This is a genomic window from Neoluteolibacter marinus (genome assembly GCF_014904755.1).
GTDB lineage: Bacteria > Verrucomicrobiota > Verrucomicrobiia > Verrucomicrobiales > Akkermansiaceae > Haloferula > Haloferula marina.
Genome location: NZ_JACZFQ010000016.1, coordinates 1 through 101,285, shown reverse-complemented (window position 1 = coordinate 101,285; position 101,285 = coordinate 1). Strand labels below are relative to the sequence as shown.

The window sequence follows — 101,285 nt, the reverse complement described above, 5'->3', positions numbered from 1 at the left end:
CGCCATCGGGGAACGGCGCGCATCCCTCGCGGGGTGCGCCCCTTCTTTATTGCCCGTCAAGCGGCCGGACCCACCGACTCCCCCTTCACCGTCAGCGGCGAGATCCACGCGTTGCCGCCCGGATTGGTGTCGCCGGCCGCCAGCCGCTCGAGCCGCCGCACGACCAGCTTCGCGACGGCTTCGGGATCGATGCGGTAGCCGCTGATTTCCGGCACCAGGTGATCCAGGAAAGGCTCCCAGGCCAGACAGATCAGACTGAGGTCCTGGGGCACCTTGACGCCCTGGCTAGCCAGCCAGGTCAGCGCCGTTGCCGCCTGCCGCGGCCGGGTCGCCAGGATCGCGCTCGGTGCCGGACTGAACTTCAAGGCCCGCCGCAGGACCCGGATCACCCCGGCCGTGCTACCATCCTCGACCAGCGTGGTGGCTTCAAATCCCGGCTCGCCGAGCTCCATCACCCCGCGCACCGCGGCTTCCACGCCCTTCAGCGGCTCGGCCGGCGACAGGACGGCGACCCGCCGGTGCCCCATCCGCCACAAGCGCCCGGCCGCATGGCGCGCGGTGGCGTGCCAGTCGACGTCCAGGTGCGGCAAATCGATCCCCGGGTGCGGGTAGCCGCGGATCAGACATGGCCGGCCGCTGCGGCTGAACCATTCCTGCACCGCCGCACTCGAGCGCAACAGGACCCAGGCACTGCAGCGCTCGTCCGCCACCATCGCCGCGAGCCGCTTGGCCGGATTGCGCTGCTCGTACCAAGCCGGCGCGAAAACCTCCAGTGAACCGTTCCGGCCGGCCAACGCGTCACGGATCCGGTCGATCTCCAACAGCACCGGTTGCGGTAGCTGTTCCAGCCGCCGGTGGGCTAACAGCCCGATCCGCAACGGCCACTTGTCGATTCCTTGTTCCGCCAATGGCGCGCCGACGATACGACGCCGGCTGCCGGCCTCGGCGGTTCCCAGCACCCCTTCGCGCTCCAGCTGTTGGACCGCCAGCCGCACCGTGTCGCGGCCGACCTGCAGCGCCTCGGCCAGCCGGCGCTCTCCCGGCAAGAGCCCTCGCCACTCCCCCGCGGCGATCCTCAGCTGCATCACCCGCACGCACTCGGCCACGAGGTTGCCGCGCGAAGGCATGGGGGAAGCGGTCATGGAGCCAGTTTCCCGCCAATCCCGGTCCCGGCAAGTTTCAAGTCGCCCACCCGAACTGGTTTTCTTTTCCAACCACCCGACCCGCCTTCCTCGCCCGCCCGTCATTGCGCTTAATGCTTCCCACTCGCACCGCTTTTCATCGGAATGCCACCTGTGTCCCGCTCCATCACCCGTCCCCTGCTTGCCGCCACGCTGGTCGCCGCGGCACCGGCATCCGCGCAACCCGTGCGGGTGAGCAGCCTGCCCGATGTCCCCGACGCCCATGGCTTTGCCGGGGCCTTCTGCGGCATCCACCGCGGTCACCTGATTGCCGCCGGCGGTGCAAACTTTCCCGACGGGGTGATGCCGTGGGACGGAGGAAAAAAGGTCTGGCACGACCAGATTCTCGCCCTCGACCTGATCGCCTCCGGAGCCACCTGGAAACGCATCGGCAAGCTCCCTGAGCCCTCCGGCTACGGGGTCTCGCTCACCACGCCGGATGGCATCCTCCTGATCGGCGGCGGCAATGCCTCGACCCATTCCCGCAAGGTCTCGCGGCTGCGTCTCGACGACTCCGGCAAGCCGGTTCTCGTAGCCATGCCGGAGCTGCCCCGTCCGCTTGCCCAGATGGCCGGCGCCCTCGTCGGCCAGCAGGTCCACCTCTGTGGCGGCATCGAAAGTCCCGACGCCACCCGTGCCACCCCGGGCCATTGGATGCTCGACCTCGAAGACCGGGAACGCGGCTGGCAGGTTCTCCCGACGATTCCGGGTGACGGCCGCATCCTCGCCACGGCTGCTGCAGTCAATGGAGCCTTCTTCGTGATCGGCGGCTGCTCGCTCTCCCCGAACGAAGAGGGAGAACCACAGCGCCGCTACCTCAAGGACGCATGGAAATTCGCCGACGGCTCCTGGACCCGTCTCGCCGATCCACCGCGGGCCGCCACTGCCGCCGCCTCGCCCGCCCCGGTTGCGGGAAATGCGATTTTCCTCGTCTCCGGTGACGACGGCTCCCAGACCGGATTGGCTTCACCCGCCGATCACCCCGGCTTCCCGCGCGACATCCTCCGCTACGACGTCGCGCACAACAGCTGGTCGGAAGCCGGCCGCCTCGACTTCCCGGCCCCGGTGACCCTGCCGACCGCCCCCTGGGACGGCGGCTTCATCTTCTTCAATGGCGAGGTGAAACCCGGCGTCCGCACCCCGCGCGTCTTCCTCCTTCAACCGGCCCCCTGAATGGACACCGGATTCGCCACTCCCGCGCTGCGACGCCAGGCCTGGCTGGTGGTCGCCCTGCTGGTGCCCGTCGCCCTGCTGAACTACCTCGACCGCCAGATGCTGGCCTCGATGAAGTTCTCGATGATGCAGGACATTCCGGGCATCGAAGCGGAGGCGAACTGGGGCAAGGTCCTCGCCCTCTTCAAGTGGACCTACGCCATCCTCAGCCCGATCGGCGGCTACCTCGCCGACCGCTTCAGCCGCCGCCACGTCGTCGCCGGCAGCCTCTTCGTCTGGTCCCTCGTGACCTGGGCCACCGGCCACGTCACCACCTATGACCAGCTGCTCGCGACCCGCGCGGTAATGGGCATCAGCGAGGCGCTCTACATCCCCGCCGCGCTGGCCCTCATCGCCGACTTCCACCGCGGCAACACCCGCTCGAAGGCCGTCGGCCTCCACCAGATGGGCATCTACGTCGGCGTCATCATCGGCGGATTCAGCGGCTACGCGGCCTCCTCGCCCAACCTCGGCTGGCGCTGGGCCTTCGACGTCTGCGGGCTGATCGGCATTGCCTACGCCGTGCCCCTGTTTCTGCTGCTGAAAAATCCCCCGCAACAAGCAGAGGCACCCGCCCGCCCGCGGACCTCGCCCCTTGCCGCGCTCGCAGAACTCCTCACCAACCGCTCCTTCATCCTGCTGGTGTTCTACTTCACCCTGCCGGCCCTCGCCGGCTGGGTGGTGCGCGACTGGATGCCCGCCATCCTCAAGGCCGAGTTCGGCATCGGCCAGGGTAAGGCCGGCGTGTCCGCCACCCTCTACTGGCAGCTCGCGGCCATCGCCGGCGCCATCCTCGGCGGCTTCCTCGCCGACCGCTGGATGCAGAAGAGCCCGCGCGGCCGGATCTACATCAGCGCCATCGGCATGGCCGCCATCGTCCCGGCCATGTTCGGCGTCGGCTACTCCCCGCAAACCGGCCAGCTCGGGGTCGCCATCGCCTTCCTCATCCTGTTCGGGCTCGGCTACGGCTTCTTCGATGCCAACAACATGCCGATCCTCTGCCAGATCGCGCGGCCGGAGCTGCGGGCCACCGGCTACGGCCTGATGAACTTCGTCAGCATCAGCTGCGGCGGCTTCGCCGACTACGGCTTCGGCGTGCTGCGCGACCACCAAGTCCCGCTGTTCGGGATCTTCAGCATCTTTGCCGGCGCCGCCGTGCTCGCCGTCGTCCTGGTCCTCTTCATCCGGCCCCGCGACACCGAACCGCTTTCCACCTGAACCCATGACGCCCATCCCGCCGCTCCACGAGCTCGTCGCCGCCACCCATTCGCCCTTCCACCCGGACGGTTCCCTGGCCCCGGAAGTCGTCCCCGTCCAGGCCGCCTTCCTCGCCGCCAACGGCATCCGCACGGTCTTCATCACCGGCTCGACCGGCGAGTCGCACTCGCTGACCTGCCGTGAAAAGCTCACCCTCTTCGAGGCCTGGGCCGGAGCCGGCAAGCAGCACGGGATCGCGGTCATCGCCCACGTCGGCTCGAACTGCCTTGAGGACTCGCGTCTGCTCGCCGCCCGCGCCGGCGAACTCGGCCTGGTCGCGATCAGCGCCCTCGCACCCTCCTACTACAAACCTGGTAGCCTTGCCTCGCTGGTCGGCTGCTGCGCGGCCATCGCCGCCGCCGCACCGTCCACCCCCTTCTACTACTACGACATCCCCGCCCTCACCGGCGTGTCGTTTCCGGTCGAGCTCTTCCTCGCCGAGGCCGCCGCAAGGATCCCCACCCTCGCCGGGGTGAAGTTCACCAACCCCGACCTGGCCTCCTACCGCCGCTCGCTCGATGCCGCCGGCGAGCGCTTCGACCTGCCCTGGGGCGTCGACGAGACCCTGCTCGGCGCCCTCGCCACCGGCGCCCGCGGCGGCGTCGGCTCCACCTACAACTGGGCGCCGCGCCTCTATCAGGACCTGATGGCTGCCTTCGGCCGCGGCGACCTGGACGAAGCCCGCCGCCTGCAATCGCGGTCGGTCGCCATGATCGACGCGATCGCCGCCACCGGCTTCCTCGGCACCGCCAAGGCGCTGATGGCCCGCCTCGGCGTGCCCGTCGGCCCGGCCCGCCTGCCGCTCGACAATCCCACGACGGCACAGGTCGACACCCTGATGGAGCGTCTTTCGCAGCTTGGCTTCGACGAGTGGGGCGCCCGCCCGCTTTCCCGTGAGAGCCAAACCGTCCACGGCTGATGGACCTCGCAGCCTTCTATCACGACCAACTCTTCAGGGACTGCCTGCCGTTCTGGTTCCCGCGCGCCATTGACGACCAGCACGGCGGCTTCCTCCACTGCTTCGACCGCGACGGCTCGCTGGTCGACAGCGACAAGTCGGTGTGGGCGCAGGGCCGCATGAGCTGGATGCTGCTCACCCTCTACCTCGAACACGAGCGTCGCCCCGAGTGGCTGGCCTGGGCCGAGAGAGGCCTGCGTTTCCTCGAGGAAAAATGCATTGATCCCGCCGACGGGCGGATGTTTTTCCACGTCGCCCGCGACGGCACCCCGCTGCGCAAGCGCCGCTACGCTTACAGCGAAAGTTTCGCCGCCATCGCCTTCGCCGCCCACGCCGCCGCCACCGGCAGCGGGGATTCCGCCGACAAGGCTCGGCACTGGTTCGACCGCTTCACCGACTGGAACTTCACTCCCGGCCGGATGCCAGCGAAGTTCACCGGCGCCAGGCCGATGGAGGGCATCGGCCCGCGCATGATCGCGCTGGTCACCGCCCAAGAGCTTCGCAAGCACCTCGGCGACGACCCCGGCTTCACCCGCTGGATCGACCGCTGCCTCGACGACATTCAGCGGCTCTTCGTGAAGGAGGACCTCCAGGTCGTGATGGAGAACGTCGCGCCCGACGGCTCGATCGTCGACCACTTCGACGGCCGCACCCTCAACCCCGGCCACGCCATCGAGGCGGCCTGGTTCATCCTCGAGGAAGCCGCCCACCGCGACGATGAGTCCCTGCGCCAGCTCGGCTGCCGCATCCTCGGCTGGATGTGGGAGCGCGGCTGGGACCCGGAGCACGGCGGCCTGTTCTACTTCCGCGACGTTTATGGCAAGCCGGTCCAGGAATACTGGCACGACATGAAATTCTGGTGGCCCCACGACGAGGCCCTGATCGCCACCCTGATGGCCTACCGCCAAACCGGCGACCCCTTGCATCTCCAGCGTCACGAGCAGCTCCGCGAATGGTCCTTCCGCCACTTCGCCGATCCGCAACACGGCGACTGGTTCGGCTACCTCCGCCGCGACGGCGTGCCCGCCAACACCCTCAAGGGATCGCTCTGGAAGTCCTTCTTCCACCACCCCCGGGCGCTCTGGCGCTGCCATCAACTCAGCCTGGAACCCGGTCTGCCGATCCTGAGCCAAAACGAGCCGCGCGGAGGCCACGTTGATGGTTTCGGGCATGAACAAGAAGTCGTGATCCCTTCTCCAGTTCACCTGGTCCACCGCAGGGTTTGAGTCTCGCCCACGCCACACCCGCGTTCCATTGAGCGGCGTCGGCAAGTTGCTGGAACCGATCGGTCAACGTCACATCCAACGGGCGGTAGTCACCGCTTGCTCAGCGTTGACTCTCTGGTCACTCACTAACACCTCCGGCCTTACGCAACAAGGCCACTGGGGAGGATCAGCCAGCCACGCCTTGATCAGCGTGGCTGATAGTTTGGTCACGCTCGCCTTCGGTGAAGTCCGGGCAAACAACATCTTGGAAGAGCATCCCGTGCCGGATCATCCGGCGGAATTCAGCCTATTCCTCTTCGGAGCACCTCACGACCTCTTGATGCGCGATTACGACAGGCGTAGCGCTACCAAGAATGAAGAATCCAAGCAACGGAGGAAGCCCTTGCCCAAGGAAGGTTCGCGCGGAATCTGGTTAGCCCATCCAAACCCAACAAGACCTTGCGACTTGGACCACTCGCAGGGTGGCTACCGCGGATTCACCAGGGCGACGAAACTAAAAACCCACCGAACCAAAACCAGCTCAAATCAAGCAAGTTGCAGAAAGTACGAGGACTGGGACTCGAACCCAGGACCAATTGGTTAAAAGCCAACTGCTCTACCAACTGAGCTATCCTCGCTTTTGGTGAGCGGCACCGACGGGGTCGCCGGCGGCCGGGGCGGCGAGGGATAGGGGCGGGTCCGGACTTTGGCAAGATCATTTTCGCCGCCTTGAAATCACCTCGTCCATGAAACCGTGGAGATCGTTCCGCGGCCGATCCAGCAGGTAAGGAATGATTCCGACCCCCAGGGCACCCTGGTGATCCGCCGAGCGGGAATCGCCGGCATGCATCACCTCGCCGGCATCCAGCGCCACCCGTCCGAGGGCTTGCCGGAAGATCGCCGCATCCGGCTTGCGGGCCCGGGCCTCGGATGAGGTCAGAACGAAATCAAAGCTGAGCCCCCACCCGTCGAGGATGGCGTGCAAGCGCCGGTCGAAGTTCGACACCACCCCGATCCGCAGCCCCTCCCCGCGAGCTTGTTCCAGCACCGGGACGACCTCTGGAAAGACCCGCCAGGATGCCGGCATTGCATAGTGCGAAAAAAGGGCGGCGAAACAACCGTCAAACCGCTCCGGATCCGTCGCGGGATCCATTTCGCAGGCCCGGAGGGTGCGCTCCACCACTTGCCGCCACCACCGGACCTCAGCCCGGTCGCCATCGGGGTCGCCGTGGTAGTCCGGCACTTCCATCGCCGAAAACACCTTCCCGAACGCATCCCGGACCGGCTCGATCCCGACTTCCCATCCATGCTCCGAAAAGCACCTGGAATAGACGGCGGCAACCGGTTCGGCCGGCTCGATCAGGGTGCCGGCGGCGTCGAAGAAAAGGGCGCGGATCACCGGACGACTCTCTCCATTTCCGCGGCACCGCCAAGTCCGGCGATTTCCCGGATTGCCGCTCCGAGCGGCTCGTCCGTTCGATTCCCCTCCCTTCCTCAAGCCTGCAATCTTCAGAGGCGCCGCTCCGGCGCCAACGCACACTCCCCGGCCCCCGTTCCGTGCCGAGATTCGGCTTGCAACTCAAGGTTTTCCGCCGTATCCCCCCGCCCATCAATCTTCCGACACGAAAGGGTGGGTCGAAAAACCCGCTCTTTCGCGTCTCTGGACATACGGAGCGCCCAGCGCCGCACTGCCCGCCATGACCAACGACATCGTCGCTCTCATCGATTACTACGAGAAAGAAAAAGGCATCGACCGCGACAAGGTCGTCGCCGCGCTCGAGTACGCCTTCATTTCCGCCTATCGCAAAATGGTCCCCGGCGCTGACGCCATCGAGATCATGCGCGCCGAGGTCAACACCAAGAAGGGCGAGACCCGCATCTTCGCCAGCCTCAAGGTGGTGCCCGACGACGATTACCAGGACAAGTTCAACGAAGTCCCGCTCAAGCTCGCCCAGCGCCGCAATCCCTCCGTCGAACTCGACGAGCACATGGAGTTCAACGTCACTCCCAAGGACTTCGGCCGCATCGCCGTGCAAACGGCCAAGCAGACGATGATGCAGCGGCTCCGCCAGGCGGAGAAGGAGATGATCTACGAGGAGTTCAAGGACCGCGCCGGTGACGTGGTGTCCGGCACCGTCCGGCGCTTCGACCGCAGCGACGTCCTCATCGACCTCGGCAAGTTCGAAGGCGTGATGCCCTCCCGCGAGCGGGTCCAGACCGAGGAATACAACATCGGCGACCGCATCCGTGCCTACGTCGTCGCCGTCGAAAACGAAGGCCGCGGCCCCGAGATCATCCTTTCCCGCAGCCACCCGAACTTCGTTCGCCGGCTCTTCGAGGCCGAGGTCAACGAGATCTCCGACCACACCGTGGAAATCCGCGGCATCGCCCGTGAAGCCGGCTACCGCACCAAGGTCGCCGTCTGGAGCACCGACGACAAGGTCGACCCGGTCGGCGCCTGCGTCGGCCTGCGCGGTGCACGCGTGAAGAACATCGTCCGCGAGCTCAACAACGAGAAGGTCGACATCATCCGCTGGAGCGACAACCCCGATGAATTCGTCCGCGAGGCGCTCAAGCCGGCGATCCTCCGCAGCGTCACCATCGACGAGGAGAACCGCGTGGTGAACGTCACCGTCGACGAGGAAGACCTGAGCAAGGCAATCGGCCGCCGCGGCCAGAACGCCCGCCTTTCCTCCCGCCTGATGGGCTGGGACGTCCAGGTCCGCAAGGACGAGAGCAAGCTCGAACAGTTCGAGAAGAAGATCGCCGGCGCAGCCCACTCCATCGCCGAACAGCTCGGCCTTGACGACGAACTGGCCGACAAGCTGTTCCGCGCCGGCGGCATGAGTTCCGAGATTGTCGCGGAAATGCCCGTCGAGTATATTGCCTCCAACCTGGAGGTCTCCGAAGAGCGCGCCCTCGACATCCTCGCCCGCGCCAAGGGCGACGCCCCCTCGGCCTGACACCCTGAATTTTCCACCCGGGATCACGACGATCCCGAAACGACGACACGACACGCCTAATGGCCAAAGACAGCGACAGTACTCCTCCGAAACGCAAGGTTCTCGATCTCATCGACCAACCGAAGGCACCCTCGCGCCGCGAGCGCCAGCGCTCCGCCGCGAAAGAAGCGGAGACCCCGCAGCCAAGCGCCCTCGACGAAGCCAAAGCGAACGCCCTCGACCTTTTCGAGGACGGCGGGAAGAAGAAGCGCCCCACGGTCCGCAAGACCGAGCAGTCCGGCAAGGCGGTGTTGCCCGTGATTTCGAAGCTGCTTGAAGAAGAGGAACCGACGCCCGCGGTCGAGGTTCCGGCTCCGCCGCCGGCCAGCTCGGTTTCTCCGGAAGAACCCGCCGGCACGGTCGCGGAAGACGGCAAGCTGATCAGCATCAAGCCCCCGATCATCGTCAGCGATCTCGCCGGCCTGATGGGTCTCAAGCCCTTCGTGCTTCTTGCCGACCTGATCAAGCTGCAGGTCTTTGTCGCGCCGAACCAGGCGATCGAGCCGGATGTCGCCGAAAAGGTCTGCGAACTCCATGGCTTCGTCTTCGAGCGCGAGAAGCGCGAAAAGGGCGCCGGCATCCACAAGACCGAGGAAATCGTGGTGGAGCCCGAGGCTCCCGTCGACGAGCCGGAGGATGAACTCCAGCTGCGTCCGCCGATCATCACGATCATGGGTCACGTCGACCACGGCAAGACCTCCCTGCTCGACTACATCCGCAAGTCCCGCATCACCGCGGGCGAGGCCGGCGGCATCACCCAGCACGTCGCCGCCTACAAGGTAGAGCACGACGGCAAGCCGATCACCTTCATCGATACGCCGGGCCACGCCATCTTCTCCGACATGCGCGCCCGCGGTGCAGACATCACCGACATCGTGGTGCTGGTCGTGGCCGCCAATGACGGCATCATGCCGCAGACCGTCGAGGCCATCGAGCACGCGAAGAAGGCCAAGAAGACGATCATCGTCGCCATCAACAAGTGCGACCTCTCCACCGCCAACCCGACCCGGGTCAAGACCCAGCTCGCGGAGAAAGGCCTCCAGACCGTCGACTTCGGCGGTGACATCGAGTGCATCGAAATCTCCGCACTGACCGGCGCCGGCATCCCCGACTTGCTCGAGCTCCTCGCCCTGCAGGCCGAGGTCCTCGAACTGAAGGCGAACCCGAAAGGTCACGCCCGTGCTGCCATGATCGAGGCCCGCGTCCAGCCCGGCCGCGGCGCCACCGCCTCCGGCATTGTCGAAACCGGCACGCTCAAGGTTGGCACCCCGTTCATCTGCGGTCCCTTCGCCGGCAAGGTGAAGGCGCTGATCAACGACATGGGCAAACAGATCAAGGAAGCCAAGCCCGGCACCCCGGTCGAAATCGTCGGCTTCGAGGAAATGCCCCACGTCGGCGACGAGCTCGTCGAGATGGACTCGATCCGCGCCGCCCAGAAGCTGGCCAGCGAGCGCCAGCTCGAGCGCCGCGCCGAGCGTCTCCACGTCCCGCAGAAGAGCCGCATGGAAGACCTTTTCTCCGTCGTCCGCGACGGGGGCGAAAAGTCGGTTCTCAAGCTCATCCTCAAGTGCGACGCCCAGGGATCGGTGGAAGCCATCCGCAAGGCCATCGGCGACATCAAGTCGGACAAGGTCAACACCCAGATCATCATCGCCGGCGCCGGCGCGATCAGCGAAGGCGACGTCCAGATGGCCAGCTCCGCCGATGCGGTCATCCTCGGCTTCAACGTCAAGGTCGAGAGCAACGCGGTGAAGACGGTCAAGTCCGAGGGCGTCCAGGTGAAGCTCTACTCGATCGTCTATGAGCTGATCGACCAGGTCCGGGAAGCCATGCTCGGCCTCCTCGACCCGCTCACCCGCGAGAACATCATCGGCCACGCCGAAGTCAGGATGGTCTTCAAGCTCTCCAAGGCGAAGGGTCGCGCCGCCGGCTCCTACGTCACCGACGGCAAAGTCCACCGCAAGGCCCACGCCCGCGTCATCCGTGGCAAGGTGCCGGTCTTCGACGGGAAGATGTCCACCCTCCGCCGCTTCCAGGACGAAGTGGAAGAGGTCAAGGCGGGCATGGAGTGCGGGATTCGCCTCGGCGATTTCAACGAATACCAGGAAGGCGACGTCATCGAGTGCTACACGCTCGAGAAGATTCCGCAGACCCTTTGATCCGCGGTTTGCCGGTCTCATCCAGGCCCCGGTTCCCGGCAATCAACCGCCGGGAACCTGCCCGGGACCTCCCGTCCTTGTTACCGACCGCCAACTGAGCAACCGTCTTTTCCATGAGCCTTCGCATCGACCGAATCAATGAGCTGCTGAAGCGTGAGATCGGCACCGTGATCCAGCGGGATTACGAGTGGAATGGTGCCCTCGTGACGGTCAGCGAAGTGGAGACCACCCAGGACATCAAGGAGGCCAAGGTCTGGATCGGCGTGCTCGGCGGCCGCTTCTCCGATGTCCTGGAGAAGCTCAACAACGAGCACGGGGCGATCCAGAAGAAGGTCTTCAAGCGGGTGGTGCTCAAGTCGACGCCTGTCTTGACGTTCCGCCACGATGACTCCGCCGCCCGCGGCGTGGACATCGTCAATCTCCTCGACGAGGTGGCCAAGCTTCCCACGGCGACCGACGGCGACGACGGGAACTCCGCCTGAAGCGGCAAACCGGCCGCGGTTGACTCGCTTTCCTGCGACGGATTGAATCCCGCATGGCAACGGGCTTTTCGATCATCGGCTTGGTTCTCGTGGTGGCCTTGCTCGCAGCCCTGTGGGCCGGCGTGGTTGCCTTGCATAAGGCTGGCAGGAACGGAGCCTGGTGGTGCCTGTTCAGCGGTCTCCTTTTGGCCACCTTGGGGATGATCGGCTATGCCGGTGGTGCCGCCTACCTCTTCAGTTCCTACACCGGTTCGTCCACCGGATCGGAAACCTCCATTGTGAAGGGGATGCAAGTGCTGTCGATTGCGGCTCTTGCCGGATCCTGCGGCGTCGTGGTTTTCGCCATCGGCTTTGCCCTGCATGGCTTCAGGGCCGCCAGCGCCGCGGCCCGGCAACGGGAACTGGAGCAACTCGCCTCGGCAATGTCCGAGGAGATCAACCAAATGCGCGCACAATCCCGGAATCCATGAAGTCCGGAAGCATCGCGTTCCTCGATTTGCCGGACGGCCGGACTTTGATCGGCCACGGGCCATTCCAAAGTGCCGCGGCAGCGCCTGCCACGGGTGCGGCTTTCTATCAGAATGACTTCGGGCTGACCTCCGGAACGCCCTGGAAGATTCCCGGCCGCTGGGAGCTGATTCCCCATGCCGAAGCAGCGGCACGCTTCATCGGATCCGACCTGAAGGCAACCTGCCAATGGGAAGCACCCGAAGCGTCTGGCTTTGCCGCTGTCTTCCAGGAGATCACGGCGGCCATCCGCGCCGGGGCTTTCGAGAAAACCGTACCCGTGGTCGTGGAGCGCGGAACGCTGGACGTTGCGCCGGGACGTCGCCTGCTCGCTTCGGCGGCAGGATGCGTCGAGCCGCGGCTCGGCTACGGATTTGCGGACGACACCCGTGGATTCGCGGGAACTTCGCCCGAAAGATTGCTTTCCCTGGCCGGCACCACTCTCCGGACCATGGCCCTGGCCGGCACCGCCCGCACCGAGGAACGCGACGTGCTGGAAGTGGATGAAAAGGAAATCCGGGAACACGAGTATGTGGCCCAGACGCTGGTCTCCAAGCTCGGCGACATCGGCACCGTCCGCCGCGGGCCCCGCGGGATCATGGAGCTGGGATCGATCGTCCACTTCCACACGCCGATCGAGGTCGACTTGTTCGACGGCGAGTCGCCCGACGCCCTGATCCGGCGGCTCCACCCGACGCCTGCGCTCGGCCCCCTGCCCCGCACCGCGGAGACGCTGGATCAACTCATCGAGTGGCGGCGGCGCCTCGGCACGCCGGACGAGTTCGGAGCCCCCTTCGGCGCCATCGTTGACGGCGAGTTCCACGCCATCGTCGCGATCCGCGGGATCTGGTGGCAGGACCGAGAGCTCCTCCTGCCCGCCGGATGCGGGGTCATCGAGGCCAGCCGCCTGGTCAACGAATGGCGGGAACTGCGCCTGAAGCGCGAGGCGGTGAAGGCGCGGTTCAAGCTCTGAACGGATGGAGCCTTGCCACGTCGTTAACGCCTGTTAGATCGTCCCCGATGTTGATCCGCGACGACGCGAAGGACCTGGTGCGAGGCCTTGCCATGAAGGGCGGCACCAAGCGGGCCATCCGCCGGTCCCTCGACGCGGAGGGCATGGGCGGACTGCTCGACGATTACGAGATCGAGGCGATCATCACCGAGGCGCGGGCCGCCGGACACTTCATCCCCCGGCGGGAGTCCCCGGTTCTGCCGCGCCTGACGGGCATCGTGGCGGTGATCATGGGGACGGGTAGCATCCTGTTCGCCAGTGGCCGCTACGGCCTGCTCGCGATCGTCCTCGGCCTCCTGCTGATCTTCAAACCAGGCTGGGCCAAGGACGACATCTAGGTCCGCTCCGGGCTCAATCGCCGAACAGGTTCCCCAGTCCGCCGATCACCGAACCCTCGCCCTTGCCGGTGGCGTACATCCCGGTGATGCGCTGGGCCAGGCGCGAGAACGGCATGCTTTGCAGCCACACCGACCCGTGACCTTGCAGGGTCGCGAGGAACAGCCCTTCTCCCCCGAAGACCATCGACTTCAGGTTTCCCGCGCGCTGGATGTCGTAGTTGATTCCCTTGGTGAAGGCGACCAGGCAGCCGGTGTCGACATACAGCTTCTCGCCCTTCAGTTCCTTCCGGACGACGGTGCCGCCCGCATGGACGAAGGCCATGCCGTCCCCCTGCAGACGCTGGAGAATGAAGCCCTCGCCACCGAACAAGCCCGCGCCGAACTTCTTGTTGAACGCGATGCCAACCTGGGTGCCCATCGCCGCACACAGGAAAGCATCCTTTTGGCAAAGCAACTCGCCTCCCTGTTGCGAGAGATCCACGGGAACCACCGTACCCGGATAGGGTGCGGCAAAGGTCACGCGCTTCTTGCCGCCGCCGCGGTTGGTGAAGTGGGTCATGAAGATCGACTCGCCGGTCAGGGCCCGCTTGCCCACTGCCATCAGCTTGCCCATGAGCCCCTCGTTCGGCGTGGAGCCGTCGCCCATCTTGGTTTCGAAGGCGATGCCGTCCTCCATGTAGTTCATGGCACCGGCCTCCGCGATCACGGTTTCCCCCGGGTCCAGCTCGACCTCGACCATCTGGATCGACTCGCCGATGATCTCGTAGTCGATCTCGTGCGATCGCTTTCCCCCGATCGGTGGCGGACCGCCCGCTGGCAGCGCCGGCGGCATCCCAGGCCCCTTGAAAAGGTCCGGCAGCACCTTTGCCGCAGGCTCCCAGCCGGCCATGTCCTGGGTCCAGAGCAAGGTCTGCGGGGTGATGGTGCCGCTTTCAACCAGCTCGGGGAGGTTCTCCTCGGAAGTGGTGGCGGTGGATCCGGAGGCGCTGTGGTAATGCCAAGTCTTCATTGCGACTTGGAATCTGGGTGGAATCCCGGTTCACGCAAGCTGAGTTTCGGCCAGCAAACGGTAGGTACCGTTCAAGGCCATCAGATCGTCGTGCGAGCCACTCTCCACCAACCGGCCGTGATTGAGAACCAGGATGGTATCGGCATGCCGGACCGTGGACAGGCGGTGGGCGATCACCAGGCTGGTGCGGCCCGCCATCAACCGCTCCAGTGCCTCGTTGACGAGCCGCTCGCTCTCCGTGTCCAGGGCACTGGTCGCCTCGTCCAAAAGCAGCACCCGCGGGTCGGCGAGGATCGCGCGGGCGATCGCGACGCGCTGGCGCTGCCCGCCGGAAATCTTCACGCCACGCGGACCGACCACCGTGTCGTAGCCTTCGGGCAGCGCCGTGATGAATTCATGGGCATTGGCCTGTTTCGCGGCTTCCTCGATCTCCGCCGCGCTCGCGCCGGGCCGGCCGTACTCGATGTTTTCGCGGATGGTGCCCCCGAACAGCAGCACCTCCTGGGGCACCACGGCGATCTGCCTGCGGAGCGACTCCAGCCGCAGTTCCGAGGCGTCAGCACCGTCGAACAATACCCGGCCAGCTTCCGGGCGGTGGAAGCCGAGAATCAGCGAGAAGATCGTCGACTTGCCCGCGCCCGAGGGACCGACCAAGGCGATCCGCTTGCCCGGTTCCGCCGCGAAGGAAAGGTCGCTGAGCACCGGGGCATCGGGGCGGGACGGATAGTGGAAGGACACCCCTTCGAACGCCAGCGCCCCCTCGAGATGCCCCACGGCGCGCGCGCCGTCTTGCTCGGGAGCCTCGGCCATCAGTTCGCGCAGGCGCTCGGTCGCGCCGGACATCGACTGGAACTGCGAGATGATTTCCGGCATCGAGCCCAACGAGGCCCCGACGAACACGCTGAACAACACGAAGGCGGTGAAACTCTTCTGGGTGATCTCTCCATCCGCCAGCATGTGGGAACCGAACCAGGCGACGCCGCCAATCGTGCCGAACATCGCGAATATCACGAACGAGAGGAAGGCCGCACGGGCATTCGCGCCCTTCAAGGTCACCTGCAGGAAACGGTCGAGCGCCCGGTCATAGCGGGAGAGTTCGAAGCCCTCGTTGGAAAACGCCTTCACGTCCGCGATGCCCTGCACGCTTTCCTCGATCACGGTCCCGGACTCGGCCAGCGCCTCCTGGGCGTCGCGCGAATGCTGGCGGACCTTGCGACCCGAAATCGCCACGGCCAGCACAACGACCGGGATGCTGGCTAGCATCACCAGCGACAACTTCCACGAGAAGATGAAGATGAAGATCAGGCCGCCGACCAGGATCACCGAATGCCTCACCGCCTGCGGTACGGTATTCAAGATGGTTTCGCGGACGATCGCGAGATCCGCCGAGACCCGGTTGCTGAGCGAACCGGAGCGCTGGTCCTGGAAGAACGGAACCGGCAGCTTCAGCAAGTGGCTGAACAAGTCCCGCCGCAGGGCGTTGAGGGCGCTCTCGCCCGACCAGGTGAATCCGCGGACCCGCCAGTAGGCGATGAAGGCCTGGACAGCCAGGGCCCCGAGCAACCAGAAGATCACTTGGTCCGCCTTGTCACGGGTCGCCACGGCATCTCCCCCGCCCTTCCAGGCATCGGCGGGATCGCCTACCAGGTCCTTGAGGAAGAACGGGAACGCGAGCGCCAGTCCCGCCGTCACGAACAGCGCGATCAGTGACGGGATGAAGACCTTGCGGTAGGGCCGCACGTAGGACAGCACCCATGCGAGGCTTCCCTTGATGTCACCTTTCTTCCCCGACTCCGCTTTCCGCATGCGCTGGATGGGAAACGAGCATGGCGGCCGCGTCAATGACGGGCTCCGCGGTCACTCGTAGCGCCACTTGATGCGCCACGGATCGCGGGTCTCCTCCTGCTTCAGCTTGAGCCGCTGCTTGCGCTCGCCGAGCTTGCCGGCAAACTCCGGATCCCCGGCCAGATTGCGCGACTCCGCCGGGTCGTCCGTGATGTTGTAGAGCTCGAAGGGAGGACGGTGGATGTACGAATCCACGCTGCGGTTGCCGTAATTGGCATCCATGCCCTTTTCATACTGCGCCTGCCAGGTGGACGCCGCCCAGAGGTCCGAGGCGAAGGGATAGGGCAGCGGCGCGGCGATGTTCCAGATCAGCTTGTAGTGGCGGCCGATGACGGCGCGCATCGGGTAGTACATCTGGATTTCATGGAAGGTGTGCGAGGCGAATACCTCGTCCCACCCCGTGGAGTCCCGCGAATCGAGCAGCGGCAGCCAGGAGCGCCCGTGATAGCGGTCGAACTTGAACCCCGCGTTTTCGCCGCGGCCGACCTTCGGCACCGGCAACAAGTGCTTGGGAGCCTGCTTGCCGGCCTCGTAGCCACCGGCCGCGTCCAGCAGCGACGGCGTGATATCGACATGAGAAATCATCGCGTCGTTGACGATTCCCCCGGCCGCCGCGCCCGGCATGCGGACCACGAAGGGAACCTTGAGGCCGGCCTCGTAAACCGTGGTCTTCGCCCCGGGGAAAGCCATGCCGTGATCCGCCGTGTAGATGATCATCGTGTTTTCGTACTGCCCGGCCTCCTTGAGAGCCTCGACGAGCTTGCCCAGCGCCTTGTCGGTGCGGGTGCAGCTCTGGTAGTACTGGGCGATCTCGCGGCGGCACTCGATGGTGTCCGGCAGGTAAGCGGGAACAGGAACCTCGGCCGGGTCATACACGAGCTCCGGGGTCCCCGGATACGATTTGCCGGCCGGCGGATTGCCGAAACGGTTCGGCTTCAGCTTCTCCGGAGCGCTCTCCTCGACGTCCCCGCTGCGGTGCGGATCGTGGGTCCAGAAGCACAGGAAGAAGGGCTTGTCCGACTCCTCGTTGAACAAGGGCTTGCAGGACTCGACCCAGGCCGGGGTGTTGTGACCGCCGCCCTTCTCGGGGAGATACCGGTCGAACTGATAGACGACCTCCGGGGCCACGTGGAGCTTGCCGATGTGGGCGGTGCGATAGCCGTTGGCGCGCAGCTGGTTCGGCAAGCTGAGGGCGGCGCAGCTCTTGAAGGTATCGAACTTGTGGTAGTCGTGGGTGTGCCCGAACTGCCCGTTGGCGTGGTTCTGCAGGCCCGTGAGCATCACCGAGCGGCTCGCCGAGCAGGATGCGGTGGTGGCGTAGGCGTTGGTGAAGCGCGTGCCTTCCGCGGCAAGCTGGTCGAGGAACGGGGTCTGGATCAGGGGAGAACCATAGCAGCCCGCGATCGGGCTCTGGTCGTCGGTGACAAACAGCACGATGTTGGGCCTTGCCGCGAGAGCGGAACTGATCGCGAGAAGGGTGGCGGCGGCTCCGGTGAGCAGCAGGCGGAATTTCATGATGATGGGTTGCTTGGTCTTTTACGCGGTCGGCCTTCCCGCTCTCTCGACCGATGACATCGCCGCCCCGGGCCCTGTCTCAATCCCACGCTCCTGAATCCGGGTGGCCCCGTGACGGGTCCGGCTAACCCGCGGCTGTCCGACCTTTGCAAGCCTCCTGCGCTGCACGCCGGGCCCACCGGTCGGCATCGATCACCGCCTCCAGCGACGAGGCGGCCGTCACCTGGTGGCGCGACATGGCCTCACCCACCACCCGCCAGATGTCGGGGAAGCGGATCCCGCCCGCGATGAATGCATCGACCGCGACCTCGTTGGCGGCATTGAAAACCGCCGGCAAGGTCCCGCCCTTCAATCCCGCCTCGCGGGCCAATCCCAAGGCCGGGAAATCGCGGTGGCGGGGCTCCTCGAATTCCAGGCGCGCGAGCTTGGCAAAGTCCAGGGGCTGCAAACCGCCGGCCAGCCGCTCCGGCCAGGTCAGCGCATACTGGATGGGGAAACACATGTCGGTGGTGCTCATCTGCGCCAGCACCGAGCCGTCGATGAACTCGACCATCGAATGCACGATGCTCTGGGGATGAACGATCACGTCGATCCGCTCCATGCCGATCCCGAACAGCCAGCGCGCCTCGATCATTTCGAGGCCCTTGTTGAAAAGCGTGGCGGAATCGATGGTGATCTTGCGCCCCATCTCCCAGGTCGGGTGCTTGAGCGCCTGGGCCAGGGTCACGTCGGCAAGCTGCCCGGCGGGCAAATTCCGGAACGGCCCGCCGGATGCCGTGAGAATCAGCCGCGAGACCTCCTTCTCGCCGCCCGCGTGTCCGTCGAGACATTGGAAGATCGCGTTGTGCTCGCTGTCGACCGGCAGGAGCTTCACGCCCTTGCGCGCCGCGGACGCGGTGACGATCTCGCCGGCCATCACCAGGATTTCCTTGGAAGCCACCGCGAGATCCTTGCCGGCCTCGATCGCCGCGAGCGCCGGCTGCAAACCGGCCGTGCCAACGATCGCCACCAGGACCATGTCCGCCTCTCCCAGCGTGGCGAGTTCACTCAAGCCCTCGGGACCCGGGTAAATCTCCACGCCCGCCGGCAGCAGGGCGCGCAACTCGTCGATGCGGCTCGCATCATGCAGCGCCACGTGGCGGACACCGGTTTCGCGAACCTGCGCGGCGAGGGCCTCGACACTGCCGTTCGCCGCCAGACCGACCAGTTCGACCCTCTCGGGCAAGAGTCGCGCCACCTCCAGGGTGGATTTTCCAATCGATCCCGTGGACCCTAAAAGGACCACCTTCTTGCGTGCCCCGGCAGCCTTCACAGCGTCACCCATTTGAGATAGAAATACAGCACCGGCGCCGTGAAGCAGAGACTGTCGATGAGGTCGAGCGCCCCGCCGATGCCCGGCAGGAAATTCCCCGAGTCCTTCGCGTTGAGGCTGCGTTTCACCACGCTCTCGGCGAGGTCGCCGACCACGGCCAGAAGGGCGAGCAACACGCTGAGCCCGATCACCGCGCCCCATCCGCCCAGCACGTGCAGTCCGGAGGCAAAGCCCGGCATGTCGTCGTGGAACAGGGCATACAGCCCGCAGCCGGCGAGCAGGGCGAAGAAGATCGCGCCGCCGAAACCCTGCCAGGTTTTCCCCGGGCTGACGTGGGGGATCATCTTGTGGCGGCCGATCGCCGATCCGACGATGTAGGCGCCCATGTCGGTGAACTTGGTTACCGCGATCAGCCACAGCAGGGCCATCGCTCCCGGCACCTGGCCTTCACCGGGAACCACGAATACGAGCTTCGCGGCGAAGTTGAAGAGGAAGGCGATGTAGATGAAGCCGAGCAGGCTCGAAGCAACAGCTTGGAGCGGTTCCAACCCGCGGATGGGATGCCGCAGTTGAAGAACAAAGGCTCCGGCGATCGCCAGAAAGATGGCGGCGCCATCAAACCAGTCATCCGGAAGGATCAGATAGGAAGAATCGTGGCTGGCGATATAGCCGGTGCCCGGATCCGCAAGTTCATCGATCCGGGTGGCACCACTTTCCAAAAGAACGCCACTGTCCAGCAGCAGCCAGTAAAGGGCCAGCGAATACGCCACCGCCAGCAGCAGGCCGAAACGCGGGAAGCACTTCACCCCGGCGCCCTTCAGCATCCGGAAATACTCGATCGTCGCGAGGACGACCAGGACGCCCATCATCCCGACATAGGCCCATCCCTGGCGGCTGGCGAAGGCCGCGGCGACCACCGCCCACAGGCCGAGCGTGCTCGCGCTGCGGCGCAGGAAGGTGGTTCGTTTCGAAGTGTCTGGTGCGGGGCTGGGCATCCGGGGCGAATCCAAGACCGCGAAGCAGCGCGAGGCAAATTGATTCCGTCGCGCAACCTTGCGAACGGCCCCGGGTTCTTTCCAGCAACTACGGATGGCCACCCGTCGGACCCACATCAAACCGATTACAACCGATACCATGAAAACGACAATGACCCTGATCACCCTGGCTCTCGCCGGCACCCTTGCCGCCCAAGCCCAGGACGCGCCCCGGCGCGAAAACCGCGGCCCGCGGCAAGTGCCCCCCGCCGTGCTGGAGGAGTTCGACAAGGACGGCGACGGCAAGCTCAACGACGAGGAAAGCAAGGCCGCCCGCGAAGCCATGCAGGCCAAGCGCGAGGAAGCCCGCAAGAAGATGATCGCCGAGTTCGACAAGGACGGCGACGGCAAGCTCAACGACGAGGAAAGCAAGGCCGCCCGTGAAGCCATGCAGGCCAAGCGCAAGGCCCTCGTCGAAAAATACGACGCGAACAAGAACGGCCGCCTCGATCCCGAGGAAGTGAAGGCCGCCCGCGAAGCCGGCGAGGAACTGCCGATGATGCGCGCAGGTGCCCGCGGCCAGGGAGGCCCGCGCGGCGAAGGCCGTCCGAACCGCGGCGAACGCAAGGCGCCACCGGCCGGCGAATAAGCCGCAGGCATCCCGACCCACCCTACGAAACCCGGAGCGCGTTGACCCGCCTCCGGGTTTTTTCGTGGGCTCAGCCGACCACGTTCCACAGCAGCATCGCCATCGCCAGACCGACCAGCGAGATGATCGTCTCCGCCACGGTCCACGACTTCAGCGTCTGCTTTTCGGTGAGCTTGAGGTAGCGGCTGATCATCCAGAACCCGCTGTCGTTGACGTGCGACGCCGTGGTCGCGCCGGCGGCGATCGCCGCGACCAGCAGCGCCAGCTTCATCGGTCCCAGGTCCATTTGCTCGACCAAGGGCGCCATCAAGGCCGCCCCGGCGGTCATCGCCACCGTGGCCGAGCCCTGGCTGACCCTCACCACGGTGGTCAACAGCCACGCAAGCACCAGCGGCCCGACGGGCAAGGTCTGCATTCCCGTGGCCAGCGCCTTGCCCGCCCCGCTGTCGACCAGCACCTGCTTGAATACCCCGCCGGCGCCGGTCACCAGGATGATGATCCCGGCGGGTCCGAGCGACTTGGTCGCCAGCTCCTGAAGCTCGCTCCGCCCGGCCTTGAACCGGAACGCGAGCACGGCCATCGCCGCGAGGGTCGAGAGCAACAAGGCGGCGATCGGATGCCCCAAGAACGATAGCAAGGCATGCCCGGGACTCCGGCCCTGGCTTTCGATGACCTCCTTGCCGACCTGCAGGTCGACCAGCGACGCCGCCAGGATCAGCAGGATCGGCGCGAGGATGAGCGCCGCGGTGATCCACGCCATCGGGCGATCCAGGGTCGCCTCCTCTTCCTCCGCGATTTGCTCCGGCACCTCCAGGTTCAGCCGGGGCACGATCCACTTGGAGAAGACCGGCCCCGCGAGGATCGCTCCCGGCAATCCGCACAGCACCCCGGCGAGGATCACCGGCCCCAACGACACCCCGAGGTACTCCGCCACGATGATCGGCCCGGGAGTGGGCGGGACGAAAGAATGCGTGACCGCCAGCCCCGCCAGGAGCGGCAGGCCGAAATACAGAACCGGCTTCCGCTGGCTGCGGGCCATCGCGAAAAGCAGCGGGCAAAGGATCACCAGGGCCACGTCGAGGAACACGGGGATCGAGATCAGGAAGCCCGCCACCATCAGCGCCCACGGTGCGCCCTTCGGTCCGGTCAGCCGGATCATGCCCTTGGCCAGCGCGTGGGCCCCGCCCGAGTGCTCCAGCATCGCGCCGAAAATCGCCCCCAAACCGACCAACACCGCCACCAGGCCGAGGCTCTTGCCCATCCCGTCCACCACCGTCGCCGGGATCGCGTCGAGCGGCATCCCCACCAGCACTGCAAATATCAGGCTCGAAACCAAGAGGGCGACAAAGGCCTGCCAGCGCAGCCACAGGATCAGGCCCAGCAACAGGCCAACGGCGGCGATCACGGCCAGCAGCGGGTGGTCGGACAACATCCGCCGAGCCCGCCAGAATCGGCGCGCCGCGTCACGCCCCAATCGAGACAACACCAGGGACTCGCAAAAAGCCCGCCACCGTGCGAAACTTCCGGCCGATGACCCTCGCCAGCAAGATCACCCTCGGCCGCATTTTCATGGTGCCGGTCTTCGCGGTGTACGTGGCGAGGTACGGGATGAGCGTGGCGGCCCGCGAGCCGGACGAAAGGCTGCGCTGGACCGCGCTGGCGCTGTTCGTGATCGCCTCCGCCACCGACGGCGTCGACGGCTGGATCGCCCGCCGCTTCAACCAGAAGTCCAAGTTCGGCGCCTTCATCGACCCCCTCGCCGACAAGTTCCTGCTGATCACCGCCATCGTCTTCCTCAGCGCCTTTCCCTGGGGCGAGCATGACTGGCGGATGCCGCAGTGGTTCGCCTGGCTGGTCATCACCCGCGACACCCTGATCGTCCTCGGCATCATCCTGGTCAAGCGCACCGCCCGCGAGGTCCACTACTCGCCCCACTGGACCGGCAAGGTCTGCACCGTCACCCAGATGTTCGCGATCGGCTGGGTGATGCTGAAAGTCGACATCCTGCCGCCGCTCTACCCGTGCCTGGTGGCGGCGCTCTTCACCCTCTGGTCGGCCGTGAACTACTACCTCGAGGCCAGCCGGCAGCTCAGGAACGCCCCGGTCACCCCGCCGTAATGCCCTTGCTACCCGCGGCTTGCTACCGTAAGCCCCGGGCATGCCCACCGTCGCCATCGTCGGACGCCCCAACGTCGGGAAGTCCGCGCTCTTCAACCGCCTGGCCAAGCGGAAGATCGCCATCGTCCACGACCAGCCCGGCGTGACGCGCGACCGCATCTCCGCGCCCTGCCTGGCGACGGCCGTACCCTGCACCCTCATCGACACCGGCGGCATCGGCGCCACGCTCGACGACGGCTTCGGCGCCCAGGTCACGCTGGAGGCCGACATCGCGATGCAGACCGCGAACCTGATCCTGTTCGTCGTCGACGCCCATGAAGGGCTGACGCCGGTCGACCTCGACCTCGGCGCCAAGCTGCGCAAGGCCCAGCTGCCGGTGATGCTGGTGGTCAACAAGGTCGACGACGACAAGCACGTCCGCGCCACCGACGAGTTCAGCCGCCTCGGCTTCGGCGATCCCGCCTGCATTTCCGCCGAGCACGGCCGCGGGATGAACGACCTCACCCAACGGATCGACGAGATCATCAAGCCGCTCGAAGGCGAGATCCAGGAAGCCATCGAGGAAGCCGAGGCCGCCGGCATCAAGCTCGCCATCGTCGGCAAGCCGAACGCCGGTAAGTCGTCGCTGGTCAACGCCATCCTCAACGACCGGCGGACCATCGTTTCCGACATCGCCGGCACCACCCGCGACGCGATCGACCTGCCCTGCGACCACGGCGGCGAACGATTCACCCTCATCGACACCGCCGGGCTCCGGCCGCGGGCGAAACGCGACACCTCGGTCGAGGTCTTCTCCGCGATGCGCACCGAGCGGGCGATCCGCCGCGCTGACCTCTGCGTGCTGGTCATCGACCTGGCCGCCGGGATCAGCGCCCAGGACCGCAAAATCGCCCAGGAGATCCTGAAGGAGAACAAGCCCTGCCTGATCGTCCTCAACAAATTCGACCTCTATCACCCGGACGCGCCGATGAAGGCGCGCATGGCCGAGGCGACCGACCACGTGAAGCGCGAGCTCTTCTTCCTGAGCTACGCTCCCTTCGTCACCGTTTCCGCCAAGAGCGGCCAGGCCGTCGAGCAGGTCCTCAAGAAGGTTCTCGCGATCAAGAAGGGGGCCCGCAAGGTGCCGAGCACGGGCAAGCTCAATCGCATGCTCCAGGAGGCCTTCCAGATCAATCCGCCGCCCTCGGACAAGCGCTCGGCCAAGCGGCTGAAACTCTATTACGCGACCGCCGCCGTGGAGGAAAAATACAGCACCATCCCGGTGCCGACCTTCGTGCTCTTCGTCAACGACAAGGCCTTGATGCCGGCGAGCTACGAACAGTACCTCGCCAACCGGTTGCGCGAGTTCAACCCGGTTGCCGGTGTTCCCATCGTCTTCTCCGTCCGGTCGCGGGACCGCCGCGAGTGGGACAAGAGAAAATGATGAACGGCGGTTGGCACCCGGACCGCTTCGTTGGAAGATGCGGGTCCGCCCGCCACGATCCCAGCTTTTCCCATGGCCCTTCTCGACGTCCGCAACCTGACCACCCGCTTCCACACCCGCAACGGCATCGTCCACGCGGTGGAAGACGTTTCTTTCTCCGTCGAGGCGGGCAAGGCGCTCGGCATCGTCGGTGAGTCGGGGTCGGGCAAGTCGGTGACCTGCTACTCGCTGCTCGGCCTGATCCCCCAGCCTCCCGGGCGCATCCACGCCGGCACCGCGATGTTCGACGGGCTCGACCTGCTGAAGGCAAAGGAAAGCCAGCTGCGCAAGATCCGCGGCAAGCGGATCTCGATGATCTTCCAGGACCCGATGACCTCGCTGAACCCCTATCTGCGGATCGGCGACCAGCTGACCGAGCCGCTTGAGATCCACGAGGGCATCCGCGGCCGCAAGGCGCTCGACCGGGCCATCCAGTCGCTGGCCGAGGTCGGGATTCCGGATCCCGAAAAGCGGATCCAGGCCTACCCCCACGAGTTTTCCGGCGGCATGCGCCAGCGGGTGATGATCGCCATGGCGCTGATCACCCGGCCCGAGCTGTTGATCTGCGACGAGCCGACCACGGCGCTGGACGTCACCGTGCAGAAGCAGGTGCTCGACCTGATCCGCGACCGCCAGCGCGAGCTCGGCACGGCGGTCATTTTCATCACCCACGACCTGGCCGTGGTGTCCGAGGTCTGTGACGTGGTGAACGTCATGTATGCGGGCCGCATCGTCGAAAGCGCGCCGAAGGACGAGCTCTTCGCCAAGCCGCTGCACGCTTACACCCGCTCGCTGCTGAAGAGCATCCCCGCCATCCACGACAAGGGCGAGGACCTCTACACCATTCCCGGCTTGCCGCCGAACCTCGCCAACCCGGTTCCGGGCTGCGATTTCCGCCCGCGCAACACCCTCGGGGACGCCAAGCTCTGCCTCACCGACCGCCACCCGAAACTGGTCGAGCACGGCGCCCGCCACTTCGTCCAGGATTGCCCCGGGTGTTTGTCGACGAATTGAGGGATTCAGGCGCCTGGTTATTCGCCGAAGCTCCCCCTCTCCAACATCAGGGCCCTGAGGTCCCTGTAGCTGATTCCGTCTTTGATCCGACGGTAAGGCGGCTCCTCAACATCGATCGCCAGCCAGTCGATCTTCGACGAGGAGGGCCCCTCGAAGAACCGTGGATCCAGGTAGCGAAAGCTATTCCATGCAATCACCTCTTCGAAATAGGTCTGCATCGTACGATCACCGCGTTCGATTGCTTTCCGCCGGTTGTAGAACGCCATCTTCGTCTCCTCGCGGACGTGATCTTGCCCGAGGCCGAGGAAGTGCATGGACGCCATGCCAACCAAACAGCCACAGGTGAAGATCGCTGGATTCTTGAGCATTTTCATCGGCGGGAATGGTTTCGGATCCTGAAAAGAAAAAGGGCGAGCATCGCTGCCCGCCCTTCAAATTCCATTCGATGCTGCGCTATCAGCCGGTCACGCGCATCGGCATGATGACGTAGAGGAAGCTGCCGTCGATCCGGATGACCCCGGGGCTCATTTCGTCGATGAGGTCGAGGTAAACGGTTTCGGCTTCCAGGTTGCGCAGCGGCGCCATCAGGAATTCCGGATTGAAGGCGATCTGCATCGGCTTGCCGGTGTAGGCGACTTCCATTGTTTCGCGCGCCTCGCCGACGTCCGGCGAGTTGGCGGTGACCTCGACGGAATTCTCGCCGAAGACCAGCTTCACCGAGTTCGACTTGTCGGAGGAAAGCAGCGAAACGCGGCGGACGGTCTCGAAAGTCGCCTCGCGGGGCAGCTCGACGCGCTCGGTCGATTCCCCCGGGATCACCTGGCGGTAGTTCGGGTAGTTGCCCTCGATCAGCTTGCTGATCAGGAGGTGCTCGCCGATGTGGAAGGAAATCTGGCTGTCACTCAGGCGGATCAGCACTTCGTCCGAATCCCCCAGCAAGCGCAGCAGCTCCTGCACCGCCTTCGTCGGGACGATGACGTCGGTCTCGTGGCTGGCGGGGAACTCGAGGTCGTTCTCGACCATCGCCAGGCGGCGGCCGTCGGTGGCAACCAGGGTCAGCTTGCCGTCGCGGAACGAGGTGTAGATGCCGTTCAGGACGTAGCGGGTCTCGTCGGTCGAGATCGCGTAGGCGGTCTTCTTCAGGCCGTCGCGCAACACCTGCTGGGGCATGCGGAACTCCTTGGCGCCCTCGAAGTCGGGCAGCGGCGGGAAGTCGTCCTGGCCGAGACCGATGATCTTGAAGAACGAAGGACCGCTCTGGATCGACGCAATGTTCTTCGCGTCGACCGAAATCTCGACCTCGCTGGCCGGGAGCTCGCGGACGATGTTCACCAGGCGCTTCGCCGGGAGGGTGGTCGCTCCTTCCTTGTCGATCTTGGCTTCCACCGAACCCGTGATGCCGACATCGAGGTCGGTCGTCGTGAACGTCAGGCGACCTCCCTTGGCGACCAGCAGCACGTTCGACAGGATGGGCAAGGTCGTCCGGGTGCTGACCACGTGCTGGACCTTCTGCAGCCCGTCAAGAAGGGCCTCTTTGGAAATGCTGAACTTCATGGGGATAAACGGAAACGCGCGATTGCTAGGCGGATGCTCTCTGCAATCTCCGACCCTTGGCAAGCCATTCTGTCGGGAATGCCAAGGATCGCCACCGCCCCCTGAAAACGGCCTGGAATTCCAAAAACTCCCCGGCCCTAGTCTCAGCGCCGCATTGTCGACTCGATGACCCCGATCGCGTCCCTCACCGAGGCGTCGATTTCCATCTGCGCGGAGATTTTTTTGCAGGCGTGGATGACCGTTCCGTGGTCCCGCCCGCCGAAGGCCTCACCGATCTCCATCAGCGATCCCTTGGTCAGGGTCCGGCTCAAATACATCGCCACCTGGCGGGGGAAGGCGATGCTGGCCGGCCGCCGGCGGCTGGTCATGTCGGCGAGCCGGATGTCGAAGTGATCGGCCACCGCGCGCTGGATCGAATCGATGGTGACCTGCTTGCCGGTCTCCTCGCGCAGCAGGTCGCGCAGGAGATGCTCGACCCGCTCCTCGGTCACCCGCTCGCCGGCGAGCGAGGCGAAGGTGGCCACGCGCATCAACGCGCCTTCGAGGCGCCGCACGTTGCTGCGGATCCGCTCGGCGAGGAAGCGCATGATGCCCTCGTCGACCTTGACCTTCCACTCGTCGCGCTTCTTGCCGAGGATCGCGAGCCGGGTCTCGAAGACCGGCGGCTGCAGCTCCACGGTCAGCCCGCACTCGAAGCGGGAGATCAGGCGCGGCTCGAGGTTCTTGATCTCGCTGGCCGGCCGGTCGCTGGTCAGGACCACCTGGCAGCGGCCGTCGAGCAGGGTGTTGAAGGTGTGGAAAAACTCTTCCTGCGAGCGCTCCTTGCCGCCGAGGAACTGGACGTCGTCGAGGAGCATGACTTCGGCCGACCGGTAGCGCTTGCGGAAGCGCTCGAGATCGCCCTTGCGGACGGCGTCGATGAACTCGTTGGTGAACTTCTCGCAGGTCAGGTAGACGACCTTGGAAGCCGGGGCATTGCGCAGCCACTGGTGGCCGATCGCGTGCATCAGGTGGGTCTTGCCGAGACCCGGTCCGCCATGGATGAAGAGCGGGTTGTAGCCCGGGCCCTTCTTTTTCGCCACCGCCTCGCAGGCGGCGTGGGCGAACTGGCTGTTCGCACCGACGACGAAGGACTCGAAGGTGAACTGCTGGTTGAGACCGGCGGTCTTAAGTCGCTTCTCGAAGCTGATCTCGCCACCCATCGGTGCCGCCGGCGCGGGCACCTTGCAGACGACATCCGAAGGCGCCTTCGCGGCTCCGTTGGGCTCGTCGGCCTCCGGCCCGCAATCTTCCACCACCAGCTTCACCCCGCGGACGCCTTCGATGGCTTCGGCCACTGCCGACGAGAGCTCCGGCAGGTAATTCGTTTCGATCCAGACCTGGTGGATCTCGTTCGGCACCGACACCACCGCCCGCGAGTCCTCGACCCCGACCAACCGTGATGCCCGGAACCAGCGCTGGTAGGCATCCTTGCTCACCAGCTTCCCGAGCACCTCACACGCCGCATCCCACAGCGCGGCCGCGTCCGCAACCGGTTCCATTTCAACTTCTCCTCCAAACTCCTCCAAATCCATTTTTGTCACTTTCTCCCCTTGGTTGGTTTTTCGTCCCGCCGCTTGCGTCAGATGCTGTCTCTCGACCCCCTGGAAGCGCGACGGGCTGGAGGGATACATTCCCCGGCAGCGCCATGGGGATCCTTTTTTTGGTCACTCTAACAGCACGCCGCCGACAGCCCCATTTCCACAAGCGTTCCACGCCAAAATAATTTAAAAACTTGACCGGAATTTTCGTTAATTTTCCCAAAGCAAACCCGCCCAATCGAACAGAACTGGTGGTACGGACTGTTTGAAATCAACGGTTTGCCACCTTTCAAAAACTCCCGGTTCCGGCGGTGACCGATCGTGATCTGGACGGGTCGTTACGGTTCAATGGAATGCAACGAATTGCACTGCAGCCGCATGCTGATCCGACGCGGTCAGCGGGCCGCCGCAACCGTCGCCGACACCTTCGAATCCGTCCGACCGCCCGGCAGCCAGCCGCAGAGGAAGGTCACGACGGCGGTCACCGGCCAGGCCCAGGCATAGCACCACAGCGGCTTGATCGTCCCGGCGGCCAGCGCCGCAGGGTCATAGGTCCCGAACACGCCGAGCCAACCCAGCGGAACGCCGGCCTTGCCCAGCAGCACCCACACGTCGGCACGCACCAAGGCGACCAGGATGAACGAGATCGCCGAGCCGACCAACAGGCCCCGGACACTGCCCCGGCGCAAGATCGCACAGGCCATCAGCGCCAGCAGCGGCCCCATGGTGTAGGTGGTCATCCCGAAGGCCAGCGGCAGGATCGGGATGCCGCCGCGGGCGACGTTGAGCAGCATGGTAAAGCCAGTCAGGACGACGCCCCAGACGATGACTAGCAGGCGCGACATCCGCACCAGATTCAGCCCCTCGAGTTCCTCGTCGGTACGGTCCTCGGGGTGATACATCATCGACAGCGTGGTCTGGCTCAGGGCCGCGAGGATCGAGTCGAGGCTGGAAATCGACGCCGCGAACACGCCTGCCAGGATCAAGCCGCTGAGTCCGGTCGGCAAGACGGTGGTGATCCACATCGGGAACACGTAGTCGGGTTCCCCCGGAGCCAGGACCCGGCTGCCGGCAACCGTTTCCGTTCCGGCTTTCACCAGGTCCGCTTCCGCCGGGTTGAAGGGGTGCACATGGTAGTGCACGAAAAGCGCCGCCCCCACCATCAGCATGAGCAGGGTCAGCAACTGGCCGAAGCAGCTGAAGACGAGCGCTTTCCCGGCGTCCTTGGCGTTCCGGCAGCAAAACATCCGCTGGGCGTTCAGCTGGTCCACCCCGTAGGCGGTGAGGTTCTGGAACGGCACCGCGAGCAGGGCCACCCAGAACGTGAACTCGAGCTCCTTGCGGAAGCCGAAGGTGAAGTCCCACACCCGCGTGCGCCCGAAGCCCGATGCGGTTTGCCAGAATTCCCCCCAGCCGCCGTCGAGATGGGAGCAGATCCAGAACAGGGCGATCACCCCGCCCAGGCTGAACAAAAGGAACTGCATCACGTCCGTCCAGATCACCGTCTGCATTCCGCCCATCAGGGTCCAGCCGATGGCGAACAGCCCGATCACCAGGATGCTGATCTCGATCGGCAATCCGGTCACCACCTGGAGCGGGATCGCCGCCACCAGCACCCGCACGCTTTGGCCGAGGATGCTGCCGAGCGTGAACAACACGGTCGCCAGCTTCTTGGCCGCCCGACCGAGCCGCCGGCCCATGAAATCATAGGGACTGTAGATCTCCTGCTCGTAGTAGAGCGGCACCAGGAACTTCGCCACCAGCACCCGTGCGAGGATCGAGCCGATCGCCCACTGCAGGTAGCGGAAGTCCCCGTTGAGCGCGAACAGGGTGCCCGGCACGCCGATGAAGGTCACCCCGCTGATCTCGGTGGCGATGATCGAACCGCTGACCGCAGGCCACGGCAGCGAGCGGCCACCGAGGAAGAAGTCGCGGATCGTCGCCTGCTTGCCGCTCATGCGGTGGCCGATCCAGGTGCAGAGGACCAGATAGCCGAGCAACACCCCCCAATCGATCCACGTGAAGTGGCTCTGAATCTCCGCGATCAACATGTCGCACGCTAGGGACAGCCGCCCGCCGGCGTCCACGCTGGAATTGCCGCCAGCCCGGCCCTCGCCCATCCTGCCGCCATGCTCCATCCCGACCTCGCCACCCTCCTGCAGCAGCGCAAGGAAACCATCGCCGACCACGCCTTCCGCGACCGCGACCCCGCCGCCCACCTCGAGGAGCTGAAGTCCGTCTCGGAATCGATCACCGCCTGGCACGAGGCCCGTCGCGGCACGCTGCCCGCCCGGCTCGAGCACTTCCTGACCGGCTGTTCCTTCGACAAGGCCCTCCGTTTCCTCGAATCCGACGGCACCTGGAGCGGCCACTGAAGGCACCCGGACGCCTTTTTTGGCACTTGGAACTTCTTCACTTGGAACTTCGCGAAGGGCTCCCCTAGTCTCCGCGCCAGAGCAATTCCCGTGAGTCCCACCGCCACCGAAAATCACATCGTCGGCATCCTCCCAGCGCGCTGGGGCTCCTCCCGCTTCCCCGGAAAACCGCTCCACTTGATCGCCGGGAAGCCACTCGTCCAGCACGTCTGGGAGCAGTGCCGCAAGTGCTCGCGCCTCGACGAACTGGTCATCGCCACCGACGACGCACGGATCCTCGAGGCGGCGGAATCCTTCGGTGCCCGCGCCGTGATGACCTCGCCGGAACACCCGACCGGCACCGACCGCATCGCCGAGGCCGTGCGCTCGATTCCCGTCGCCACGATCATCGTCAACATCCAGGGCGACGAACCGCTCATCGACCCCGCGCTCGTCGACGAACTCGCCGCCGCCATGGCCTCCGACCCGTCGCTCGACATGGCCACCGCCGCCAACCCGCTCGACCCGGCCGACCCCGCGACGGGCGACCCGAACGTGGTGAAGGTCGTCACCGCCCTCGACGGCCGTGCCCTCTACTTTTCCCGCTCGCCCCTGCCCTACTTCCGCAACCCGGTCGACGGTTTGCCGGTCTACCGCCACAAGGGGATCTACGCATACCGTCGTACTTTCCTTGAGCGCTTCGTCACCTGGCCTCCATCTCCGCTGGAGCAGGCCGAGTCGCTCGAACAACTGCGCGCCCTCGAGAACGGGGCGTCGATCAAGGTCCTGCCCACCACCGACACCTCGCCCGGTGTCGACACGCCCGAACAAGCCGCCCACGTCGAAGCCATCCTCACCAGCCCATCTTCCCACCCATGAAATACATTTTCGTCACCGGCGGCGTCGTCTCGTCCCTCGGCAAGGGCCTTGCCGCCGCGTCCATCGGCGCCCTGCTCGAGCACCGCGGGCTGAAGACGCTGATGCAGAAGTTCGACCCCTACCTCAACGTCGACCCGGGCACCATGTCGCCGTACCAGCACGGCGAGGTCTACGTCCTTGACGACGGCGCGGAGACCGACCTCGACCTCGGCCACTACGAACGCTTCACCTCCGGCGTGCTGTCCAAGATGAACAACCTGACCTCCGGCCAGGTTTTCGACGCGGTCATCAAGAAGGAGCGCCGCGGCGAGTACCTCGGCAAGACCGTCCAGTTCATCCCTCACGTCACCGACGAGATCAAGTGCCGCCTGCACAAGGTCACCGGCGACAACCCGGACGTCGACGTCCTGATCACCGAGATCGGCGGCACCGTCGGCGACATGGAAGGCCTGCTCTTCATCGAGGCGCTCCGCCAGTTCGCCCTCGAGGTCGGCAAGGAGAACGTCTGCTTCATCCACGTCACCCTGCTGCCGTTCATCAAGGCCGCCGGCGAGGTGAAAACCAAACCGACCCAGCAGTCGGTCGCGAAGCTGCGGGAGCTCGGCATCCAGCCGGACATCGTCATCTGCCGCACCGAGGCGGACCTCGACGAGGACAACCGCAAGAAAATCGCGATGTTCTGCAACGTCGAGAAGAAGAACGTCGTCGCCTTCCGCGATGTCGCCCACACCATTTACGAGTGCCCGCTCGACCTGCGCCGCGACAAGATCGACCGCCTCGTCGTCGACAAGATCGGCCTCGGCCACACCCCCGCCCCCGCGCTCGATGACTGGGAAACCTTCGTCCGCCGGGTCATCCACCCGAAGCACAAGATCACCATCGCCGTCGCCGGCAAGTACATCGAGCTGCAGGACGCCTACAAGTCGATCTACGAATCGCTGATCCACGCCGGCGCCCACCACGACACCAAGGTCAACATCGTCCGAGTCGAGGCCGAGGCCATCGAGCAGCACGGGGCGAAGGCCGTCATCGGCGACGTCGACGGCATCCTGGTCCCCGGCGGCTTCGGCGACCGCGGCATCGAGGGCAAAATCCTCGCCGCCCAGTACGCCCGTGAAAGCGGCATCCCCTACTTCGGCATTTGCCTCGGCATGCAGATCGCGACCATCGAGTTCGCCCGTAACGTCTGCAAGCTGCGCGACGCCAATTCGACCGAGTTCGACAAGAACACGCCGTTCCCCGTGATCTGCCTCCAGGAGGAGCAGAAGGGTGTCCAGGACATGGGCGCCACCATGCGGCTCGGTTCCAGCGAAAGCATCGTATTCGCCGGCACCAAGGCCGCCGACCTCTACGGCGGCGCCTCGCACATCCAGGAGCGCCACCGCCACCGCTACGAGTTCAACTCCGACTTCCAGGACCGCATCCAGGAAGGCGGGCTGGTGATTTCCTCGGTCTCGGCCAAGGAAGGGCTGGTGGAGATCATCGAGCTTCCCGACCATCCGTTCTACGTCGGCGCGCAGTTCCACCCCGAGTTCCAGTCGAAGCCGAACAAGCCGCACCCGCTGTTCGCCGGCTTCGTCAAGGCCGCCCTCGACCGCTCGCAGTCGCACTGACCGGCCGCTAGCCGTCCAGCAGCTTCGCCCCGCGGATCAGCCGGCAGAATTCCTTCTTCGAGAGCACGTGATGCTCGCCCTCCTTCGTCTCCAGGTCGGTCATCGACTTGTAGGCGACCTCGAGCCGTTCCAAGCGGGTGATCCGGATGAATTCCGCGCCCTTCTTCCACACTTGGTTTTGCTGCAGCTTCATGCTCAATCCTGTGCAGTCCCGCAGCCGATGGCCAGCCCCTTGAACCCTCCCGCCGCATGAAGGTCGCCGTCATCGGCGGCGGACCGGCCGGCCTGCGTGCCGCCGAGGTCGCGGCGTCCGCGGGGGCGCGGGTGAAGCTGTTCGAGGCCAAGCGTTCCGTCGGACGCAAGCTGCTGGTCGCCGGTCGTGGCGGGCTCAATCTCACCCACGGCGAGGATTTCGCCCGCTTTGTCACCCGCTACACCGGACCCGGTCAGCCGGAGGGGTTCTGGGAAAACCTGCTCGGTTCCTTCACCCCCGCCGAACTCCGCGAGTGGGCGGCGGGACTCGGCATCGAGACCTTCCAACAGCGCACCGGCCGCGTCTACCCGCGCGAAATGAAGGCCGCCCCCCTGCTCCGCCGCTGGGTCGACCGCTTGCGCGGACTGGGCGTGACCTTCGAAACCAACCACCGCTGGACCGGCCTCGCGCCCGGCCGGCCGCACCGGTTGGAATTCACCGTGCACGGGGAGTCCCGTACTTTCATCGCCGACGCCGTGGTCCTCGCCCTCGGTGGCGCGTCGTGGCCGGTGACCGGCTCCGACGGCAGCTGGACGTCGATCCTCACCGGCCTCGGCATCGGCGTGGACCCGCTGGTCCCCGCCAACTGCGGCTGGGAAACCCCGTGGCCGGCCGAGGTGCTCGCGGTGGCGGAAGGCCAGCCGCTCAAGAACCTGACGGTCCGTGCCGGCGACACGGAAGCCATCGGCGAGCTGATGGTCACCGCCTACGGTCTCGAAGGCGGGGCGATCTACCAGCTCGGCAGCGCCCTGCGCTCGATGCAAGAGCCGGCCATCCAAATCGACTTCAAGCCGACCTTCTCCCGAGCCGAGCTGGCCCGAAGGCTGGCGTCCGCACGACTTCCGGAAGCCTGGAAACTCTCACCCGCCGCCCACGCCATCCTCATGCACGGCGCACCGTCCGGGATCACGCCGGAACAGCTCGCGGCCCGCGCGAAAGCCTGCCCCGTCCGTTTCAGCGGACCGCGCCCGATCGACGAGGCCATCTCCTCCGCCGGCGGCGTCCGCTGGGACGAAGTCGACGAAAGCCTGATGCTGCGGAAACTCCCGGGAGTTCACGTCGCCGGGGAAATGATCGACTGGGAAGCCCCGACCGGCGGCTACCTGATGCAAGGCTGCTTCGCCACCGGCACCCTGGCCGGCCGCGCCGCGACGAGTTAATGGAAGCACCCAATGCGGCTCCGCGGTCTCCTCCGCCGAACGCAAAAAGCCCGCCATCCTCGCGGATGACGGGCTTCCTTGAATTGTCAGGCTTACTTGCCGGCGCGGCGAGCTTCCTCGCGCTCCTTGGCGGCCTTGATCACCTCGTCGGCGATGTTCTTCGGGCACGCCGCGTAGTGGCTGAACTCCATCGAGAACTGGCCACGACCGGAGGTCATGGTGCGCAGGTCACCGATGTAACCGAACATCGCGGAAAGCGGAGCCTCGGCCTTGACGCGGACACCACCCGGGGTCGGCTCCTGGCCCTGGATCATCCCGCGGCGGCGGTTGAGGTCGCCGATCACGTCACCGACCTTTTCTTCCGGCGCGAAGACATCGAGCTTCATCATCGGCTCGAGGATCTGCGGCGCGCACTTCGGCATGGTCTGGCGATAGGCGGCCTTGGCGGCGATTTCGAAGGCGATCGCCGAGGAGTCCACGGCGTGGAAACCACCGTCGGAGAGGGTCACCTTGAAGTCCAAGCAGGGGTAGCCCGCCAGCGGACCGCGGTCGACCGAGGTCTTGAAGCCCTTGTCCACGGCCGGGATGTATTCCTTCGGCACATTGCCGCCGACGACGGTCGACTCGAAGATAAAGCCCGAACCCGGCTCGCCCGGCTCGATGGTGTAGTCGATCTTCGCGAACTGACCCGAACCACCGGACTGCTTCTTGTGGGTGTAGCTGTCGGAGACCGCGCGGGTGATGGTTTCGCGGTAGGCGACCTGCGGGGCGCCGACCTCGACCTCGATCTTGTGGGTGCGCTTGAGGATGTCGACCTTGATGTCGAGGTGAAGCTCGCCCATGCCCTTGAGGACCATCTCGTTGGTTTCCTCGTCGGTTTCGACGCGGAACGAGGGGTCTTCCTGGACCATCTTGCCGATCGCGTTGGCAAGCTTCTCGGCGTTGCCCTTGTCCTTCGGCGCGATGGCGATCGAGATCACGGGATCCGGGAAGACCATCGGTTCGAGGGTCGCGGGGTTCTTCTCGTCGCAGAGCGTGTGACCGGTCTGGACGTTCTTGAGACCGACGATGGCGACGATGTCGCCCGCCTGGGCGGTATCGACCTCGTTGCGGTCATCGGCGTGCATCTCGACCATGCGGCCGACGCGCTCGGTCTTGCCGGTGAAGGAGTTCAGGACGGTGTCGCCCTTCTTGATGGTGCCCGAGTAGATGCGGGTAAAGGTCAGGGCGCCGAACTTGTCGTCCATGATCTTGAACGCCAGCGCGCGGAGCGGCGCGGTCGGGTCGATCACGGCGAACTTGCCGGTCTCGTTGCCTTCCTCGTCGACTTCCGGCAGCGGCTTCACATCGGTCGGGCTCGGCAGGTAGTCGACGACGGCGTCGAGGATCAGCTGGAGGCCCTTGTTCTTGAAGGAAGAACCGCAGTAGGTCGGGAAGAAGGCCAGGTCGATGGTGCCCTTGCGGATGCACTTCTTGATGGTGTCGATGTCGGGCTCGACGCCTTCGAGGTACTTCTCCATCACCTCGTCGTCCTGCTCGACGGCAGTTTCGACAAGCTGGGCGCGGTATTCGTTGGCCTTGTCGACCATGTCGGCCGGGATGTCGGTGATCTCGAAGTTCTCCGGCTGTCCGGTCTCATCCCAGATGTAGGCCTTCATGGAAAGCAGGTCGACCACTCCCTTGAAGTCGCTTTCCGTGCCGATCGGCAGGACCATGACCAGCGGGTGGGCACCGAGGACGCGCTTGACCTGTTCCACCACGCGATAGAAGTCGGCACCGATACGGTCGAGCTTGTTGACGTAAATGATCCGGGAAACGCCGGAATCGTTGGCGTAGCGCCAGTTGGTTTCCGACTGGGGCTCAACGCCGCCGGAACCGCAGAACACGCCCACGCCGCCGTCGAGCACCTTCAGCGAGCGGTACACCTCGATGGTGAAGTCGACGTGCCCGGGGGTGTCGATCACGTTGAACTGGTGGTTTTTCCAGAAGCAGGTGGTGGCAGCGGACTGAATGGTGATGCCGCGCTCGGCTTCCTGGTCCATGAAGTCCATGGTCGACGCACCATCGTGCACCTCACCGATCTTGTGGATCTTGCCGGTGAGCTTGAGAATGCGTTCGGTGGTGGTGGTCTTGCCCGCATCAACGTGGGCGAAAATGCCGATGTTGCGGTACTTTGAGAGGTCCTTCATGCCTTTGAGTGTGATGCTGTTCGGTGCCGGCTGGTCGCGCCGGGGCGAACTCCTTAGTCTCCCCGCGCCAAATGGCAACCCCGGACTCAAGGATTTTCCGCCCCGTGGCCGCCGAACGGGCTCCGGGTATCCCTCACCAGCAACGCCTTGGCGCGGAACGGGAATCGACCCGGCCGCCGGAATCCGGGAATCTCAAGGGCACTTCGCCACTCCCACGCCCCGCGCCCTCAAGAATCCGTTTCCCCACCCCGCAATCATGACCCGTCCGACCCTCCCTCGCCGCCTCCGGTCCGCCGCCCTCCTCGGCGGGCTCCTCGCCGCCACGACCTGCCTCGCCGGCGACGGCTGGCCGCAATTCCGCGGTCCCGGCGGGCAGGGTCTCGCCGAGGGCACCTTCCCGACCACCTGGGGCCCCGGAAAGGGGGTGGCATGGAAATCGAAGTTGCCGGGCGGGGGCTGGTCCTCGCCGGTGATCGCCGGGGACAAGGTGATCCTCACCGGGGCAAAGAAGGACGGCGACACCACCACCCTGATGGCCTTCGCCCTCGACCTCGCGAGCGGCGACGAGGCCTGGAGCGTCGACCTGTTCCAGCCCGCCGGCGAGGAAACCGCCGCCCTTCACGCCAAAAACAGCCTCGCCAGCCCCACCCCTGTGATCGGCGGCGATACCGTCTACGTCCACTTCGGCCACATGGGCACCGCCGCGCTGGCTCTCGGCGACGGCCAGGTGCGCTGGAAACAGCAGATCCACTACCCGCCGATGCATGGCAACGGCAGTTCCCCGATCCTCGCGGGCAAGCTGCTGGTGGTCAGCGCCGATGCCGAGAAAGATCCCGCGCTGGTGGCCCTGGATTGCAAGGACGGCTCGATCGCCTGGCGGACGCCTCGGGACCACGAGGTGCGCAGCTATTTCTCTTTCTGCACCCCGCTCCTGATCGAAAACAACGGCCGCCCCGAAATCCTCAGCCCCGCCAGCGGTTTTGTCGGCGGCTACGACCCGGCCGACGGCAAGCTGCGCTGGAAGGTCACCTACGGCGAGGGCTACTCGGTGGTGCCGCGTCCGGTCGTCGCCGGCGGCCTGGCCTTCGTCGCCACCGGCTACAACCTCCCGAAGCTGCTGGCGATCCGGCTGGACGGCGGGACCGGCGACCTCACCGGGTCGAGGATCGCGTGGCAGGCCACCCGCCGGGTCCCCAAGACCCCGTCGATGATCGCCTCCGGCGGACGCCTGCTGATGCTCGACGACACCGGCCTGCTGAGTGCCCTGGACGCCGCGACCGGCAAAGCCCTCTGGAAGCAAAAGCTGGCCGGCAATTTCTCCGCCTCCCCGGTGCTCGCCGGTGACACGCTCTACTGCGTGTCCGAGGACGGCGTTTGCTTCGTCCTGCGTCTCTCGGCCAAGGGCGCCACGATCCTTTCCGAGATCGACATGGCCGAACGCTCGCTCGCCTCGCCGGCCCTGCTCGACGGTGCCATCTTCCTCCGCACCGAGGAACACTTGTGGAAAATCACCGGCGGGTGAATGCTGGCGCCGATGTCCGAGGTGCTGCTGGAAATCGATGGCGTGATCAAACGGTTCGACGGCTTCACCGCGGTCGATGAAGTCTCGTTCAAGGTCCATTCCGGCGAAACCGTCGGCCTGCTCGGCGTGAACGGTGCCGGCAAGACGACGCTGATGAACATGATCCTCGGCCTGATCACACCGAGTGGCGGCAGCATCCGCGCCTTCGGCATGGACTTGCAGAAGCACCGCCTCGAGATCCTGCAGCGCGCCAATTTCTGCACCACCTACGCCACCCTTCCCGGCAACCTGAAGGTCCGCCACAACCTCGAGATCTTCGCCCGGCTCTACTCCGTGCCGAAAGCGAAGGCCAAGGTCGCCGAGTTGCTCGAACTGCTGGAGATCGCCAAGCTGGCCGAGAAAACCACCGGCCAGCTCAGCGCCGGCGAGTCGACCCGGGTGAACCTGGCCAAGGCCCTGCTCAACGACCCCGAGCTCCTGCTCCTTGACGAACCGACCGCCTCGCTGGACCCCGATATCGCCGACAAGGTGCGCAAGCTGGTCCGGCGGGTCCAGCGCGAGCGCCACCCGGCGATTCTCTACACCTCCCACAACATGCGGGACATCGAGGAGGTCTGCGATCGCGTGCTGTTCCTCCATGAGGGGAAAATCCTCGCCGCCGGCACGCCTGAGGAAATCACCCGGCACTTCCAGGAGGACGACCTCGAGGACGTGTTCATCAAGATCGCCCGCGGCGGCCACGCCGGCACGCCGGCATCGTGATCCCGCCTCCGGGAATCACGGAGTGCTCAGCCGGTACCAGCGCGAGGGCACCTGGTCCGGATGAATCCGTGTCCCCGGCGGACCGGCATCCAGCCAGCGCTGCGGCACCCCGCGGCCCTCGAACGGCGGGGACGCGACCTCCCAGCTCATGCCGCCATCGTCGGAATACTGCACCTGCCCGCGGATCCCGGCCGCCGCGTCGATCTCGAGGACAAAACTTCCGTCGAGGAAACCCACCGCACGAAGTTCCGGATCGCCGCTCGCAACCGCGAGCAACCCGATCGCACCGCTGGCATTGACCCGGTCGACGAAGTCGCTGCGGGACCCGTCATCGACCAAGCGGGAAAAAACGCCCCCGGAACCCAGCACTGCCCCGGCGATCCGGTCCGGCGCCCTGCTCCAGCGCCCCCTCGACAGCCGCACCGCCAACGCGGCCGGTGGCACGACGGCACCCGGCGAGACATCTGCATAGTGCACCCGGTAGCCCTTTTCCGTGGCGGCGCGGATCGCCCGGACCACCGCCGCCTGGCCGGTGCGGTTGCGGCCGCGGCTCAACACAACGATCGAGGCGCGATCCCGAAGCGATCCCGCCAAGCTCGATTGGATATTGATCCGATCGAGCATCTCGACGGCCGCCCGGATGCCACGGTCGACCCTCGCTCCACCGGAGAACCCGAGGCCATCGAGAGCGGACGCAACCTCGTCGGGATCGCCGAAGTCCACGAGCACCTCCGCCGTTTTATTGAAGCCGACAAGCGCCGCCAGATCCGGCACCCGCGGAGGATCGGTCACCGCCTCTTCCGACGACACAAGCCGCTCCAGCAGGCTCTTCGCGACATCCACCCCCAGGTGGCCCGGGTCCGTGGACGATTTCGTTTCCGAGCAATCCAGCACCACCACCATCGCCCGGTTGACCGGCTGCAGCTGCACTGCGACGCCCGGACTCAGATAGCTGCCGGTTTCCGGGGCCAGGCTCGAGGAGCCGAGCAAAGCGAAGACCGCCGAACGATCGTTCCGGTCCCGGACCGCGCGGTTGATCGCGTTCAGGTCATTCTCCTGCAGTTGGTATTCATGGGTGCTGCTCCCGGACCGGACCAAGGGCGGGAGGTCCCCGGCAAAGACCTCCGATTTCCACAGCACCTCCGTCCGGTCGCCGCTGTAGAGGATGAGCTGGAAGCGGTTCAGGTTCATCTCCGGATCGCCGGTCGCGTATTGCCGCCAGCGCACCCGCGGCCCCGGCAGCCGCGCAAGGTCGAGCGTCCCGCCGTCCGCCGGAATGAACAAATGGGGCGCGATCCCGAACTCGGCGAAGGTCACCGCCGCATCGAGCGCCTGGTCCAGGGCCTCGGCATCGATCCGCGTGGCCCCGGTGAGATTCGCCATGTCCCCGCCGGGCACAAACAACTCCCGCCAGACATCGGACACGCTCTGCATGTTCTTGCCCTTGAAGCGTTCAAAGACCCTCTTCATCCCTAGGGCCGTGCGGTCGCCCCGGCCCGTCGCCGCGTAGGACTCGCCGTTGTCGTCGTGCAGGTCCCACAACAGCGCCTGCACCGCGAGCTCGGTGTCCTCGCCCTTGTAGGCGGAGGCCCCGAACCGGAACCTCGGGCTGTTGCCCTCGAGATTGACCCAATCCCGGTAGAGCTTGTCACCCACCCACTTCAACTTGTCCGCGTAGCGCGCCGAGCGCTCGGTGAAGGCCACCCCCACCCAGGTGCCGTAGCCTTCGTTCAAGGCCAGCCGGTTGGACAACTCCTTGTTCCGGTAGGTGCTGGCGTTGGATTCGTATTCGTACTGGTTGGACCCGTTGTGACTGCCGCCCTGCGAGTCGATCGATCCGGTGTCGTGCTGGACCATGTGGCCGAACTCATGGCCGATCACATCCCACACGTAGGCCCGGACGCCCGTGATGTGCAGCTTCAGGTCGGTGCGGCTGTAAAATGACGATGCACCCGGCTGGGGAAACACGACCTTGAAGCCCGGCGCCTTGTCTTCGCCGATCGTCACCTTCAGCTCGCGCACCATGTCGGCCACGCAATGGAAGACCGACATCACCTGCGCGAGGTTGTCCCCGCCATGGCCGGCGCTGCGGTCGAAGACCAGGGTCCCGGCCTCGTCGCCGGTTTTGCCGATCAGGGCCAACGGCTCCGGCACCTCGAAGGTGTAGGGATTGCCGGCATTGTCCTCGACGTCGAAGCCCCCGATGCCGCCGCCCGCCGTTGCGGTTTCCCCCGTCGGGGTGATCCCGGGAAAGGTCGCCACCAAGGTGATCTTCGGACGGAACATCGCCACCGGCGCGACGAAGGAACAATGGCCATCGACCAGATGGGTCACGGCCACCCGCTCGTTGCTGGAGGCGTCGCACACCTCGACGCGAATACCATCGACCGGGAAGTTCCCGAACATCGTCAGGTTCGCGGGTATCGCCGGATCCGCCGGATCATCGGGAACCGGTCCCTGCCATTCCGCCTTGAAATGGAGAAGGTCGCCCGCCGCGATGTCCGTCGGTTCAAGCACCCGGGCGGCCCGCCCCGCGGCATTCCGGGGCACCGCCCCCTGACGGGACCGTTTTTCCAGGAGCCCGTGGTAGCGCACCCCGAAGGCCTCCTTCAGCTGCGCAGCCGGGACTTCCTGCTTCAGCTCCCGCAGCAAGCGCTCCTGGAGCAGGCTGCCGATCGTCCCCTCGCCGACCCAGACCCTGCCGCCTTCCGACACCACCGCCAGCTGGTAGGACTCGCCCCCGGCATCCACCACCACCGCGAATTCCCCGTCGCCCCGCACCTGGAGCGGGATCACAGCCGCCCCGTCGACCCAATCCACCGATCCGGGAACCGTCACGTCCGCGGGATCCGACGCCGCCTTCACTTCGGTGAACGGCACGACCTTCAGCCCGATCGGCGGTGCCCCTGGGGGTGCCTTCACGCGAATCAATCCCTCGGTCCCCACGGCAAAGGCCCCGGGAAGCTCAAAGGTCAACGGGGACCTCCTTGGTTCGTCCGCCCGGCAGGCTGCAGACGACGCGAGGGAAAGAAGGCACGCCAGCCCTGCGAAAAGGGGGGAGCTTTTCACGCCGGATACCCTATTCGGGTTATCCCCCACCGCAATCCGAAACCCCGCTCGAAAACTCTATTTTCCCTTCACTTCCAATGACTTGAACGAAAACCGTAGGACCCGCCACCTATCCAAGCAAGTTCCATGGATCCGCCACCACCGGCCCCCGATCAACCGTCCCACAGGGTCCGCCTCACGACGCCTCGCCGGCATCCAGTCGCCCCGGCTCGACGTGGGCCATCGCCATGAGCGGAAGCCAGTCGGCAACGCTGCGCACCAGGGTCGGAGATCCGGTCACCTCCAGCCGGCCGTCGCGGCGCGCGTCGGCCAGACGCAGGTCGCCGGCATAGATTTCCACCATCGTCCGCACGTCGGTATGCAGCGAGACATCGGCATCCCGGCCCGGATGCGCCACGCACAGTTCCGGCTTGCCGTTCTCGACCAGGATCCACCAGGTCGGAAAGCTCTCCAGCCCGCAGTAGGCGAAGTGAATCACCGTCGATCCCCCGGGGAGGGCGTCCGGATCCAGCCGCCGGCAGAGGTCGAACATCAGCAGTTCGACATCCAGCTCGTCGTCGTTCATCTGCCCGCGCGCCCAGCGCATGCCCCAGATCCCCAGGCTGTTCACGATCGGTCCCAGCTCCTTGCCGCAGGCGGTCAGGAAGTATTCGACGCGCTTGCCGCCGGTCGATGTCTTCTTCAACACCAGCCCCTGGTCCACCAGCTGGCCCAGCCGCTTGGTCAGCAAGGTCGGCGAGATCTGCGACAGCGCCCGCTGGAAATCGCTGAACCGCGAGGTGCCCAAAAGCAACTCGCGGATGATCAGGATCGTCCAGCGCTCGCCCAGGACCTCGGTGGCCTTCGCCACCGGGCAGAATTGACCGTATCTCGTGCTCATCTCAGACCGGGAAGTTCACTACAGAAAATGGAGCGGATTGCTACACTCAGTGTCGTGGAAAGTTCCGGCACTTCGCGCGATGGTGTTGCCGGTGAAAGGAAACCAGTCCCTTCACCACTCCAAGCAACCAAACCAGAAAGAACCAAAGTCATGCCACTCGTCACCGTCGACCTCATCGAAAACGTCTTCACCGCCGAACAGAAGAAGGAAATCATCGAGAAGATCACCGAGACCATGGTTTCCATCGAAGGCGAAGCCATGCGCGGGGTCACCTGGGTCCGCGTCAATGAATTCAAGGAAAACGACTGGGCCATCGGCGGCCAGTGCCTCAACGCCGCCGCGGTCCACGCCCTGGCCGCGGAACCCCAGCCCGTCGCCTGAACCCGACGGCGCGTCCACGGACGCGTCCCCACCTCCCCCGAATTGGAGCGCCGGCAACCGCCGGCGCTCCTTGTTTCCCGGAACGGCTTTCTTTTCGCTCGTTTCGGCCGGCACCTCGTCCACCCTTCCGGGCCGACGACCGCCATGTTCCGCCTCTCCGTCATCCGCGCCCTGCTGACCCGTTACGTCCTGCTTTACGCGCGGAACCCGATGCGCGCCTTCGAGCTGTTCTTCTGGCCGCTCGTCCAGCTGCTGGTCTGGGGTTTCCTCACCATGTTCCTGCAGAAGCAAGGCGGCGGCGCATTCCCGCAGTACATCACCTTCCTGATCGGCGGGATCATCCTGTGGGACGCCTTGTTCCGGTCCCAGCAGGGGGTCTCGATCTCCTTCCTCGAGGACGTCTGGACGCGCAACCTCCTCAACGTCTTCGCCGCCCCGGTCCGGATGAGCGATTACATCGCCGCGACCTTCTGCGTCGGCATCCTGCGGGTGGGGATCACCGCCGGCGTCCTGATCCTCGTCGCCGCCGTGGCCTACTCGTTCAACCTGTTCCAATTCCAGTGGGGCCTCATCGCCTACTACGCGAACCTGATGCTGTTCGGCTGGGCCCTCGGGATTTTCTCGATCGCGCTCATCCTCCGCTGGGGTCACGGCGCCGAATCCCTTGCCTGGGCGCTGCCCTTCATGATCCAGCCCTTCGCCTGTGTCTTCTATCCGGTGGAAACCCTGCCGGTCTGGATGCGCGGCATCGCCATGCTGTTCCCTCCGGCCCACGTATTCGAGGGCATGCGCGGCTCGATCGTCCACGGCGGCTTCGACCTCCGCCACTTCGTGGCCGCTCTCGGCCTCAACGTTCTCTACCTCGCCGCCGCCGGCTGGCTCTTCGCCCGCGTTCTCCGCATGGCCCGGGAAAAAGGCCTGCTGGTGAAAGCGAGCACAACGTGATTCCTGCCGGGACCGCGGGATTCATCCCGCCTCGCCGGTCCGGCCGCCCGAGCCATCCATAGCGCAATGGATTCCGCGCTCCCGGCGGTGTGCCGCGACTCACCGCCGCCACGCCCCGGCCATGATGCCGAGGCCGCCGACGACGAAGAGCGCCGGGAACCACAGCGAGTAGCCGGGCGCCTTCGACTCCAATTGCAGCACCGCGAAGTCCGGGTCGGACGGGTTGACGTGGCATTGCTGCGTCGAGCCCTGGGGATAGCGGTCCTCGTAGACCTGCAGTTTCTCGTCCTGTGAACTCCAGCCGCCGCCGCGCAGCGACAGCCGCTCGCTTTCACGCGGCACGCCTTCCCACTCGTAGCCGTACAAAACCGCAAAGCGCCGCTCGATCGGACCGTTCGGATCGATCTGCCGCTCCTCGGCACCGGACGAAAGGATCACGCAGGGCACCACCGGCCACGCCTCCACCTCGCAGGCCCGCTGGTAACTGCGCCACATCAGGGCGAAGAACAGCCCGCCGACGAGGGCAAGCCCCAGCCCGATCAAGGTAAGATAGACGCGGGAGGCGGTGGAAGCGCTGGCCATGGGCATCCCATAGAACCCGGGAAGCCCCCGCGCCAAGGCTTTTGGAGGCATTCGACCCGCACAACGCCACCAGAAGACTCGACCTTATTTTCAAAGGACAACTTGAAATCATCGACTGAGACAATTGCTGTGCTCGACCTGAAACCCAAACCCAACCCTCTCATTTTAAACATTTTAAGAAAAATAAACCTACCAACATTTGCCTCAAACCCGGATTTCCCAACGGGATTTCCTATTGGCCACCCAGCGCCTCATGTGCCTCGGTGGCCGCTCTTTCCCAACAGCCTGAATCGATCCCCATGACCCTCCGATCCCTGTCCCGCCTGCCATTCCTGCTGCCCTTTTTGACTCCCCTGTCCGCGGCCAGCGCCCCCTCTTTTACCCGTCTTGGCACCACCACATCGCCGACCGCCATCTCCGCCGACGGGACGACCGTTGCCGGAAACTTCAACAGTGGTGCCTTCTATTGGAACGCCTCCGCCGGAAAGGTCTACCTGCCTCAGCCCGCCGGAGCCACGCAGTGGCAAGCGCTCGCCGTTTCGGCGGACGGTGCGGCCATCGCCGGGAACAGCAGTGAAGCCCCCTTCCTCCAGACCGTCCGCTGGGACTCCGGCGCAGTGACCGGCCTGGGCGCTGCCCCGGGCACACTTTTCCCCGGCCAGCCCTTCCAAGCGTCTGGCAACGGCATGTCGGCAGACGGCTCGGTGATTGTCGGCTACAGCACCACCACGAATTTTGGCAAGGAGGCTTTCCGTTGGGAGGGTGGTACCTACACCCCGCTCGGCGTGCTGGCCGGCGACTCGTCCTCCAGCGCGGAGGCGGTGTCGGCCGACGGTTCCACCGTCGTCGGCCAGTCCACCTCGGGATTACGCAACGAGGCTTTCGTCATGAAAAGCGGCCAGGCCATGACCGGGATCGGCGACATCGCGGGCGGCGACTTCGACTCCATCGCGCGGGCGGTGTCGGCCGACGGCAACGTGGTCGCCGGAACCGGCACCGGCAGCAGCGGCGACGTCGCCTTCCGTTGGACCGCGGCCAACGGGATGAACTTCCTTCCCTTTCCGCCCGATGCCACCCAGACGAGAGCTTTCGGAATCTCCGCCGACGGCAGCATCATCGTCGGCGAGGCAATCGTGAACTTCAAGAACACCGCCGTGATCTGGACCGAGGAAGGCGGCGGCGTGAACCTGATGACCTTGCTTGACGAAAAGGGCATCGATTTCGAAGGCCTGCTCCTCTACCGCAGCGTCGGGATCTCCGCCGATGGCGACACGATCACCGGCAAAGGCTACCTGGATGGCAATGAAGAAGGCTGGATGATCACCGGCGTCCTCGATCTCCTCAGCCCGGATGTTCCTCTCCCCGAAGTCCAACTCACCCGCAGCGGTGCCACGGTGACGCTCGGGTTCAGCACCGTACCGGGCTATCTCTACCAAGCGGAAAGGTCGCCGGACCTCTCCGAGGCATCGTGGGAGGACATCGGCGCCAGCCACTCGACCGCCACCGCGACGGAGGCGGGAGTGCACGAGGTCATCGATGCCGGGGCTGGCGACGACCGCGGCTACTACCGCGTGCGGGTCGAACCCGCCCCGTGAGCCGCGCGGCTTTCCACCACTTGCCGCGGCGTGACGATGTCGAGGATCCCCTTCCGATGCACCGCATCGAGAGAGAATCCGGCATAGTGGAGACCCGCCACCACCAGGGTCGCACAGCTGTATTCGCTGCCGATCTCATCCGGATGAGCGGGCTGCCACGGCGCGTTCACCAGCCCGATCGCCCCGCTGTAGTCGTAGGCCTTTTTCTTGTCGGATGCGGTCACCAGCACCCGGCGGCTGAAGTCGTGGAGCTTCGCGGCATCCACCGAACCCTCCGGCGGACGATAGACGAACCATGACTTGTCCTTCAGGTAGTCGAGCCCCTCGTCCGCATTGACCGCCTGCTTCATTGCCACCTGCAGCAGCTTCGGCCCGCCAGCCGCATCGGTGCGGTCGGGATCCGGAACCACCAGGGCGATGTGACCGAAGCGGCAAAGGTCGTACGGCAGCTTCTGGATCTTGGCCTTGCGCAAATACGACCATGCCTCCCGGTGGCTCATGTGAAAGGCCACCACGTCGCCCGCTTGCAAACGCTCGAGCGTTGCCCGGTCAGGCGCCCCCGCCGCGGCGTCATGGGTCATGACCACCTCCATCGCCGCCGACTTGGACGACGGCAGCCGGTGCGGCGGCCGCTCCATCCAGCGGAAGGGAATCCTGCCTTGGTGGGGCGAGGCTCCGCCGCACCCGGAAATCGCCGGGACGGCGAGCCCCAGCAGGATGCCCCATGCCCAACACCTGCGCCGGCCTCGGATCGAAAACTTCATCCCCGCGACGGTGCGGCACCTTCACCGGATCCCGAAATCGAAGGTTTTGCACCCGGCATCGTCTGCGTCGATGAAGCCGGCCGCCACGAATTCCTCTTTCCCGCCTGCCCCGGCCCGGCTACCTCTGGCCGCCATGAGCGACCTCGCCACCCGCATCCCCGAAGACATCAAAACCGCCATGAAGGCCAAGGACGCCGCCACGCTGAACGTCCTGCGCGCCCTCAAGACGGCCATGACCAATGCCTCGATCGAAAAAGGTCATCTCACCGCGACGCTCGACGACAGCGAGATCAGCGCCCTGATCCGCAAGCAGCTCAAGCAGCGCCAGGACTCCTACGACCAGTTCACCAAGGCCGGTCGCGACGAGCTGGCCGCCACCGAGAAGGCCGAAATGGCGGTGCTCGAGAAGTATCTCCCCTCCGCCCTCACCGCGGACGAGATCGCCGCCATTGTCGAAGCCGCGATCGCGGAAACCGGCGCGTCGTCGAAAGCCGACATGGGCAAGGTGATGAAGGCCGCCCAGGAAAAGGCCGCCGGCCGTGCGGACGGCAAGACCCTGTCCCAGGAAGTCGCCAAACGCCTCGCCTGATGGGCTGCGCCGCGGTCATCGTCGCGTCCGGCAGCAGCCGGCGCATGGGCTTTGACAAGCTCGCCGCCGGGCTCAACGGCACCCCGGTGCTGCTGCACAGCGTGCGCGCCTTCATGGCCGCGGAGGGCATCTCGCGGGTGGTCGTGGTGTGTCCGGAGGACCGCTTCGCCTTGCTCCGCGACCAGGTTTTCCCCAAGCCGCTGACCCGCGTCGACGGCGGTGACCTGCGCCAGGACTCGGTGGCGAGCGGACTGGCGGCCCTCGGCGACGACGACACCTTTGTCGCGATCCATGACGGGGCCCGCCCCCTGATCCGGCCGGACTCCATCGACGCATGCATTGCCGCCGCCCGTAGCTTCGGCGCCGCCGCCATCGGCCGCGAGGTGGCGGACACGCTCAAAAAGTGCGACGCCGAAGGCTTCGCCCGCCATAGCGTCGATCGCACCGGGCTTTGGGCGATGGAGACACCGCAGATCTTCGACCTCGCCCTGCTCCGCCGCGCTTACGCCGAGGTGCAGGATCGCCAGCTGCTGGTCACCGACGAGGTCTCCGCCGTCGAGGCGATCGGGGTGGCGACGAAGCTGATCGCCTCGCCGTTCCCGAATCCCAAGGTGACGGTACCGGCGGACATCCATCTTGCCGAGGCGCTGATGCCATGAGCCGGGCCCGCTATGAAGCCATCGAGATGCCCGGCGGCTTCCGCCTGGCGGTGGCGACCTTGCCCTATTCGGAGTGTTCGGCTTTCTCGATCCATGTTCCCGCCGGCAGCCGCGACGATCCCTCGCGACAGTCCGGCCTCGCCCACTTCGTCGAGCACATGGTGTTCAAGGGCACCTCGCGCCGCGACGCCCGGGCGATCAGCCTGGAAACCGAGGATGTCGGCTCATCGCTGAATGCGTGCACCACCGAGGACCTCGTCACCTACGAGGCCCGTGGCGACGCCGACACCTTGCCGCTGATCGCCGACGTGGTCTCGGACATGGTCTGGAACGCGACCTTCCCGGAGGAAGAGATCGCGCTCGAACGGGAGGTCATCGGCGAGGAAATCGTGATGTACCGCGAAAGCCCGTCGGATCACATCGGCGACCTCATTTCATCGGCCCTGTGGTCGCCGCACCCGCTCGGCGAGCCGGTCGCGGGCAGCGAGGAAAGCATCGCCCGGATCGACCGCAAGGCCATGGTCGGGTTCCGCGACCGCCATCACTTCCGCAAGGACGTGGTGATCGCGGTGGCCAGCCCGCTTTCCGCGGATCAGGTCGCCGCGCTGATTCTGCCGCTGCTCCCGGAAGCCCGCGAGCTTCCCGCCATGCAGCCCTTCGACCCCGCCGCGATCGCCGCCCCGCTTCATCTCACCGACCGGCGCGACACCGAGCAACTCCAGCTTGCGCTCGGATACCGCAGCTGCGGCCGCCGCGATCCGCGCCGCCACGCCCTGCGCCTGCTCGGCATGATCCTCGGCGAAAGCGCCAGCTCGCGCCTGTTCCAGGAACTCCGCGAAAAGCGCGGCCTTTGCTACCAGATTTCCTGCGACGTGAACCTCTTCGATGAAGCCGGCTCGCTCGAGATCCACGCCGGCCTCGCACCGGAATCGCGCGATGAATCGATCGACTGCATCCGCCGCGAGCTCGACGACCTGCGCAACCACGGCCCGCGACCCGGCGAGCTCGAACGTGCCAAGCGGCTGGCCGTGAGCCAGACCAAGATGGCCATGGAAAGCACCGCCTCGCACGCATCGTGGATCGGCGACTGCCTGCTCCAGTATGAGCGCCTGGTCACCCCCGACGAGGTGCGGCTCGAGTGGGACCAGGTCACCCCCGGCCAGATCCAGGAAATCGCCCGCGAGGTCCTCGACGACCGCCGGCTCGCCATCGCGGAGATCCTTCCCGGCTGAGGCGGGCCGCCATCATGGGGCGCGGAGAACGCGCTGGCGGGTTGCGCTCGCCGGGATCCGTCCTAGCCTGCGCCCCATCATGCGTCACCTCTTGCTTGCCGCCGCCTTTGCCACCCTCACCGTCGCCCATGCCAAGCCCGGCGTGGAAACCGTCGCCACCGGCTTTGACCGGCCCGTCTGGGTCGGCGCCCCGGCCCATGTGAAAGACCGGCTTTGGGTCATCGAGCAGGCCGGCAAGATCTGGATCATCGATGCCAAAACCGGCAAGCGCCAGGAGCAGCCGTTCCTGGACATCGTCTCGATGGTCAGCCGCAAGGACAACGAGGAAGGCCTGCTCGGCCTCGCCTTCGCACCCGATTTCGAAAAGAGCGGCCGCTTCTACCTGAACTACGTCGATCACGGCCGCCACACCCGCATTGTCCGGCTCACCGCGGACGGCCCCGATTTCACCAGCGCCGACCCCGGCAGCATGGAGGTGCTGCTTTCCTTCAAGCAGGACTTCGGCAACCACAACGGCGGCTGGACCGACTTCGGCCCGGACAACATGCTCTACATCGGCACCGGCGACGGCGGCGCGGCCAACGATCCGAACCAGCACGCCCAAGCGCTGGACACCTACCTCGGCAAGATCCTGCGTCTCGATGTCTCGCCCCAGAGCGGCTACGAGATCCCCGCCGACAATCCCTTCAGGGACCGGGACGGCGCTAAGCCCGAGATCTGGGCCTATGGCCTGCGCAATCCCTGGCGCAATTCCTTCGACCGCAAGACCGGCGACTTCTGGATCGCCGACGTCGGGCAGAACCATTGGGAGGAGATCGATCACCTGCCCGCCGGCCAGGGCGCGGGCGCGAACTTCGGCTGGCGCCTGCGCGAAGCCGACAAGGAGACGCCGCAAAAGGGAGTCGGGGGCGCCAAGCCGGAAGGCGCGATCGAGCCGGTCCACGTCTATCGCCACGGCAACAAGCCGGACGAGGGTCTTTCGGTGACCGGCGGTTACGTCTATCGCGGCCCGGTCAAGGAGCTTGAGGGCCGCTACATCTTCGGGGACTATAACAACAGGCGGGTGTGGTCGTTCGAGCTCCGCAACGGCAAGGCCGGCCGGCTCAAGGACCACACCGATGATTTCCAGCCGGCAGGCGGGCAGCTCGGCCAGATCACCTCGTTCGGCGAGGATCCGCTCGGCAACGTCTACATCGTCGACCAAGGCGGCCAGATCCTGCGCATCGTCGACAAGTAAACCGCATCCCTCGAGCCGAGAAGCTCCCGTGACGCCCGCCTACCCGGCGGGCGTTTTTTGTGGGGACCGGCTGCATGCCCCGACGCGATGCCGCCCGGGAACCACCAAAATCCGATCACTCACCCCATCCCCGAACCACCCTTTGTCAGAAATCGATCGTTTTTTCGCAAAGCAACACTCACAAAAACCCCAACTTCCCTCAAAAACGGCAATTTTCGCATTGCAAGACCCGGGATTCACACCTACTTCCCGTCGCGAACCCCATTTTCACATGGCCAAGAGCAAGATCGACGGCGCCCAAGCGCTCATCAAAACACTCGACGACCTCGGCATCGAGTACATTTTCGGCTACTCCGGTGGAGCGGCGATTCCCATCTTCGACGCGCTGGAAACGGTCAAGACCAAGATGAAGTTCATCCTGGTCCGCCACGAGCAAGGAGCGGTCCACATGGCCGACGGCTACGCCCGCGCCACCGGCAAGCCGGCCGCCGTCCTCGTCACCTCCGGCCCCGGTGCCGGCAACACCGTGACCGGCCTGATGACCGCGATGATGGACTCGGTCCCGATGATCGTCATCTCCGGTCAGACCGTGACCTGGATGCTCGGCAAGGACGCCTTCCAGGAGGCCGACATCTTCGGTATCACCATTCCGGTGGTGAAGCACAACTACCTGTGCAAGGACACCAATGCGCTGCCCCGGATTGCCCGTGAAGCCTACCACATCGCCACCACCGGCCGCCCCGGTCCGGTGCTGATCGACATTCCGAAGGACATCTCGCAAGGCCCCTTCTCCGGCGACATGAAGGCTCCCTTCGACTTGCCGGGCTACAACCCGGAGTCGGACTTCAAGATCGACCACGACGCGGTCAAGGAAGCCGCCGCCCTGATCGCCAGCGCGAAACGCCCGGTGATCCTCGCCGGCCAGGGCTGCATGATCGCCCGCGCCGACAAGGAACTGCGATACCTTGCCGAAACCCTCAACGCACCGGTCACCACCACCTTGCTCGGCAAGGGCGTGTTCCCGGAAACGCACCCGCTTTCGCTGGGCATGCTCGGTATGCATGGCACCGCCTACGCCAACAAGGCGATGATCGAGTGCGACCTGCTGCTCAGCATCGGTTCGCGCTTCGATGACCGCATCATCGGCCAGCCTTCCAAGTTCTGCAAGGACGCCAAGATCATCCACATCGACATCGATCCCGCCGAAGCCGGCAAGATGATCAAGCCCGACGTCATGATCGTCGGCGACGCCAAGGCCGCGCTCACGGAGATCAACGAAAAGATCGGCCCGCTCGAAACCGCCGATTGGCTGACCAAGCTCGACGGCTACAAGAAGAAGTTCCCGCTCGGCTACAAGAAGCAGGGCGGCCTGCGGATGCAGCAGGTGATCGACGAGCTCTACCAGCTCACCGAAGGCAAGGCGATCGTCTCCACCGACGTCGGCCAGCACCAGATGTGGGCGGCCCAGTTCTACCGCAACCACGAGTCGTTCCATTGGCTCTCCTCGGGTGGCGCCGGCACCATGGGCTTCGGTTTCCCGGCCGCCATCGGCGCGCAACTCGCCCATCCGGAGAAGACCGTCATCTCGATCTCCGGCGACGGCGGCTTCCAGATGACCCTGTTCGAACTCGCGACGGCGCAGATCCACAAGCTGCCGATCAAGATCGTCGTCCTCAACAACCACTACCTCGGCATGGTCCGCCAGTGGCAGGAGCTGTTCTACGAGGACCGCACCTCCGGTGTGGACCTCGTCGGCAACCCGGACTTCTGCAAGCTGGCCGCCGCCTACGGCATCCCCTCGGTCTACATCAAGCGCCCGGCGGACGTCACCAAGCAGCTCGAGAAGGCGCTCGCCTACAACGACGGCCCGATCCTGATCCACGCCGAGTGCGTGAAGACCGACAACGTCTTCCCGATGATACCCGCCGGGGCCGCCCTCGAGGACATGATCACCGAGGCGCCGAAGTCCAAGATGGCCAAGCCGGTCGGTTCGACCTGAGCCGGCCCCGGGCACGGCCACAGGGTGGAGGGCTCCAGTGCCCTCCTCCCTGGCCCGGCCCCGTCATCTTCTTGCACGAATTACCTCTGTCCTCTTCCCTTTCCGTGAAATCCATCATCACCACCGACACGCCCGTGGATATCCCCGCCAAGGCCCAAGGCCCGACCCATACGCTTTCGATCCTCGTCAACAACGAGCCCGGAGTTCTCATGCGCATCTGCCAGGTGTTTTCCCGGCGCGGCTTCAACATCGACTCGCTCGTGGTCTCCGAAGGCCGCAACGCGAACTTCTCGCGGATGACCATCGGCATCAGCGGCGACCCGCAGGGCCTCGACCAGATCATCAAGCAGGTCTCCAAGCTGATCGATGTCATCCATTGCTTCGAGCACACCTCGGACGACTCGGTGACCAAGGAGATGATCATGATCAAGATCCAGTGCTCGCCGGCCGAACGTTCGCAAGCGCTGCAGATCACCGAGCATTTCACCGGCAAAACCGTCGATCTGACCCCGGTGTCGATGATCGTCATGATCACCGGCGACACCGTGAAGATCGACGCCGCGGTGGTCATGTTCTCCCAGTTCGAGATCATCGAAACGGTCCGCACCGGCAAGGTGGTGATGGCCCGCGGCGAGCAGGCGACCTGACCGTCGTCCTGCAACGATCGGATTTCGACCGGCTTCCTGCCTCCTTGGCGGGAAGCCGGTCTCGTTTTCAGCGCAACGCTTTCGTCACAAGGCGCAAAAACGGCTTCACCCGTGGCACCTGAACTGCTCCGATGCGGGCTTGTCGTTTTAAAAACCACCTCCAGTCATGAACCTCCGGTCCTCCCTTTGTTTCCCCTTCGCTTTCCTCTCGGTGACTTCGGCCTCTTTTGCGGCCATTACCTACGACGGTTTCGATTACACGGCAGGGACGACCTTGGAGGCGGCTGCCGACTGGGCTCCACTGAACTCGGGGACGGCACCAACGGTCGTGTCGGGAAATCTCTCCGTCGCGGGGTTGCAGGCCTCGAGCGGAAACATGGTCTCCTTTCCCGGCGGGAACTTCCAGGAAGCCATCGGATCGCTGGATAGTTTCACGGCGGGAACGGTCTACTATTCCTTCGCGTTCCAACTCAGCTCCGCCCCGACCTCCGCGACCTATTCATTTGCCCTTGCCACCGGCAACACCAACTACGGCGCGCCTGTTTTCCTCCAGGCATCGGGATCCGGTTTCCAGATCGGTCTCGCAAACCGGTCATCGGGATCCACCGTCAGCTATGACTCGACCGAGTTCGCACTGAACACGACCATTTTCCTGGTAGGTTCCTACACCTTCAACTCGGGCACGGGGGACGATGTCTCACAACTTTGGATCAATCCCAGTAATTCGTTTTTCGGTGACGAAACCGCCCCGTCGGCAACCCTCACCGCAAGCGGTGGAAACGATCTCGCAGGGATCACCCAGTTCTTGCTTCGAGGCGCCAGCGGATCCCCTGCGGGCAACCTGGACGAACTCCGGGTCGGAACTTCCTGGGCAGCGGTTACCGTTCCGGAACCTGCCACCGCGCTCCTCGGAGCCTTTGGATTGATCGCATTGATTCGCCGTCGTCGCTGAACCGGCGACGCTTCAGGAGGCCCGGCATGCATCCGCGTCCCGGGCCTTTTCGTGCCCTCAGACCCAACCCTTCTCCCGCGCCTCCGCCATCGGGATGGGCACGGCCTCGCAAACGTTCCGCCATCCGGGGAAGTTCCACTTGTTCGGGAAACCCGCGCACTGCTCGGGCTTGACCGTATGGATGCGGCAGCCGCCGTCTTCCAGCATGATGCACTCGTGGTTCTCCTTTTCGATCAACGAGAGGCCGTTGCGGTTCGTCCTGAGACGTGTGTAGCGGCCGATGAAGTCATCCTCGCTCATTCCAAGAAAGGCCGCGATCGGGGCAATCTCGTCCTCTTCGATCCGGACATCACCGGGCCACTTGCAGCACGCGGTGCACCGCTGGCAGACGTAGAAGGTCGCAGGGTCGAGCATCACCTCCCGGTTGCCCGGGCTGCCATGCGAGGGCTCACGTGATGTCGCCATGGATTCAGCGCGCAGCCACGGTGCTCTGGTAGGCATTCCGGTAGTAGTAATTCACCCTGCCAAGGAAAGTCCGCCATTTCGCCCCGGGCCGGCCATTGTCCAAAAGGAAATGCGGGCAGTTCTTGTTCGGCGGATTTTTGCTGGGACGCGGCCAGTGGTAGTGCGGAACCACGTTGCTGAGCGGGATGCCATTGTCGTGCATCAGCTTCGCGGTCAGCATCGCCGTGCGCTCGATCGTCGTCCTGATACTGCTGCCACGGTGCTCGCACATTTCGATCCCGATCGAAAGCCGGTTGCCGGGGCCGCCGAAGTCCGCGTGCTCGCCTTGCTCGCTGACCGGCATGTGCTGGATCGCGACGCGGTCGTCCACCGTGAAATGCCAAATCAGGTAGCCGATGCGGTTCCCGCCGCGGCGGATCGGCGAGCGCAGGGCGCCGCGCTTGAGGGCGAGCGAATGACGTTCCGCGTCCGCCGAGTAGTTTTGGGTCGAGTGGATCGTGATGTAGCGCGGCTTCATCGGCCTCACCACCCTGCGGCCATGGGTGCCACGCGGCACCATGTCGACCTTGAGATTGATGCGGCGGTTGAGGTCGGCGGCCGAGCTAGCGGTCGATACCGTCTGCACCGCGCCCCCCGGCGCCGGGACGCCCCACATGCCCACGATTTCATCCGACTGCCCGGGCAATGGGCTCACCTGGCTACAGTGGAAACTGGCGCCCGCGAGGACCATCAGCAGCACCACGAAAGGAAATTTCATGGATCGAGCCCATACCATGCTCCCGATTCCCCGTGAAGCCCGAAGAATCAGGGATTCCAAATCATCCGAACTTCAACGGGCATTGCCGCCTTCACATCTCCAGCATCATCCGGGTCGGATTCTCGATGCAGTCCTTGATGCGGATCAGGAACGTGACGGCCTCCTTGCCGTCCACGAGGCGGTGATCGTAGCTCATCGCGAGGTACATCATCGGGCGAATGACCACCTGGCCGTCGACGGCGACCGGACGCTGCTGGATGGTGTGCATGCCGAGGATGCCGCTTTGTGGCGGGTTGAGGATCGGCGTGCTGAGCAACGAACCGTAGGTGCCGCCGTTGGAGATGGTGTAAACGCCGCCTTGCAGGTCATCGATGGTGATCTTCCCCTCCTTGGCCCGCATGGCGTAGTTGAGGATGTCCTGCTCGATCTCGGCGAAGCTCTTCTTGTCGGCATCGCGGATGACCGGAACCATCAGGCCCTTGTCGGTACCGATGGCGACGCCGATATCGTAGAAGTGATTCTGAACGATGTCCTGGCCATCGATCATCCCGTTGACCTGCGGAACGTCCTTCAATGCTTGCACCACGGCTTTGACGAAGAAGGACATGAAGCCGAGCTTCACGCCGTGCTTCTTGACGAAGTCCTCCTGGACCGACTTGCGCAGTCCCATCACGGCGGACATGTCCACTTCATTGAAGGTGGTCAGGATCGCCGCGGTTTGCTGGGCGTTGACGAGGTGCGTCGCGATCTTGCGGCGCAGCATGCTCATCTTCTTGCGGGTGGTGCGGCCGTCTGAAACGGCTTCAGAGGCCTGCGGGGCAGCCGGCTTCGGGAGCGACGGGGGCATCTCGAAAGTGCGGGGCTTCGGGGCCTCCACTGGAGCAGGAGCGGCTTTCGCCTCGGCGGCCGCCGGAGCGGGGGCGGCTGCGGCGGGAGCTGCTGCCGGGGCGTCGCCGACGGTAATCCGGGCGACCACGGTGCCGATCGACACCTCGTTGCCTTCTGAAACCAGGATCTTCAGCGTGCCGGACGCCTCGGCCTCGAGTTCGCTGGAGACCTTGTCGGTTTCCAGGGTGACCAGCACCTCGCCCTTCTTGACGAGTTCGCCGTCCCCCTTGTGCCAGCTGGCGACGTTCGCGGAGGTGATCGACTCGCCGGCGGCGGGAACTTTCACCTCAACGACCTCGCCTACGGCGGAAGGCTTCTCGACCGGGGCCGCCGGTTGAGCAGCGGGGGCTTCGCCACCTTGCGCGGCGGTTGCGCTTTCCTCGAGCTTCGCGATCACGGTTCCGATCGCGACTTCCTCGCCTTCGCCGACCATGATGTGCAGCACGCCGTCCGCTTCCGCTTCGAGTTCGCTGGAGACCTTGTCGGTCTCGAGCGTCACGAGAACCTCGCCCTTGCGGACACTTTCTCCTTCTTGCTTGTGCCAGCGGGCGACATTGGCGGAGGTGATGGATTCACCGGCGGCGGGGACTTTGACGTCGAGGGACATGGGGAATTGTTAGAAAAAATCGGGAAGCGGATGATCCGGGGCCGGACTCAGACTTGGAACGCGGCTTCGATGAGCGACTTCTGCTCGTGGTAGTGCTTGGCCTTGGAACCGGCGGCCGGGCTGGAAGCGCGGTCGCGGCCGGCGTAGCGGACACGGCGGTCGAGCGCCTTCTCCAGGCGCGGGAAGATGTAGGACCAAGCGCCCATGTTGAGCGGTTCTTCCTGGCACCAGACGAATTTCGAAGCGGCCGGGTACTGGCTGACCAGCGCCTCGATGAGCTCCCGGTGGAACGGATAGAGCTGCTCGATGCGCAGGATGGCGACGTTCTTGATGCCCTGCTCCTCGCGGTAGGCGGCGAGGTCGTAGTAGACCTTGCCGGTGCAGAAGATCACGCGGCCGACCTGCATCGGATCCTCGAAGTGCATCGGGTCCGGCAAAACTTCCTGGAAGCAGGAGCCCTCGAGGAAGTCGGCTTCGGTCGAGACCGCTTCCGGCCGGGTCAGCAGGCTCTTGGGAGTCATCACGACCAACGGCTTGCGGAATCCCCGCAGCTTCTGGCGGCGCAGCGCGTGGAAGTACTGGGCCGGCGTGGTGAAGTTGCCGACCACCATGTTCTTGTCGGCGCAGAGCTGCAGGAAGCGCTCGAGGCGGGCGCTGGAATGCTCCGGGCCCATCCCTTCGTAGCCGTGGGGCAGCAGCAGGGTCAGGTCGGTCGGCGTCTGCCACTTCGACTCCGCCGAGGAGATGAACTGGTCGATGATGACCTGGGCGCCGTTGGAGAAGTCCCCGAACTGGGCTTCCCACATGGTCAGCATGTTCGGCGCTCCGATCGAGTAGCCGTAGTCGAAGCCGAGCACCGCGAATTCCGACAGGAAGGAATTGTAGACGCAGAACTTCGCCTGGGTGGGGCTGACATGCTCGAGCGGAATGTAGCGGGCGCGGGTCTCGGAATCGTAGAAGACCGCGTGGCGGTGCGAGAAGGTGCCACGGCGGCAATCCTGACCGGACAAGCGGACCTGGTGGCCTTCGGCCAGCAGGGCACCCCACGCCAGCGACTCGGCGAAGGCCCAATCAATCGGACCACCGTTCTGGAGCGCTTCCTGGCGGCGCGGGATGAAGCGCTTGGCGAGGGTCGGGTGGATGTTGAAGCCCTCGGGGACCGTGGTGAGCACCCGGCCGACGTGCTGCAGGACATCGCGCGAGATCCCGGTCGGCACCGGGGCGTGATTGTAGTCCGGCTGGGCGACGGCGGTGGATCCGCTGAAGACACTGCGGTCACCCGCGGCCTGCATTTCCAGCATCCGCGCGTGGCCGGCCTCGTAGCGGTCCCAGATTTCCTTTTCGATCTGGTCGGCTTGTTCCTGGGAAAGGGTTCCCTGCTCGACGAGCTGCCTCTTGTACATCTGGCCGATCGTCAGGCGATCCTGGATATGGCGGTAGATGTGCGGCTGGGTGAACGCGGCCTGGTCGGTCTCGTTGTGCCCCTGGCGGCGGTAGCAATACATGTCGATCACCACGTCGCGGCCGAACTGCTGGCGGAACTCGAGGGCGAACTGGGCGGCCCAGTAGAGTTCCATCGGCTCCTCGCCGTTCACGTGGAGGATCGGAGCCTCGACCATCTTCGCCACGTCGGTGGCGTAGGCGGACGAGCGAGCATCGGCCGGCATCGTGGTGAAACCGATCTGGTTGTTGATGACCAGATGGATCGTGCCGCCGGTGCGGTAGCCCGGCAGCTGGGAAAGGTTGAGGCATTCGGCGACCGAACCCTGGCCGGCAAAGGCGGCGTCGCCGTGAAGCAGGATCGGCAGCACCCGCTTGCGGTCGGTGGCCACGCCGTCGTCGCCGAGGATGCGCTGGCGGGCGCGGGCCTTGCCCTCGACCACCGCGTTGACGGCCTCGAGGTGGCTGGGGTTGGCGGCGAGACTAACCCGGACCTGGCCGTCGGGCAGGTCGCGGATGCTCTCGTAGCCGAGGTGATACTTCACGTCGCCATCCCCGGCGACGAGGTCGGGCATGTAGTTCGGCGTGAATTCGTAAAGGATCGTGGTCAGCGACTTGCGGACGAAGTTCGCCAGCACGTTGAGGCGGCCGCGGTGGGCCATCCCCATCTCGATTTCCAGCACCCCCGCGGATGGGCACTTCTCGAGGATCGCATTGAGCACCACCATGGCGCCTTCACCGCCCTCGAGCGAGAAGCGCTTCTCGCCGAGGAACTTCTTACCGAGGAAATTCTCGAAGCTTTCGGCTTCGATCAACCACCCGAGCGCGCGGGCCATGCGGTCGGACGGATCCGCCTCGCGCAGGGCGTGGGCCTCGATCCTGTGCCGCACCCAGTTGCGCACCGCGGTGTTGTGGATGTGGGTGAACTCGAAGCCGATGAAGCCGGAGTAGGTGGCTTCCAGCGCCGCGACCATGTCGCGCAGCTTCATCTTCGCCCCGTCCCGGAACAGCGGGTTCGAGGCCTCGCGGTCGAAATCGGCCTCGGAGAAGCCGAATTGGTCCAGGTTGAGCCGCGGGTTCCGCTCGGGGCGGTCCGACAGCGGGTTGATGTGGGCCTGCGTGTGGCCCAGGGTGCGGAAATTGTAAACCAGGCTGACCACCTTGCCGTAGAAATCCAGGTCGCTCTCCGCCACGGGAGTTCCGGGAGCCGGCGCCGCCGCAGCCACGGCGTCCCCGGGGCGCGGCTTGGTCTGGGCAACCCCCAGTTCGAAGCCTTCGAAGAATGCGGCCCAAGCAGGGTCGACCGAGCGGGAATCAGCGCACCAGAGTGCGTATTGTTCCTCGAGGAGGTCCGCATTGAAGCGGGCGGAAACCGACGATTTCATGAGCGGCAGATTCGGGTGGCCGCGAGAGATTGCGGAAATTCCCGCTTGGCCCCTCGCGCGCAGCGCTTAGGTAAAAGGCCGCCCCGGACCCGTCAACGCACAAGGCCGGATTTCCGGTGAATTTCATTCCGTAGCCCCATGACCATGATCGAAGTCCGCGACCTGACCAAGAGCTTCGCCCGCCACACCGCGGTCCGCGGCATCGACTTCAATGTCGAGAAGGGGGAAATCGTCGGCTTCCTCGGCCCCAACGGCGCCGGCAAGACCACCACCCTGAGGATGCTCACCGGCTACCTTCCGCCAACCTCGGGAAGCGCACGGATCGCCGGCTTCGACATCTTCCGGCAGTCCCTCGAAGCCCGCCGCAACATCGGCTACATGCCGGAGAACGTCCCGCTCTACGACGACATGCGGGTCCGCGAGTACCTGAAATACCGGGCGACCCTCAAGGGCCTCTCCAACCGCGACGCCCGCCGGCGGGTCAACGAGGTCATCGACACCTGCGGGCTCGAGGGCGTCCGCCGCAAGATGATCAAGGTGCTTTCCAAAGGCTACCGCCAACGGGTCGGCCTGGCCGACGCCCTCGTCCACGAGCCCGGCTTGCTGATCCTCGACGAACCGACCAACGGGTTGGATCCGAACCAGATCCGCCAGATCCGCGACCTGATCAAGCGGCTCTCCGAACAGCACACCATCCTGCTTTCGACCCACATTCTCCACGAGGTCGAGATGACCTGCGGCCGGGTGATCATCATCGACAGCGGCACCATCAAGGCCCAGGACACCCCGCAGAATCTCGTCGCCGGCATGCGCGCCGCCGGCCGGGTCCACGCCGAGATCGCAGGCGACGCCGAGGTCATCTCCCCCGCCCTGCAGCGCCTCGACCACGTCAAACGGGTCACCGCCGAAGCCCTGGAGGACGGCTGGACCCACTACGAGGTCCTCGTCGATTCCGGAACCGACGCTCGCGAAAGGATTCACGACCTGGTCTCCCAGTATGGCTGGCCGCTGCGCAGCCTGCACCGCAAGGACGCCACCCTGGAGGATGTCTTCGTCGAGTTGACCCGCCGCGACTGAGCGAACCTACCCATCTGGTTTGACAACCGCCCCCCCGGCCGCCGCGTAATGGGCGCCTCGTGAAGGTTTTCATCCCTGCCCTGCTGCTGACCGCTCTCCAGGCGGCGCCCGAGTCCTACCCGTGCAAAGACGGCCTGGTCCGCACGCTGGTCGCCCGGGAACCCCTGATTACCAACCCGGTCGCCGTGGCGGTTGACACCGATGGCTCGGTCCTTGTCACCGAGACGACCCGGCGGAAGGTCGCCGACATCGACATCCGCGAGGTCACCTGGTGGATCCCCGACGATCTTTCGCACACCTCGGTCGATGAGAAGCGGGACTTTTTCCACCGGAACGTCACCAGCAGCCGATTCAAGAACCACCCCTCGGTCAAGGATCACAACCGCGACGGTCGCATCGACTGGAAGGACCTCACGTTTCACAGCGAGAAGATCCACCGCCTGACCGATACCGACGGCGACGGCGTCGCCGACAAGAGCACCCTCTTCGCGGAAGGCTTCAACACCGAGGTCACCGGCATCGCCGCCGGCGTCCTGGCCCGCCGCGGCGACGTCTACGCGACCATCGCCCCCGACCTCTGGAAGTTGCGCGACAACGACGGCGACGGCGTTGCCGACGAGCGCACGTCGCTCGCCCACGGCTTCGGCTTTCACATCAACTACGCCGGGCACGACATGCACGGCTTGACCTTCGGACCCGACGGCAAGGTCTACTGGACGATCGGCGACAAGGGCACCAACGTCACCTCCGGCGAGACCCGCTGGATCTATCCTCACGAAGGCGCCCTGCTCCGCTGCAATCCCGACGGCACGGATTTCGAGGTCTTCGCCCGCGGCCTGCGCAACGTCCAGGAAATCGCCTTCGATGACCACGGCAACATCTTCGGCGTCGACAACGACTCCGACCAGAAGGGCGAGAAGGAGCGGCTGCTTTACATCGTCGAGGGCTCGGACACCGGCTGGCGGGCCTACTACCAATACCGGGGCGGTAAGTACAACCCGTGGATGGCCGAGCGCATCGCCTTTCCCGACGGCGACGACCGCCCGGCGTCGATCCTGCCGCCGCTGGCGCTCTACCTCGATGGCCCCAGCGGCTTCGCCTACAATCCCGGCACCGCCCTCAACGAACGCTACCGCGGTCATTTCTTCCTCACCCAGTTCCCGGCGGGAAAGATCAACGCCTTCAAGCTCGAGCCCGAGGGTGCCGCCTACCGGATCGCCGGCGACCAACTGATGGCCGGCGGCGCCGCCTTCACCGGCTGCAATTTCGGTCCCGACGGCGCGCTCTACGTCGCCGACTGGGGCGGCGGGTATCCGCTCAACGACAAGGGAGCGGTCTGGAAGATCGACGACCCGCAGGAAGCCGGGAGCGCAACAAGAAAGGAAGTCGCGGCGTTCCTGAAAGAGGGCCCCTCGAAGGTCACCGAAGTAGAACTCGTCAAGCGCCTCGCCCATCGGGACCAGCGCGTCCGGCTCGACGCCCAGTGGGAACTTGCCGAGCGGAAGAGCTGGGATGCACTGGTGCTGGTCGCCGCTTCCCCCGACGCTGCCCTCCTCGCGCGCATCCACGCGCTGTGGGCGCTGTCGCAGGGAAAGCGTTTCGACGGCAAACTGTTCCGCCGCCTCTCGGAATCCGACAATCCCGAGATTCGCGCCCAAGCCGCGAAGTGGGCGGGTGATTGTGGCCCTCCTGTTCCGGACCTCGGCCCGCTTCTCGCCGACCCTTCGGCCCGGGTCCGACTCCAAGCGGCGCTTTCGGTGGGGCGGCTTCGCGCGAACATCCTGCTTCCCGAAATCGTCACCATGCTCGCGGAGAACGACAACAAGGACCGCTACTTGTCCCACGCCGGTGCCCATGCGTTGCGGGAGGCCGGAGCCTATGATCCCGAGGTCCTTTCGGCGGCCGCCGGCCACCCTTCGAGATCGGTCCGCCTCGCCGTGACCGTAGGCATCCGGAATATCCTTCAGGATCAGGTCCGGCAGGTCATGACCTCCGGCGCGGGAGGATCAGGTCTCGATCCCGCGCCACACATCAACACCTTGGAACGGCTGCTTCTGGATTCGGATCCCTACGTTGCTGCCGAAGCCGCCCGCGCGATCTACGAGTCCCCCGGAATCCAGCCGGCCTTCCCGGCTCTGGCTTCGATGCTGGAGACGCGGCGGGCTGCCAGGCCTTCCGCCCTGCGCCGCGCGATCTCCGCCAATCGCCGGATCGGTGACGAAGCCTCGCTTCTCCGTCTCGCGCGCTTCGCGGCCAACGAATCTACCCCCATCCCGCTCCGCGTAGCGGCGCTCGAGGCCCTCGCCAGCGCGAAATCGCGGGAGCCGCTGGACGCGGTCGACGGCCACTACGCGCCGCTTGAACCCCTGGAGGTCGCAGCCCCCGTGGTCGCGAGGATCGCCGCGACCCTCACCCCGGCGTCCGGAAATCAGGAACTGGCCAAGCAAGTCGCCTCCGCGCTCGACGCTCTCGGCGCGAAGCACGACGACGCTGCCCTGACCGGGCAAGCACTCGACCCGGAGCTCGACCCCGACCTGCGGCTCGCCGCGCTCCGCCACCTGAAAGACAGCGGGGCGGAAAAGTGGGGCGACACCGCCCTGGCGATGCTCAAGCAGGACGCCCCCGCCCTGCGCCCGCAGGTTGCCGGCATGCTTGCCACCGAACGGGCCGCCGCCGCCATGAGCTACATCAAACACGTCGGCCTCAAGTCCCCCGACCTCGCCGAGCGCCAGGCGGTGGTGCGCCTGCTGCCGTCGATGGATGGCGCAAAGCCGGTGCTCGACGCATTGCTGGCTGACCTGCGCTCCGGCAAACTGGACCCGGCGCTGCAACTGGAGGTATTGGAAAGCGCCGAGGCACTCCAACTTGACGACGTGCACGCGACCCGCGCCGGCCTCGCCGCCGGAGGGTTCCCGGGCAAGTGGGCATTCGCCCTCTCCGGCGGGGATGCGGCCGCGGGCCGCAAGGTCTTCGAGGAGAATCTCGCCTCCAACTGCACCGCCTGCCACCGCATCGGCGAGGAAGGGTCCAATGTCGGCCCGCCCTTGACCCACGCGGGAGCCAAGGGAGGCCGCTACTTGTTGGAGTCGCTGGTCAGCCCGCAGGCAAAGATCGCTTCCGGCTTCGGGTTGATGACGATCACCCGCAAGGATGGCAGCGTGGCCGCCGGAGCCTTCCTCGAGGAAAAAGACCACAAGCTCGCGCTCTCCCAACCCGACGGAAGCCGCCTGGAAGTTCCGCTGGAGGACATCGCCACCAAGACCGAACCGGTCAGCACCATGCCGCCGATGGGCGACATCCTGAAGCCCACGGAGCTCCGCGACCTGGTTGCGTTCCTCTCCTCCTTGAAATAGCGGTCACGGCGACGACCGGGTCACCTGGAGACGGAAGTAGCGCGACGATTCCCCGGGCTCGACCGGGAACGGGATCGCCAGGATCTCGATCTCTCCATCGTCGGCGATCACCTCGGGGGTTCCCGGGATTTCATCCCAATCGGCCAAGCCCGAGCTCATCTGCGGGACGACCTCCAACCCCGCGAGATCCGCGGCTTTCCGGCGCGCCAGGAGCACCTGCCATTCGCCCCCCCCCGGTCCGGGAACGATGGCCGGCCGGCCGCGTGTCTCCACCTGCCCGTTGTCGGCGGAGGCGGCCGACCACCCGGGCACCCAGGGATCGGTGCCGCAGACGAACTCCAGCGCATTGGCCAGACCGTCTCCGTCGACATCGGCCTCAAGATCGCCGATCAGCGGATCCGTCAATTGCGAGGCATTGAAGTGGGCCATGCGCCAGAGCTCGACCGGCACCGGGTCCGGGTCCGTGGCACCCGGGGAACCGCCGGGGTTGGCACTGGGACGCCAGCCTGCCGGGGTGTTCCAGGATGACAGCGGGGCATTGATATCCGCCGTGACCAACGACCAGCCGGCATGGTCGGTCACCGGATACCAAACGTCGTTGTAGGTGAAATCGAAGAGAATGTCGTCGCTGGCACTGCGCAACCGCAGTTGCTCGCCGTCATTGTCGAGGGACCCTTGGTAGACCCCGTCGATCTGGATCGAGCTGCCGTAGCGGAACTCGAAGGCATCGGGGTCCTTCACGAGCAGCACCACACCACCCGGGGGCAGCACCTTGTTGCCGAAGGTAAAGGTCAGCCCCTTGGTGAAATGGGCTCCGTTGAGATCGACGCCGATGTCGCTGACATTGCGGAACTCGAGGAACTCAAACAGCTCGTTGTCCGTGTATCCCTCGGCAATCTCCTGCGGACTGGGATCCGCCGGATTGTACATGATCTCGGTGACCCGCAGCGGGGTCGAACCCGCCGACACGAACAGCCGCTCGTTGACCGCACTCCAGTTCGACGACTGTTTGACCCGCGCCTTGACGGTGAGCGAGAAGCTGATGGTCACCGCGCCGGAATACTGGACCGCGTCCGGATTCAAGCCCCCGCCCGGCAATCTCGGGTCCGATCCGTCGAGGGTGTAATAGATGCTCCCCCCGCCGTTGGGATTGCTCATCGTCAGCTGGAAGTCTTCCGGCACATCGCCGCCGTTCTGGCTCATCACCGGTGGATCGATCGACGGGTAGTACCCTTCCTCCCGCATCTCGTGGACCAGGATGTCGGCGTTGCTGTCGTTGCCCGTGCCGTTGACCGTGCCACTCAGCATCAGGTTGCGGATCTTGGTCACCTCGCCCTGCCATTCCACATCAGGCCGGCTCGGCGGTTCCTGCATGACGTCACCCCAACGGGCGCATTCGGCGACGATCGGCTTGCGCAGGTGCTCGGCCAGGTCGTCCCAACGCTCGACCGCCCGGCTGGTCTCGAGAGCCCCGCCTTCCGAGACGTGCTTGTAAAGCCGGTCGGCCACCAGCATGAGGAAATCCGGGCTGGCCTTCGCCGCCTGCCAGATCCTCGACAGCGGCGCCGACGAACCCGAATTGTCGAAAGCCGGATGCACCCAGGCGGTCAGGTTCGACTGGTTCCCGGAGCCCCAGGAAGTCTCGCCGTCCCAGGCGAAGAAATACATCGGCCCGGCCGGCGAGTTCCGGTTGGCTCCCCACCAGTTGTTGGTGGGCCAGTCGTTCATCCCGATGTAAAAACTGCAAAGCAGGTAGTCGATGAAGCTGGAGACATCGACGTACTCCTTCAACTCGGTGTAGTTGGCGGGGTTCGCCATGTTCTTGGTCGTCAAGGTCTCGACCAGATAGTCGTAGCGGGCGCTGCTCCCGCTGCCGTGGTTGCCGCTGTGGCTGACACTGAACCAATCGTCCTTGTCACCGCCCAGCACCCCTGCCGCGAGATCCGCATCGGGGCGCTGCACCGCGTTGTAGAGGCCCCAGTAAATGCCGTTGATGAAGAGATGCACGAAGCGGCCGGCCGCGCCGGGATTCCCCATGTCGATGATCGTGTCGCGGTACCACTCGTCCTCGAAATAGGTGCTGCTGGTGGGATTCCAGCTGCGTGCAAAGCTGCGGTTGTTGCCCGCCCGGAGCACGATGTTGTCGACCTCCTTGTTCCCCGCGTCCCCGACCAGCGGCGCGCCGGTGAAGATCGTCGAGTTGAACTTCGACTCCCCGTAGGCGGAGGTGAACGACAGGCGGAGCGACCGCTTCATCCGGTCGTGGCTGTGCCCCTTGATGCTGCAATCCGCCTGCACGTTGAGGGATGGATCCTCCGGATTGATGAATTCCACCGAGGCGGGCTTCTCCAGGTCGTCCTTGCGGTAGAAGCCGCCGGTCCCGCTGGAGCTCCACATGTCCGATTGGTTCACCACAAGCGACAGGGTCGGAATCGAGGTCATGCCGTCGATCAGGTCGTCGTGGTAGTCCGGGTCGTCGACGATCTCCGGGTCCATCTCGTAGTCGTGGTCCCGGTAGAGACCGTTGGCGACACTGATGGAAGGTTCGGGCCATCCCGGGATGCTCGCGGGCTGCCCGATGATGTCGGGGAGGTGCAGGAAGGTCCGGGTCTCCGGCCGCAGGGTGGTCCAGCCGCTCAGATAGGCGGCCGCCCGCACGGTGGTGGTGGTGGTGACGGGAATCGGACCGGTGTAGAGGATCCCGCTGGTTGCGGTCGGCTCGGTCCCGTCGAGGGTGTAGCGGATCTCCGCCCCCACGTCGTCGCTGGACGAGAGAACCAGCGAGAAGGAACTGCTGAAGTAACCCCGGTCGCGACTGAAGGTCACGTCGTGCAGGATCCCGTAATTGCTGCTCACGTTGGCAGCCCCGGGGGTCGGCTGGGTGTAGAATTCCTCCTTCGAGAGGACCGCTGCGCCTGCCACCAGGTTCGGCATCACGAGGAAATCGGCACTACCGGCCGAGGTGTTGAAGCCCTGGATGGCCAGCGTGTTCGGGACATTCGCCATTAACAAGCCGAGGTGGCTGCTGATATCGATCGTCTCCACGACCAATCCGTCCGACGACGCCGTGGCGGTCGAGTTCCACGACACCGACGCCGGGACATTCTTGCGGGCGACCTCGACCCCGTTGAGCCAGGCGACATAGCCATCGTCGCAATTCATCTTGAGTCGCAGCGACGAGATCGCCCCCACTTCGTCCGGCGTGAAATTGAAGCGCATGAGGGCGGAGGTCGCGTTACCCTTCATCTCCGCCTCGACGTCGAGGCCAATCAGGCCGGCGTAAGGCGCCGGGGGCACGAAATCCTTCAGCGCATAATCGATGCAGGCATCGAAAAGCGCCAGCCCGTCGGCATTCAGGTCGGCGAGCCCGTCGTCGTTGAGGAAGATGTGAATGCGGACGTCCGCGGCCGGCGTGCCCCCGCGCAACTGCATGCCCTTGTCGATCGTCAGGATGGCGGGGCTCCCGTTGCTCGCGGTTGCGACGACCACGCCGCCGGGAGCGATGCTCGCGGAGCCCGCGGTGTTGAAGCTGATCGGCGAGCCGGTGACCGTGAGCGGCCCGGCCGGAAACGAAGCCCCGATCTGATGCGCTGCCCCGGTCGATGTGATGGTGATTTCCGTCTGGGAGTTCAGGTTCGAGCCCGCGGTGCTGAAATTAAAATCGTCCGTCAACGAGCGGTCCCAGTTGATCAGCGGCACCGCGACATTGCGGAGCTTGGTATTCACCAGGCTGGAATTCACCGTGGAGGACACCAGCACCAGGTCCATGCCGTCGGCACTGGATGCCTCGACGTCGGCATCATCGACCACCGTGACCTGATGCCCGTGCACCGATTGCAGACGGTTGATCACTCCTTGGTCGCCGGAAGAAGTCGATCCGCCGCTTCCCAGGTCCACCACGAACAAGACCTTGGCGGAGGAGGAAACCGGGGGATTGGTATCGTAGCCGACGCCGGAGTGACCGTTGCTCCATTCAAGTCCGGGAACGAACCCGGGAAGCTTCCAGCCCGACGGCTCCGGCCCCGTGCCGACCATCACCTCGACCGGCGAGTCTTTGCCGATCAAGTCCACCTCGGTCCCCGGCACCGGTGTGACTCCGTAAGAAACGTCGGACAGCTGCTGCGGGAACTGCGGGGAGTACTCCCAGGCGATCGTCACCCCGTCAGGCTTCACCAGGGCCAGGTATTCGCCACCGGCACTCAGCTTGAAATTGGTGTGCAGCGGGCTGCCCGTGTTCTTCAAATTTCGATCGGAAGCGAAGACCACGAGATATCCGTTGGCGGGCAGGGTGACCGCCGGGAACCTCCACTTCTTCAGGTCCGAGGTCGAGTCGGTCAGATACCAGTTCTGCAGACTGGCAGACGATGACCCGGGGTTGTGAATCTCGATCCAATCCTCGTGCATGCCGAATTGGTCGGTGAGCCCCGTGCCATTGGACGCGAGGAATTCACTGACGATCGGACCGTCGGAGTACACGCCGCCCCCCCGCACATTGCCAAGTGTCAGGATCGCGAACGCAATGACGGCTGCGCAGTGGCGCACCAGGGAGGAATTCATCAGGGGGGATTGGCGGAAGCCGGGTGCAGGCAACCCGCGGTCCATCCACATGGACTGACAGATTGACTTGCCCGGACTCAGGGGGTGCCGCGACCCGCCCTGGCTTGGCTTCGGAAAAAGATCAAACGCAAGTTGGGGGAGGCGCCAAGTAAACGGGGGGTGGACGGGCGCGACACTAACTCAGTGCCAGCCGCAATCAATCCCAATTCCGCCCCTGGAATACTTGTCACAGTGGCGGTGCAAAATGCAGGGATCACTCGTCTTCCCGCTCCTCGCCGACTTTCTCCAAGCGCTCGCCGGCCCGCTTGAGGAATCGCCCGGTCGCATCGGCCGCCGTCCGCAGGCCTTGCTCGGTCTTCTCGCCGGCGGTCCGCACCGCGTCACCGGTCTTCTCGCCGGCAGTCTTGAGACCTTTCCCCGTCGCATCAATCGCCCGGTCGAGATGCTCTCCAGGGGTCGCCGGCTCGTCCGCGGTGGTTTCGTCAACCGCTTCTCCCACTTCCTGCGCCATCTCCTCGGCCACCTCCGTGGCTTCTTCCGCGACCTCTTCCGCCATCGGCTCGGCGTGCACCTCGACCGCCGCCTCCGGCACCTCCACCGCTTTCGGTGCCTTGGCCTCGTCATCGCGGCTGCAGGCCGCCAACAGCAGGAGGGGGAAAATGCAACGTTTCATCGCCCGACAATCTACACGGCGCCGAGGTCTTGGCCAGCTCACGATCCAACATCCGGCAAATCGTCCTCAGCCGCCGCGCTGTCATACAAATTTTGACATTCCCCGCCTGCTGTCGAAAACTCGGGGACCAGATTCCGTATGAAGCCGCCCATGCGCCCGCACTTCCTCGCCGCCGTCCTCCTCGGCACGCTCCCGGTCCCCGCCCAGCAGGGCGACCGGGACGGCCACGACAACATGGCTCCCGTCGTTCCCGAGAGCGAAATCCCGCCCTCGCCGGTCCTGTCGGTCGAGGATGCCTTGAAGTCCTTCGAGATCGCGCCCGGGTTCGTCATCGAACCGGTCGCCACCGAACCGATGGTCGAAAAGCCGGTCTGCCTCGACTTCGATCCCGCCGGCCGGATCTGGGTCTGCGAAATGCGCGGCTACATGCCCGACATCGACGGCAAGGGCGAGAACATCCCCGAAGGCCGGATCAGCGTGCTGGAAGACAGCGACGGCGACGGCAAAACCGACAAGAAGACCGTCTTCCTCGACAAGGTGCTGCTGCCCCGCGCGGTGACCGTCTTCGAAGACGGCATCCTGTTCCTCGACGAGCACCGCCTCTGCTGGGTCAAGCGCGACGGCCTCAAGCCGGCCGGAGAGATCGAGGTGATCGACGGCAAGTTCAACGGCGGCGGAAACGTCGAGCACAAGCCGAACGGCCTGTTGCCCGGCCTCGACAACTGGCTCTACCTCGCCAAGTCCGACAAGCGCCTGCGCCGCATCGACGGCAAGTGGATCATCGAGCCGACCGCCTTCCGCGGCCAGTGGGGCATCGCCCGGGACGACTGGGGGCGGCTCTACCACAATCACAACTCGGCCTTTCTGTTCGGCGAAAGCCTCGCCCCGAACCTGCTCACCGCGAATCCCGCGGTGAAGCCGAAGTACAACGACACCGCCGCCCTCGGCAACAACCGCACCTGGCCGATCCGCGTCACGCCCGCCGTCAACCGCGCCTACATGGACCGCAAGAACGGCTACAAGGAGCAGACGCTCGACCCGAAGACCCACAAGCTGATCAACACCACCGCCTCCGCCGGGATGACGGTTTACCGCGGCACCAACTTCCCGAAGGACTGGTACGGCACCGGGTTCACCTGCGAGTCGGTTGCCAACCTCGTCAAGGCGATCGAGATCGAGGAAAAGGACGGCAAGCTCAGCGGCCGCCACCGTCTCGGCGAAAAGGAATTCCTCGCCTCCACCGACGAGCGCTTCCGGCCGGTCAACGCCTACACAGCTCCCGACGGCTCGCTCTACGTCGTCGACATGTATCACGGCATCATCCAGCACAAGACCTACCAGACCAGCTACCTGCGCGAGCAGCACCTCGCCCGCGGGCTCGACAAGCCCGCGTTCGGCCACGGCCGGATCTACCGGGTCCGTAGTAAATCCGGCAAGATCGAGCCGAAGGTTGATATCGCAGCGCTGCAGGGACTCGACCTCGTCAAGATGCTGATGCATCCCAACGCCTGGCACCGCGAGACCGCCCAGCGGGTCCTGGTCGACCGCAAGGATGCCGCGACCGTGCCCTTCCTCGCCAAGCTCGCCGCCAACGGTGATCCGGTCGCCCGCGTTCACGCCTTCTGGACGCTCGAAGGCATGGGCGAGCTCAAGGCAGACCATCTTGTCGCACCGCTGAAAGACAAGAACCCGAAAGTCCAGTCGTCCGCACTGTGGGCGTGCACCCGGCTTGCCCCGGCCGAACTTTCCAAACTGGACAAGGGACTGGTCGCCCTCAAGCCCGCCGCACCGGAGGCCGCACCTTACCTCGCCCGCGTCCTGGGCTCCATCGGTACTCCGGACGCACTCGACGCGCTGGCCAAACTCATGAAGGACGAGTCCAAGGCCCGCTTCATCCGTGAGGCCGCAATCTCCGGGCTGCACGGCCACGAAGCCGATTTCAAGCCCCTCGCCGACGCCAAGGACAAGGGCTTCATCGCCTGGCTCGACCAGGGTGCCAAGGACGCCGCCACCAAGGGTCCGCAAGGTCCGTCACTGAAGGGCGATCAGCTCGCCTCCTGGGAGCGGGGCAAGGCTTTGTTCGCCGGGGAAGCGGTTTGTTTCAGCTGCCACGGCCCGGACGGTTCCGGCGTCCAGGCCCTCGGCCCACCGCTCGACGGCTCGGAGTGGGTCACCGGCAAGCCCGAGGTGCTGATCAAGATCATGCTCCACGGCATGACCGGCCCGGTCACGGTCGCGGGCGAAACCTACACCACCACCGCCGACATGCCGGCGCTCGGCATGAACCCGATGTTCACCGACCAGAAGCTCGCCGACATCGCCACCTATGTGCGCAACGAGTGGAGCAACAAGGCACCCGCCGTTGCGCCGAAGCTGGTCAAGGAACTGCGGGAGTCCACCAAGGACCGCAGCGGCCGCCCGTGGACGGCCGGCGAGCTGAAGTAGCGCAACTTTGCAAGTTGCGTACGGGCGCGGCGGAGCTTGCCGGAAAGCCCTCCGCCCACCCTTTCATTTCAGCCGACTTCCGCTCGACTTGGAGAATTGAGCTACCCCATCGCCTTCTCCATCAGCGCGTTCATGCGCTTGACGGTGTCGCGGGCATCGTCGAGCAGGCCGGCCGAAATCAGCGCGTTGTCGAGCAACTGGCTGGCGACCAGCTTCGCGAGTTCCGGATCCTTGTCCTTGGCTTCGGCCAGCTTCTTGACCAGCGGATGGCGCGGGTTGATCTCCAGCTCGACCTTCACCTCGTCCTCGAAGTTCTCGTCCATCGCCTTCATCATCCGCCGCATCTGCGGAGTCATCCCGTCCTGCGGGACGAGGGCGATGATCGGGCTGTCGACCAGCCGCTTGCCGCTGGCCACCGTGGTCACCCGCTCGCCGAGGTTATCCTTGAGGAAGGCGCAGAGTTGTTCGGTCTCCTCGGCACCCAGCGCATCGCCTTCGGCCTCGTTGTCCTCCAGCTCCACGCCGGCATGGCTGATCGAAACCAGCTTTTTGCCGTCGAACTCGCCGAGCGATTCGATGACGTACTCGTCGATCGCGTCGGTGAAGTAGACAACCTCCAGCCCGCGGGCCTTGAAGGCCTCGACGTAGGGGCTGCTCTCAAGCTGGGTGCGGCTCGGGCCGACCAGGAAGTAGATCTTGTCCTGGCCGTCCTTGGCGCGGGCCAGGTAGTCGGCGAAGCCGGACAGCTTGCCGTCCTCGGTCATCGACGACTCGAAGCGCAGCAGCTTCGCGAGCGCGTCGCGGTTCGGGTAATCGGTGGCGACGCCCTCCTTGAAGAAGCGTTCGAACTTGCGGTAGAACGCCTGGAACTTCTCCGGGTCGGCTTCCGCCTCCTTCTCGAACATCTTGATCACCCGCTTGCTGATCACGCTGCCCAGCTTCCGCACAAGCGCGCTGTCCTGCATGGTCTCGCGGGAGATGTTCAGCGGGATGTCGGCGCTGTCGATCACGCCCTTCAGGAAGCGCATCCACTCGGGCAGAAGGCCTTTCGGCGACGGGTCGATCAGGACCTTCTTGCAGTAGAGGGCGACCGCCGGCTCGGTCTTCTGCATGCCCAGGCGCTCCATGTTCTCGTCGGGCACGAAGATCAGAGCGTTGATCGCGATCGGCGCGTCGGCGGCGAAGTGCAGGCGGTAGGCCGGGTCGTTGTAGGCGTGGCAGGCGAATTCGTAGAAGGCCTTGTACTCCTCCTCGGTGACGTCGGACTTGTTCTTCAACCACAGCGCCTCGACCTGGTTGATGCGCTCGCCGTTGAGCAGGATCGGGAAGCCGACAAAGTTGCTGTAGCGCTCGATCAGGTGCTTCACCCGCGCCTCGTCGGAAAACTCCTCGTGCTCCTCCTTCAGTTTCAGCACGATCTTCACGCCGCGCTGGAGGTCCTTGTCCTCCTCGATCGAGTAGCCGCTGGTGCCATCGCTGGTCCAGACCAGGTCCTCGCCGTTTTCACGCCAGCTGCGGGTGTGAACCTGAACCTCGGAAGCGACCATGAAGGCGGAGTAGAAACCGACGCCGAACTGGCCGATCATGTTGGCCGGCGAGTTGCCGCTCTCCTTCATCGCGGTGAGGAACGCCTTGGTGCCGGAATGGGCGATGGTGCCGAGGTTCTCGACCAGCTCGCCGCGGGTCATGCCGATGCCGTGGTCGGCGATCGTCAGGGTCTTCGCCTCCTTGTCGGTGGTGATGTGGATCTCCAGCGGCAGCTCGGCATCGTGGATGTCCTTTTCGGTGCCCTGGAGATGGCGGAGTTTCTCCATCGAGTCCGAGGCGTTCGAGATCAGCTCGCGGAGGAAGATCTCGCGATCGGTGTAGAGGGAGTGGACAACCAGATCGAGCAGCTGCTTGATCTCGGCCTGGAAGGAATGCGTTTCGAGGGTGGCTTCGCTCATGGGAGTGGAAAAAGGTTCGGGCGGCGAAAATAGCGATCAATTTCCCGCTGTCAAAGGGTGAGCGGGGCAGAAGATTTTGGACCGGGATGGATAGGATGGATGGGATCGGAGTCTGTGTCGGTTTTGGATCATCTACATGTTGCTGGCTTTATATTTAACCACAGATGAGAGGGATCTACTCCGATAGCAGCCGGAAGCCGTGGCTACCCGGATTCTTCCAATCCGCGTTCATCCTGTTCATCTGCGGTTGATCGGGTTTTTCAGAACCATCAGCAACTCCCCACAGCCTCCGATCCCATCCATCCTATCCATCCCGGTCCCAAGAAACAAAAAGGGCGTGACCGGAAAATCCCGGCCACGCCCTGGAAATCAGATCGACCTCAGTTCGACAGGTAGTCGCTCACGCCGTCGTGGTCGGGCTTCATCGCCTTGTCGCCGCGGCTCCAGTCCATCGGGCAGACCTCGCCGTTGGTCTCGAAGTGCTGCAAGGCGTCCACCACCCGCAGCGCCTCGCGGATCGAGCGGCCGAGCGGCATGTCGTTGACCACCTGGTGGCGGACGATGCCCTCCTTGTCGATCAGGAACAGGCCGCGGTAGGCGACCAGCTCGCCGTTGACGACCAGGGTCCCGTCCTCGTCGAAACCGTAGTCACCGGCCAGCACGTCGTAGGCGTCGGCGATGGTCTTGTTGACGTCGGCCACCAGCGGGTACTTCACCCCCTCGATGCCACCCTTCGATTTCGGCGTCTGCAGCCAGGCCCAGTGGGAGAATTCCGAATCGGTCGAGCAGCCGACCACCGCGACGTCGCGGGACTCGAACTCGCCGAGTTCTTCCTGGAAGCGGTGCAGCTCGGTCGGGCAGACGAAGGTGAAATCCTTCGGGTAGAAGAAGAAGATCACGTATTTCTTGCCGAGGAACTGATCGAGCGAGAAATCTTCGACGATGGTCTCGCCCATGACGGCCTTGGCGCGGAACGACGGTGCTTTTTTACCTACGAGTACGGACATGGTGGGTCGTGTTGGGAAATCGCCGCGGGCCGTAACCCTGCCCCGCGAGCCGGACAACCCTTTTCGGGGAAGATTTGCCGGCAACCGGACACGTGACGGCCCCACCGCTTCCCCTTGCCTTTCGCCGCGTCCTGCCCCCTGATCCGCGCGGTCATGTCCGCCCTGCTTTCCGCCAACGAAATCCGCCTCTCCTTCGGCTACCAGACGCTGCTCGACGGCGTGACGCTCGCCGTTTCCGCCGGGGAGAAAGTCGGCATGGTCGGACGCAACGGCTGCGGCAAGACCTCGCTGTTCAAGATCCTCGCCGGGATCCAGCAGCCGGACTCCGGCGAGATCTCGCTGCGCCGGGCGCTGCGGGTCGGCTACCTGCCCCAGGAGTTCGAGCTCGATCTGGAAAAAAGCGTCCACGAGAACATCTCCGCCGGGGCCGCCGACGTGGTCGAGGCCATCCACCGCTACGAGACCGGCGACGGCTCGGAAAGCGAGCTGGCGAACCTGCTGCACCTGATCGAGCACGCCGACGGCTGGAACCTCGACGCCCGCATCAAGGCGACCGCCACCGCGCTCGGCACGCCGCCGCTCGACGCACCGGTCGGCCCGCTTTCCGGCGGGGAAAAGCGCCGCGTCGCCCTGTGCCGGGCGCTGGCCTCGCAGCCCGACCTGCTACTTCTCGACGAGCCGACCAACCACCTCGACGCCGAGTCGATCCGCTGGCTCGAGGATTTCCTCAAGTCCTATGCCGGGGCGGTCATCTTCGTCACCCACGACCGCTACTTCCTCGACGTCATCGCCACCCGGATCATCGAAATCGACCAGGGCAAGGCCTTCTCCCACCCCGGCAACTACACCGCCTACCTGGAGTCCAAGGCGGTCCGCCAGCAGATCGCCGAACAGACCGAGCGCCGTCGCCAGCGCTTCCTGCGCGAGGAGCTCGACTGGGTGCGTTCCGGCGTCAAGGCCCGCGGCACCAAGTCGCGCCACCGGCTCGACAAGTTCTACGAGGTCGAAGGCATGGAAGCCCCGCCCGAGGAGCGAGAGATGGACCTGCTCATCCCGCCGCCGCCGGAACTCGGCAACATCGTCGTCGAGCTCGAGGACGCCGGCGTCAATGTCGGCAGCGAAAGCTCGCCGCGCTGGCTGTTCCGCCACCTCGACTTCAAGCTCGAGCCCGGCCAGTGCACCGGCATCGTCGGCCGCAACGGCGTCGGCAAGACGACCCTGCTCAAGCTCTGCCTCGGCCAGATCCAGCCCAGCGCCGGCAGCGCCGCGCTCGGCAAGAAGGTCCGCGTCAACTACATCGACCAGACCCGGATGGCGCTCGATGGCAGCGGCTCGCTGCTCGACGAGATTTCCGGCGGCAACGAGAAGCTGCAGTTCGGCAACGAGATGCTTGGCGCCCGCGCCTACCTGCGCCGCTTCCTCTTCGACGACCAGCGGATCAACGAGCGGGTCGACCTGCTGTCCGGCGGCGAACGCGCCCGCCTGATGCTGGCCAAGGTGCTCAAGACCGGCGGCAACCTGCTGGTGCTCGACGAACCGACCAATGACCTCGACCTGCCCTCGCTGCGGATGCTCGAGGAAGCGCTGGCCGATTTCGACGGCTGCTCGCTGGTCGTCTCCCACGACCGCTACTTCCTCGACCGGATCTGCGACCAGATCATCGCCTTCGAGGACGACGGCGTGGTCGTCCATCCCGGCAACTACTCCTACTACCTCGAGAAGCGCCAGGCCCGCGAGCAGGCGCAGCGGATCCAGGCCCAGGCGGCCGCCCGCGAGGCCGCTGCCCGCCAGAAGGCCGCGGCGCCGGCCGCGCAGAAGCCGCGCAAACTCACCCTTGCCGAGCGCAAGGAATTCGAAGGCATGGAAGACCGCATCCTCGTCGCCGAAGAGGAGGTCGCCGGGATCGAGACCAAGCTCAATGACCCTGACTTCCAGGCGAAGCACTTCAACGAGATCCCCGCGCTGGTCGAAAAGCTCGACGTCGCCAAGGCGGCGGTCGCCCGGCTCTACGAGCGCTGGGAAGAGCTGGAAGCGCTCGCCCAAGCCTCCGGCGCCTAGCGGGGAACTCTTGCTACGGACGGCTCACGGCTCCGAGAAATCCGTGTCCGCGTCTTTCAGGTCCAGCTCCTTGATCCAGATGTTGCGGAAGCGCACGTCGTGGCCCTCGGCCTGCAGCTTCAGGCCTTGAGGTGTGTCGGTGATGCCCTTGCCACCGTCATTGCCCCCGTCGACGCCCGAATTCTCGCCGCCCCAGACCTGGTTGATCACCTGGTTCTCGTGGACCTTCACGCCGTTGAAATACATCGTCACGCGGGCCTTCTCCGTCAGCTTGCCATCGGTGAAGCGGGCGGCGCGGAAGACGATGTCGTAGGCGTTCCATTTCCCCGGCCCGCGGTAGTGTTCGTAGGGGGATTCGGTCTCGTTGATCACCGCAGCCATGCCGTGCTTGGTCTTGTCGCCGTCGAGGATCTGGATCTCGTAGCGGTTCTGCAGGTAGACGCCGCTGTTGCCGCCGGGCTTGGCGATGTTGAACTCGATGTGCAGGCGGAAGTCCCGGTAGGCCTTCTTGGTGACAATGTCCGCGCTGCCGTATTTGCCGCCGGCGGCGGCCGGATCGTCCGACATGACCACCGTGCCATCGTCGACCGGATCATCGACGATCTTCCACTTGATCGGCAGCGAGGACGCGAATCGCGGCCCCTCCCAGTAGGTCCATTTGGCATCGAGCATCTCGCGGGAGCCGTCGAAAACGACCTCGGCGCCGTCGATCGGCTTGGCGCCCACGCCGGTGCCGGCATGGACGGTTCCCGAGAGGGCGGCCAGTGACAGGAAAATGAAACGCATCCGGGGGCTACACCGATTCCGGCGGCCATCTATCCAGCGATCGTGTCAGGATTCCCGCAATCCAGACCCCCGATTTCGCCCGTCCGGCAGCGGTTTTCCATTCTGCCACAAAGGTTTCGAACACTTGCTGGCACGCTCGCACGTTTCCTGCTCTAACGGTGGCGAATGACCCGCGAGCACGAACGACTCCAAGAAGACCTCACCCGGGGGAAGAATTGGAAACGCTGGGGCCCCTACTTGAGCGAGCGCCAGTGGGGCACCGTGCGCGAGGACTATTCGGAACATGCCAACAGCTGGCAGGAGTTCCCCCACGACCACGCCCGCCGCCGGGCCTACCGCTGGGGCGAGGACGGCCTGCAGGGTTGGTGCGACCGGCAGTGCCGGCTGTGCTTTGCCCCCGCCTTGTGGAACGGCAAGGACGACATCCTCAAGGAGCGGCTTTTCGGCCTGGCCGGCAACGAGGGCAACCACGGCGAGGACGTCAAGGAGTGCTACTACTACCTCGATTCCACCCCGACCCACTCCTACACCAAGGCCCTCTACAAGTACCCGCAGCGCAAGTATCCCTACACCGAGATCCGCAAGGAAAACGCCAAGCTCGGCCGCGACGGCCCGGAGCTCGAGCTCGCGGACATGGGATTCTTCGACGACGAGCGCTATTTCGACGTCACCCAGGAGGTGGCCAAGCGTTCACCCGAGGACCTGCTGTGGCGGATCACCATCACCAACCACGGTCCCGACGCCGCGCCGATCCACGTGCTGCCGACCTTGTGGTTCCGCAACGTCTGGAAATGGGGCAACGAGCGCGAGGCTCCTCTGCGCAAGCCGTCGCTGACCCTCAACGAGGGCACGGTCCTCGCCTCGCACGAGACCTTGGGTGACTTCCGCTTTCACGCCGATTCCCCCGAACTGAATCAAGAGGTCAGCTGGTTGTTCACCGAGAACGAGACGGATTATCCGTCGATCTACAACATCGGCGCGCCGACGCCCTACGTGAAGGACGCCTTCCACAAGTTGCTGATCCACGGCGACAAGGGGGCCGTTTCACCGCGGCCGGTGGGCACCAAGACCGCCGCCCATTTCGAGTTCATGGTGCCGCCCGGCGCCACCGTGACAGTCCGCTGCCGCCTGCACCCGGTTGCCGAAACCAACGGGATCGAGGGCTTCGACCAGTTCGACGAGACCTTCGCCGCGCGCATCGGCGAATGCGAGGAGTTCTACGGGGAGATCATTCCCAAGGGTTTGTCCGCCGACGAGAACATGATCTGCCGCCAGGGCTACGCCGGGCTGCTGTGGACCAAGCAATTCTACCACTACTTCGTCGAGGACTGGCTGGAGGGCGACTGCGACGGCCCGCCGCCGCCCGCCTCGCGCCTGAAGGGCCGCAACTCCGACTGGCGGCACTTCTACGCGCGCGACATCCTCTCGATGCCGGACAAGTGGGAATACCCGTGGTTCGCCGCCTGGGACTCGGCTTTCCACATGATCCCGTTCGCCGCGATCGACCCGGACTTCGCCAAGGAGCAACTGCTGCTGCTGTTGCGGGAATGGTACATGCACCCGAACGGCCAGCTGCCGGCCTACGAGTGGAACTTTTCCGACGTCAACCCGCCGGTCCACGCCTGGGCGGTGTGGCGCGTCTACAAGATCGCCGACCCGAAGGGCCAGCGCGACCTGCTCTTCCTCGAGCGCTGCTTCCAGAAGCTGCTGCTGAACTTCACCTGGTGGGTCAACCGCAAGGACATCGAGGGCCGCCACGTCTTCGGCGGCGGCTTCCTCGGCCTCGACAACATCGGGGTCTTCGACCGCTCCCACGCCCTGCCCGACGGTGGCAAGCTCAACCAGGCCGACGGCACCGCCTGGATGGCGTCCTACTGCCTGCTGATGCTGGCGATGGCGCTGGAGCTCGCCCCGACCAAGCCCGCCTACGAGGACATCGCCTCGAAGTTCTTCGAGCACTTCGTCAACATCTCCGACGCCATCAACACCCTCGGCGGCACCGGCCTCTGGGACAAGCGCGACAACTTCTACTACGACCAGCTGATCGTGAACCACGACGAGCCGATCCCGCTGCGGATCCGCTCGCTGGTCGGCCTGCTGCCGCTCTGCGCAGTGACCGTCTTGGGACAAACGACCATCGAGGGCCTGTCGGGCTTCCGCAAGCGGATGGACTGGTTCCTCAGCAGCCGGCCCGACCTGCTGAAATACATCAGCGTCCGCCGCCACACCAACGACAAGAAGTCCGCGCTCTGCCTGCTGGCGATCCCGTCGCAGGAACAGCTGCGGGCGACCCTGACGCGGATGTTCGACCCGAACGAGTTCCTCTCCGATTTCGGCATCCGCTCGCTGAGCAAGGCCCACGGCAAGAAGCCGTTCGTGTTCGAACACGGCGGCAAGCGCAACGAGGTCCCCTACACCCCGGGCGAGGCCAAGACCGACATGTTCGGCGGCAACTCGAACTGGCGCGGGCCGATCTGGTTCCCGACCAACTACCTGATCATCGAGGCGCTGGAACGCTACCACCACTTCTACGGCGACAACTTCAAGATGGAATACCCGACGGGCTCCGGCAAGCAGCTGACCCTGCGGGAAATCGCGATCGACCTCTGCGACCGGCTGATCGCGCTATTCTGTCCGGACCGCAACGGCAACCGGCCCTGCTTCGGCACGGCGACCCGCTACACCCAAAAGCCGAATTGGCAGAACCTGCTGCTGTTCCACGAGTACTTCCACGCGGAGACCGGCGAAGGGCTCGGCGCCTCGCACCAGACCGGCTGGACCTCGCTGGTCGTGCGTTTGGTGCGCGAGCGCCGCGAAAAACTCTGCGACAAGTCACTCTGAGGGCCAGGCGACTTCCACTTCCAGCTCACCGCCGGGCGTCAGGCTCGCCCGGCAGCGGCCGCCGAGGAGATTCGCGCAAGCGCGGACAATCGACATCCCCAGCCCCGAGTGGCCGTAGCCGCTCCGCGACGGGTCCTTGCGCCAGAACCGCTCGAACAGCTGCGGCAAGTCATCCTCGCTGAGTTCGGGTGCCAGGTTCCGGACCACCAGCCGCCGCGGGGTCGCGTCGACGGTGACCACCGTACCGGCCGGCGCGTGCGCCACCGCATTGCCGAGCAGGTTCTGGACGATCGCATTCCACAACACCGGATCCGTCCGGAAAGCCCCGTCCGTGACCGCGAGATCGATGTGGATCTCCCGTTCGTCCGCCTGGTCCCGCACCCGCATCACCGCGCTTTCAAGGCTTTCCTGAAGCTCGACCACCTCCAGATGAAAGGGCTGCACCCCGGCATCGGCACGAGCCAGCAATACCAGCTTGTCCAACAGGGAGGTGAGCTCGTCCGCCACTGTCACGATGGCCGCACAGCGCTCCGTCGTCGCTTCTTCCGGCCACATCGACCCAAGCTCCGCCATGGCCCTCATTTCCGCCAAGGGCGTCCTCAGCTCGTGCGCGGCGTCGCTGCTGAATCGCCGCTCGCGCTCGAAGGACTCCTCCAGCCGCGCAATCCATTGGTTCAAGCGCTCCGCCACCGGAACCAGCTCCGATGGCAGCGGATCGGTGGCCAAGCGCTGGCGCAGGCCGTCCGGCGGAATCCCGCGGATCTCCTTCGTCAGCTTGTTGAGCGGTCTCAGCCCGTGGCCCAACCCGGCGCGGATGATCGGCACCATCAGCAGCAGGGTCAGCACCCCGGCCACCGCCAGGATCGTCGCAAAGCGGCCGAGCTGTTGCTGCAGTCCACGGGTCGGGCTCGCCACGATGAGGTAAAGGTCCTCGAACTCCTTCTGCTTGTCGTCTTTCGGATAGAATCGCTGAACGTAGAGCCGCACCGGGGTCCCATCCCCCAGGCTCCCCCCGCGCAACTTCGGCTCGTCGTCAGTCGGCTCCGTGATGTCATGGATCGCCCCCGGCGCGTCCTTGCCTTTGCGCAGCGACGGCGAACTGTCGAACAACTCGCCTCCCAGCCTGCGGATCTCGAAGTAGTCCTCCCCGCCCTTCCCGAACCCCTCGAAGTCCTTCACCGTGAGGTCGATTTCGAAATCCCCGCCATCGATCTCCGAAGCCGTGACCAAGGCCCGGGCTTTCGCCGTGAGGGTCGCGTCGAATTGCCTATTCAACACGTCGCGCAGTGCCAGGAACACCCCGATGCCGGAAACGACGAACAGCACGCCGACCGCCAGACAGAGCAGGATCGTGAGACGCCAGCGGATCGAAATCATCCTTCGAGCAGGTAGCCCAGGCCGCGCCGGGTGTGGATGATCATCGGCGCTCCTTGCGGGCAAAGTTTCCGCCTCAGCGAGCAGATCGCTGAATCGACGGCATTGCTCAGCGGCCCGTCCAGTTCCCCATAGAGCCGTTCCTCGATCTGGGCGCGGCTGAACACCTGCCCCGGTCGCCGCGCCAGGCACTCGAGCAGGGCATACTCGCGGGCCGAAAGCAGGATCCGCTCCTCGCCGCGACGGACCGACTTGGCGGCGGTGTCGATTTCCAGGCCCGCCACCACCAACTTCGGATCCGGCTGACCGTAGCGGCGCCGGACGATCGCTTCCAGCCGGGCGACCAGTTCGGCCAGTGCAAAGGGCTTGGTCAAATAGTCGTCGGCGCCGTCGCCCAGGCCGCGGATTTTCTCCGCCACGCCATCCAGCGCGGTGAGCAACAGCACCGGGGTGTCGATCCCATCCCGCCGCCAGCCGCGCAGCAACTCGAGCCCATCCACTCCCGGCATCATGCGATCCAAGACCACGGCGTCGTAGCCGCCGGAGCGGCCCATCCGGTCGCCATCGCTCCCGTCCTCCGCAAGATCGACGGCGTGACCCAGGCGGGTGAGGGCCTTTCCCAGGGTCTCCCGCAGCCGCGCCGCGTCTTCGACAATCAGGAGTTTCATCGTCGCCGACAGCATGAGGCCGGAGGCGGACGGCGTCCACCTCCGGCTGATCGCATCCCTTCCCGGATCAGTCGTCCATCTCCTCGGCCTGGCGGACCACCTTTCCATCGGGGGAAAGCACGACTTCCAGATCCGGCGCCCCGGCGCGGTCCAGCTCGATGTGATAGGTCACCGCTTTCCCGACGGTCACTTTGTCGACATCGTCCACCGTTCCTTCCATGGCAGCCACGGCGATGCGCACGGCCTCGGGAGCCGCCGCGAGCCGGATGTCTTCCACCGTCTTCAACAGCCCGCCGTCGGCCGTGATGTGAAGCTCGATGTCGCGGCCGCGGGGTCCTTCGATCTCTGCGACGTAGAGTTCGCTGGCACCGACCGTGAATCGCTCAACCTCGTCGACGGTCCCGCCCCGCGTGTTCGCTTCAATGGTTCCGCGGACCGCCGGCGGGCAATCGGCGACCTTCGGTTCTCCGGCCAGACCGGTTCCAGTGGAGAGAGCCACGGCGAGGACAATGGAATTGCAGTATGTTTTCATGATTTCAGCTGTCGCTTTCGACCCCATCAGACTCCCACCCCAAGATGACGGCATGATGACCAGCCTCCGGAATTCTTCACCGGAACAACCGAACCGACACCGGCAATCCGCCCGGCAGACTGTCGAACACGACCAGCAGATCGACATGATCCTCCTTGTCCTCCAGGACCAGCAGCGCCTCGGCCTTGCCGCCGTTCTGGGGCAGCGTCCCGATCTCGACCGGTGCCGCGTTCCCGCCGGCCCAATAGCAGAGCTCGAAGGTGGTGTCGGGACCGGGCGCCAGCGTCACCGGGATCTTCTTCGACGCGTCGGCGCTGGCATTGCCGGTCACGATCACGAAGCCGTCGTGGATCGCGACGATCTCGCGGATTCCGCGGCCCTTCGGGACCGGAATCTCGTGGATCGTCAGTTTCTCGGCCTTTCCCGCGAACAGGTCGCCGGCATCGAGCTCGATCACGAACGCAATGCCGTCCTTGTTCGGTGAGCGCAGCCCGAAGAAAAGCACACCCTTCGCGCAGGCCAGGCCCTCGATGTTGATCCCGTTCTGCTGGAGCGGCTGGTTGAGATAGGGGGCTAACTGCGGGGTCTTCTCCAGAAGCGGCAGCAGGCTCGCACGGCGGATCCCGTCCTTGGCTACCTCGCCGCTGACCGGATCGACCGGCACCTGGTAGACCCCGTGCCGGTCCGGCTGAATGTCCCCCTTCTTCGATCCCACGCCGTGGGAACCGGCCACGTAGTAGGCGTGGTCTTCCGGGGAATAAGCGATCCCCTCGATGTCGACCTCCAGCGCGTCCCCGTCGGTCCGGAGCGGCAAGGGAATCGGCCGCCGCGACTCGATGCGGTGCTTGGCGAAGTCGATCACCCCCGGTTGCACGTAGAATGACTCGTCGCTGCCGACCAGGCACTTGTCGGCGGTCGCCGCGGCCACCCCGCTGATGTCGTGCGAATGCTCGAATCCCGCGAAATACCATTCATCCGAGATCACTTGCATCCGCCATGCGGACTGCGCCGGGGACGAAAGCAAGATGGCGATGACGGCAAACAGCGGCAGCGGGTGAAGTCGGCGTTTCATGATCGGTTGATGGAATGCACCGGTCCTACCCCCGCGACATTACCTGAAGATGACGGGATGTCAGGAATTCTGTTCCGCCTATGACCCCATCACCATTTGGTTCGCCTCAAGGTTCGAAGGCGGGGATCGCCCTGTTAGAACCGGGGATGCCCGCGACCCGCGAGAGTTTGATCACTGCTGCCATCGCCCTGAGCGCGATCGCGCTGGCAGCCGAAGGCCCGGAGATCCGGCGTGTGATCGGCCGGAACCTCCTTCCCGAATCGACCGGGACACCCCACCTGGTCGCCGTCGCCACCGCGGCGGGCCTGGCCCTCTGCGTCCGCCGGCCAGGTCGCAACTGAGTTTTCCCCGGAGCGCCTGGATGGCAGGAAGCCCCGTCGTTCATGGCAGCGGGGCTTCCCACGCCCTAGCCACCGCTCATCCCGTCCGGGAAGAACCCGCCCTTCCGGTCCCGATTGCCACCGCAAACGAACTGCGAGATGGCCATCCTCAGAAGATCGAAACCCCACAACCGCTCCCCCGCCGACAGCGACCCGCAGGAGAGCGTCAAAAGCTCGGAAGCCCGGCACGCCGCTCCCGGATCATGACTGACCAGGGCCGCTTTCAAGTAGCCTTCGAAGCGACAGTCGTCGGCGAACACCGGCAGCAACTCCCGCCGCCAGGCCGCCGTGTCCCCTTCGCAGAGCAGGGCCGCAATCACCGGATACCCCAGTGAATTGACCAAAAGCGCCGAGGTCAGGAGCTCGGTTCCGGTGGCCAGCGGATCGAACACCGCGACGCCCGCCTGCCTCGCGATCGCAGCGAAACCGGCAGCCAGATCGATCCGCGGCGGCAGTACTGCAGTTAGCCCCAGGCAATCGCCCAGCCTTGCCAGGCGATCCAAGCTCGCCCTCACCGCGACGGCCCGATCCGCCATTTCCCCGGAAATTGCCGGGGACAAAACCCGGTCACCGTTTCTCGCGACCACCTCCTCAAGGAAGGCGGACGCCAAGTACCTGAGATCCAGCAGCAGCCCGAAGCGGTCGTCGTGGACCGCCGCCGGCGAAGCGGTCTGGCGCAGGTCGTCGTCCATGCAGCCGGGGGCCGCCGGCTTCGAAGAAAAGCGGGGAGGGAGCTGTCTACCCGGATCAATGATCCTGATATTCATATGACATGAGCTCTTAACATCCGCCGGTCACGCGGCACAGAAGTCGGCTCACCCAAACGCAAATGCCCCTATTACCGACCTGGCCGACCCGCCCTGCACCGGCCGCGAGCCGATTCCTAGATCGGTTGTTTTTTCCCATCGCCGCCGCACCGTCCCCCACTTCATCCTCCGTGCATCATGACGAAGCTCGGAAAGATCGTTTTCACCCTGCTGGTGCTGCTCCTCGCCGCGTTTGCCATCACCCGGATCCTCGGGAAGAAGGAAAACCAGGCAACCGCGGATCATGGCGAGTCCCACGTCGTGCCCGCTGCCAACAGCCAGGAGGCCGCCGCTTCCGGGTTCGACTTCATTGCCCCCGGCAAGGCCCCGCGCCTCCCTTCCCCGCGACCCTACACCCCGCAGGACAACACGATTGTCATCAATCTCTCCGAGTATGCGGGCTACGCCGGCCTGATCGTCGCCAACGGCGGGCTCGAGCCCAACGAGAATTCGTGGTTCACCAAACAGGGCGGCTTCAAGCTCAAGATCACGCTCAGCGAGGAAGATTCGTGGGCCGATCTCCAGGACGGCAAGATCGCCGCCACCGCCACCACCGCGGACGTGCTGTCCAACTACGGCCGCCAATGGCAGTGCGTCGTGCCCGCCCAGGTCGCCTGGTCCCGCGGCGCCGACGGCATCATCGTCCGCAAGGACATCAAGCGGGTGAACGACCTCAAGGGCAAGACCATCGCCACCGCCCCGTTCAGCGAAGCCGAGTTCTTCATCCGCTACCTCGCCCAGGAAGCGGGCCTGCCCGTCAAGCGGCTCGACGGACCGGAGTTTCCCCGCGATCCCCAGGCGGTAAACCTGGTCTTCCTCGAGGATGCCTTTCAAGCCGGCGATGCTTTCCTGGAGGACCTCCGGTCGGGAGCGCGCCAGATCGACGGCTGCGTCACCTGGGCGCCGAAGACCACCGAAGTCGTCGAGGCCTCGGAAGGCGCCGCCCGCCAGCTGGTCGACAACCGGAACCTGCTGGTCATCGCCGACATCCTCGTCTTCAACAAGGGCTTCGCGCAGGCGAATCCCGCCATCGTCGAAAAGATCATCGAGGGCATGTTGCTCCACAACGACCTCATCCGCGCCAATCCGGAGGCCCATCTGCAGGCCATCGCCGATGCGTTCAAGGCTTACGAATGGACGGCCGGCGACGCCCGCGACGAATTGTCCAAGGTCCACCTCTCGAACCTCCCCGAGAACCTCGCGTTCTTCCGCGGCGCTGTCGATGAAGCCGGATCCTTCGCCTCGGTCTATCAGACCGCCAACCTCGCCTACGGACAGGAACTGCAGCCGTCCCCGGTCGCCGCTTCGCATTTCGCCGACACCAAGGCGCTCGAGGCCATCGCCGCCTCCGGATCGCTCTCCGCGCAGGTCGCTTCGATCGAGCCGATCCGCAGCAACGACCAGGCCCCGATCGAGCAGGACCCGCTCCTTACCCGCGACATCCGCTTCTACTTCCTGCCCAACAGCTCCGACCTCGACATGAGCAAGAACGAGAACCTCGAGTTCCTCGCCAACGTCAACCACCTGCTGGGCGTCTCGCCGGGCTCGATGATCCTGCTGCGCGGCCACGTTGACGACATGCAAAAGGACGCCTTCCGCAAGAGCGGTGGCGAAGGACTGGTCCGCAAGATGGCTCTCAAGGCCATGGAACTCTCCAACCGCCGTGCGAACGAGGTGAAGCGACAGCTCCTTGCCAAATATCCCTCGATCCAGGCCGACCGCCTCGAGGTGATCGGCCGCGGCTGGGAAGAACCCGCCGGCAAGGACTCCGAGCTCAACCGCCGCGTCGAGGTCCAATGGTTCACCATCGAATGAGCCGCGCGGCCCGGCCCGCCCGGTGAGTCATTTGCCTCTGCGCTGGATTATTGCCGGACGCACCTTCGTCCTGTTACCTCAGGCAAGCGGCGGACGCCGGCACGGCAGACCAACGACCACGCGGAACCCACTCCATGACCGGCATCGAGAAACTCAAGGCCTTCGCAAAGAGCCCCCACCACGCGTGGCTCGGCCTGCTCACGCTCGGTGCCGGCATCGCCACGGTGAGCGGGATCGGCATCATCGCCGGACTCAGCGCCTACGCCCTCGGCTGGATCTACCTGCCTGACTCCCGGCTCTTCAAGCGCTGGCTGGACGGCCGCAGCCGGCAGGACGACCAGGCCAGGCTCCGCGATTTCCTCTACCAGCGGCGGCTGATTTACGATGGACTCCGTAGTTCGACCCGCGATCGCTACGACCGCCTCGCCGCGGAGATCGGATCCCTCCAGGCGGAGTTCCAGCGCGATCCGCGGCTCGACCCCGCCATCGTCCGCCAACGCAGCGAGCGGCTCTCCAACCTGGCCTGGACCTACCTCCGGCTGCTTCATACCGGCGAGATGCTGGACCGCTTCATCGAATCGGAAGACCCCGCAGACATCGAGCGCAAGATCGACGCGATGGAACAGGAGCTTGCCGCCATCGACCCCGGCAGCCGGCCCGGGCTCGCCGAATCGCTGACTTCCCGCCTTTCCTCGCTGAAAACCCGCCTCGAGAAGCGCCACGGTGCGAACGAGAGCCGCGACCTGACCCGCTCGGAGCAGGAGCGCATCTCCGAACTGGTGAAGTTGTTCCGTGCCGACCACCTCGCCAGCCGCGATGCGACGTCGCTGTCGCACGAGATTGACGGCGCCGCGAGCCAACTCGACCGGACCCGCGACTGGCTCAGCGCGCTGGAATTCGACTCATCCCCGTCCGACATCCCCGACGAGCTGACCGCGGCCGCCCCCCTGGAAGTCGGCCAGTGAGCCGGGTCACGGCTCGCCTCCCGACTCGAGCATTGTCACCTGACCGATCCCCAGCCCCGCGAGGCAGTCGAGCACCGCGATGAAGCTCCCTTGGCTCGCCCCGTCGGCCACGTCCAGAACCACCGGCAGATTCTCCGGTTTTGCCGCGTCCCTTGCCATGGCGAGATGCCCCGAGAGCTCGCTCATCCGGTCATCTGCGGCCATCGGCATCGTTCCTTCCCCCTTTCCCAGCGCCACCGATCCGTCCGCGGCAATGGTGATCCAAACGGGCAGTGCGGGAACCGGATCGCTTTCCCCGGGCGGCGGGATTGCCAGGTCGAGATCCGCTTCCTTTTTCAGGATCGTCGAGGTCACGACGAAGAAGATCAGGAGTAGAAACGAGATATCCACCAAGGACGCCGCGTCACCCCGCGGATCCATGTTCCCGGGCAATTGGAAGCGTCTTGTCCTCATGCCCTGTTAAACGAGGCAGTTCGCAAGCTCTTGGGACATTCTTTCGTGTCCCGTCCGGGGAGCACAGGGAAAGACGATCCTTGCCGCCGTCCGGCGAGTCATCTAATGCTCCGGATGTTATGCAAGAAGAACGCCAAGTTGATCTGCTGGCCGCTGAGATCCGCGCCCTCCGCCAGGACGTCCGACGCGGGTTCCGCAACGCGCTGTGGGTCTTCATGGGGGCGGTGATTCTCATCTGTCTCACCTTTGGCCCGAGGATCCCCAAGTCGACGGTCCAGGTTCTTGTCGCCACCGGAATCGGGGTGCTCTTTTTCTACCTTGTCGGACGGGTCTTCCAGTCGGCGTTCAATGCCCGCCTGCGCAAGCGCAACGAGCGGGAAAGGTTTGCCATCCTCTCCGGCCGCGCCCCTGCCGCGCGAAGGGGGCACTGAACAAAATCTCGCAGGACCTCCACCGAAGGCGGATTCCGACAGGGCGAAACCACGGCCCCAAGCGCCCCTGATCGCCGATTCAATCAGTCCGGTGACCCGACCGGCTTGCGGCTTCAACCACGCTGTTCTGTTCATCGACTCGTGCCACCGGCCGGACTCGAACCGGCACGCAGGTTGCCCTGCAACGGATTTTAAGTCTGTAGTAGAATATCGCCACACCTCTTACTCAGGAACTTACACTCCGCATTTTCTCTGAATTCCGCTACTTCTCGGATTTTAAGGGCAATACGGGCAGGAAATCCTCCGTGTTTGAGTTGCTAGAATCCGCAGCGCCAGCCCATCGTTAGGCCATGCCGAAGCGGCCCCAGTTCACCGTCGTCAAGACGTCCGAAGGATGGCGGGTGAACGTGCCGGCGAGCCTCGCCGAGTCCGGCAAGCGCGAGCGGTATTTCCATCAGACGAGGGACAAGGCCCAGCAGTACGCATCGGAGCTGCGAGAGAAGTACAAGCAGCACGGCGAGGCCGCCGCGATCATCCGACCGAGCCTCGCCGAGGCGGCAACCCAAGCGGAGAAGATCTTAAAACCGTGGAGGATCTCGCTGGTCGAGGCGGCCAGGATGGTCGCCGAGATCAAGGAGCGGGAGAACGCCAGCAAGCCGGCGAACGAGGCCATTGATGCCTGGCTCCTTGCTTGCGAGGGACTGCGTGCTCGCACACTCGATGGATACCGTCAGGTTTCGAGGAAGCTCAAGGCAGCATTCAACGACACCCTCCTCACATCCATCGGCGCCGAGGACATCCAGAACATCATCGCCCCTCCCGGCATCACCGGCGCGGCCGTGCTCGGCCGAATCCGGAACGCCAGAGCCTTCTGGAGATGGGCAGCGAAGAAGGGATGGTGCGATGCCGACGTCTTCAAGGCCGTCGAGGCACCGAAAAACGGGCGCCACCAAAACGAGATCGCCATCCTCACACCAACGGAGGCCAAGTGCCTCTTGCAGGTCGCGGAGGCCCACTACCCCGACGCGGTTGCCTCCTACGCCCTCCAGCTCTTCGCCGGGATCCGGGTGGAGGAACTCAGACGACTGGAGGCACGACATGTGACCGAGGGCGGGATCGAAATGTCGGCTGACATCACCAAGAGGGGCCGGCGCCGGCATATCAACCCCCACCCCACCCTCAGCGCTTGGCTCGCCATCTACCCCTATTCGCCATGCCCCAACTGGCGCGAGGTCGACAAGGCATGCCGTAGACTCGCAGGCTGGAACCTCGACTCCCGACTGCTTGAGAAGCAGGCAGCGCAAGCAGCAGCCGAAAATGGCTCCGAGCCGGAGCAACTTCCAGTTCCCACGCTGGGACGGTGGCCACAAAACGCCCTCCGACACTCCCATGCTTCGTATGCCGTGGCAGCCGGAGCACCTCTCGAAAGCCTGCTGTTCGAGTTTGGCCACACCCAGAATCCCTCCGTCTTGCGGGAGCATTACATCGGCCGGGCGAGCAAGAAGGACGCCATCGAGTTCTTCAAAATCAGACCCAAGGGCGAAGAAGTTCCCAGCATCGTGGCCGTCTGACACAGCCGAAGTCATTACCCTGCCGTTGTCCCAGCTCGCTTACGCACCACGATCTCCGCAGTCCTGCTTGCGGCAGCGGGCAAATCTTGACCTGTACCAACGGGACGGCCAGCCATCGCCCCGAGCAGCGTTCGATTCCTTTTGCGGAATTTAACGATTCCAACACCCCTTCATCACAGAGCCAATGGTCGCATCGAAAAAGCACTCTCTCAGATCGAGTTTGCCGCGGACCGGGAAATGGACTGCCAGTGACCGGAGTATCGTTCGCATCACTCCCTGTTATTCCCACTCTTGAAATCTCCGCGACACGGTCATTGGTGAGGCATACCGTTCAGGCAGGTCCTCCCACTCCGCCCAGTCCGCAGCATCTGGAGAATACCATTGTGAAATTTGCGAAAGTCCACCTAGCCCCCCCCAGACGCCAACGTATTGTCGCGCGAAATCAGCGACCAACAATCCCTCATTTCGACTTGGTCAAATCCATGACGTAACCATGCCGCACCCCGAAACTCATCAACAGCGCCATCTGGGTTAGTTTCTTCCAAACTACGCACCATCTCCCCCAGCCGCATAGGTCTCCAAGATCGACAAGAATCCCTTGTATCGCGGCACCAAATCCACATCCATGATTCGATCCAAGGTTGACGTCCAAAACTCCTCATCAATTCCCTCCTGACTAGCAAAAAGATACAGCTCATATGGCCGAACTCGCTCTGCTTCACCCCCGACAATAAATCCATCCAAAGTCGGAGAATTGCAGACAAAATCCATGAATCTTGAAACAGCAAACATTGCAGGGGGATCTTCCACTATATATTTCTCGCAACCTTCCCTGAGCCGCCCATCCAACATTTCTTCCACGTGGCGAACAATCCCCTCCTTGAATAACTCAACGTCCGCCACCAACTCTTCAATCGAAAGCCCATTGACAAGCTCGGAAACCCCCCTTTTCAGCCTCACGGACATCGCCTCCCCCGCATCCCAAAGAGACAACTTTTTTTGATGGTAATACTGAAGCAACGAAAGCCTTCGGTTAACTTCGCTCTCCACCTTACGGAGCAGCATTCTGTTTCTTTCCCTGATCTTGACATGCCCCGAGACCTTCCCCTTCCATCCAACCTCCTTGAACCGCGATTCAATCTCCCTTGCGCTCATTAGAGGTCCATTTTCTTTGAAAAGCTGATAGGCATGTACACGTCTCCCAAGGTGATCCTCCGATTTCTTGAGAAGCAGCTCGGCATCCTCGAAAAGATCCGACACCCATTGATCGGAACGGCGCATCGCATCAACTAGAGGAGAGTGATCGTTCTTAAGAAGATCGATTACTTTCCCAATCAGCTGAATTCTTGGATCATCATTCACGCCCTCCATTTTCTCGTCCTTTTGCTGGGGACTCGCGCTTCTAGGGAATTCCCACTCCCGTAGCAACGAAATCATGCTGCTGCGTGATCCTGGTCTTCCGCTGCAGAGAAGACTCTCTGGTAAAAGGTCCATCCGTCGTCAGCGACTTCGAATTCCCGTTGCCTTCGGCCAGATCGAGCACGGCAAGCAACGAATTGATCCACGTCAGGAACCGCTCACGTGAATCGATAGGAACCCGAAGCAGCTCTCCGATTTCGGGGACCAGACCTGGAATGGGTCATTTTTTTCAGGAGTTCCAACGCCTCGCAGCGGTCCACCATAGCTGTTCACGCCCTGTTCATTCTGAAGTGCAGGTATTGGAGGAGCGTTCACGCTCTGATCACAGCTTCCTGAGACCCAAGATAGAGATGTTCACCACGGGTCCACCACCCACCCACCCAACACCACGCATATAGCTCTTCTTCAGAGACTTGTGAAATTTTTTCGCCTTGCATCTTGCCAACTTCCCCGACCCATTGGGGACATGGAGAAGCGACCAAGCTCGATGCTGCGGGACCAAGCCGGGATGCCTCTCCCGGAGTTCTCGACCGCCACACAAGTTGCCGAAGCACTCCAAGTCTCGGCCCGGACCATTCTGCTTTGGGAGGCTGAAGGGAAGATCGTGGCCGCATTCCGCCACGGTCGAACCGTTCGGTTCAACCCCGCGGACGTCGCCAGAGCGCTAGGGATCGCAGGCTGCGAGTGAGCCAATTCCCTTTGTAACATCTCTGAAATCTAGTTCACGATCCATCTCCCCAAACCGCATCCACACCCTCCAATGATCGACGTCATCAAGATTGCATCGGACCGAGCCCGGATGAGACCGGACGCTTTGTTTTTGGCCAAGCGCCATCAGCTCTACCAAAGATCCTCCATCTACCACAGTAATCTTTATCTCTCCAAGCTGGCAGTAGTTCAGTTTGGAAATGCCGGCCATCGCTTCGCGAGCATAAAATTCCTGGTGCACGAGGGCAAGCCAACCACTCTCATCGGCGTAACCGCGAACTTTCCGGCACTCCTTTTCGGACACAACGGTCGACTCCTAACAACCCAGGACGATATGACCCTGGCGTTCACCATTCTCCGCTCGATGATCGATCCGTTGGTCTATAAAGATGACACTCGGCTTATCCTACCCGGCCTCGACGAGGACAACTTTTCTCACATTTCTTCCATCGAGTGCCCCCTACAGTTCCAAGACCCCAGATCGGAGCTCCTGCTAGCGTCCCATTTGTCTGCTTGTCGCAATTTCAGGAAAACTTCCCAGATATTTCCTGGAGAAAGCGTCCATCACAAAAGCTCGGAAGTCGAACTAATCTTCTACGACAAGCTCGCAGAATCGAGGGCCGACAGCTGCGTTCCAGAAAATATCCCGTGCACGCGGGTCGAAGTCCGCTTCCCCAGTTCCAGGCGGCTGCTCAGTGCCCTGGGCCTTTCAAGATCCAAGAATACGGTGCCAGCCGCCATACCGATTGGCAACCTGTTCATCGCCTTCCGTGAAGTAATCGATCACTCGCTTGTTGGTGCCCCAGCCGATCCGCCAAAAAACCGCCCCAGCAGGCTCAAAACCGCAACCCGCTCGATTCTAAAACTCCTCGACGACAAGGTCGGACTGCTCGCTGCATTGGAGGAACTGAGGCTCGAGAAAAGCCACGAAGAGCACGGGAAGATTCGCCGGGAGTTGTTCCACGAACTCGCTCGCCTTCACCCCGTGTCACTCCCTGCAATGCTCAAGGAGTTCCCGTGGGACTTACTCAGCGAGGTCGTCCGACCAGATCTCGAAGGCAACCATGAGCTCTTGAAGGTCCGTGAAGGCTGGCCGACCGAGCCTGCGGACGACGTCGTGGAGACATTCTCCAAGGTCCGAGTGTGCCAGCGCCCAAACCAACTATCCAAAGCCAATCGGAAAGCGCTGGCAGCATCAGTGACCGCCCCATTCAATCGCATTGCTGGAGGACGTGTATCCCGCTCATACACGACTTGATCCGCCACCCCACGTTCCTCTCTCACCCGCGCAGACTTGCTCCCGCGAAGCAACCACATCTCATGTTAAAACAATGATGATCGACCCCTACGGCTTAGAATCCTGGTCATCGCATACCGGTTCCTCGGGACATGCAACAGCACTCCAAATGGCGGCAATGCTTGCCGGCGTCGCAGGGCCCGTGGTGGAGCTAGATCACGACGATGTTTCGCGGCCGATGAGCCCGCTATTGCCAGTTCTCGTGACGAATGGCGGTGGCCGCCCGCGGGCGCTTGAAGTTCTCCGCTCCACACCCCTGGAGATGGACTCACGATTGCGCCAGCGATTCGCAGCCTGGACTGCGGAAGAGATTCATGAGGCCGCCGACAAGTTGCGCGGCTCCCGTAGCCAGTTCATCGAGGCAACCGAAGCGAACCGCTTCGCTCAGGTTTGCGGAATACTCAAGGAAAGCGACGGGATGGGTGGGCCTGACCCCTATCACTCCGATTGGGAGCCCGACGCCTACGACCGCCGTCTCCGCACGGTCCTCCGCCCAAGGTTCATCCTTGAATGCCCCCCCATCTCTAAGATGGAAGAGTTGGTAGCAAGCTGCCATGACTCGATGGCCCTTCTTCCTGGCCTCCCTTTGGAACTGCTGCTTCGGGGTGGCGATCGGGCGTTTGAACTTTTCTTTGGGTTGGTGGCGGGCCGAGACCTTGATCTCCCAGTGCGGGTCACAGGAAAATCGCTCGCAACCTCCGAAAGAGGCCAGGTTCGCTGTATTTTGACCGCGACGCACGCAGAGATCGCTGATGCCATTGAGGCTTTCCCAATCTTCGCAAACCGGGTGGTGCTCGTCAGAGGAGACCGTCCAGCGGTGGTAGGGCCAAGAGACGAACGTTCGATGGCCATCTTCGAGCATGTCTTCTCCCGTCAGATCCAGCTCGCTGCTGACAAAAGACGTCGAGGCCACTCTTTCGAGTTCCGCCCTTGGAGTCCAGAAGGCCGCCATGCCTACAGGGAGGTCCAGTTACGTTTCCTAGATGCATGTGACGCGGCGAAGGTTCCCTGCACAGGGCTGGAGGACCTACCCGCAATCATGCGCTGGACCTTCAGTTTAATTGCGCGCAGCGACACGCCACCTCATGAAGAAGTTGCCGAGATCATCCACCAGCTCTGCAATGGCCTGCTGAGAGACCACGTCCACCTTCTCAGTGCGGCTCAGCAGCGCTCAGCACGTGCCCGGCAACTGGCGCTCGCAGAGAAGCTGGTCGGCCGAGTGTCGGCCAAACAGCCGGTTCGCCAACGCGACTTGATCCGGACCTTCGACAACCAGAAGGTCGAGCGATACAGACCAGTTCTCGACCTGCTGGTGGAACTGGGCGTGCTGGTAGAGGAACCCCGCAATGTGTTCCGACTTGGGGCCCAACAGTTGGATTCGGTGCGGTCGCGCTGGCTCAGCGACTCGATGCTGCTGTCCTGAGCGATCAGCTTTCGGACCAACTTTCCAATGCCGGAGACAGTCCGGCGGCGAAACCTACTTCCCTCATGAGCAATTCGCCCTCTCGGACTACCGCCCACACTGCCCCTCGCATGTCCACTCCTCCGGGACTGCTGGGTCCTCTCGTCACAAGTGCATTTCGTATTCAGGGCCGGATTTCAGGAGTCGAAGCAGCAGACGCACTGGTCCAAGCCCTCCTTTTCGGTGTCGGCCTTGGAGGGACCAGGCTCAGTTGGAAGCACCGTGAGCCCAAATCCCCCCCTCAGGTCGGTCGTTGCTCCGCGACTCTTGCGTTAGACATGGACGAATGCCCATGGTGGTTGCGCCTCAGCCTCCACTATCCGTTCGCACTCCAGGAGCGGGCAAAAGTGGCATCCCGGCGGGAATTCCTCAATCAACCATCCGCCGCCCAGATCCGACTGCAGAAAGACCGGGCGAAAATGTTGCGAAGCTGGATGCCGAACACCCCAGCAACCGCCCTGCTGACGACACAGGTCCGCCGGTGTCCACGGAACGTCGACTTCCTCCTTACCGTTCCAACGCGCGGCTGGCTCAAGCAGACCCGCTCCGAATTCGGCAACGATCGCCTGCTTCTTCTCGATGGCAACAAGGACTACGACCGCTTGCTCAAGCACCGCGAGGTCCCGCCCTACTTGCTAGAAATGGAATCCGGCGGCAATGCCTGGCCGCGGGTAACACTGCATGGGTGGTTGAAGCACGACGCTGTCATTCGCACAGTTCGGAAACTGGATGATGAAGCGGTAGGCAGACTCGGATGGCTCGTCCCGGTCGGTAGTGGCAAGGTTCAAGAAGAGGGTGACCCGGATCGGGTTCCAGTGATCGATAACCTGTTTCAAAAAATGTCGGCGCTTCGGCTGGGGAAGTCATTTTGCTTCAGTCCGCCGCCGGAGATTGCATCACGGATAGAAACCGCAACATCGGATCTGAGGACCCTTCTCACCAGCCAGCCTATGCATCTCCATACCTTGGGGTTGCACGAAGACCAACTGGTCTGGCAAATCGCCGCCCTCCTGGCATTTATTGCCCGGGGGAACCAGGACGAGGACCTTCATCCGCATCACCTCCATGAGGTGGTCGATGCAGCTGCCGCAGTCGCCGGCCGCATTGCCGCCTCCCACCTCAATCTTTTGCGCCAGGCACTCCCTGTAGGACGGGGATTAAATCCCTTGGCCCGCCAGATTGTCGACCGCCTTGCCAAAGGCCCCGCCACCCCCAGGGAGCTCGTCAGAAGTTTTCATAGAATCCGCACAGACGAGGTCGAGCAGTTCCTCCATCGGCTTGCCCAGAACGGCCTGGTAGCCCGAATCGACCAATGTCGGTGGTCCTTGGTGAGGGTACCACTCCCGGATCTGTCAGCGATCATGTCGGAAAGCATCGTGGAATCGTGATGACCCGCCATTCTGGCCCCAAAATGCACTGACAACACTGACACATTGCCCCCGCGAAAATTTTAAACACGGTCTTCCGACCCGGAGACCCTCGGGCGGGTAATATCAACCCAGCAATTCACCAGGCTCGCATCCGAAGGCTTTCGCCAGGGCGATAATCTCCCAGTCGGTTACGAGTCGATTCTGTAGCTCGATCCGCGCGATCACATCACGGGAAGCATCCCAACCTCCCAGCTGGCATTTGCTGGCAAGTTGGTCCTGCGACCAGTTTTTCCCCACCCGGAGCCTGCGGATGACGGGTCCACAAAAATTAAGCTTTCCAGATGAGGAGGCGCGCGGATTCACCGCGCAAATGTCCCTCACCATCAACCTTGAAATGTGCGGTCACCCACACATAATGTCCCGGTGAATCTCCGCTTGATGCTCACCCTCCTCCTCGTCACAAGTCTCATTGTATGCGGCTGGCAGACCTCTTGGCGTGCTCCCCGGAAATTGATCCGTCTGCTATGAGAGTCCCCGGCGCGGGCCGGGTCCGACTCTCACCATGAAAAGAAAACGACACACCCCAGAACAGATCGTCAAGAAGCTGCGGACGGCCGGCGAGGAGCAGGCGCGCGGGACGAGCATCGATGAAGTCTGCCGCAAGCTGGAGATCAGCGTGGCGACCTACCATCGCTGGAACAAGGAATACAGCGGAGCGAAGACCGAGACAGTCAAACGGCTCAAGGAGCTTGAGAAGGAGAACGCCCGGCTCAAGAAGCTGGTGGCCGAGCAGGCCTTGGACATGGACATGCTCAAGGAGATCAACCGGGGAAAGTGGTAGGCCCGGAGCGCCGCCGTGAAGCGGTCGGGCACCTGTGCCGCGTCTTCGAGGTGGGCGAACGCCGGGCCTGCCGGTTGATTGGGCAGCCGAGGAACACGCAACGATACGAACGAAAGCAGCCGATGAAGGACCGCGCCCTGACTGCTGACATCCACCGCCTAGCGCGCAGCGAACCGCGTGCGGGTTATCGTGGCGTGACCCGCCTGCTGCGCCGGGAGGGCTGGCAGGTCAACGAGAAGCGGGTGCACCGGATCTGGAAGCAGGAAGGCCTCAAGGTGCCCGCGCATCCGGCCCGCAAGAGAGCACGCGGCAGCGCGGAGAACTCGATGCAGCGGAACGCCGCGACCCGCATCAATCAGGTTTGGACCTACGATTTCGTTCACGACCAGACCGATGATGGCGGGCGGTTGAAATGGCTGCCGATTGTCGATGAATACAGCCGCGAGCTGCTGAGCATCGAAGTGGCGCGCTCGATCACCGCCGAGGATGTGGTGCGCGACCTGGAGCGGCTGGTCCGGGAACGCGGAGTCCCCGAGTTCATCCGATCCGACAACGGCCCCGAGTTCGTTGCGCGGGCGGTGCGGGACTGGATCGAAGCGAAAGGCTTCAAGACGTGCTTCATCGAGCCCGGGAGTCCCTGGCAGAACGCCTACATCGAAAGCTTCAACTCCCGCTTCCGCGACGAGTTCCTCAACCTCGAGGTCTTCGGCAGCCTGCTGGAGGCAAAAATGCTGGGCGAGGAGCACCGCTACAAATACAACCACCAGCGACCGCACTCTTCCCTGGGTGATCTGACCCCGGCGGAGTTCGCGTCCCGCTGTCCTTCTCCGCTTCGGCCACCGGTCATGTCTCCGAAGGACAGCGCGAACCAACCGCAACCTCAACTCTCATAGGAGCTGGTTCAAAGAGCGGGGGCACGCCACTCTCGGATTCCCAAGATTGAAAGGGAATACGCGGGGCTCTTGGCCGAATACAACAGCCTACATCGTGGAGCAGTCTCGGGGTATCAGTCGCGAAATCGTTCATTGATGGACTCACTCTCGGCTCGACAAGCAACGAGGGAGTCTTCTCCGAATCCAAGAAATGGGACCGCTTTTTCGCTGATTTCGAAGAGCGCAAGGCCGAGCTTCTTCATTCCGCTGCGACCGCGAGAACCTACCGTAGATGGTCATTGGCCCTCTCGATTGGGGCCCTTGTAGTTTGCTGGGCTGCCAAGAAAAGAAACGAGACCCGTCACGCGGGGGCGAGCTTTAGACCCGGTGACCCGAGGTTTCAGATTAGCCAATCAACGAACTCAGACCACTGGTTTCGGCCGGCTCCTCCTGAAATAATGTTGGCTGCCGCGTTAGATGAGAGAGAACCACCTGCGGGTTTTTCTGCGGGTGCCTCCAACCTCATCCAGTCATGCCCAGAACCTTGTACTCTCCCCGATTGTCCGATGACGTCGTGAGAGCGCTCTACCGTGAAGGGCAGCGCCGGAGGATGCCGATGACCCGCCTCGCCGACCTGCTTCTCAGGCAGGCATTGGCCGGAGCCAACAGCATCACCGCCTTGCCCGATCCCCGACCTGCCGATCCTCCCGGTCGCATGGTCGTCTGAAAACACCATCCATTCCCCGGTCACCCGAGCCCCGGTCACCCAAGCCCCGGTCCTCCTCGTGAGGCCGGGGCTTTGTCGTGTCCGGACTTCAACCCCAACCAAACCAACCAGCCATGGCCATTAAACTGATCGCAAACTACAGCAAACGCCTGGGCCTCCCGGGCTACTCGTCCCACCAGTTCAGCATCGAGATCGAGACAGAACTGGTCACCACCGACGATGTCGCCGGCGAGTCCGCGCGCATTTACCAGCTGCTCCAGACCAACGTCGACGAGCAGATCCGCAGCACCGGATTCGTCCCTCCTACCGGTTACGGGATGGAGGAAACTCCGCCCAACGCACCGGCACCGACCAATGGAAGCCGCCGCGCTCCGGTCAACGGGCCGTGGAAGTGCACCGTCAAACAGCGCGAACTGATCGAGAACATCGTGGCCGAGCACAACCTCGACAAGAACGAGGTCGACCACCTGGCGCGCCAGCGCTTCGGCAAGGGCGTCCGCGAACTCAACAAGGTGGAGGCCTCTGGTCTCATCGACGAGCTCATCGACACCCACGACAGCAGGCAGCGCCCGGCAAGCAACGGCCGGCGCCCGTCCGCCTACGCCGGGGTCAACGGGAATGGAGGTGGCCGGTGATCGCCCTCGCCCAACAGCCGAAACCGGTGGCCTTGCCGGACTACATCAGCCCCTCCGCCGCCAAGTCCTACCTGGCCTGCTCGCTGCGCTTCTACTTCGAGCGCGTCCTGCAGATTCGCAAGCCCACCACCCCTGCCCTGCACCTCGGCAAGTCGGTCCACGCCGCACTCCAGGCATTCCACCTGGCACGCTGGCGCGGGACTGATGATTCCCCCGAGGTGGTGGCGGCATCCTTCGAGGACGCGTTCACCAAGCTGGAGCGCGACGAAGGCCCGGTCCGTTGGAAGGAAGGCGAGCGCGAAAAGTGCCGCCTCGCCGGGCTCCGCGTCGTGGCGGCCTACCTCAACTCCCCGGAAGTGCAGCAAGGCAAACCGCGGGCGGTGGAGGTGCCGCTGATCGAGAACATCACCGGCCTGTGCGTGCCCCTTACGGGAACCATCGACCTGGTGACCGCCACCTTCGCGCCGATCGACTTCAAGTCGGCCGCCGCGAAACCCGATGCACAGCACGCCGCCTTCGACCACGAACTGCAGCTCGTCGCCTACCAGCTGTTGCTGGAGCAGGCCACGGGCGAACGTCCGCCGTCACTTGACCTGGTGTTCCTGGTCAAAACGAAGGTGCCCCAGGTCATCCGCGTCTCCTCCCCGCCTGCCGACCGCAGCCGCAAGGACCGGGTGATCCGCATGTTCGACACCGCCGTCATCGGCATGTCGGAGGGACGCTTCCACCCGCAACCCGGCATGACCTGCCTCAGCTGCCAGTTCCGCAACGAGTGCAAGTCCTGGCCGGGCATCCTGGAAAGGAGGGTCGCATGAGAATGCTCGCCCTTCTTGCCCTTCTCCTTCTCTCCGGTTGCGGCAACAAACGCCAGATCGACGAGGAGCAGGCCCGCCAGGCGGACATCGAGCGCGAGGTCGAGGCCAGGATCGCGGCCCGGACTTCCAGTCATTCGTCCGACGGATTCAGCGTCGTGCGTCTGGTCACCTACGGCCTC

Annotated in this window: 84 protein-coding genes, 1 tRNA gene and 1 pseudogene; 49 read left to right on the top strand and 37 right to left on the bottom strand. The window is 64.6% G+C overall.

The window, feature by feature from the left end:
- Positions 1–56: 56 nt before the first annotated feature.
- Positions 57–1,142 carry a substrate-binding domain-containing protein gene (locus IG178_RS04185; protein WP_193211260.1) on the bottom strand — a complete coding sequence of 362 codons (1,086 nt, stop codon included), beginning with the start codon at positions 1,140–1,142 and terminating at the stop codon, positions 57–59.
- Positions 1,143–1,286: 144 nt separating this feature from the next.
- Here IG178_RS04185 and IG178_RS04180 point away from each other — a divergent pair, with 144 nt between their 5' ends.
- From IG178_RS04180 to IG178_RS04165, 4 genes are read left to right on the top strand one after another with little or no spacing between them, the layout of a single operon-like run.
- On the top strand, positions 1,287–2,354 hold the full coding sequence (locus IG178_RS04180) for a tRNA wybutosine-synthesizing protein 4 beta-propeller domain-containing protein (protein WP_193211259.1): 1,068 nt from the start codon (positions 1,287–1,289) through the stop codon (positions 2,352–2,354).
- Entirely contained in the window at positions 2,355–3,611 is a 1,257-nt protein-coding gene (locus IG178_RS04175) for an MFS transporter (protein ID WP_193211258.1), read from the top strand.
- A gap of 4 nt (positions 3,612–3,615) precedes the next feature.
- Complete coding sequence (locus IG178_RS04170; protein ID WP_193211257.1) at positions 3,616–4,569, top strand: dihydrodipicolinate synthase family protein; 954 nt, start codon at positions 3,616–3,618, stop codon at positions 4,567–4,569.
- On the top strand, positions 4,569–5,834 hold the full coding sequence (locus IG178_RS04165) for an AGE family epimerase/isomerase (protein WP_193211256.1): 1,266 nt from the start codon (positions 4,569–4,571) through the stop codon (positions 5,832–5,834). The genes IG178_RS04170 and IG178_RS04165 overlap by 1 nt, the downstream gene beginning before the upstream one ends.
- Positions 5,835–6,378: 544 nt before the next feature.
- On the opposite strand, the gene IG178_RS04160 is transcribed toward IG178_RS04165, so the two are convergent.
- Positions 6,379–6,451 (bottom strand) — tRNA-Lys (locus IG178_RS04160).
- Between the two features lie 77 nt (positions 6,452–6,528).
- On the bottom strand, positions 6,529–7,212 hold the full coding sequence (locus IG178_RS04155; RefSeq protein ID WP_193211255.1) for an HAD-IA family hydrolase: 684 nt from the start codon (positions 7,210–7,212) through the stop codon (positions 6,529–6,531).
- A 298-nt stretch (positions 7,213–7,510) separates the two neighbouring features.
- Between IG178_RS04155 and nusA the strand changes: the two genes are divergently transcribed.
- From nusA to IG178_RS04125, 6 genes are all read left to right on the top strand, one after another.
- Positions 7,511–8,776 (top strand): transcription termination factor NusA, encoded by a 1,266-nt coding sequence (gene nusA, locus IG178_RS04150; protein WP_193211254.1) that lies wholly within the window; start codon positions 7,511–7,513, stop codon positions 8,774–8,776.
- A 59-nt stretch (positions 8,777–8,835) separates the two neighbouring features.
- The gene (infB, locus tag IG178_RS04145; RefSeq protein WP_193211253.1) at positions 8,836–10,974 is read left to right on the top strand and encodes a translation initiation factor IF-2; all 2,139 of its coding nucleotides are present in this window, start codon (positions 8,836–8,838) and stop codon (positions 10,972–10,974) included.
- 113 nt (positions 10,975–11,087) lie between these two features.
- A complete protein-coding gene (rbfA, locus tag IG178_RS04140) occupies positions 11,088–11,456 on the top strand; it encodes a 30S ribosome-binding factor RbfA (RefSeq protein WP_193211252.1) in 369 nt (122 codons plus the stop codon).
- 53 nt (positions 11,457–11,509) lie between these two features.
- Positions 11,510–11,926, top strand: coding sequence for a hypothetical protein (locus IG178_RS04135; protein ID WP_193211251.1), 417 nt, complete (start codon positions 11,510–11,512; stop codon positions 11,924–11,926).
- Positions 11,923–12,936 (top strand): chorismate-binding protein, encoded by a 1,014-nt coding sequence (locus IG178_RS04130; protein WP_193211250.1) that lies wholly within the window; start codon positions 11,923–11,925, stop codon positions 12,934–12,936. Before IG178_RS04135 ends, IG178_RS04130 begins: the two co-directional genes overlap by 4 nt.
- Before the next feature lie 47 nt (positions 12,937–12,983).
- Positions 12,984–13,313, top strand: a complete 330-nt coding sequence (locus IG178_RS04125; protein WP_193211249.1) for a hypothetical protein — start codon at positions 12,984–12,986, stop codon at positions 13,311–13,313.
- Positions 13,314–13,326: 13 nt separating this feature from the next.
- Here IG178_RS04125 and IG178_RS04120 read toward each other — a convergent pair whose 3' ends face one another.
- The 6 genes and pseudogenes from IG178_RS04120 to IG178_RS04100 form a co-directional block, all read right to left on the bottom strand.
- Positions 13,327–14,145, bottom strand: a complete 819-nt coding sequence (locus tag IG178_RS04120; RefSeq protein WP_343225923.1) for a TIGR00266 family protein — start codon at positions 14,143–14,145, stop codon at positions 13,327–13,329.
- 39 nt (positions 14,146–14,184) lie between these two features.
- Positions 14,185–14,322 (bottom strand): annotated as a pseudogene (locus IG178_RS26105) (DUF4339 domain-containing protein); the annotation flags it as partial.
- 30 nt (positions 14,323–14,352) lie between these two features.
- On the bottom strand, positions 14,353–16,128 hold the full coding sequence (locus IG178_RS04115) for an ABC transporter ATP-binding protein (RefSeq protein WP_193211247.1): 1,776 nt from the start codon (positions 16,126–16,128) through the stop codon (positions 14,353–14,355).
- Positions 16,129–16,179: 51 nt separating this feature from the next.
- Complete coding sequence (locus tag IG178_RS04110; protein ID WP_193211246.1) at positions 16,180–17,682, bottom strand: sulfatase family protein; 1,503 nt, start codon at positions 17,680–17,682, stop codon at positions 16,180–16,182.
- A gap of 124 nt (positions 17,683–17,806) precedes the next feature.
- Complete coding sequence (locus IG178_RS04105) at positions 17,807–19,006, bottom strand: 1-deoxy-D-xylulose-5-phosphate reductoisomerase (protein ID WP_193211245.1); 1,200 nt, start codon at positions 19,004–19,006, stop codon at positions 17,807–17,809.
- On the bottom strand, positions 18,991–19,989 hold the full coding sequence (locus IG178_RS04100; protein WP_193211244.1) for a phosphatidate cytidylyltransferase: 999 nt from the start codon (positions 19,987–19,989) through the stop codon (positions 18,991–18,993). Before IG178_RS04100 ends, IG178_RS04105 begins: the two co-directional genes overlap by 16 nt.
- A gap of 139 nt (positions 19,990–20,128) precedes the next feature.
- Here IG178_RS04100 and IG178_RS04095 point away from each other — a divergent pair, with 139 nt between their 5' ends.
- On the top strand, positions 20,129–20,617 hold the full coding sequence (locus IG178_RS04095; RefSeq protein ID WP_193211243.1) for an EF-hand domain-containing protein: 489 nt from the start codon (positions 20,129–20,131) through the stop codon (positions 20,615–20,617).
- 70 nt (positions 20,618–20,687) lie between these two features.
- On the opposite strand, the gene IG178_RS04090 is transcribed toward IG178_RS04095, so the two are convergent.
- Positions 20,688–22,049, bottom strand: a complete 1,362-nt coding sequence (locus tag IG178_RS04090) for a GntP family permease (RefSeq protein WP_193211242.1) — start codon at positions 22,047–22,049, stop codon at positions 20,688–20,690.
- 98 nt (positions 22,050–22,147) lie between these two features.
- On the opposite strand from IG178_RS04090, the gene IG178_RS04085 reads away from it, so the two are divergent.
- The 3 genes from IG178_RS04085 to IG178_RS04075 all read left to right on the top strand — a co-directional run bounded on the left by IG178_RS04085 (position 22,148) and on the right by IG178_RS04075 (position 25,211).
- Entirely contained in the window at positions 22,148–22,735 is a 588-nt protein-coding gene (locus IG178_RS04085) for a CDP-alcohol phosphatidyltransferase family protein (protein WP_193211241.1), read from the top strand.
- A 40-nt stretch (positions 22,736–22,775) separates the two neighbouring features.
- Positions 22,776–24,158 carry a ribosome biogenesis GTPase Der gene (der, locus tag IG178_RS04080; RefSeq protein WP_193211240.1) on the top strand — a complete coding sequence of 461 codons (1,383 nt, stop codon included), beginning with the start codon at positions 22,776–22,778 and terminating at the stop codon, positions 24,156–24,158.
- A 72-nt stretch (positions 24,159–24,230) separates the two neighbouring features.
- Positions 24,231–25,211, top strand: coding sequence for an ABC transporter ATP-binding protein (locus IG178_RS04075; protein ID WP_193211239.1), 981 nt, complete (start codon positions 24,231–24,233; stop codon positions 25,209–25,211).
- Between the two features lie 17 nt (positions 25,212–25,228).
- On the opposite strand, the gene IG178_RS04070 is transcribed toward IG178_RS04075, so the two are convergent.
- The 4 genes from IG178_RS04070 to IG178_RS04055 form a co-directional block, all read right to left on the bottom strand.
- Complete coding sequence (locus IG178_RS04070; RefSeq protein WP_193211238.1) at positions 25,229–25,585, bottom strand: hypothetical protein; 357 nt, start codon at positions 25,583–25,585, stop codon at positions 25,229–25,231.
- Positions 25,586–25,667: 82 nt separating this feature from the next.
- The gene (gene dnaN / locus IG178_RS04065; RefSeq protein ID WP_193211237.1) at positions 25,668–26,765 is read right to left on the bottom strand and encodes a DNA polymerase III subunit beta; all 1,098 of its coding nucleotides are present in this window, start codon (positions 26,763–26,765) and stop codon (positions 25,668–25,670) included.
- Positions 26,766–26,908: 143 nt separating this feature from the next.
- On the bottom strand, positions 26,909–28,306 hold the full coding sequence (gene dnaA, locus IG178_RS04060) for a chromosomal replication initiator protein DnaA (protein WP_226894782.1): 1,398 nt from the start codon (positions 28,304–28,306) through the stop codon (positions 26,909–26,911).
- Positions 28,307–28,740: 434 nt separating this feature from the next.
- The gene (locus tag IG178_RS04055; RefSeq protein ID WP_193211236.1) at positions 28,741–30,396 is read right to left on the bottom strand and encodes a sodium:solute symporter family transporter; all 1,656 of its coding nucleotides are present in this window, start codon (positions 30,394–30,396) and stop codon (positions 28,741–28,743) included.
- 78 nt (positions 30,397–30,474) lie between these two features.
- Here IG178_RS04055 and IG178_RS04050 point away from each other — a divergent pair, with 78 nt between their 5' ends.
- The 3 genes from IG178_RS04050 to pyrG all read left to right on the top strand — a co-directional run bounded on the left by IG178_RS04050 (position 30,475) and on the right by pyrG (position 33,191).
- A complete protein-coding gene (locus IG178_RS04050) occupies positions 30,475–30,720 on the top strand; it encodes a hypothetical protein (RefSeq protein WP_193211235.1) in 246 nt (81 codons plus the stop codon).
- 90 nt (positions 30,721–30,810) lie between these two features.
- Positions 30,811–31,578 carry a 3-deoxy-manno-octulosonate cytidylyltransferase gene (gene kdsB, locus IG178_RS04045; protein WP_193211234.1) on the top strand — a complete coding sequence of 256 codons (768 nt, stop codon included), beginning with the start codon at positions 30,811–30,813 and terminating at the stop codon, positions 31,576–31,578.
- Complete coding sequence (gene pyrG, locus IG178_RS04040) at positions 31,575–33,191, top strand: CTP synthase (RefSeq protein WP_193211233.1); 1,617 nt, start codon at positions 31,575–31,577, stop codon at positions 33,189–33,191. Before kdsB ends, pyrG begins: the two co-directional genes overlap by 4 nt.
- Before the next feature lie 7 nt (positions 33,192–33,198).
- Here pyrG and IG178_RS04035 read toward each other — a convergent pair whose 3' ends face one another.
- Entirely contained in the window at positions 33,199–33,384 is a 186-nt protein-coding gene (locus IG178_RS04035) for a hypothetical protein (protein WP_193211232.1), read from the bottom strand.
- 56 nt (positions 33,385–33,440) lie between these two features.
- Here IG178_RS04035 and IG178_RS04030 point away from each other — a divergent pair, with 56 nt between their 5' ends.
- Positions 33,441–34,604 (top strand): BaiN/RdsA family NAD(P)/FAD-dependent oxidoreductase, encoded by a 1,164-nt coding sequence (locus IG178_RS04030; RefSeq protein WP_193211231.1) that lies wholly within the window; start codon positions 33,441–33,443, stop codon positions 34,602–34,604.
- Positions 34,605–34,696: 92 nt separating this feature from the next.
- On the opposite strand, the gene fusA is transcribed toward IG178_RS04030, so the two are convergent.
- Positions 34,697–36,793, bottom strand: coding sequence for an elongation factor G (gene fusA, locus IG178_RS04025; RefSeq protein ID WP_193211230.1), 2,097 nt, complete (start codon positions 36,791–36,793; stop codon positions 34,697–34,699).
- 256 nt (positions 36,794–37,049) lie between these two features.
- On the opposite strand from fusA, the gene IG178_RS04020 reads away from it, so the two are divergent.
- Positions 37,050–38,315, top strand: coding sequence for an outer membrane protein assembly factor BamB family protein (locus IG178_RS04020; protein ID WP_193211229.1), 1,266 nt, complete (start codon positions 37,050–37,052; stop codon positions 38,313–38,315).
- 12 nt (positions 38,316–38,327) lie between these two features.
- Positions 38,328–39,077 carry an ABC transporter ATP-binding protein gene (locus IG178_RS04015; RefSeq protein ID WP_193211228.1) on the top strand — a complete coding sequence of 250 codons (750 nt, stop codon included), beginning with the start codon at positions 38,328–38,330 and terminating at the stop codon, positions 39,075–39,077.
- Between the two features lie 15 nt (positions 39,078–39,092).
- On the opposite strand, the gene IG178_RS26100 is transcribed toward IG178_RS04015, so the two are convergent.
- Entirely contained in the window at positions 39,093–41,999 is a 2,907-nt protein-coding gene (locus IG178_RS26100; RefSeq protein ID WP_193211227.1) for a vWA domain-containing protein, read from the bottom strand.
- A gap of 322 nt (positions 42,000–42,321) precedes the next feature.
- Positions 42,322–43,026, bottom strand: coding sequence for a winged helix-turn-helix transcriptional regulator (locus IG178_RS04005; protein WP_193211226.1), 705 nt, complete (start codon positions 43,024–43,026; stop codon positions 42,322–42,324).
- A 150-nt stretch (positions 43,027–43,176) separates the two neighbouring features.
- On the opposite strand from IG178_RS04005, the gene IG178_RS04000 reads away from it, so the two are divergent.
- The gene (locus IG178_RS04000; protein ID WP_193211225.1) at positions 43,177–43,407 is read left to right on the top strand and encodes a tautomerase family protein; all 231 of its coding nucleotides are present in this window, start codon (positions 43,177–43,179) and stop codon (positions 43,405–43,407) included.
- A 144-nt stretch (positions 43,408–43,551) separates the two neighbouring features.
- Positions 43,552–44,352, top strand: a complete 801-nt coding sequence (locus IG178_RS03995; RefSeq protein ID WP_193211224.1) for an ABC transporter permease — start codon at positions 43,552–43,554, stop codon at positions 44,350–44,352.
- A 99-nt stretch (positions 44,353–44,451) separates the two neighbouring features.
- On the opposite strand, the gene IG178_RS03990 is transcribed toward IG178_RS03995, so the two are convergent.
- Positions 44,452–44,934 carry a DUF3592 domain-containing protein gene (locus IG178_RS03990; RefSeq protein WP_193211223.1) on the bottom strand — a complete coding sequence of 161 codons (483 nt, stop codon included), beginning with the start codon at positions 44,932–44,934 and terminating at the stop codon, positions 44,452–44,454.
- 299 nt (positions 44,935–45,233) lie between these two features.
- Between IG178_RS03990 and IG178_RS03985 the strand changes: the two genes are divergently transcribed.
- Entirely contained in the window at positions 45,234–46,529 is a 1,296-nt protein-coding gene (locus tag IG178_RS03985; protein ID WP_193211222.1) for a hypothetical protein, read from the top strand.
- Here the strand turns inward: IG178_RS03985 and IG178_RS03980 are convergent.
- A complete protein-coding gene (locus IG178_RS03980) occupies positions 46,499–47,293 on the bottom strand; it encodes a hypothetical protein (RefSeq protein WP_193211221.1) in 795 nt (264 codons plus the stop codon). The genes IG178_RS03985 and IG178_RS03980 overlap by 31 nt on opposite strands.
- Before the next feature lie 133 nt (positions 47,294–47,426).
- Between IG178_RS03980 and IG178_RS03975 the strand changes: the two genes are divergently transcribed.
- The 7 genes from IG178_RS03975 to IG178_RS03945 all read left to right on the top strand — a co-directional run bounded on the left by IG178_RS03975 (position 47,427) and on the right by IG178_RS03945 (position 54,608).
- A complete protein-coding gene (locus tag IG178_RS03975; RefSeq protein ID WP_193211220.1) occupies positions 47,427–47,882 on the top strand; it encodes a GatB/YqeY domain-containing protein in 456 nt (151 codons plus the stop codon).
- The gene (ispD, locus tag IG178_RS03970; RefSeq protein WP_193211219.1) at positions 47,882–48,541 is read left to right on the top strand and encodes a 2-C-methyl-D-erythritol 4-phosphate cytidylyltransferase; all 660 of its coding nucleotides are present in this window, start codon (positions 47,882–47,884) and stop codon (positions 48,539–48,541) included. The genes IG178_RS03975 and ispD overlap by 1 nt, the downstream gene beginning before the upstream one ends.
- Positions 48,538–49,773, top strand: a complete 1,236-nt coding sequence (locus IG178_RS03965) for a M16 family metallopeptidase (protein WP_193211218.1) — start codon at positions 48,538–48,540, stop codon at positions 49,771–49,773. The genes ispD and IG178_RS03965 overlap by 4 nt, the downstream gene beginning before the upstream one ends.
- 79 nt (positions 49,774–49,852) lie before the next feature.
- The gene (locus IG178_RS03960) at positions 49,853–51,010 is read left to right on the top strand and encodes a PQQ-dependent sugar dehydrogenase (protein WP_193211217.1); all 1,158 of its coding nucleotides are present in this window, start codon (positions 49,853–49,855) and stop codon (positions 51,008–51,010) included.
- A 271-nt stretch (positions 51,011–51,281) separates the two neighbouring features.
- On the top strand, positions 51,282–53,009 hold the full coding sequence (gene ilvB, locus IG178_RS03955; protein WP_193211216.1) for a biosynthetic-type acetolactate synthase large subunit: 1,728 nt from the start codon (positions 51,282–51,284) through the stop codon (positions 53,007–53,009).
- 104 nt (positions 53,010–53,113) lie between these two features.
- Positions 53,114–53,656 carry an acetolactate synthase small subunit gene (ilvN, locus tag IG178_RS03950; protein ID WP_193211215.1) on the top strand — a complete coding sequence of 181 codons (543 nt, stop codon included), beginning with the start codon at positions 53,114–53,116 and terminating at the stop codon, positions 53,654–53,656.
- 166 nt (positions 53,657–53,822) lie between these two features.
- Positions 53,823–54,608: a PEP-CTERM sorting domain-containing protein gene (locus IG178_RS03945; protein WP_193211214.1), complete on the top strand. Its 786-nt coding sequence runs from the start codon at positions 53,823–53,825 to the stop codon at positions 54,606–54,608.
- Positions 54,609–54,665: 57 nt separating this feature from the next.
- Here IG178_RS03945 and IG178_RS03940 read toward each other — a convergent pair whose 3' ends face one another.
- The 4 genes from IG178_RS03940 to IG178_RS03925 all read right to left on the bottom strand — a co-directional run bounded on the left by IG178_RS03940 (position 54,666) and on the right by IG178_RS03925 (position 60,150).
- Positions 54,666–55,073, bottom strand: a complete 408-nt coding sequence (locus IG178_RS03940; protein ID WP_226894768.1) for a YkgJ family cysteine cluster protein — start codon at positions 55,071–55,073, stop codon at positions 54,666–54,668.
- A gap of 4 nt (positions 55,074–55,077) precedes the next feature.
- On the bottom strand, positions 55,078–55,830 hold the full coding sequence (locus tag IG178_RS03935; protein ID WP_226894766.1) for a peptidoglycan recognition protein family protein: 753 nt from the start codon (positions 55,828–55,830) through the stop codon (positions 55,078–55,080).
- A 91-nt stretch (positions 55,831–55,921) separates the two neighbouring features.
- Positions 55,922–57,325: a dihydrolipoyllysine-residue succinyltransferase gene (gene sucB / locus IG178_RS03930; protein ID WP_193211213.1), complete on the bottom strand. Its 1,404-nt coding sequence runs from the start codon at positions 57,323–57,325 to the stop codon at positions 55,922–55,924.
- A 47-nt stretch (positions 57,326–57,372) separates the two neighbouring features.
- Positions 57,373–60,150, bottom strand: a complete 2,778-nt coding sequence (locus tag IG178_RS03925; protein WP_193211212.1) for a 2-oxoglutarate dehydrogenase E1 component — start codon at positions 60,148–60,150, stop codon at positions 57,373–57,375.
- 144 nt (positions 60,151–60,294) lie between these two features.
- On the opposite strand from IG178_RS03925, the gene IG178_RS03920 reads away from it, so the two are divergent.
- A complete protein-coding gene (locus IG178_RS03920) occupies positions 60,295–61,227 on the top strand; it encodes an ABC transporter ATP-binding protein (RefSeq protein ID WP_193211211.1) in 933 nt (310 codons plus the stop codon).
- Between the two features lie 59 nt (positions 61,228–61,286).
- Positions 61,287–64,580: a PVC-type heme-binding CxxCH protein gene (locus IG178_RS03915; RefSeq protein ID WP_193211210.1), complete on the top strand. Its 3,294-nt coding sequence runs from the start codon at positions 61,287–61,289 to the stop codon at positions 64,578–64,580.
- Positions 64,581–64,583: 3 nt separating this feature from the next.
- Here IG178_RS03915 and IG178_RS03910 read toward each other — a convergent pair whose 3' ends face one another.
- Together IG178_RS03910 and IG178_RS03905 are read right to left on the bottom strand one after the other, a co-directional pair.
- Positions 64,584–69,137 carry a lamin tail domain-containing protein gene (locus IG178_RS03910; RefSeq protein WP_193211209.1) on the bottom strand — a complete coding sequence of 1,518 codons (4,554 nt, stop codon included), beginning with the start codon at positions 69,135–69,137 and terminating at the stop codon, positions 64,584–64,586.
- A gap of 253 nt (positions 69,138–69,390) precedes the next feature.
- Complete coding sequence (locus IG178_RS03905) at positions 69,391–69,810, bottom strand: hypothetical protein (RefSeq protein WP_193211208.1); 420 nt, start codon at positions 69,808–69,810, stop codon at positions 69,391–69,393.
- Between the two features lie 150 nt (positions 69,811–69,960).
- On the opposite strand from IG178_RS03905, the gene IG178_RS03900 reads away from it, so the two are divergent.
- Positions 69,961–72,255 carry a DUF7133 domain-containing protein gene (locus IG178_RS03900; RefSeq protein WP_193211207.1) on the top strand — a complete coding sequence of 765 codons (2,295 nt, stop codon included), beginning with the start codon at positions 69,961–69,963 and terminating at the stop codon, positions 72,253–72,255.
- A gap of 101 nt (positions 72,256–72,356) precedes the next feature.
- On the opposite strand, the gene htpG is transcribed toward IG178_RS03900, so the two are convergent.
- Both htpG and IG178_RS03890 read right to left on the bottom strand, forming a co-directional pair.
- On the bottom strand, positions 72,357–74,201 hold the full coding sequence (gene htpG / locus IG178_RS03895; RefSeq protein WP_193211206.1) for a molecular chaperone HtpG: 1,845 nt from the start codon (positions 74,199–74,201) through the stop codon (positions 72,357–72,359).
- A gap of 380 nt (positions 74,202–74,581) precedes the next feature.
- Positions 74,582–75,208 (bottom strand): peroxiredoxin, encoded by a 627-nt coding sequence (locus tag IG178_RS03890; protein ID WP_193211205.1) that lies wholly within the window; start codon positions 75,206–75,208, stop codon positions 74,582–74,584.
- Between the two features lie 153 nt (positions 75,209–75,361).
- On the opposite strand from IG178_RS03890, the gene IG178_RS03885 reads away from it, so the two are divergent.
- Positions 75,362–77,266, top strand: a complete 1,905-nt coding sequence (locus IG178_RS03885) for an ABC-F family ATP-binding cassette domain-containing protein (RefSeq protein ID WP_193211204.1) — start codon at positions 75,362–75,364, stop codon at positions 77,264–77,266.
- A gap of 24 nt (positions 77,267–77,290) precedes the next feature.
- On the opposite strand, the gene IG178_RS03880 is transcribed toward IG178_RS03885, so the two are convergent.
- Positions 77,291–78,052 carry a 3-keto-disaccharide hydrolase gene (locus IG178_RS03880; RefSeq protein WP_193211203.1) on the bottom strand — a complete coding sequence of 254 codons (762 nt, stop codon included), beginning with the start codon at positions 78,050–78,052 and terminating at the stop codon, positions 77,291–77,293.
- Between the two features lie 165 nt (positions 78,053–78,217).
- Between IG178_RS03880 and IG178_RS03875 the strand changes: the two genes are divergently transcribed.
- On the top strand, positions 78,218–80,893 hold the full coding sequence (locus tag IG178_RS03875) for an MGH1-like glycoside hydrolase domain-containing protein (protein ID WP_193211202.1): 2,676 nt from the start codon (positions 78,218–78,220) through the stop codon (positions 80,891–80,893).
- Here the strand turns inward: IG178_RS03875 and IG178_RS03870 are convergent.
- The 4 genes from IG178_RS03870 to IG178_RS03855 form a co-directional block, all read right to left on the bottom strand.
- Positions 80,885–82,270 carry an ATP-binding protein gene (locus IG178_RS03870; protein ID WP_193211201.1) on the bottom strand — a complete coding sequence of 462 codons (1,386 nt, stop codon included), beginning with the start codon at positions 82,268–82,270 and terminating at the stop codon, positions 80,885–80,887. The genes IG178_RS03875 and IG178_RS03870 overlap by 9 nt on opposite strands.
- Positions 82,267–82,935 carry a response regulator transcription factor gene (locus tag IG178_RS03865; protein ID WP_193211200.1) on the bottom strand — a complete coding sequence of 223 codons (669 nt, stop codon included), beginning with the start codon at positions 82,933–82,935 and terminating at the stop codon, positions 82,267–82,269. Before IG178_RS03865 ends, IG178_RS03870 begins: the two co-directional genes overlap by 4 nt.
- A gap of 67 nt (positions 82,936–83,002) precedes the next feature.
- On the bottom strand, positions 83,003–83,467 hold the full coding sequence (locus tag IG178_RS03860; RefSeq protein ID WP_193211199.1) for a hypothetical protein: 465 nt from the start codon (positions 83,465–83,467) through the stop codon (positions 83,003–83,005).
- A gap of 76 nt (positions 83,468–83,543) precedes the next feature.
- Positions 83,544–84,539, bottom strand: coding sequence for a DUF3616 domain-containing protein (locus tag IG178_RS03855; RefSeq protein WP_193211198.1), 996 nt, complete (start codon positions 84,537–84,539; stop codon positions 83,544–83,546).
- Positions 84,540–84,619: 80 nt separating this feature from the next.
- Between IG178_RS03855 and IG178_RS03850 the strand changes: the two genes are divergently transcribed.
- Positions 84,620–84,880 (top strand): hypothetical protein, encoded by a 261-nt coding sequence (locus IG178_RS03850; RefSeq protein WP_193211197.1) that lies wholly within the window; start codon positions 84,620–84,622, stop codon positions 84,878–84,880.
- A 65-nt stretch (positions 84,881–84,945) separates the two neighbouring features.
- Here the strand turns inward: IG178_RS03850 and IG178_RS03845 are convergent, their stop codons facing one another.
- Positions 84,946–85,611, bottom strand: coding sequence for a hypothetical protein (locus IG178_RS03845; RefSeq protein ID WP_193211196.1), 666 nt, complete (start codon positions 85,609–85,611; stop codon positions 84,946–84,948).
- A gap of 252 nt (positions 85,612–85,863) precedes the next feature.
- Between IG178_RS03845 and IG178_RS03840 the strand changes: the two genes are divergently transcribed.
- Entirely contained in the window at positions 85,864–87,540 is a 1,677-nt protein-coding gene (locus tag IG178_RS03840) for an OmpA family protein (protein ID WP_193211195.1), read from the top strand.
- A gap of 134 nt (positions 87,541–87,674) precedes the next feature.
- Positions 87,675–88,505, top strand: a complete 831-nt coding sequence (locus tag IG178_RS03835) for a hypothetical protein (protein ID WP_193211194.1) — start codon at positions 87,675–87,677, stop codon at positions 88,503–88,505.
- Positions 88,506–88,511: 6 nt separating this feature from the next.
- On the opposite strand, the gene IG178_RS03830 is transcribed toward IG178_RS03835, so the two are convergent.
- The gene (locus IG178_RS03830) at positions 88,512–88,958 is read right to left on the bottom strand and encodes an ExbD/TolR family protein (RefSeq protein WP_193211193.1); all 447 of its coding nucleotides are present in this window, start codon (positions 88,956–88,958) and stop codon (positions 88,512–88,514) included.
- A gap of 119 nt (positions 88,959–89,077) precedes the next feature.
- Between IG178_RS03830 and IG178_RS03825 the strand changes: the two genes are divergently transcribed.
- Entirely contained in the window at positions 89,078–89,389 is a 312-nt protein-coding gene (locus tag IG178_RS03825; RefSeq protein ID WP_193211192.1) for a hypothetical protein, read from the top strand.
- Positions 89,390–89,739: 350 nt separating this feature from the next.
- The gene (locus tag IG178_RS03820; protein ID WP_193211191.1) at positions 89,740–90,960 is read left to right on the top strand and encodes a tyrosine-type recombinase/integrase; all 1,221 of its coding nucleotides are present in this window, start codon (positions 89,740–89,742) and stop codon (positions 90,958–90,960) included.
- 546 nt (positions 90,961–91,506) lie between these two features.
- Here IG178_RS03820 and IG178_RS03815 read toward each other — a convergent pair.
- A complete protein-coding gene (locus tag IG178_RS03815; protein ID WP_193211190.1) occupies positions 91,507–92,397 on the bottom strand; it encodes a hypothetical protein in 891 nt (296 codons plus the stop codon).
- A gap of 448 nt (positions 92,398–92,845) precedes the next feature.
- On the opposite strand from IG178_RS03815, the gene IG178_RS26350 reads away from it, so the two are divergent.
- The 4 genes from IG178_RS26350 (at position 92,846) to IG178_RS03795 (ending at position 97,234) form a co-directional block, all read left to right on the top strand.
- On the top strand, positions 92,846–93,067 hold the full coding sequence (locus IG178_RS26350) for a helix-turn-helix domain-containing protein (RefSeq protein WP_193211189.1): 222 nt from the start codon (positions 92,846–92,848) through the stop codon (positions 93,065–93,067).
- A gap of 72 nt (positions 93,068–93,139) precedes the next feature.
- Positions 93,140–94,345, top strand: coding sequence for a hypothetical protein (locus tag IG178_RS03805; protein WP_193211188.1), 1,206 nt, complete (start codon positions 93,140–93,142; stop codon positions 94,343–94,345).
- A 76-nt stretch (positions 94,346–94,421) separates the two neighbouring features.
- A complete protein-coding gene (locus IG178_RS03800) occupies positions 94,422–95,807 on the top strand; it encodes a hypothetical protein (RefSeq protein WP_193211187.1) in 1,386 nt (461 codons plus the stop codon).
- A 317-nt stretch (positions 95,808–96,124) separates the two neighbouring features.
- Positions 96,125–97,234 carry a hypothetical protein gene (locus IG178_RS03795; protein WP_226894756.1) on the top strand — a complete coding sequence of 370 codons (1,110 nt, stop codon included), beginning with the start codon at positions 96,125–96,127 and terminating at the stop codon, positions 97,232–97,234.
- A 105-nt stretch (positions 97,235–97,339) separates the two neighbouring features.
- Here the strand turns inward: IG178_RS03795 and IG178_RS03790 are convergent, their stop codons facing one another.
- A complete protein-coding gene (locus tag IG178_RS03790) occupies positions 97,340–97,579 on the bottom strand; it encodes a helix-turn-helix domain-containing protein (protein ID WP_343225922.1) in 240 nt (79 codons plus the stop codon).
- Positions 97,580–97,778: 199 nt separating this feature from the next.
- Between IG178_RS03790 and IG178_RS03785 the strand changes: the two genes are divergently transcribed.
- The 5 genes from IG178_RS03785 (at position 97,779) to IG178_RS03765 (ending at position 101,106) form a co-directional block, all read left to right on the top strand.
- On the top strand, positions 97,779–98,057 hold the full coding sequence (locus tag IG178_RS03785) for a transposase (protein WP_193211182.1): 279 nt from the start codon (positions 97,779–97,781) through the stop codon (positions 98,055–98,057).
- On the top strand, positions 98,051–98,950 hold the full coding sequence (locus tag IG178_RS03780) for an IS3 family transposase (RefSeq protein ID WP_193211180.1): 900 nt from the start codon (positions 98,051–98,053) through the stop codon (positions 98,948–98,950). The genes IG178_RS03785 and IG178_RS03780 overlap by 7 nt, the downstream gene beginning before the upstream one ends.
- A gap of 511 nt (positions 98,951–99,461) precedes the next feature.
- Positions 99,462–99,656, top strand: coding sequence for a hypothetical protein (locus IG178_RS03775; protein ID WP_193211179.1), 195 nt, complete (start codon positions 99,462–99,464; stop codon positions 99,654–99,656).
- Positions 99,657–99,769: 113 nt separating this feature from the next.
- Positions 99,770–100,291, top strand: coding sequence for a hypothetical protein (locus IG178_RS03770; protein ID WP_193211178.1), 522 nt, complete (start codon positions 99,770–99,772; stop codon positions 100,289–100,291).
- The gene (locus tag IG178_RS03765) at positions 100,288–101,106 is read left to right on the top strand and encodes a PD-(D/E)XK nuclease family protein (protein ID WP_193211177.1); all 819 of its coding nucleotides are present in this window, start codon (positions 100,288–100,290) and stop codon (positions 101,104–101,106) included. The genes IG178_RS03770 and IG178_RS03765 overlap by 4 nt, the downstream gene beginning before the upstream one ends.
- Positions 101,107–101,285 lie beyond the last annotated feature (179 nt).

Bases quoted from the DNA above. Each gene is read 5' to 3' on its own strand.
- IG178_RS04185 (WP_193211260.1), bottom strand. From the start codon at position 1,142: ATGACCGCTTCCCCCATGCCTTCGCGCGGCAACCTCGTGGCCGAGTGC.
- IG178_RS04180 (WP_193211259.1), top strand. From the start codon at position 1,287: ATGCCACCTGTGTCCCGCTCCATCACCCGTCCCCTGCTTGCCGCCACG.
- IG178_RS04175 (WP_193211258.1), top strand. From the start codon at position 2,355: ATGGACACCGGATTCGCCACTCCCGCGCTGCGACGCCAGGCCTGGCTG.
- IG178_RS04170 (WP_193211257.1), top strand. From the start codon at position 3,616: ATGACGCCCATCCCGCCGCTCCACGAGCTCGTCGCCGCCACCCATTCG.
- IG178_RS04165 (WP_193211256.1), top strand. From the start codon at position 4,569: ATGGACCTCGCAGCCTTCTATCACGACCAACTCTTCAGGGACTGCCTG.
- nusA (WP_193211254.1), top strand. From the start codon at position 7,511: ATGACCAACGACATCGTCGCTCTCATCGATTACTACGAGAAAGAAAAA.
- infB (WP_193211253.1), top strand. From the start codon at position 8,836: ATGGCCAAAGACAGCGACAGTACTCCTCCGAAACGCAAGGTTCTCGAT.
- rbfA (WP_193211252.1), top strand. From the start codon at position 11,088: ATGAGCCTTCGCATCGACCGAATCAATGAGCTGCTGAAGCGTGAGATC.
- IG178_RS04135 (WP_193211251.1), top strand. From the start codon at position 11,510: ATGGCAACGGGCTTTTCGATCATCGGCTTGGTTCTCGTGGTGGCCTTG.
- IG178_RS04130 (WP_193211250.1), top strand. From the start codon at position 11,923: ATGAAGTCCGGAAGCATCGCGTTCCTCGATTTGCCGGACGGCCGGACT.
- IG178_RS04125 (WP_193211249.1), top strand. From the start codon at position 12,984: ATGTTGATCCGCGACGACGCGAAGGACCTGGTGCGAGGCCTTGCCATG.
- IG178_RS04120 (WP_343225923.1), bottom strand. From the start codon at position 14,145: ATGCCGCCGGCGCTGCCAGCGGGCGGTCCGCCACCGATCGGGGGAAAG.
- IG178_RS04115 (WP_193211247.1), bottom strand. From the start codon at position 16,128: ATGCGGAAAGCGGAGTCGGGGAAGAAAGGTGACATCAAGGGAAGCCTC.
- IG178_RS04110 (WP_193211246.1), bottom strand. From the start codon at position 17,682: ATGAAATTCCGCCTGCTGCTCACCGGAGCCGCCGCCACCCTTCTCGCG.
- IG178_RS04105 (WP_193211245.1), bottom strand. From the start codon at position 19,006: ATGGGTGACGCTGTGAAGGCTGCCGGGGCACGCAAGAAGGTGGTCCTT.
- IG178_RS04100 (WP_193211244.1), bottom strand. From the start codon at position 19,989: ATGCCCAGCCCCGCACCAGACACTTCGAAACGAACCACCTTCCTGCGC.
- IG178_RS04095 (WP_193211243.1), top strand. From the start codon at position 20,129: ATGAAAACGACAATGACCCTGATCACCCTGGCTCTCGCCGGCACCCTT.
- IG178_RS04090 (WP_193211242.1), bottom strand. From the start codon at position 22,049: ATGTTGTCCGACCACCCGCTGCTGGCCGTGATCGCCGCCGTTGGCCTG.
- IG178_RS04085 (WP_193211241.1), top strand. From the start codon at position 22,148: ATGACCCTCGCCAGCAAGATCACCCTCGGCCGCATTTTCATGGTGCCG.
- der (WP_193211240.1), top strand. From the start codon at position 22,776: ATGCCCACCGTCGCCATCGTCGGACGCCCCAACGTCGGGAAGTCCGCG.
- IG178_RS04075 (WP_193211239.1), top strand. From the start codon at position 24,231: ATGGCCCTTCTCGACGTCCGCAACCTGACCACCCGCTTCCACACCCGC.
- IG178_RS04070 (WP_193211238.1), bottom strand. From the start codon at position 25,585: ATGAAAATGCTCAAGAATCCAGCGATCTTCACCTGTGGCTGTTTGGTT.
- dnaN (WP_193211237.1), bottom strand. From the start codon at position 26,765: ATGAAGTTCAGCATTTCCAAAGAGGCCCTTCTTGACGGGCTGCAGAAG.
- dnaA (WP_226894782.1), bottom strand. From the start codon at position 28,306: ATGGAACCGGTTGCGGACGCGGCCGCGCTGTGGGATGCGGCGTGTGAG.
- IG178_RS04055 (WP_193211236.1), bottom strand. From the start codon at position 30,396: ATGTTGATCGCGGAGATTCAGAGCCACTTCACGTGGATCGATTGGGGG.
- IG178_RS04050 (WP_193211235.1), top strand. From the start codon at position 30,475: ATGCTCCATCCCGACCTCGCCACCCTCCTGCAGCAGCGCAAGGAAACC.
- pyrG (WP_193211233.1), top strand. From the start codon at position 31,575: ATGAAATACATTTTCGTCACCGGCGGCGTCGTCTCGTCCCTCGGCAAG.
- IG178_RS04035 (WP_193211232.1), bottom strand. From the start codon at position 33,384: ATGAAGCTGCAGCAAAACCAAGTGTGGAAGAAGGGCGCGGAATTCATC.
- IG178_RS04030 (WP_193211231.1), top strand. From the start codon at position 33,441: ATGAAGGTCGCCGTCATCGGCGGCGGACCGGCCGGCCTGCGTGCCGCC.
- fusA (WP_193211230.1), bottom strand. From the start codon at position 36,793: ATGAAGGACCTCTCAAAGTACCGCAACATCGGCATTTTCGCCCACGTT.
- IG178_RS04020 (WP_193211229.1), top strand. From the start codon at position 37,050: ATGACCCGTCCGACCCTCCCTCGCCGCCTCCGGTCCGCCGCCCTCCTC.
- IG178_RS04015 (WP_193211228.1), top strand. From the start codon at position 38,328: ATGTCCGAGGTGCTGCTGGAAATCGATGGCGTGATCAAACGGTTCGAC.
- IG178_RS04005 (WP_193211226.1), bottom strand. From the start codon at position 43,026: ATGAGCACGAGATACGGTCAATTCTGCCCGGTGGCGAAGGCCACCGAG.
- IG178_RS04000 (WP_193211225.1), top strand. From the start codon at position 43,177: ATGCCACTCGTCACCGTCGACCTCATCGAAAACGTCTTCACCGCCGAA.
- IG178_RS03995 (WP_193211224.1), top strand. From the start codon at position 43,552: ATGTTCCGCCTCTCCGTCATCCGCGCCCTGCTGACCCGTTACGTCCTG.
- IG178_RS03990 (WP_193211223.1), bottom strand. From the start codon at position 44,934: ATGGCCAGCGCTTCCACCGCCTCCCGCGTCTATCTTACCTTGATCGGG.
- IG178_RS03985 (WP_193211222.1), top strand. From the start codon at position 45,234: ATGACCCTCCGATCCCTGTCCCGCCTGCCATTCCTGCTGCCCTTTTTG.
- IG178_RS03980 (WP_193211221.1), bottom strand. From the start codon at position 47,293: ATGAAGTTTTCGATCCGAGGCCGGCGCAGGTGTTGGGCATGGGGCATC.
- IG178_RS03975 (WP_193211220.1), top strand. From the start codon at position 47,427: ATGAGCGACCTCGCCACCCGCATCCCCGAAGACATCAAAACCGCCATG.
- ispD (WP_193211219.1), top strand. From the start codon at position 47,882: ATGGGCTGCGCCGCGGTCATCGTCGCGTCCGGCAGCAGCCGGCGCATG.
- IG178_RS03965 (WP_193211218.1), top strand. From the start codon at position 48,538: ATGAGCCGGGCCCGCTATGAAGCCATCGAGATGCCCGGCGGCTTCCGC.
- IG178_RS03960 (WP_193211217.1), top strand. From the start codon at position 49,853: ATGCGTCACCTCTTGCTTGCCGCCGCCTTTGCCACCCTCACCGTCGCC.
- ilvB (WP_193211216.1), top strand. From the start codon at position 51,282: ATGGCCAAGAGCAAGATCGACGGCGCCCAAGCGCTCATCAAAACACTC.
- IG178_RS03945 (WP_193211214.1), top strand. From the start codon at position 53,823: ATGAACCTCCGGTCCTCCCTTTGTTTCCCCTTCGCTTTCCTCTCGGTG.
- IG178_RS03940 (WP_226894768.1), bottom strand. From the start codon at position 55,073: ATGGCGACATCACGTGAGCCCTCGCATGGCAGCCCGGGCAACCGGGAG.
- IG178_RS03935 (WP_226894766.1), bottom strand. From the start codon at position 55,830: ATGAAATTTCCTTTCGTGGTGCTGCTGATGGTCCTCGCGGGCGCCAGT.
- sucB (WP_193211213.1), bottom strand. From the start codon at position 57,325: ATGTCCCTCGACGTCAAAGTCCCCGCCGCCGGTGAATCCATCACCTCC.
- IG178_RS03925 (WP_193211212.1), bottom strand. From the start codon at position 60,150: ATGAAATCGTCGGTTTCCGCCCGCTTCAATGCGGACCTCCTCGAGGAA.
- IG178_RS03920 (WP_193211211.1), top strand. From the start codon at position 60,295: ATGATCGAAGTCCGCGACCTGACCAAGAGCTTCGCCCGCCACACCGCG.
- IG178_RS03910 (WP_193211209.1), bottom strand. From the start codon at position 69,137: ATGAATTCCTCCCTGGTGCGCCACTGCGCAGCCGTCATTGCGTTCGCG.
- IG178_RS03905 (WP_193211208.1), bottom strand. From the start codon at position 69,810: ATGAAACGTTGCATTTTCCCCCTCCTGCTGTTGGCGGCCTGCAGCCGC.
- IG178_RS03900 (WP_193211207.1), top strand. From the start codon at position 69,961: ATGCGCCCGCACTTCCTCGCCGCCGTCCTCCTCGGCACGCTCCCGGTC.
- htpG (WP_193211206.1), bottom strand. From the start codon at position 74,201: ATGAGCGAAGCCACCCTCGAAACGCATTCCTTCCAGGCCGAGATCAAG.
- IG178_RS03890 (WP_193211205.1), bottom strand. From the start codon at position 75,208: ATGTCCGTACTCGTAGGTAAAAAAGCACCGTCGTTCCGCGCCAAGGCC.
- IG178_RS03885 (WP_193211204.1), top strand. From the start codon at position 75,362: ATGTCCGCCCTGCTTTCCGCCAACGAAATCCGCCTCTCCTTCGGCTAC.
- IG178_RS03880 (WP_193211203.1), bottom strand. From the start codon at position 78,052: ATGCGTTTCATTTTCCTGTCACTGGCCGCCCTCTCGGGAACCGTCCAT.
- IG178_RS03875 (WP_193211202.1), top strand. From the start codon at position 78,218: ATGACCCGCGAGCACGAACGACTCCAAGAAGACCTCACCCGGGGGAAG.
- IG178_RS03870 (WP_193211201.1), bottom strand. From the start codon at position 82,270: ATGATTTCGATCCGCTGGCGTCTCACGATCCTGCTCTGTCTGGCGGTC.
- IG178_RS03865 (WP_193211200.1), bottom strand. From the start codon at position 82,935: ATGAAACTCCTGATTGTCGAAGACGCGGCGCGGCTGCGGGAGACCCTG.
- IG178_RS03860 (WP_193211199.1), bottom strand. From the start codon at position 83,467: ATGAAAACATACTGCAATTCCATTGTCCTCGCCGTGGCTCTCTCCACT.
- IG178_RS03855 (WP_193211198.1), bottom strand. From the start codon at position 84,539: ATGAAACGCCGACTTCACCCGCTGCCGCTGTTTGCCGTCATCGCCATC.
- IG178_RS03850 (WP_193211197.1), top strand. From the start codon at position 84,620: ATGACCCCATCACCATTTGGTTCGCCTCAAGGTTCGAAGGCGGGGATC.
- IG178_RS03845 (WP_193211196.1), bottom strand. From the start codon at position 85,611: ATGGACGACGACCTGCGCCAGACCGCTTCGCCGGCGGCGGTCCACGAC.
- IG178_RS03840 (WP_193211195.1), top strand. From the start codon at position 85,864: ATGACGAAGCTCGGAAAGATCGTTTTCACCCTGCTGGTGCTGCTCCTC.
- IG178_RS03835 (WP_193211194.1), top strand. From the start codon at position 87,675: ATGACCGGCATCGAGAAACTCAAGGCCTTCGCAAAGAGCCCCCACCAC.
- IG178_RS03830 (WP_193211193.1), bottom strand. From the start codon at position 88,958: ATGAGGACAAGACGCTTCCAATTGCCCGGGAACATGGATCCGCGGGGT.
- IG178_RS03825 (WP_193211192.1), top strand. From the start codon at position 89,078: ATGCAAGAAGAACGCCAAGTTGATCTGCTGGCCGCTGAGATCCGCGCC.
- IG178_RS03820 (WP_193211191.1), top strand. From the start codon at position 89,740: ATGCCGAAGCGGCCCCAGTTCACCGTCGTCAAGACGTCCGAAGGATGG.
- IG178_RS03815 (WP_193211190.1), bottom strand. From the start codon at position 92,397: ATGATTTCGTTGCTACGGGAGTGGGAATTCCCTAGAAGCGCGAGTCCC.
- IG178_RS26350 (WP_193211189.1), top strand. From the start codon at position 92,846: ATGGAGAAGCGACCAAGCTCGATGCTGCGGGACCAAGCCGGGATGCCT.
- IG178_RS03805 (WP_193211188.1), top strand. From the start codon at position 93,140: ATGATCGACGTCATCAAGATTGCATCGGACCGAGCCCGGATGAGACCG.
- IG178_RS03800 (WP_193211187.1), top strand. From the start codon at position 94,422: ATGATCGACCCCTACGGCTTAGAATCCTGGTCATCGCATACCGGTTCC.
- IG178_RS03795 (WP_226894756.1), top strand. From the start codon at position 96,125: ATGGACGAATGCCCATGGTGGTTGCGCCTCAGCCTCCACTATCCGTTC.
- IG178_RS03785 (WP_193211182.1), top strand. From the start codon at position 97,779: ATGAAAAGAAAACGACACACCCCAGAACAGATCGTCAAGAAGCTGCGG.
- IG178_RS03775 (WP_193211179.1), top strand. From the start codon at position 99,462: ATGCCCAGAACCTTGTACTCTCCCCGATTGTCCGATGACGTCGTGAGA.
- IG178_RS03770 (WP_193211178.1), top strand. From the start codon at position 99,770: ATGGCCATTAAACTGATCGCAAACTACAGCAAACGCCTGGGCCTCCCG.